This is a genomic window from Burkholderia sp. AU44665 (assembly GCF_030504405.1).
Classification (GTDB): domain Bacteria; phylum Pseudomonadota; class Gammaproteobacteria; order Burkholderiales; family Burkholderiaceae; genus Burkholderia; species Burkholderia semiarida.
In genome coordinates, this window is sequence record NZ_JAUJRI010000001.1 from 568966 (window position 1) to 683834 (window position 114869).

The 114869-nt window shown below is 66.7% G+C and carries 98 protein-coding genes and 2 pseudogenes (2 of these 100 only partly in view); 71 read left to right on the plus strand and 29 right to left on the minus strand.

Annotated elements, in window-relative coordinates:
• Positions 1-244, minus strand: the 5' portion of a protein-coding gene (locus tag QZM15_RS02520) for an Lrp/AsnC family transcriptional regulator (protein WP_059639447.1). The gene continues 230 nt to the left of window position 1, outside the view; only the first 244 of its 474 coding nucleotides appear in the window; its start codon is at positions 242-244; its stop codon lies off the left edge, out of view.
• Between the two features lie 321 nt (positions 245-565).
• Between QZM15_RS02520 and QZM15_RS02525 the strand changes: the two genes are divergently transcribed.
• The 6 genes from QZM15_RS02525 to QZM15_RS02550 all read left to right on the plus strand — a co-directional run bounded on the left by QZM15_RS02525 (position 566) and on the right by QZM15_RS02550 (position 4927).
• Positions 566-1951: an amino acid permease gene (locus tag QZM15_RS02525; RefSeq protein ID WP_302105722.1), complete on the plus strand. Its 1386-nt coding sequence runs from the start codon at positions 566-568 to the stop codon at positions 1949-1951.
• Between the two features lie 46 nt (positions 1952-1997).
• Entirely contained in the window at positions 1998-3200 is a 1203-nt protein-coding gene (locus tag QZM15_RS02530) for an amino acid aminotransferase (RefSeq protein WP_302105723.1), read from the plus strand.
• 167 nt (positions 3201-3367) lie between these two features.
• Positions 3368-3766 carry a DUF488 domain-containing protein gene (locus tag QZM15_RS02535; RefSeq protein WP_059574665.1) on the plus strand — a complete coding sequence of 133 codons (399 nt, stop codon included), beginning with the start codon at positions 3368-3370 and terminating at the stop codon, positions 3764-3766.
• 118 nt (positions 3767-3884) lie between these two features.
• Complete coding sequence (locus tag QZM15_RS02540) at positions 3885-4175, plus strand: DUF1488 domain-containing protein (protein ID WP_059639449.1); 291 nt, start codon at positions 3885-3887, stop codon at positions 4173-4175.
• Between the two features lie 16 nt (positions 4176-4191).
• Positions 4192-4431: a hypothetical protein gene (locus QZM15_RS02545; RefSeq protein ID WP_006479066.1), complete on the plus strand. Its 240-nt coding sequence runs from the start codon at positions 4192-4194 to the stop codon at positions 4429-4431.
• A gap of 154 nt (positions 4432-4585) precedes the next feature.
• Positions 4586-4927, plus strand: coding sequence for a metal ABC transporter ATPase (locus QZM15_RS02550; RefSeq protein WP_302105724.1), 342 nt, complete (start codon positions 4586-4588; stop codon positions 4925-4927).
• A 28-nt stretch (positions 4928-4955) separates the two neighbouring features.
• On the opposite strand, the gene QZM15_RS02555 is transcribed toward QZM15_RS02550, so the two are convergent.
• The 3 genes from QZM15_RS02555 to lhpI all read right to left on the minus strand — a co-directional run bounded on the left by QZM15_RS02555 (position 4956) and on the right by lhpI (position 7261).
• Positions 4956-5735 (minus strand): helix-turn-helix domain-containing protein, encoded by a 780-nt coding sequence (locus QZM15_RS02555; RefSeq protein ID WP_059574432.1) that lies wholly within the window; start codon positions 5733-5735, stop codon positions 4956-4958.
• Between the two features lie 16 nt (positions 5736-5751).
• Positions 5752-6156, minus strand: a complete 405-nt coding sequence (locus QZM15_RS02560) for a response regulator transcription factor (protein ID WP_302105725.1) — start codon at positions 6154-6156, stop codon at positions 5752-5754.
• 169 nt (positions 6157-6325) lie between these two features.
• Positions 6326-7261, minus strand: a complete 936-nt coding sequence (gene lhpI, locus QZM15_RS02565; RefSeq protein ID WP_302105726.1) for a bifunctional Delta(1)-pyrroline-2-carboxylate/Delta(1)-piperideine-2-carboxylate reductase — start codon at positions 7259-7261, stop codon at positions 6326-6328.
• A gap of 261 nt (positions 7262-7522) precedes the next feature.
• Between lhpI and QZM15_RS02570 the strand changes: the two genes are divergently transcribed.
• The 8 genes from QZM15_RS02570 to QZM15_RS02605 all read left to right on the plus strand — a co-directional run bounded on the left by QZM15_RS02570 (position 7523) and on the right by QZM15_RS02605 (position 16931).
• Positions 7523-8260, plus strand: coding sequence for a FadR/GntR family transcriptional regulator (locus tag QZM15_RS02570; protein ID WP_059639451.1), 738 nt, complete (start codon positions 7523-7525; stop codon positions 8258-8260).
• A 127-nt stretch (positions 8261-8387) separates the two neighbouring features.
• Positions 8388-9509 carry a branched-chain amino acid ABC transporter substrate-binding protein gene (locus tag QZM15_RS02575; protein ID WP_302105727.1) on the plus strand — a complete coding sequence of 374 codons (1122 nt, stop codon included), beginning with the start codon at positions 8388-8390 and terminating at the stop codon, positions 9507-9509.
• 58 nt (positions 9510-9567) lie between these two features.
• Entirely contained in the window at positions 9568-10575 is a 1008-nt protein-coding gene (lhpH, locus tag QZM15_RS02580) for a trans-3-hydroxy-L-proline dehydratase (protein WP_059574427.1), read from the plus strand.
• 190 nt (positions 10576-10765) lie between these two features.
• Positions 10766-13348, plus strand: coding sequence for a penicillin-binding protein 1A (locus QZM15_RS02585; protein ID WP_302105729.1), 2583 nt, complete (start codon positions 10766-10768; stop codon positions 13346-13348).
• 80 nt (positions 13349-13428) lie between these two features.
• Positions 13429-14307 (plus strand): PilZ domain-containing protein, encoded by an 879-nt coding sequence (locus QZM15_RS02590; protein ID WP_302105730.1) that lies wholly within the window; start codon positions 13429-13431, stop codon positions 14305-14307.
• A gap of 224 nt (positions 14308-14531) precedes the next feature.
• Entirely contained in the window at positions 14532-14861 is a 330-nt protein-coding gene (locus tag QZM15_RS02595) for a DUF4148 domain-containing protein (RefSeq protein ID WP_027783001.1), read from the plus strand.
• 312 nt (positions 14862-15173) lie between these two features.
• On the plus strand, positions 15174-16382 hold the full coding sequence (locus QZM15_RS02600) for a DUF4919 domain-containing protein (protein WP_302105731.1): 1209 nt from the start codon (positions 15174-15176) through the stop codon (positions 16380-16382).
• Positions 16383-16526: 144 nt separating this feature from the next.
• Positions 16527-16931 (plus strand): lysozyme inhibitor LprI family protein, encoded by a 405-nt coding sequence (locus tag QZM15_RS02605; protein ID WP_302105733.1) that lies wholly within the window; start codon positions 16527-16529, stop codon positions 16929-16931.
• A 79-nt stretch (positions 16932-17010) separates the two neighbouring features.
• Here the strand turns inward: QZM15_RS02605 and QZM15_RS02610 are convergent, their stop codons facing one another.
• Positions 17011-17658 (minus strand): response regulator transcription factor, encoded by a 648-nt coding sequence (locus QZM15_RS02610; RefSeq protein WP_006483707.1) that lies wholly within the window; start codon positions 17656-17658, stop codon positions 17011-17013.
• Positions 17655-19757 carry a PAS domain-containing sensor histidine kinase gene (locus tag QZM15_RS02615; protein WP_302105734.1) on the minus strand — a complete coding sequence of 701 codons (2103 nt, stop codon included), beginning with the start codon at positions 19755-19757 and terminating at the stop codon, positions 17655-17657. The genes QZM15_RS02610 and QZM15_RS02615 overlap by 4 nt, the downstream gene beginning before the upstream one ends.
• Before the next feature lie 318 nt (positions 19758-20075).
• Between QZM15_RS02615 and QZM15_RS02620 the strand changes: the two genes are divergently transcribed.
• The 12 genes and pseudogenes from QZM15_RS02620 (at position 20076) to QZM15_RS02675 (ending at position 41003) form a co-directional block, all read left to right on the plus strand.
• On the plus strand, positions 20076-20546 hold the full coding sequence (locus QZM15_RS02620; protein ID WP_059574423.1) for a universal stress protein: 471 nt from the start codon (positions 20076-20078) through the stop codon (positions 20544-20546).
• Positions 20547-20856: 310 nt separating this feature from the next.
• Positions 20857-21363: a cupin domain-containing protein gene (locus tag QZM15_RS02625; RefSeq protein ID WP_226222108.1), complete on the plus strand. Its 507-nt coding sequence runs from the start codon at positions 20857-20859 to the stop codon at positions 21361-21363.
• A gap of 185 nt (positions 21364-21548) precedes the next feature.
• Entirely contained in the window at positions 21549-22574 is a 1026-nt protein-coding gene (locus tag QZM15_RS02630; RefSeq protein WP_059639459.1) for a DedA family protein/thiosulfate sulfurtransferase GlpE, read from the plus strand.
• Between the two features lie 540 nt (positions 22575-23114).
• Positions 23115-31873: pseudogene (locus tag QZM15_RS02635) on the plus strand (hemagglutinin repeat-containing protein); the annotation flags it as partial.
• A gap of 389 nt (positions 31874-32262) precedes the next feature.
• On the plus strand, positions 32263-32622 hold the full coding sequence (locus QZM15_RS02640) for a hypothetical protein (RefSeq protein ID WP_124859012.1): 360 nt from the start codon (positions 32263-32265) through the stop codon (positions 32620-32622).
• Positions 32623-32665: 43 nt separating this feature from the next.
• A complete protein-coding gene (locus QZM15_RS02645) occupies positions 32666-32815 on the plus strand; it encodes a hypothetical protein (protein WP_302105735.1) in 150 nt (49 codons plus the stop codon).
• Positions 32816-33009: 194 nt separating this feature from the next.
• Positions 33010-34449: a UbiA family prenyltransferase gene (locus QZM15_RS02650; RefSeq protein WP_302105736.1), complete on the plus strand. Its 1440-nt coding sequence runs from the start codon at positions 33010-33012 to the stop codon at positions 34447-34449.
• The gene (locus tag QZM15_RS02655) at positions 34446-35654 is read left to right on the plus strand and encodes a hypothetical protein (RefSeq protein ID WP_302105737.1); all 1209 of its coding nucleotides are present in this window, start codon (positions 34446-34448) and stop codon (positions 35652-35654) included. The genes QZM15_RS02650 and QZM15_RS02655 overlap by 4 nt, the downstream gene beginning before the upstream one ends.
• Positions 35651-35989 carry a small multidrug resistance protein gene (locus QZM15_RS02660; protein ID WP_124859007.1) on the plus strand — a complete coding sequence of 113 codons (339 nt, stop codon included), beginning with the start codon at positions 35651-35653 and terminating at the stop codon, positions 35987-35989. The genes QZM15_RS02655 and QZM15_RS02660 overlap by 4 nt, the downstream gene beginning before the upstream one ends.
• An 83-nt stretch (positions 35990-36072) precedes the next feature.
• Entirely contained in the window at positions 36073-37740 is a 1668-nt protein-coding gene (locus QZM15_RS02665) for a ShlB/FhaC/HecB family hemolysin secretion/activation protein (RefSeq protein WP_185716477.1), read from the plus strand.
• 721 nt (positions 37741-38461) lie between these two features.
• The gene (locus QZM15_RS02670; RefSeq protein WP_302105738.1) at positions 38462-39844 is read left to right on the plus strand and encodes an amino acid permease; all 1383 of its coding nucleotides are present in this window, start codon (positions 38462-38464) and stop codon (positions 39842-39844) included.
• 223 nt (positions 39845-40067) lie between these two features.
• Positions 40068-41003, plus strand: coding sequence for a universal stress protein (locus QZM15_RS02675; protein ID WP_060310965.1), 936 nt, complete (start codon positions 40068-40070; stop codon positions 41001-41003).
• 510 nt (positions 41004-41513) lie between these two features.
• Here the strand turns inward: QZM15_RS02675 and QZM15_RS02680 are convergent.
• On the minus strand, positions 41514-41948 hold the full coding sequence (locus QZM15_RS02680) for a hypothetical protein (protein WP_124658147.1): 435 nt from the start codon (positions 41946-41948) through the stop codon (positions 41514-41516).
• 552 nt (positions 41949-42500) lie between these two features.
• Between QZM15_RS02680 and QZM15_RS02685 the strand changes: the two genes are divergently transcribed.
• Positions 42501-42755, plus strand: coding sequence for a DUF3562 domain-containing protein (locus QZM15_RS02685; protein ID WP_059574414.1), 255 nt, complete (start codon positions 42501-42503; stop codon positions 42753-42755).
• A gap of 183 nt (positions 42756-42938) precedes the next feature.
• Entirely contained in the window at positions 42939-44738 is a 1800-nt protein-coding gene (locus QZM15_RS02690; protein ID WP_302105739.1) for a methyl-accepting chemotaxis protein, read from the plus strand.
• A gap of 51 nt (positions 44739-44789) precedes the next feature.
• Here the strand turns inward: QZM15_RS02690 and QZM15_RS02695 are convergent, their stop codons facing one another.
• Positions 44790-45767, minus strand: a complete 978-nt coding sequence (locus tag QZM15_RS02695; protein ID WP_059639467.1) for a sigma-54-dependent Fis family transcriptional regulator — start codon at positions 45765-45767, stop codon at positions 44790-44792.
• A gap of 6 nt (positions 45768-45773) precedes the next feature.
• A complete protein-coding gene (locus tag QZM15_RS02700; RefSeq protein ID WP_302105740.1) occupies positions 45774-46073 on the minus strand; it encodes a hypothetical protein in 300 nt (99 codons plus the stop codon).
• Positions 46074-46222: 149 nt separating this feature from the next.
• Here QZM15_RS02700 and QZM15_RS02705 point away from each other — a divergent pair, with 149 nt between their 5' ends.
• From QZM15_RS02705 to QZM15_RS02720, 4 genes are all read left to right on the plus strand, one after another.
• Positions 46223-48205 carry an ATP-binding protein gene (locus tag QZM15_RS02705; protein ID WP_302105741.1) on the plus strand — a complete coding sequence of 661 codons (1983 nt, stop codon included), beginning with the start codon at positions 46223-46225 and terminating at the stop codon, positions 48203-48205.
• A 68-nt stretch (positions 48206-48273) separates the two neighbouring features.
• On the plus strand, positions 48274-48684 hold the full coding sequence (locus QZM15_RS02710; protein WP_302105743.1) for a BON domain-containing protein: 411 nt from the start codon (positions 48274-48276) through the stop codon (positions 48682-48684).
• Positions 48685-48764: 80 nt separating this feature from the next.
• The gene (locus QZM15_RS02715) at positions 48765-49310 is read left to right on the plus strand and encodes a hypothetical protein (protein ID WP_059574409.1); all 546 of its coding nucleotides are present in this window, start codon (positions 48765-48767) and stop codon (positions 49308-49310) included.
• Positions 49311-49361: 51 nt separating this feature from the next.
• The gene (locus tag QZM15_RS02720; RefSeq protein ID WP_124658151.1) at positions 49362-49988 is read left to right on the plus strand and encodes a DUF4142 domain-containing protein; all 627 of its coding nucleotides are present in this window, start codon (positions 49362-49364) and stop codon (positions 49986-49988) included.
• Between the two features lie 22 nt (positions 49989-50010).
• Here QZM15_RS02720 and QZM15_RS02725 read toward each other — a convergent pair whose 3' ends face one another.
• The 3 genes from QZM15_RS02725 to QZM15_RS02735 all read right to left on the minus strand — a co-directional run bounded on the left by QZM15_RS02725 (position 50011) and on the right by QZM15_RS02735 (position 51641).
• Positions 50011-50514: a PRC-barrel domain-containing protein gene (locus tag QZM15_RS02725; protein ID WP_099317450.1), complete on the minus strand. Its 504-nt coding sequence runs from the start codon at positions 50512-50514 to the stop codon at positions 50011-50013.
• A gap of 100 nt (positions 50515-50614) precedes the next feature.
• Entirely contained in the window at positions 50615-51046 is a 432-nt protein-coding gene (locus QZM15_RS02730) for a CBS domain-containing protein (protein ID WP_059574406.1), read from the minus strand.
• A gap of 346 nt (positions 51047-51392) precedes the next feature.
• Positions 51393-51641: a hypothetical protein gene (locus QZM15_RS02735; RefSeq protein ID WP_059574405.1), complete on the minus strand. Its 249-nt coding sequence runs from the start codon at positions 51639-51641 to the stop codon at positions 51393-51395.
• Positions 51642-51761: 120 nt separating this feature from the next.
• On the opposite strand from QZM15_RS02735, the gene QZM15_RS02740 reads away from it, so the two are divergent.
• From QZM15_RS02740 to QZM15_RS02765, 6 genes are all read left to right on the plus strand, one after another.
• Positions 51762-52061, plus strand: coding sequence for a hypothetical protein (locus tag QZM15_RS02740; RefSeq protein WP_060968916.1), 300 nt, complete (start codon positions 51762-51764; stop codon positions 52059-52061).
• Positions 52062-52142: 81 nt separating this feature from the next.
• Positions 52143-52340 carry a hypothetical protein gene (locus QZM15_RS02745; protein ID WP_059639473.1) on the plus strand — a complete coding sequence of 66 codons (198 nt, stop codon included), beginning with the start codon at positions 52143-52145 and terminating at the stop codon, positions 52338-52340.
• A gap of 14 nt (positions 52341-52354) precedes the next feature.
• Positions 52355-52666, plus strand: coding sequence for a hypothetical protein (locus QZM15_RS02750; protein ID WP_060011367.1), 312 nt, complete (start codon positions 52355-52357; stop codon positions 52664-52666).
• Between the two features lie 182 nt (positions 52667-52848).
• Positions 52849-53751, plus strand: a complete 903-nt coding sequence (locus QZM15_RS02755; RefSeq protein ID WP_179231776.1) for a MipA/OmpV family protein — start codon at positions 52849-52851, stop codon at positions 53749-53751.
• Between the two features lie 97 nt (positions 53752-53848).
• The gene (locus tag QZM15_RS02760; protein ID WP_302105745.1) at positions 53849-55543 is read left to right on the plus strand and encodes a VRR-NUC domain-containing protein; all 1695 of its coding nucleotides are present in this window, start codon (positions 53849-53851) and stop codon (positions 55541-55543) included.
• Entirely contained in the window at positions 55540-57840 is a 2301-nt protein-coding gene (locus QZM15_RS02765; protein ID WP_302105747.1) for an ATP-dependent DNA helicase, read from the plus strand. Before QZM15_RS02760 ends, QZM15_RS02765 begins: the two co-directional genes overlap by 4 nt.
• Before the next feature lie 15 nt (positions 57841-57855).
• Here the strand turns inward: QZM15_RS02765 and QZM15_RS02770 are convergent, their stop codons facing one another.
• Positions 57856-58629, minus strand: coding sequence for an IclR family transcriptional regulator C-terminal domain-containing protein (locus QZM15_RS02770; RefSeq protein WP_059574399.1), 774 nt, complete (start codon positions 58627-58629; stop codon positions 57856-57858).
• 160 nt (positions 58630-58789) lie between these two features.
• On the opposite strand from QZM15_RS02770, the gene QZM15_RS02775 reads away from it, so the two are divergent.
• Both QZM15_RS02775 and QZM15_RS02780 read left to right on the plus strand, forming a co-directional pair.
• On the plus strand, positions 58790-59023 hold the full coding sequence (locus QZM15_RS02775) for an AbrB/MazE/SpoVT family DNA-binding domain-containing protein (RefSeq protein ID WP_027808267.1): 234 nt from the start codon (positions 58790-58792) through the stop codon (positions 59021-59023).
• On the plus strand, positions 59010-59423 hold the full coding sequence (locus QZM15_RS02780) for a PIN domain-containing protein (protein ID WP_302105748.1): 414 nt from the start codon (positions 59010-59012) through the stop codon (positions 59421-59423). Before QZM15_RS02775 ends, QZM15_RS02780 begins: the two co-directional genes overlap by 14 nt.
• Before the next feature lie 70 nt (positions 59424-59493).
• Here the strand turns inward: QZM15_RS02780 and QZM15_RS02785 are convergent, their stop codons facing one another.
• Complete coding sequence (locus tag QZM15_RS02785; protein ID WP_060310952.1) at positions 59494-60795, minus strand: UDP-N-acetylglucosamine 1-carboxyvinyltransferase; 1302 nt, start codon at positions 60793-60795, stop codon at positions 59494-59496.
• A gap of 216 nt (positions 60796-61011) precedes the next feature.
• On the minus strand, positions 61012-62319 hold the full coding sequence (gene shiA, locus QZM15_RS02790; protein ID WP_060310951.1) for a shikimate transporter: 1308 nt from the start codon (positions 62317-62319) through the stop codon (positions 61012-61014).
• Positions 62320-62676: 357 nt separating this feature from the next.
• Here shiA and QZM15_RS02795 point away from each other — a divergent pair, with 357 nt between their 5' ends.
• Positions 62677-63804, plus strand: coding sequence for a 4-hydroxyphenylpyruvate dioxygenase family protein (locus tag QZM15_RS02795; RefSeq protein ID WP_060310950.1), 1128 nt, complete (start codon positions 62677-62679; stop codon positions 63802-63804).
• Positions 63805-63962: 158 nt separating this feature from the next.
• On the opposite strand, the gene QZM15_RS02800 is transcribed toward QZM15_RS02795, so the two are convergent.
• The 3 genes from QZM15_RS02800 to QZM15_RS02810 form a co-directional block, all read right to left on the minus strand.
• The gene (locus tag QZM15_RS02800) at positions 63963-65303 is read right to left on the minus strand and encodes a type II toxin-antitoxin system HipA family toxin (protein ID WP_302105749.1); all 1341 of its coding nucleotides are present in this window, start codon (positions 65301-65303) and stop codon (positions 63963-63965) included.
• A gap of 2 nt (positions 65304-65305) precedes the next feature.
• Complete coding sequence (locus QZM15_RS02805; protein WP_059574393.1) at positions 65306-65713, minus strand: helix-turn-helix domain-containing protein; 408 nt, start codon at positions 65711-65713, stop codon at positions 65306-65308.
• Positions 65714-65889: 176 nt separating this feature from the next.
• Entirely contained in the window at positions 65890-66555 is a 666-nt protein-coding gene (locus QZM15_RS02810; protein ID WP_302105750.1) for a cation diffusion facilitator family transporter, read from the minus strand.
• A gap of 240 nt (positions 66556-66795) precedes the next feature.
• On the opposite strand from QZM15_RS02810, the gene QZM15_RS02815 reads away from it, so the two are divergent.
• The 8 genes from QZM15_RS02815 to QZM15_RS02850 all read left to right on the plus strand — a co-directional run bounded on the left by QZM15_RS02815 (position 66796) and on the right by QZM15_RS02850 (position 76032).
• Complete coding sequence (locus tag QZM15_RS02815) at positions 66796-67815, plus strand: DNA-binding protein (protein ID WP_302105752.1); 1020 nt, start codon at positions 66796-66798, stop codon at positions 67813-67815.
• A 169-nt stretch (positions 67816-67984) separates the two neighbouring features.
• Complete coding sequence (locus tag QZM15_RS02820; RefSeq protein ID WP_060310946.1) at positions 67985-68605, plus strand: TetR/AcrR family transcriptional regulator; 621 nt, start codon at positions 67985-67987, stop codon at positions 68603-68605.
• Positions 68606-68838: 233 nt separating this feature from the next.
• On the plus strand, positions 68839-69897 hold the full coding sequence (locus tag QZM15_RS02825; protein ID WP_302105753.1) for an NADP-dependent oxidoreductase: 1059 nt from the start codon (positions 68839-68841) through the stop codon (positions 69895-69897).
• Between the two features lie 90 nt (positions 69898-69987).
• Positions 69988-70287, plus strand: coding sequence for a putative quinol monooxygenase (locus QZM15_RS02830; RefSeq protein ID WP_060310945.1), 300 nt, complete (start codon positions 69988-69990; stop codon positions 70285-70287).
• A 150-nt stretch (positions 70288-70437) separates the two neighbouring features.
• Complete coding sequence (locus tag QZM15_RS02835; RefSeq protein ID WP_099317459.1) at positions 70438-70893, plus strand: (2Fe-2S)-binding protein; 456 nt, start codon at positions 70438-70440, stop codon at positions 70891-70893.
• A 1-nt stretch (position 70894) separates the two neighbouring features.
• Positions 70895-73114, plus strand: coding sequence for a xanthine dehydrogenase family protein molybdopterin-binding subunit (locus QZM15_RS02840; protein WP_302105754.1), 2220 nt, complete (start codon positions 70895-70897; stop codon positions 73112-73114).
• A 14-nt stretch (positions 73115-73128) separates the two neighbouring features.
• Complete coding sequence (locus QZM15_RS02845) at positions 73129-74433, plus strand: cytochrome c (protein WP_302105755.1); 1305 nt, start codon at positions 73129-73131, stop codon at positions 74431-74433.
• Positions 74434-74586: 153 nt separating this feature from the next.
• On the plus strand, positions 74587-76032 hold the full coding sequence (locus QZM15_RS02850; RefSeq protein ID WP_059574384.1) for an NAD-dependent succinate-semialdehyde dehydrogenase: 1446 nt from the start codon (positions 74587-74589) through the stop codon (positions 76030-76032).
• 167 nt (positions 76033-76199) lie between these two features.
• On the opposite strand, the gene QZM15_RS02855 is transcribed toward QZM15_RS02850, so the two are convergent.
• The gene (locus tag QZM15_RS02855; RefSeq protein ID WP_059574383.1) at positions 76200-77210 is read right to left on the minus strand and encodes a patatin-like phospholipase family protein; all 1011 of its coding nucleotides are present in this window, start codon (positions 77208-77210) and stop codon (positions 76200-76202) included.
• Positions 77211-77348: 138 nt separating this feature from the next.
• A complete protein-coding gene (locus tag QZM15_RS02860) occupies positions 77349-77789 on the minus strand; it encodes a hypothetical protein (RefSeq protein ID WP_012340013.1) in 441 nt (146 codons plus the stop codon).
• 520 nt (positions 77790-78309) lie between these two features.
• Between QZM15_RS02860 and QZM15_RS02865 the strand changes: the two genes are divergently transcribed.
• The 5 genes and pseudogenes from QZM15_RS02865 to QZM15_RS02885 all read left to right on the plus strand — a co-directional run bounded on the left by QZM15_RS02865 (position 78310) and on the right by QZM15_RS02885 (position 82148).
• Positions 78310-78888 (plus strand): DUF4337 domain-containing protein, encoded by a 579-nt coding sequence (locus QZM15_RS02865; RefSeq protein WP_302105756.1) that lies wholly within the window; start codon positions 78310-78312, stop codon positions 78886-78888.
• A 211-nt stretch (positions 78889-79099) separates the two neighbouring features.
• A pseudogene (locus QZM15_RS02870) lies at positions 79100-79561 on the plus strand (helix-turn-helix domain-containing protein); the annotation flags it as partial.
• Between the two features lie 173 nt (positions 79562-79734).
• Entirely contained in the window at positions 79735-80946 is a 1212-nt protein-coding gene (locus tag QZM15_RS02875; RefSeq protein ID WP_302105757.1) for a porin, read from the plus strand.
• A gap of 418 nt (positions 80947-81364) precedes the next feature.
• Positions 81365-81856, plus strand: coding sequence for a peptidoglycan-associated lipoprotein Pal (pal, locus tag QZM15_RS02880; RefSeq protein WP_302105759.1), 492 nt, complete (start codon positions 81365-81367; stop codon positions 81854-81856).
• A 133-nt stretch (positions 81857-81989) separates the two neighbouring features.
• Complete coding sequence (locus tag QZM15_RS02885; RefSeq protein ID WP_167351655.1) at positions 81990-82148, plus strand: hypothetical protein; 159 nt, start codon at positions 81990-81992, stop codon at positions 82146-82148.
• Positions 82149-82240: 92 nt separating this feature from the next.
• On the opposite strand, the gene QZM15_RS02890 is transcribed toward QZM15_RS02885, so the two are convergent.
• Genes QZM15_RS02890 through QZM15_RS02900 form a run of 3 tightly spaced genes read right to left on the minus strand, consistent with a single transcriptional unit; the run spans position 82241 to position 87071 of the window.
• Positions 82241-83503 carry a cytochrome c gene (locus QZM15_RS02890; protein ID WP_302105760.1) on the minus strand — a complete coding sequence of 421 codons (1263 nt, stop codon included), beginning with the start codon at positions 83501-83503 and terminating at the stop codon, positions 82241-82243.
• Entirely contained in the window at positions 83500-84198 is a 699-nt protein-coding gene (locus tag QZM15_RS02895) for a (2Fe-2S)-binding protein (protein WP_302105761.1), read from the minus strand. The genes QZM15_RS02890 and QZM15_RS02895 overlap by 4 nt, the downstream gene beginning before the upstream one ends.
• A complete protein-coding gene (locus QZM15_RS02900; RefSeq protein WP_275905830.1) occupies positions 84195-87071 on the minus strand; it encodes a xanthine dehydrogenase family protein molybdopterin-binding subunit in 2877 nt (958 codons plus the stop codon). The genes QZM15_RS02895 and QZM15_RS02900 overlap by 4 nt, the downstream gene beginning before the upstream one ends.
• Positions 87072-87538: 467 nt before the next feature.
• On the opposite strand from QZM15_RS02900, the gene QZM15_RS02905 reads away from it, so the two are divergent.
• From QZM15_RS02905 to QZM15_RS02915, 3 genes are all read left to right on the plus strand, one after another.
• A complete protein-coding gene (locus QZM15_RS02905; RefSeq protein ID WP_302105762.1) occupies positions 87539-89089 on the plus strand; it encodes a sensor domain-containing diguanylate cyclase in 1551 nt (516 codons plus the stop codon).
• A 254-nt stretch (positions 89090-89343) separates the two neighbouring features.
• Positions 89344-89619: a hypothetical protein gene (locus QZM15_RS02910; RefSeq protein ID WP_302105763.1), complete on the plus strand. Its 276-nt coding sequence runs from the start codon at positions 89344-89346 to the stop codon at positions 89617-89619.
• Between the two features lie 243 nt (positions 89620-89862).
• The gene (locus tag QZM15_RS02915) at positions 89863-90897 is read left to right on the plus strand and encodes a succinylglutamate desuccinylase/aspartoacylase family protein (protein WP_302105764.1); all 1035 of its coding nucleotides are present in this window, start codon (positions 89863-89865) and stop codon (positions 90895-90897) included.
• A 61-nt stretch (positions 90898-90958) separates the two neighbouring features.
• On the opposite strand, the gene QZM15_RS02920 is transcribed toward QZM15_RS02915, so the two are convergent.
• Positions 90959-92029 carry a zinc ribbon domain-containing protein gene (locus tag QZM15_RS02920; protein ID WP_275905829.1) on the minus strand — a complete coding sequence of 357 codons (1071 nt, stop codon included), beginning with the start codon at positions 92027-92029 and terminating at the stop codon, positions 90959-90961.
• 168 nt (positions 92030-92197) lie between these two features.
• On the opposite strand from QZM15_RS02920, the gene QZM15_RS02925 reads away from it, so the two are divergent.
• Complete coding sequence (locus QZM15_RS02925; protein WP_275906025.1) at positions 92198-93121, plus strand: recombination-associated protein RdgC; 924 nt, start codon at positions 92198-92200, stop codon at positions 93119-93121.
• Here the strand turns inward: QZM15_RS02925 and QZM15_RS02930 are convergent.
• On the minus strand, positions 93100-93309 hold the full coding sequence (locus QZM15_RS02930; protein WP_275905828.1) for a hypothetical protein: 210 nt from the start codon (positions 93307-93309) through the stop codon (positions 93100-93102). The two genes, QZM15_RS02925 and QZM15_RS02930, sit on opposite strands and share 22 nt — an antisense overlap.
• A 295-nt stretch (positions 93310-93604) precedes the next feature.
• Between QZM15_RS02930 and QZM15_RS02935 the strand changes: the two genes are divergently transcribed.
• The 6 genes from QZM15_RS02935 to QZM15_RS02960 all read left to right on the plus strand — a co-directional run bounded on the left by QZM15_RS02935 (position 93605) and on the right by QZM15_RS02960 (position 100487).
• The gene (locus QZM15_RS02935; protein ID WP_059574368.1) at positions 93605-94165 is read left to right on the plus strand and encodes a GNAT family N-acetyltransferase; all 561 of its coding nucleotides are present in this window, start codon (positions 93605-93607) and stop codon (positions 94163-94165) included.
• Positions 94166-94231: 66 nt separating this feature from the next.
• On the plus strand, positions 94232-95185 hold the full coding sequence (locus QZM15_RS02940; RefSeq protein ID WP_302105765.1) for an ABC transporter substrate-binding protein: 954 nt from the start codon (positions 94232-94234) through the stop codon (positions 95183-95185).
• A gap of 53 nt (positions 95186-95238) precedes the next feature.
• Positions 95239-96288 carry an LLM class flavin-dependent oxidoreductase gene (locus QZM15_RS02945; protein ID WP_099317472.1) on the plus strand — a complete coding sequence of 350 codons (1050 nt, stop codon included), beginning with the start codon at positions 95239-95241 and terminating at the stop codon, positions 96286-96288.
• 10 nt (positions 96289-96298) lie between these two features.
• Positions 96299-97654 (plus strand): LLM class flavin-dependent oxidoreductase, encoded by a 1356-nt coding sequence (locus tag QZM15_RS02950; protein WP_060968895.1) that lies wholly within the window; start codon positions 96299-96301, stop codon positions 97652-97654.
• A gap of 66 nt (positions 97655-97720) precedes the next feature.
• Positions 97721-99520, plus strand: a complete 1800-nt coding sequence (locus QZM15_RS02955) for an amino acid ABC transporter permease/ATP-binding protein (RefSeq protein ID WP_302105766.1) — start codon at positions 97721-97723, stop codon at positions 99518-99520.
• A gap of 34 nt (positions 99521-99554) precedes the next feature.
• On the plus strand, positions 99555-100487 hold the full coding sequence (locus tag QZM15_RS02960) for an ABC transporter substrate-binding protein (RefSeq protein ID WP_302105767.1): 933 nt from the start codon (positions 99555-99557) through the stop codon (positions 100485-100487).
• A gap of 75 nt (positions 100488-100562) precedes the next feature.
• Here the strand turns inward: QZM15_RS02960 and QZM15_RS02965 are convergent, their stop codons facing one another.
• Both QZM15_RS02965 and QZM15_RS02970 read right to left on the minus strand, forming a co-directional pair.
• Positions 100563-101657: an LLM class flavin-dependent oxidoreductase gene (locus tag QZM15_RS02965; protein WP_060310927.1), complete on the minus strand. Its 1095-nt coding sequence runs from the start codon at positions 101655-101657 to the stop codon at positions 100563-100565.
• Positions 101658-101727: 70 nt separating this feature from the next.
• Positions 101728-102696, minus strand: coding sequence for an ABC transporter substrate-binding protein (locus QZM15_RS02970; protein ID WP_059574362.1), 969 nt, complete (start codon positions 102694-102696; stop codon positions 101728-101730).
• Between the two features lie 297 nt (positions 102697-102993).
• On the opposite strand from QZM15_RS02970, the gene QZM15_RS02975 reads away from it, so the two are divergent.
• The 3 genes from QZM15_RS02975 (at position 102994) to QZM15_RS02985 (ending at position 106238) form a co-directional block, all read left to right on the plus strand.
• Complete coding sequence (locus QZM15_RS02975) at positions 102994-103911, plus strand: alpha/beta hydrolase (protein ID WP_302105768.1); 918 nt, start codon at positions 102994-102996, stop codon at positions 103909-103911.
• Complete coding sequence (locus QZM15_RS02980; protein ID WP_060310924.1) at positions 103908-104339, plus strand: MarR family winged helix-turn-helix transcriptional regulator; 432 nt, start codon at positions 103908-103910, stop codon at positions 104337-104339. The genes QZM15_RS02975 and QZM15_RS02980 overlap by 4 nt, the downstream gene beginning before the upstream one ends.
• A gap of 453 nt (positions 104340-104792) precedes the next feature.
• On the plus strand, positions 104793-106238 hold the full coding sequence (locus QZM15_RS02985; RefSeq protein ID WP_302105769.1) for a sialidase family protein: 1446 nt from the start codon (positions 104793-104795) through the stop codon (positions 106236-106238).
• Between the two features lie 60 nt (positions 106239-106298).
• On the opposite strand, the gene adhP is transcribed toward QZM15_RS02985, so the two are convergent.
• The gene (adhP, locus tag QZM15_RS02990) at positions 106299-107327 is read right to left on the minus strand and encodes an alcohol dehydrogenase AdhP (RefSeq protein ID WP_060310922.1); all 1029 of its coding nucleotides are present in this window, start codon (positions 107325-107327) and stop codon (positions 106299-106301) included.
• 419 nt (positions 107328-107746) lie between these two features.
• Between adhP and QZM15_RS02995 the strand changes: the two genes are divergently transcribed.
• From QZM15_RS02995 to otsA, 3 genes are all read left to right on the plus strand, one after another.
• Positions 107747-109831: a TonB-dependent receptor gene (locus QZM15_RS02995; protein ID WP_302105770.1), complete on the plus strand. Its 2085-nt coding sequence runs from the start codon at positions 107747-107749 to the stop codon at positions 109829-109831.
• A gap of 72 nt (positions 109832-109903) precedes the next feature.
• Entirely contained in the window at positions 109904-110113 is a 210-nt protein-coding gene (locus QZM15_RS03000; RefSeq protein WP_099317480.1) for a hypothetical protein, read from the plus strand.
• Between the two features lie 168 nt (positions 110114-110281).
• Entirely contained in the window at positions 110282-111688 is a 1407-nt protein-coding gene (gene otsA, locus QZM15_RS03005; protein WP_059574355.1) for an alpha,alpha-trehalose-phosphate synthase (UDP-forming), read from the plus strand.
• 125 nt (positions 111689-111813) lie between these two features.
• Here otsA and ftsH read toward each other — a convergent pair whose 3' ends face one another.
• On the minus strand, positions 111814-113790 hold the full coding sequence (gene ftsH / locus QZM15_RS03010) for an ATP-dependent zinc metalloprotease FtsH (protein WP_124659295.1): 1977 nt from the start codon (positions 113788-113790) through the stop codon (positions 111814-111816).
• Between the two features lie 473 nt (positions 113791-114263).
• Here ftsH and QZM15_RS03015 point away from each other — a divergent pair, with 473 nt between their 5' ends.
• Positions 114264-114869, plus strand: the 5' portion of a protein-coding gene (locus tag QZM15_RS03015; RefSeq protein ID WP_302105771.1) for an acid phosphatase. 1059 nt of this gene lie beyond the right edge of the window; only the first 606 of its 1665 coding nucleotides appear in the window; it begins with the start codon at positions 114264-114266; its stop codon lies beyond the right edge, outside the window.

The window sequence follows — 114869 nt, forward strand, 5'->3', positions numbered from 1 at the left end:
GGATATGCCCGCGCTCCATCGTCACGTGCACGAACGCGGTGACGCCGAACCCGAGCGTATCGGGGCACAGCCGGGTTTCATAACGGCGGATCGCGCCGATTTCCTCCAGCCGCCGATGGCGCCGCAAGGTCTGCGCGGGCGACAGCCCGACGGCCTTCGCCAGTTCGAGGTTCGACGCACGGCCGTTCTCCTGCAACACCGACAGCAAGTGGCGATCGATGCGGTCGAGAAGCGGTTCAGGCATTTTTGTTTCCTCCTCTGTCTCCCGGGCGCAATTTTATCTCATAATGTAGGGTTTGCATGAGCGGGTTACGCAACCCGATTTCGCCGTCGCGACGCTAAACTGACGCCGGATTTTCGTGTTCGGCTGCGGCAATGCGGGATGGACGGCGAGTCGGCGGCCGGTCTGGCCGGCACGCCGACGCGAATCGGGTGTCGCCCGCGCGAAAATTGCAGTCCCCAACCCGGCGTCCCCACGAACGGCCGCCGGCACAGCAAAAACAGCGCCCGGCACACCGAGGCGCGCCGCACCGCTTCCGGCGGGGGCGGGAAGAATGGAGAAGACATGGTTTCTGGAAACGAGAGCGCTGGCCTCAAGCGCGGGCTGAAGAACCGGCACATCCAGCTGATCGCGCTCGGTGGCGCGCTCGGCACGGGGCTGTTCCTCGGCATCGCGCAGACGATCAAGATGGCCGGCCCGTCCGTGCTGCTCGGCTACGCGGTGGCCGGCATCGTCGCGTTTTTCATCATGCGCCAGCTCGGCGAGATGGTCGTCGACGAGCCCGTCGCCGGCTCGTTCAGCTATTTCGCCGACAAATACGTCGGCCACTTCACCGGTTTCCTGTCCGGCTGGAACTACTGGGTGCTGTACATCCTCGTCAGCATGGCCGAGCTGTCGGCCGTCGGAATCTACGTGCAGTACTGGTGGCCCGGCGTGCCGAACTGGGTGTCGGCGCTGGTGTTCTTCGTCGCGATCAACCTGCTGAACCTGGCGAGCGTGAAGTCGTACGGCGAGACGGAATTCTGGTTCTCGATCATCAAGGTCGCCGCGATCGTCGGGATGATCGGCTTCGGCGGCTGGCTGCTCGCGAGCGGGCAAGCGGGGCCCGAAGCGAGCATCGCGAACCTGTGGCGGCACGGCGGTTTCTTCCCGAACGGCGTATCGGGGCTCGTGATGTCGATGGCCGCGATCATGTTCTCGTTCGGCGGGCTGGAGCTGATCGGCATCACCGCGGCCGAGGCGGACGATCCGAAGCACAGCATTCCGCGCGCGACCAACCAGGTGATCTACCGGATCCTGATTTTCTACATCGGCGCGCTCGCCGTGCTGCTGTCGCTGTATCCGTGGGAAAAGGTCGTCACCGGCGGCAGCCCGTTCGTACTGATCTTCCATGCGCTGAGCAGCAACGTGGTCGCGAACGTGCTGAACGTCGTCGTGCTGACGGCCGCGCTGTCGGTCTACAACAGCGGCGTGTACAGCAACAGCCGGATGCTGTTCGGCCTCGCGAAGCAGGGCAACGCGCCGAAGGTGCTGTGCTCGGTGAACAAGCGCGGCATTCCGCTCGCCGCGCTCGGCGCGTCGGCGCTCGCGACCGGCGTGTGCGTGCTGGTCAACTACTTCATGCCGGGCAAGGCGTTCGAGGTGCTGATGGGCCTCGTCGTGTCGGCGCTGATCATCAACTGGGCGATGATCACGCTGATCCACCTGAAGTTCCGCCAGGCCAAGCGTGCTGCCGGGGAAGAGACATCCTTCCGCAGTGTGGGCTATCCTTTCACGAATTACCTGTGCCTGGCATTCATGGCCGGCATTCTCGTCGTGATGTACCTGACGCCGGATCTCCGCCTGTCGGTGTACCTGATCCCGGTATGGCTCGCGGTGCTCGCGGTCGGGTATCGCTTCCGTCAGAAGAATGCGGGCTTGGCGGTGCACGACGGCGTCTCCGCACGCTGACGCAGGCCACGACCGACCATTGTTCCAAACGAGACCGACTCAAGCCATGTTCGAACACATCGACGCGTACCCGGGCGACCCGATCCTGACGCTCAACGAGAATTTCCAGCAAGATCCGCGCGACCGGAAGGTCAACCTGAGCATCGGGATCTATTTCGACGCCGAAGGCCGGATCCCGGTGATGGGCGCCGTGCGCGAAGCCGAAACCGCGCTGCAGCGCGACAGCGGCCCGAAGCCGTACCTGCCGATGGTCGGCCTGGCCGCGTATCGCGACGCCGTGCAATCGCTCGTGTTCGGCGCCGATCACCCGGCCCGCGCGGCCGGCCGCATCGCGACGCTGCAGACGCTCGGCGGCTCGGGCGCGCTGAAGGTCGGCGCCGATTTCCTGAAGCGCTATTTCCCGGATTCGCAGGTGTGGCTGAGCGATCCGAGCTGGGAAAACCACCGCTTCATCTTCGAGCGCGCCGGCTTCACGGTGAACACGTACCCGTACTACGACGAAGCGACGGGCGGCCTGAAGTTCGACGCGATGCTCGCGGCGATCGACGCGCTGCCGGCGCGCAGCATCGTGCTGCTGCACGCGTGCTGCCATAACCCGACCGGCGTCGATCTCGACGAAGGCCAGTGGGAGAAGCTGATCGACGTGATCGAGGCGCGCGGCCTGCTGCCGTTCGTCGACATGGCGTACCAGGGCTTCGGCGCGGGCCTCGATGCGGACGCGTTCGCGGTGAGCGAGCTGGCCCGCCGCGGCGTGCCGACGCTCGTCGCAAACTCGTTCTCGAAGAACTTCTCGCTGTACGGCGAGCGCGTGGGTGGCCTGAGCGTCGTCTGCGAGGACGCGGCCGCCGCCGACCGCGTGCTCGGCCAACTGGCCGGGGCCGTGCGCTCGAACTACAGCAACCCGCAGACCTACGGCGCGAAGGTCGTCGCGGCCGTGCTCGGCACGCCGGCGCTGCGCAAGCAGTGGGAAGAGGAACTGTCGGCGATGTGCCGCCGCATCGCGCGGATGCGCCAGTCGATCCACGACGGCCTGCGCGACCACGTGAGCGGCGAGGCACTCACGCGCTACGTGAAACAGCGCGGGATGTTCACGTACACGGGCCTGACCGAGTCGCAGGTCGACGCGCTGCGCGAGGTGCACGGCGTGTACATCCTGCGCTCGGGCCGGATGTGCGTGGCGGGCCTGAACGACTCGAACGTCGGCATCGTCGCGGACGCGATCGGCAAGGTGCTGAAGAGCGGCGTCTGAACGCGGCGCGCCTCGGCGCGTCGCGATGAAGAACCGGCTGTGTCCCGTCGCGGGAGCAGCCGGTTTTTTGTTGGGCGGCCATCATGTGCGATGCCCGGCTGACGCGCGGGCGGGCGCGGCGGTACGATCACGGGATCGCATGCACGACCGAGGAGCAGAGAAACGACATGGGCATCCGGATCATCCAGCTCGGCACGCCGCGCGCGGCCGGCGAAGGCCTGCGGATCGGCACGGTGCGGCGGCCGCCGCGCGGCGTGCCGAAGGCGGAATTCGCGTCGCGCAACTACTATGATGTATGGTTGCCGACGCTGTCGCCGAGCCCCGAACTCGTCGCGCAGGCGCAGGCCGCCGAAACCGACGCCGAATGGAAGGCGTTCAAGCGCCACTTCCGCGCGGAGATGGCGCACGGCGATCCGGCGAAGGTGCTGGACCTGCTGGCCGCGCTGTCGGCGACCACCGCGTTCTCGATCGGGTGCTACTGCGACGACGAAAACCATTGCCACCGCAGCGTGCTGCGCGAGTTGCTCGCGGAGCGCGGCGCGACGATCGAGCCCGACGCGGGCTGAAGCGGCTGGAGGCGGCGCACGGCCGCACCATGATCGTGCGGCGCGGCGAACCGGTTGACGTGGGTCAAGCGCGCGGCCGCGCGCGCCACTATGCTCTCGTCATGGAGCCATCACGACGATGTCAGACCGACAGATGCACATTGCTTTCCCGTCCGAACCGCCGGAATACTGCGCGCGCGACCTGGTCGTCGCATTTTCGGCGCTGGTGGACGGGCGTTGCGTCCAGTGCGCGGTGACGGCCGAGGCGCTGGAGGACCATTTCGGCGCGCGCTCGCTGCTCGAGCGCGATCTGCTGAGCGCATTCGACGCGCACCGCCCGGCCATCGAGGCGATGGCACGACGCATGCTCGAGGAAATCGGCGGCCGGCCGGTGCTGCTGCACAGCGGGCACTTCCGGCTCGAAGGCTGATACCGCAGGAGGGCGCATGACACTGCAGGGCAACATTCACGAACGCGACTGGTCGGTCGAAGTGGAGACGCGCCCGTGCGAATCGGGCGAGTTCCGCTGCCGCGTGTCGGTCGAGCACGGCGCCGGCGCCGCGCGGTTTCATCATACCTTCGAGCACAGCCACGCGTATCCGACGGAGCGCGAGGCGATGATCGAAGGGCTGCGGGCCGGCATGACGTGGATCGAGATGAAGGCGTCGCAGACCTTCAACGTATGAACGGTCCCGCGCCGGCCACGCGCGGGCAGACTATCGGCCGGCCGCGATCGCGAACGATGCGCGCCGCGCCACGGGAAACACGTGCCCCCGCACGGCGATGCGGACGGCACTTGCAAGGCGGTCGACGAGCGGCGGCCCCGTCAGGAGACACGACATGGGCGTGGGCATGCAGATCGCCTGCCTCGGATTCACGGGTTCGGCGGCGGTCGAGGCCGAAGCCGGCGCGCAACTGGTGAGGCTCGAACGGTTTCGCGCGGTGATCGACGGCTGCCACCTCGCGATCGAATTGCGCACGGCGGCCGATGGCCAGCACCTGTACGACGTACGGCTCGACCTGGTGATGCACGACGCGGCGCTCAGGCCTTTGCCGCTGCCGCCATGCGTCGGCGCCGACGTGGACGATGCGCTGCGTCGCGCGTTCGCGCAGGCCGAGCACGCGCTGATCGCGTGGCAGCGGGGCGCCGCCACGGCGGCGCTGCGCGACACCATGCAATGACGTGGCGCCGGCGATCCGGCGCCCTGCGTCAGACCCGCGCGAGCGCTTGCGCGTCGATGATGCGCACGCGCTTGCCGCGCGTTTCGACGAGCGCTTCGCGATGGAACCGCGAGAACATCCGGCTGACGGTTTCGAGCTTCATCCCGAGATAGCAGCCGATTTCCTCGCGCGTCATCCGCAGGTTGAATTCGGTCGCCGAATAGCCGCGCGCCTCGAACCGCGACGACAGGTTCAGCAGGAAATGCGCGACGCGCTGCTCGGCCGACATCGTGCCGAGCAGCAGCATCTGGCTCGATTCGCGGACGATCTCGCTGCTCAGCATCTGGTAGAGAAAGTGCTGCATCGGCTTCATCTCGCGGCACGCGGCTTCGAGCGCGCCGAACGGGATGATGCACACCACGCTGTCCTCCAGCGCGATCGCGTCGCAGCAATGCTGGCCGCCGCCGATGCCGTCCATCCCGAGCGTTTCGCCGGCGATCTGGAAGCCGGTCACGTGCTCGCGGCCGTCGCGATGCATCATCACCGTCTTGAACGAACCCGCGCGCACCGCGTAGATGCTCTGGAACGGATCGTCGGTGCGAAACAGCGCGTCGCCCTGGCGGACCTGCCGCGTCGTGCAGATGATCGCGTCGAGGCGGCCGTATTCGGCGGGCGTCAGGTGCGGCGGCAGGCACATCGAGCGCATCGCGCAGGCCGAGCAGCGGGCGGCCGGATGTTTGGCGGCGTCGGCGCGCGCGGCCGGGCGCAGCGGGATCGTTGGCCGGGGTACGACGGACACGTCGGCGGCGAAGGCGGTGGCGGTGGACATGAGTCGCTCCGGCTCGTCAGGTGCGGCGCACGCGAGCGTGCACCAGGGATTCGATCACATGGCATGCGGCGTCGAATTCGACGGTCTTGTCGAAGAAGTAGTCGGCTCCCGCCGTCGCGCATGCCTCTCTGAATGCCGGTGCCGAGTGGTTCGTCAGCACGATCGTGACGATGCGCGGCGCGGCTTTCGACAGCATCCCGATCAGGTCGAGACCGCTGCCGTCCGCGAGCCGTACGTCGACGATCACCACGTCCGCGCCACTGCTGCGGATATGCGTCCACGCGTCCTGGCCGTCTTCCGCTTCGCCCACGACCGCGACGCCGCGGATTGCGCCGACGAGCAGCGCGATCCGCTGGCGAACGGCGACCGCATGATCGACGAGAAACACGCTGAGCAAGGCGGGCGACAGGCTGGCATTCATGCCGGCAGTATCGTGTTGCGCCGCCGAAATTGAAATCGGCCGAATTGGAAGTTCGTGTAGGCCGCTTCGACGCGGTGTAGGGCGTTTCCTACACCGCGTACGGGGAATCGCCGGTGTGAATCCGACGAGGCGATGCCGCGCGAGCGGGGCGAACGATTGCGCGGCCGGGTCAGCCGGCGCCACGCGCGGCCAGTGCGTCGCGCGCGGTGCGGCATGCGGCCAGGTCCCACGCGGCGCAGCCGACGCTCTTGAACAGCAGCGGGCCGCCGCGGGCGAAGGTGCCGTTCAGCACGTCGGCGAGCGATGCGACGTGCCGCCAGTCGACTTGCGCGACGATCAGGTCGCCGGCTTCGTGGCGCGCGCCGGCCGGATCGTCGACGACGAGCCGGCTGCCCCGTACCGTGTTCGCGTCGATCTCGGCGGCATCCGCGGTGAACGCGCCGACGCCGACCACGAGCCGGCCTTCGCGCGCGGCTTCGCGGTAGACGGGCGTGCGGCTCGTCGTCAGCGTGACGACCACGTCGATCGCGTCGGGAATCGCGTCGCCGTCGAGCGGCGCGAGGTGCGGCGCATGCGCGCGGTGGGCCGCGCAGAACGCGGCCGCGCTGTCCGTGCTCGTGCCGCGCACGTGAAGGTGCGCGTCCGGAAAGATCGCCGCGAGCGCTTCCGCGTGATTGGCGGCCTGCTTGCCGGTGCCGATCAGCAGGATCCCGCGCGGCGCGGCGCCGTGCAGCGCGTGGATGCCGAGCGCGGTGATCGCCGCCGTGCGGCGGCCAGTGACGGTCGGGCCGTCGAGCGCGAAGCGCATTTCCCCGGTGGCGGCATCGTACGCGGTGACCTGGCCGAGGATCGTCGGCAACCCGCGTGCGCCGTTGCCGGGGCACACGTTCACGAGCTTGTGGCTCGCCAGGTCGTGGGCGCTCGACGGCATCGACAGCATCACGCCGCCGCCTTGTAGCGGCACGACGAGGCGTTCGGGGCTGACGATGTCGCCTGCCGCATACTCGACGACCGCTTGCCTGAGCGTGGCGAGCAGCGCCGGGTAGTCGAGCAGCGCGGCCGTGTCGGCCGCATCGAAAACGGGAATCGGGGAAAGGGCGGTCATCGTGTACGTCGGGGGCGTCGGTGAGTGTGGCCGGCGGACGCATGCCGCGCCCGCCGCGGGTCTGCCGGATACCGTGACAGGGGCAGTGGATCGAATCTATACCACTTGCTGGCGCGCCCGCAACCCAGAAAATAAAGCGCGTCGTGAATTTTGGTTCTAATATCTGGCCAGAAGGCTCGCCGGTGCCGCGCTGCCCGCCCGCTCCGGTATAGTGCGAACCCATTCCAGATCCCACGCCCGCGAACGGGCAGGAGCCATACGATGATGTCCGCGCGCCCCGACTCACTCGAAGGCGGTTTCAGGCCGCTGCAGATCTACGAGCAGGTAGCCGAAAAGATCCGCGACGAGATTCGCGCCGGGCGCTACGCGGCCGAATCGCGGCTGCCGTCCGAGCGCGAGCTCGCGGCGCTGTTCCAGGTCGGCCGGCCGGCGGTGCGCGAAGCGCTCGGCGCGCTGCAGAACGAAGGTCTCGTCTTCACGAAGCGCAATTCGGGCACCTACGTCGTCGCGGCGCCGCTCGACGTGCTCGCGCGGCACGGCGACGCGCACACCGCGCTCGAGGCCGATTTCAGCCCGACGTCGACGCTCGACGTGCGGCTGATCCTGGAGCCCGCGATCGCGCGCCTCGCGGCCGCCCATGGCCGCGCCGACGCCGGCGCCGAGCGCTATCTCGCGCAGATGGAAACCATCACCGACATCGACGATCCGCACCAGCGCGCGCTGTGGAACGAGAGCGACCGGCTGTTCCACCGGCAGCTCGCGCTGATGACGGGCGACGCGCTGATCGTGAAGATCGCGGACGAAGTCGCGAAGACGATGGACCAGCCGCTGTGGAAGCGGCTGAAGGACGACGGCATCTACGACGCGGGCCGGATCCGGCTCTACGTGTCCGAACACCGGCTGATCTACGAGGCGATCGTGTCCGGCGATGCCGATGCGGCTGCGTTCTACGTCGAACAGCACATCCGCCGCGTGCGGCGCGACATCGCGCCGAAATGACCGGCCTGCGCGCGAATCCGCTCTGGTCTTCAATGTGACCAAAACGCCGACGATTATTTTGAAATTGCTTGCGATGTGACCACGCGTGTCCTACATTGGTTTCACACAAAACCAATCAGGAGACATCATGCGACACGTCGTGACCGCGCTTTCGGTGGCCGTCGCCGCCGGCGCGCTGACTTCCGCGCATGCGCAGGAGGTCGTGATGATCGGCCATTCGGCGCCGCTCACGGGCCCGCAGTCCGCCAACGGCAAGGACAATGAAAACGGCGCGCGGCTCGCCGTCGACGAGCTCAACCAGGCCGGCGTGAAGGTCGGCGGCAAGGCCGTCACGTTCAAACTGGTTTCCGAAGACGACCAGGCCGACCCGAAGGCCGGCGTGCAGGTCGCGCAGAACCTCGTCGACAAGGGCGTCGTCGCGGTGCTCGGGCCGTACAACTCGGGCGTCGCGATTCCCGCGTCGCGCGTGTATTCGAACGCCGGCGTGCCGATCCTGCCGGTCGCGTCGAACCCGGCGCTGACGAAGCAGGGCTTCAGGAACATCTTCCGGATCGGCGCGAGCGACGAGCAGCTTGGCGGCACGATGGCCACGTTCGCCGCGAAGACGCTGAACGCGAAAACCGCCGCCGTGATCGACGATCGCACCGCATACGGGCAGGGCGTCGCCGAGCAGTTCATGAACGTCGCGAAGGCGAACGGGATCAAGATCGTCGACCAGGAATACACGAATTCGTCGGCCACCGACTTCCTCGGCATTCTCACCAAGATCAAGGCCGCCAACCCCGACGTGATCTTCCTCGGCGGCTATGCGGCGCAGGGCGCGCCGATGGCCAAGCAGATGAAGCAGCGCGGCTTGCGGGCGAAGCTGCTCGGCGGTGACGGCATTTGTTCGGCCGACATGGGTAAGGTCGCGGGCGAGGCGGCGTCGATCGTCTACTGCGCGCAGGGCGGCGTCGCGCTCGAGAAGACGCCGGCCGGGCGCGCATTCCTGAAGAAGTACCACGACACCTATCACACCGATACGCAGGTCTACGGCGTCAATTACTACGACGGCGTGAAGCTGCTCGCCGACGCGATGGTCAAGGCCGGCACGACCACCGACAAGGCGAAGCTGAGCGCGCAGCTCGCGAAGTCGAACTACGCGGGCGTCGCCGGCACCTATTCGTTCGACGCGAACGGCGACCTGAAAGGCGCGCCGACCACCGTCTACGTGATCCGCAACGGCCTGCCGGAACCGTACGCGAAGTAATCCCGTCACCGGACGGCGGCCCGGCCGCCGTCCTTCGTTTCAACGCATCCAATTCGTCATGAAGATTTCCCGATCCCTTTCCACCGTCGAAGTGCATACCGGCGGCGAAGCGTTTCGCATCGTCACGAGCGGGCTGCCGCGGCTGCCCGGCGCGACGATCGTCCAGCGCCGCGCATGGCTCAAGGCGCATGCCGACGAAATCCGCCGCGCGCTGATGTTCGAACCGCGCGGCCATGCCGACATGTATGGCGGCTATCTGACCGAGCCCGTGTCGCCGAATGCCGATTTCGGCGTGATCTTCGTGCACAACGAAGGCTATAGCGACCATTGCGGACACGGTGTGATCGCGCTGTCGACAGCGGCCGTCGAGCTCGGCTGGGTGCAGCGCACGGTGCCCGAGACGCGGGTCGGCATCGACGCGCCGTGCGGCTTCATCGAGGCGTTCGTCCAGTGGGACGGCGAGCATGCGGGGCCGGTGCGCTTCGTCAACGTGCCGTCGTTCATCTGGCAACGCGACGTGTCGGTTCAGACGCCCTCGTTCGGCACCGTGACCGGCGACATCGCGTATGGCGGCGCGTTCTATTTCTATGTCGACGGCGCGCCATTCGACCTGCCGGTGCGCGAATCGGCGGTCGAAAAACTGATTCGCTTCGGCGCGGAAGTGAAGGCGGCCGCGAACGCGAAGTATCCGGTCGTGCATCCGGAGATCCCGGAAATCAACCATATCTACGGCACGATCATCGCGAACGCGCCGCGCCACGCGGGTTCGACGCAGGCGAACTGCTGCGTGTTCGCGGATCGCGAGGTCGACCGCTCGCCGACCGGCTCCGGCACCGGCGGACGCGTCGCGCAGCTCTACCAGCGCGGACTGCTCGCGGCGGCCGACACGCTCGTCAACGAATCGATCGTCGGCACGGTCTTCAAGGGGCGCGTGCTGCGCGAAACGACGGTCGGCGGCCTCCCGGCCGTGATCCCGGAAGTGGAAGGCAGCGCGCATATCTGCGGGTTCGCGAACTGGATCGTCGACGAGCGCGATCCGCTCACGTACGGATTTCTCGTGCGCTGAGCCGGGGCGCCGGTCGCCCCCCATTGGTCCCCGTTACGCCCCCTTCGCGCGGCGTTCAGGTCGTCGCACCAGGTTTGGCGCGTCGTTCCGGTTGCCGGACACGCGCCTTTTTTGCGTGAGCGCCGCCGCAACACCGCGGCGCGTGTGCCGGCGCAAGGCCGCCGCGGGTCGGCCGCGCGAGTTTGGTACGATGCAGCCTTTTCAGCCGAGCTCCACCCGCGTGAATCGCCGAAACGTGTCGTCAGTGCGTGCCTTGTGCGCCAGATGGGTCGCGCGCGCCCAACCCGTCGCAGCGGCCGCCGTCGCGCGGCTCAAGCCTCTCGCCGCCACCGCGTGGCGCCATGTCCGCCGCCCGACGCGCCGTGGCGTACTGCTCTCGGCCGCCGCCGTGCCGGCGCTGTTCGCGCTGTACGTGGTCGTGCTCATCCCGTTCACGCCGGGCATCGGCGACATCCGCAAGGCGCGCGTCGACCAGCCCGCGCAGGTGCTGTCCGCCGACGGCAAGCTGCTGGCCGAATTCAAGCCGTCGAACCGCGAATGGGTGGCGCTCAAGCAGATCTCGCCGCACATGGTCGACGCGCTGATCGCGACCGAGGATCACCGCTTCTACGAACACCACGGACTCGACTGGAAGCGCACGGCGTCGGCCGCGCTCCATACGTTCTCGGGCAGCCGCCAGGGCGGCTCGACGATCACCCAGCAGCTCGCGCGCAACCTGTATCCGGACGAGATCGGCCGCGCGCCCACGCTCACGCGCAAGGTGAAGGAGGCGATCACCGCGCTGAAGATCGAGGCCGTCTACAGCAAGGACCAGATCCTCGAGACCTACCTGAACACGGTGCCGTTCCTGTACAACGCGTACGGCGTCGAGATGGCCGCGCGCACCTATTTCGACAAGTCGGCCGACGAACTCGACGTGCTCGACAGCGCGACGCTCGTCGGGATGCTGAAAGGCAACAGCTACTACAACCCGGTGCTGAACCCCGAGCGCGCGCTGCAGCGGCGCAACACGGTGCTCGGCCAGATGGTGAAGTACGGCAAGCTGTCGCCCGCGCAGTTCGCGCAGTTGCAACGCCGGCCGCTGCGCATCGACTTCGAGCGCCAGAAGGAGCCGCCGGGGCCGGCGCCGCATTTCGCGCAGCAGTTGCGCAAATGGCTGATCGCGTGGGCCGACCGCAACGACTACAACATCTACTCGGACGGGCTGATCGTGCGCACGACGATCGACTCGCGGCTCCAGCAGATGGCGACGCAGGCGCTCACGCTGCAGGGCAATCAACTGCAGGGTATCGCGAACAACGCATGGAGCGGCCGCGACGGCTGCGGCACCGACAACGAGGTGTTCCGCACCTTCATGCGCGAATCGCCCGAGTACAAGGCCGCGCAGGACGCCGGCAAGGACGACGCGGCGGCGATGAAGCTGCTCGCGTCCGACCGCGGCTTCCTGCACGCGCTGTGCAAGGCGAAGACCGACGTGCAGGCCGGCTTCCTCGCGATCGACCCGCGTGACGGGCAGATTCGCGCGTGGGTCGGCAGCCGCGACTTCACCCGCGAGCCGTTCGACCACGTCGCGCAGGCGCGGCGTCAGCCGGGCTCGACGTTCAAGCCGTTCGTCTATGGCGCCGCGTTCGCGAGCGGGATGAAGCCGGACGATACGTTCATCGACCAGCCGGTCGAGATCCCGTTGAAGGGCGGCGAGATCTGGCGGCCGAACGACGACGTGCCGCCGTCGGGCAAGCCGATGACGCTGCGCGACGCGGTTGCGCTGTCGCGCAACCGGATCACCGCGCAGGTGATGGAGAAGGTCGGGCCGGGCGCCGTCGCGCGACTGGCGCGCGACATGGGCGTGCGCGAAAGCCCGCTCGAACGCGTGCCGTCGCTCGCGCTCGGCACGAGCCCCGTCACGCTGAAGGAAATGGTCGCGTCGTACGCGACGATCGCGAACGGCGGGCTGTACGTCGAGCCGCAGATGGTCACGCGCATCGAGAATCGCCAGGGCGACGTGCTCGCCGAGTACGCACCGGCGCCGCCCGAGCGCGCGCTCGACGCCGAAACGGACAAGATGCTGCTCGACGTGATGCGCGACGTCGTGACGCGCGGCACGGGCGGCAGCATCCGCACGCGCTTCGGGGTGCGCGGCGACGTGGCCGGCAAGACCGGCACGACGCAGGACAATGCGGACGGCTGGTTCATCCTGATGCAGCCGGGCCTCGTCGCCGGCGCGTGGGTCGGGTTCGACGACGGCCGCGTGACGCTGCGCAGCGATTACTGGGGGCAGGGCGCGCACAGCGCGCTGCCGATCGTCGGCGATTTCTTCCAGCGCGCGCAGCGCGCCCGGATCGTCGATACGAAGGCGAAATTCGATACCGAGCCGTCGCCGGGCTGGTTCGGCTCGCTGCGCGAGCGCGTCACCGACCTGTTCGACACGTGGTTCCCGCCCGAGCCGAAGAAGGCTTCCGCGCCGGTCAGGACGCCGCGCATCGAACGCCCGGCCGAGACCGACGAAGGGGCGGCGTCGGCCGCGTCGGCGCCGGATGCCGCGTCCGGCGGCATCGTCGAGGAATGGGTGCCGGCGTCGGAAGTAGCCGCGTCGGCCGCGGCGCTGTCGTCGGGCGCATCGCAGCCGCCGCAGCCTGCGCAGCCGCCCGCGGGCGCGAGTACGACGAGCGGAAGCGGCGCCGGTGTCGGCGCCGCCCCTTCGGCCGTGCCGGCCCCACCGCCGATCCCGGAGCCGGCGCCGGCCGCGCCTGACTCGACCGGCGCTTCGCAGTGACGAAGCCATTCAGATTCCGCGCGATGCTGCCGTAATCAAGTTGTCACGATAGCTCGCGCGGTCGCCCCCGCGCTTCTCCGATGCGACTTTCCACTGACTATGCCGCGCTCGCGCGCGACGACCTTTCCGTGGGCGTCCCGCTCGGCTTCGACCTCTACGACGCCGACGGCGCCGCGCTGCTGCCGGCCGGCACGACGCTGGCCGACCCGGCGCAGCACGCTTTCCTGTTCGACCATTTCCGCCCCGCGCGCCGACGCGACGCCGCCGACACCGATCCATGCGCGTCCGCGGCGACGGGCGCCCCCGCCACGCGCATGGGCCTGTCGGCGGGCGCCGCGATCGGCATCCGCCGGCGGGTCGGCACGGCGCGCGCGCTGCAGCGGTGCCGGCTGATCGGCGTCGGCGCGTCGGGGGCGCTGTTCGTCGAGCCGCAGCCCGCCACCGCGCTCGAGTTCGCGCGCGGCGACGACGTCGAAGCGGTGGCGGTCGGCCGCGCCGCGGTGTCCCGTTTCGGCGCGACGGTCGAATCGGTGCAGGCGTCGGGCGCGGCGCCATTCATGATCCTGTCGCCGCCCGGTTTCGTCGACCGGCTGCGCACGCGCGCCGAGCCGCGCGTGCCGGTGCGCATCGCGGCCGGCTGCCGCGGCGCGGCGGACGAAGCGGAAAGCATCGGGGTGGTGCACGACATCAGCCTGAGCGGTCTGTCGATCGCCGTCGGCCGGGCGATCGCGGCACCCGGCGAGCCGTTGGGCGTGATGCTGCCGTACGAAACCGGCGGCCGTGTCGAGCGGCTGGCGCTCGCCGGCACGGTGCGGGCCGTGCATGCCGACCCGGCGGTGCCGGCGCTGACGCTGCACCATGCGGCGTTCGACGACATCGACGCCGCCGACCTGATTCGCCTCAAGGCACTGCTGTTCGACAGGCAGATGGCGTCGGCAGATATCGAACGCCTGCGCTGACGCCCGGCCTGCGCATGGCCGTCACCGGATCGCGGTATTTGGTGTACGAACGTCGATAATCATCTGATGAATCGGCCTATTCCCGCGCGATTGTACGGTTTCGGTCAACAGTGAATTTGCGATTTAAGTATTTACCCTGATAGTCGAGCCTCCTAGACTTTCACTCATGCGCAACGACTCCGAGTCCGAAGCGCCTGACAAAACAATCCTGGAGGTAACGCATCATGAAATCGCTGATCAAGGCAGTTGCACTGGCCGCCCTGGTGGCCGCACCGGTCGTCTCGTTCGCCCAATCGAACCAGCAGCCGCTGACGCGCGCGCAAGTGCGCGCCGAACTGGTCCAGCTCGAAAAGGCCGGCTACAACCCGAACGACTGGATCAACTATCCGGAAAACATCCAGGCCGCCCAGGCCAAGATCGCGGCCGCGCAGAACGCCGGCGCGCAAGCCGACGCAACCGGCTATGGTTCGAACCCGGTCGCGACCTCGCAGTCGGGCCAGCGCGCGGTCGTGCCGGCCGTGAGCGACCGCTCGTCGGTGTACTTCGGTCACTGAGCCGGCTGTTGTCTCGCGGCCCTTGGGCGCCGCGGCGGAAGGCTTGTCGAGAAAGCCCGCACTCGTTTCGGTTTCGAGTGCGGGCTTTTTACATTGACTCGTCGAGACACGAAATTTAACGATGTCCGTAGCTGCATTGACGTCGACATGGGTTCGCGCGAATCCATATGCCGCACGGCCACGGCGCCGGTTTGCTTGTCCTGCCGAGGCGAATTCCCGACGACCGGCATCTCCGACAGGATCTCAGGCCAGCCGAACGATGGTAGATTCGGCCGTCGCCGATGAGAGCGGGTATGCCATTGGCGATAAAACATGAAAAACGGGGGCCTCATGCGCTTGATAAGATTTTTCGTATCCGTATTGATTTGCCTTTCGGCTACGAGCGCATTTTCTCGGAATGCTTCTTCGCCTATCGATCTCCTGCAAGCGGAAAGACAACGGATCGGAAAGGACGCGCAGATCAACCTTCAGCAGTTCTCGCACGACACGCAGGCGATTGTCGCTCAGGCAAATGTACTGAACCAATCGGGAGAGAATCAAAAGGCGCTCGAAAAATTGCTCGAGCTGAACAAGTACGCATCGCTGGACCGATACCCGGACTACACCGTCCAGGTCGTCTGTTTCAACGTTTACACAGGTTTGGCAAACGAGCGCGATGCAACTGCGTGCCGTAGGCGAGCGGCTGCCATGGCAGTGATCCTGTTGAAGCTTTCAGGAGGTGGAAATACGCCCGACGATCCGGTTCGAATTGTCCGGGTTGGGGAAATCGGGGACTGGCTGCGCTTAAGATCGGCAAAGATGACCGATGTCCAGGCGATCCAGTATCAAGGTTCAAGTCTTCAAAAGGTGACCTTTACCACGCCTGCGGATAGCCACGTCAAGGTGGCCTATTTTCTGATGAATCCCCGGGAAGTCTTCGAGATCGATCAAACGGCCCGCGACATATTCCAGCCGCTGCCGGTTTCGGACACGGATGGGAAATACGCGGCGGCAATGAAGGAGGCACACGAGCGCCGGGCCAAATTCCTGTCCGATCAGAGTTTCAATTATCGTGAGTTGGTCCAGCTCGTTCAGGACTCACAGAAAGAGGCGATGCAGCTAGCGCAGCAAGGCGATGTGGAGGCTGCCTTGTCAAAGATTCGGGAAGTTGAAAGAATCCGCCCAATTCGCGATATTCCGATTTTCAGCCTCGTGTCGAATTACAGTGCCCTACTGGGAAAGGCGGGAGATGAAGGCGCACACGCAGATATGCGACTCTATCTGTTCGGCATTACGCAGGATATCGCGCACAGCGGAGACGGGTTGACGCCGGAGACCGCTATCCGCGTCATTGCGGTCAATGAAGAGTACTCGTGGTTGTCTGCAAAAAAGCTGCATGCGACCAGGCAGGCGCTGATCCGCAACGGGGACTCCCAATACGATGCGATTGAGGCAACGGACGCAAGCGGCCGGTCTCGAACCTACTACTTCGACGTGACGCCGTTCTTCGACCGTTACTTGCCGGTAGCGAACAAGCAGTAACCGCCGTCGTTGGGCGTACCCGCTGACAATCCGCCGCGCGTGCGCTAGCATCGCGGTCGATGTCGGCGCGGTGGCGCGGCCCATGCACACGGGGCGCGACAAGGCACCGGGTTCCACACTTCAACGAACAACAAAGGAGCATCCATGCGTGTCTTGACCGGTCTGCTGAGCTCGCTGGCGCTGGTGGCGGGCGTCGCCCATGCGCAGGCGAATTGCGCGGACGCGACGGATCAGGCGACGATGACGGCGTGTGCCGATCGCGCGTACAAGAAATCCGACGGGGAACTGAACCGGACCTACCAGGCCGTCACCGCGCGCCTGCGCGATGCGCAGCCGCTTGCCGACAAGCTCGTGAGCGCGCAGCGCGCGTGGATCGCGTACCGCGATGCGGAGTGCCGTTTCTCGAGCGCGAATGTCGAGGGCGGCAGTGCATACCCGATGGTCGTATCGACCTGTCTCGACGATCTGACGAACGCGCGCACCGAAACGTTGAAGGGCTATCTCGCCTGCGAGGAGGGCGACCTCGCGTGCCCGGTGCCGGCGAAGTAACCGCCATGCGCGGGCCCGCCGAGGCCCGCGCCGCGCCGGCTACACGTCGCCGTTACACGTCGTCCGTTACACGTCGCCGTTACACGTCGTCCGTTTCGTCGAGCAGCTTGTGCCGCATCGCGTAACGCACGAGCGCCGCTTCATGCGGCATCTGCATCTTCTCGAGGATCCGGGTTTTGTAGGTGCTGACCGTCTTCGCGCTCACGCACAGCGCATTCGCGATCTCGGTCAGCGTCTGGCCCGCGGCGATTCGCCGGAACACGTCGAATTCGCGATCGGACAGCCGCTGGTGCGGCAGCGTCTCGGCCGGCTCGTTCAGGCTCTGCGCGAACTGCTCGGCCATCGCCAGGCTCACGTAGACGCCGCCCGACGCCACTTTCGTGACCGCGCCGACCAGCTCCGCGCTCGCGCTTTCCTTCGTCAGATAGCCGGACGCGCCCGCGCGGAACGCGCGCACCGCGTACTGCTGCTCCGCGTGCATCGTCAGCACGAGCACGCGCAGCGCGGGCTTCTCGTCCTTGATCTGCTTGATCAGCTCGACACCGTTGCGGCCCGGCATCGACAGGTCGAGCACGAGCACCTGCGCGGGCGTCGCACGCACCAGCGCGATCGTCGACGGGCCGTCGCAGGCCTCGCCGGCCACCTCGAATCCGGTGGCGTTCTGGAGGATGTGCCGCAGACCGTCGCGTACGAGCGTATGGTCGTCGGCGATGAGCACCTTGATCATGTGATGAGCGTGTCCTGTTGAACGGTGGCGAGCGGAAACGCGACGGTAATCGAGAAGCCGCGCGCGAGCGCGGTGTCGATCGTCACGGTGCCGCCCAGCATGTGTGCGCGTTCGCGAATGCCGATCAGGCCGAACGACTTGTCTTCGTGGGCCGCACCGCCGGGCGCCGCGCCGCGGCCGTTGTCCGCGACGCGCAGCACGCAAAAGCCTTCCTCGACGTCGAGCCGCAACGCCACGCGCGTCGCATCCGCATGGCGCGCGACGTTCGTCAGCGCTTCCTGGACGATGCGGAACAGCGTGGTCGCGCCCGCGCTGGTGAACGTGAGGCCGCCCGTCTCGATGTGGCGCTCGACATCGATCCCGTAGCGGTTCGTGAAATCGTTCGCGAGCCATTCGATCGCGGGCACGAGGCCGAGATCGTCGAGCATCACCGGCCGCAGGTCGGCCGCGATGCGCCGCACCGACGCGACCGTCGCGTCGATCAGCCGCCGCATGCCTTGCAGGTGGGTCTGCACGCCATCGTCGGGGTGCGCGCGGCCGGGCGTGCGCAGTTGCTGCTCGACGACCGACAGGTCCATCTTCAGCGCGGTGAGCTGCTGCCCGAGGTCGTCGTGCAGCTCGCGCGCGATGCGCGTCTTCTCCTCTTCGCGCACGTTCTGCAGGTTCGCCGACAGTTCGCGCAATTCCTCGCGCGATCGCTTCAGCGCGTTCTCGGCCCGCAGCCGCTCGGTGATGTCGCGCAGCATCACCGTATAAAGCTTGCCCGACGCGTCGCGGATCTGCGAGATCGACGCTTCGATCGGGAATTCCTCGCCGTTGGCCCGCAGCCCGAACAGTACGCGCTGGCGGCCCATCTGCCGCTCGGACACGCCCGTCACGCCGAACTGGTCGACGTGTTTCGCATGCGCGGCGCGGAACCGCTCCGGAATGAAGCGCGACAGCGGCGCACCGATCGCCTCCATCGCGGACACGCCGAACACCTGCTCGGCCATCGGATTGAAGATCACGACCGTCTGCTTCTCGTCGATCGTGATGATCGCTTCCATCGACGAGCGGATGATGCCCATCATCCGTGCCTCGTTGAGGAGGCCGCGGCTGCTCGCGCCGGCATCGGCGCGGCTGCGCAGCAGCGCATGGACGAGCGCCGCGAACCCGAACGACGCGATCAGCCCGGCGGCCAGCACGGTGCCGGCCGCACGCTGCGCGCCGGTCGCGCTCGGCCGGCCGTCCGCGGAATAGGCGAGCGTCAGCGCGGTGCCGCCGAAATTGAGCACGTCGGTGCGCCGCATCAGGTCGGGCGACGCCGACGCTTCGTCGGTCGTCGTCTCGACGCTGGCGATCGCGCGCGGATCGCCGCCGGCGCTCATCCACAGGTCGATCCCGCGTTCAGTATCGAGCGCGCGCTCGATCAGGCGCCGCGGGCTCAACGCCGCGAACAGCACGCCGTCGGCGGCGGTTTCGCGCGCGCCGGACGGTCTGGACGCCGCAAGCGGCGAGGCCGTCGTGGGCAGGAACAGCGTCAACGTGCGGGCGTCGCGGGACGTATCGTCGTCGGCCGAATGAACGCCGAGCGCGATATCGCCGGTCCGCAGCGCATGCGCGAGCGGCGCCGCGTCGGGCGCGCCGAAGCGCTCGACCGGCGCATTCGACGCGGGGGCGCTGAGCGTCGCTGCCGCGAGCGGGCCGGCCGGCGGCGGTTTCGTGCCGGCGAGGGCGCTGCGCGCCGCGGGCGTCAGCGGCGCATAGCCGATCTGCCGGACCGGCGAGCGGGCGCTGTCGAGATCGAGCGTCTCCGCATAGCGACGCCATTGCTCGGGCGTCATGGTCGGGACGAGGCCGAACGCGCCGCGCGCGCCTTCGAGCACCGCGACGCCGGTCTGCAGTTCGTGGCGCAGCATCGCGGTCACGTGCGCCGTGCGGCGTTCGAAACGCGTATGAACGGCGGCTTGCCACTGCTCGCGCACCAGCAGCGCGACGCCAAGCGACAACACCGCGCCCGCGCACAGCGCAACGACGGCGGCCGCGAGCGGCTGGCGTAACATGATCTGCAGGGGCGCGGGCCCTCGGGCGCCACGCGTCGGGGTTCCACTGGCGGTCATTCGATGGCCATTCTGTTGTTCGGGCTACCCAAGGCGCTCGGGCAGGGCGGCAAAACCGGAAAACCTCGCACCGGCTGCGTGCAACGACTATTTTGAAGATGAAATTGTGCGCGTTTTACACGTTTTTTGTAATGGGGTCGGTTGAAATCGCGGCAAACGGCTTGAAGCAGGGGCGCGCCGGCCCCGCTTGATGCGCGTCAACCCGCGTGTCGGCACGTGGGGCAGACTGTTCGGCAGGCAAGCCGGCGCCGGGCCGGCTTGCGGCAACGGGCCTTCGTCGCGCAACGCGCGATGCGCGCCCGGTCGGAGGGACGGACCATGTACAAGCGGATTTTCGTCGGGCTCGACGGCAGCCCGAGCGCGCGTCTCGCGCTGAACGAGGCGATCCGGATCGCGGCGGCGTCCGGCGGCGAAGTGACCTGTGCGTACGTCGTCGAACATCGGCCGCAGCTCGTCGACGTCGACGCAGGCTTCGCCGCCGAGCGCGACGGCGATGTCGCGGCGACCGATGCCGCGACGCCGGTGCTCGACGACGCGAAAGCGGCGCTCGCGCAGCAGCATGTGCGGGGCACCGTGCGCGCGCTCGACGCGTATGGCGAGGACATCGCGGCGGTGCTGATGCGCACGGCGGCCGAAGCCGACGCCGACCTGATCGTGATGGGCACGAGCGGCCGGCACGGACTGCGCAGGCTGTTGCTCGGCAGCGTGGCGGAATCGCTGCTGCGCGCGGCCGACCGGCCCGTGCTGCTGGTGCGGCACGGCGAGGCGCGGGCGTCGGCGACCGCGTAATCGACGGCGGTACGGTTGGCGATGCGGGCCGTGCATCTGCGGGCAGCGGGCTGCCTCGCGTGCCTGGCCGGATATCGGCACGATCCGCGTGCCGGGGCGGGCCGCCGGGAGTCTTGGCGGTGAGCGATCGAGCGTCGACGGTTGCGTCCCGGCACGCAGTTCTGGCAGCATCGGCCGGTGTCCGCTTGTTCGCCGCGCGCATGGCCGCGGCGATCGACGCACGGACATCCGGCGGCACCGGTCGCCTGAATCGGGACGGACCGGAAGGGCCGCCGAATGCCGGTTTCCAACCTTACCGACGTCATCCGCCATGCCGATTTCCGCGACCGACCTGATTCGCCAGTTCGACCTGCAGCCGCATCCCGAAGGCGGCTATTTCCGTGAAACCTACCGCGCGACCGATTCGGTCGTGCGCCCGGCCGATGGCGCGCGACGTGCCGCATCGACCGCGATCTACTATCTGCTGTGCGACGGCGCGTATTCGTCGTGGCATCGCATCCGCTCCGACGAGGTCTGGCATTTCTATGCGGGCGACCCGATCGAAGTGTGGGTACTCGACGCGCGCGACGGGCTGACGATCCACCGGCTCGGCAACCCGCTCACGCATCCCGGCACCGTGTTCCAGGCGGTCGTGCCGGCGGGAAGCTGGTTCGGCGCGCGCTGTGCATCGCCCGAGCATGTCGCGCTCGTCGGCTGCACGGTGGCGCCGGGGTTCGAGTTCGCGGAATTCGAGCTCGCGGATGCGGCCGCGCTGGCGGCCGAGTTTCCCGACTACGCGGAACACGTCGCGCAGCTCGTGCCGCGCTCGGACGCGTGACTGTCACGGCCGCGTCACGCCGGGCGCGAAGCCCGTACCGATGGTCGGTGTTCCGCGCGAGCGCGGCCAAACCCGTTTAGAATGCGCAGGATGCACCGGTCGGTCGCGGACATGCCGCGGCGGCCGTTGCGCCGCCGTACCGACGGCCCTGTCGCGCGGCCCGCATGTCTTCCAGGAGCGCCGCCGTGTGGCACTTTCCGATTGCTATTCCATCGTCGCTCGGCCCGTGGGCCGTCTTCGCGAGCGTGTTGATCACGCAGCTCGGCGTGCCGGTGCCGGCCGTGCCGATGCTGATTCTCGGCGGCACGATGGCGGCGATGGGGCAGGCGTCCTGGGCCAGCATGTTCGCGGCGGCGATCGGGGCGACGATGCTGGCCGATTCGCTGTGGTTCTTCATGGGCCGCACGCGCGGCCGGCGCCTGCTGAATGGCCTCGTGCGCTTCTCGCTGTCGCTCGACACGACGCTGCGCTTCGCCCGTAACGTATTCGAAAGGTACGGCGCGCCGTTGCTCGTGCTGTCGAAATTCCTGCCGGGTCTCGGCCTCGTGTCGGCGCCGCTGCTCGGCACGACCGCGATCGGCATTGGCGTGTTCCTGTTCTGGGATCTGGCCGGCGCGTCGCTGTGGGCGGCGTTCTGGCTGATCGGCGGCGCAGCCATTCACGACCAGATCGTCCAGTTCGTGCTGTGGGTACGCGCGAGCGGCGGCACGATCCTCGACGCGTTCCTCGCGATCTTCATCACGTTCCTGCTGTACCGCTGGGTGCGCCGCGTGCAGTTCCGCCGCTATCTCGCGCAGGTACGCATCTCGCCGCCGCAGCTCGTCGAGATGATGACGTCCGACGAACCGCCGCTGATCTTCGATGCGCGGCCGAAAGCGATTCGCGAACGCGAGCCGTACCGGATTGCCGGCGCGCTGCCGGTCGATCTCGATTCCCCGGACCTGCTCGACCCGGAAGTGCTGAAGCGGCCGATCGTCGTCTATTGCGTATGCCCGAACGAGGCCACGGCCAAGCGTCTGATCGCGAAGATGCAGCGCAAGAAGATGATCCACAACATCCGGGCGCTGAAGGGCGGCCTCGATGCGTGGGAAAAGCACGGTTATCCGGTCGAGCCGCTGCCCGCCGATCTGGATTCGTCGCGGTACTTCGTGCGGCCCGATCACGGTGGGCTGGAAGGCGAATATACGGTGCGGGCGACGTTGTCGAAGTGATGCAACCGGCATTGCTGGTTTCGGCGCTCGAGAGCGCATATTTTTCCCATCTTGGTTTATACATTTTCGACAAGCGAGTTTCGCGACACTATCGCCGCTTATCTCGCGATCGGTCGGCCAACAATATCATGAGCATCCGGCCGCGATCGGACGATTGGCACAGTGTCTAAAGCCACGTCGAGCCTATCCCAATAAAATCTCATCCCACCTCAGAATTAACAATCTGAAAACATTATAAAAATATTAATTCTTCGGAATTTTTTAAAATCTCCGGCTCCGGAGCAGGGAACGCCGATGCTCCTCGTATCGCGTTAATCTTTTCTGACAGTGTGCGGTGATTGCTTCTGCTAGCATCGCGCAGTGGATAAGAGGAGACCCATTGCGAGCGCCGTCTCGCAATCGCGACATGCATGAGAGGCGTTGTCGCTCTGACTATCCGTTGCAAGCGCGTTCAAGACCACACAGCGAATTACGTTCGGTCCTATCGACGCTGAATTCAAATAAGACTGCAAGCAGGGGCGCAGTGCGCGTCAACGAAGAATGAACAAGAAATGCTATCGGGTTGTGTTCAATCGCGCGCGGGGCGCGATGATGGTCGTTCGGGAAAACGGTAGTTCACCGCATGCAGCCGGGAATTCCAAAGGCGTGAGTGCGCCATCGCGCTTGCGTATCGTTTGGCAGCCGATCGCGATGGCTGCTGCATTGCTGTTCGGTGTGCCGTTATTCAGCTTCGCGCAAATCGCGCCGACTCCGGGCACGAGCACTCATGTAATTCAGACGCAGAGCGGCATCCCGCAGGTGAATATTGCCGCACCGTCAGGCGCTGGCGTGTCGGTGAACACGTACAACCAGTTCGACGTACAAAAGCCGGGCGCGATCCTGAACAACTCGCCGACGATCGTCAACACGCAGCAGGCGGGGATGATCAACGGCAACCCGAATTTCGGTGCGGGCCAGTCTGCGCGGATCATCGTCAACCAGGTCAACAGCAATGCGCCGTCGCAACTGCGAGGTTACGTCGAGGTTGCGGGCAATCGCGCCGAAGTGATCTTGTCGAACAGTGCCGGTATTCAGGTTGACGGCGGCGGATTCATCAATACGTCGAGAGCCGTTCTCACCACTGGCACGCCGTATTACGGCGCCGATGGATCGCTGGGTGGATTCAACGTGTCGCGCGGCCTGATTTCCGTCAGCGGTGCTGGCCTGAATGCATCGAATGTCGATCAGGTCGACTTGATTTCGCGTGCAGTGCAGGCCAATGCAGCCATTTACGCAAAGAATCTGAACGTCGTTGCAGGTGCGAACCAAGTCAACCACGACACGCTGGCGGCGACACCGATCGCTGGCGACGGTGCCGCACCCGCTATCGCGATCGACGTGAGTCAACTCGGCGGCATGTACGCGAACAGGGTCTTTCTCGTATCGAACGAGAACGGCGTCGGTGTCGCGAACGCCGGGACGATCGCGGCACAAGCGGGCGACCTGACGCTGCAATCCAACGGGCAGCTCGTACTCACGGGCAAGACGACCGCGAGCGGAAATCTGACGGCAACCGCAAATAGCGTTCAAAACAGCGGCACGACGTATGCGCAACAGAGTGCAAACGTTTCAACAGCCGGTACGTTGTCGAACAGCGGCACGCTCGCCGCACAGCAAAATACGACGGTCAGCGCAGGCAGTATCAATTCGACCGGGACGCTCGGCGCGGGTGTAAATAGCGATGAATCCGTCGGTAAAAGCGGCGATCTGAATCTGTCGAGCACCGGCCAATTGACTGCGACCGGGCAGAACGTTGCAGGTGGGAGCGCATCGATTTCAGGTGCTGCGGTGAGCCTCACGGGTAGCCAGACGGCCGCGAACGGTAACGTGTCGCTGAACGCCAGCGCCGGGGACCTGAACCTCTCGAATGCGACAACGAGTGCGCAGGGCGCTCTCAATGCGAACGCGGCGGGTGCGTTGATCAACGATCACGGCACGCTGTCGAGCCAAGGTAACGCAACGTTGACCGCAGGCGGCATTTCGAATCAAAGCGGCAAGATCTCGGCGCAAGGTCCGCTGAACGTGCAGTCGAACGGCGCGATCGCGAATCAGGGCGGCACACTGGTTTCCGAAAACGCAATGCAGGTGCGCGGCGGTGCAATCGCGAACAACCAGGGCACGATCCAGAGCGCGGCCGGAATGAATATTTCGGGAAGCTCGTTGGACAACAGCGCAGGTCGCGTGACGTCGCTGAATTCGGACGGTCTGTCCATTGCCACGACGGGGCAACTGACGAATGCAGCCGGTACGACCGCACTCGGTGCCCAAGGCGGTGTGGTGCCCAAGGCGGTGTCATCGGCGGCAACGGCGGCGTGGCGATTCAATCGGGCAGCGTCGTCAACCACGGCACGGTCAGTGCGCAAACGAATCTGAATGTCGACACGCAATCGCTCGACAACGGCAGCGGTACGTTGTCGGCTGCGCAAAACGCAGTGATCAATGCGGGTACGCAGTTGACGAACGGTTCGGGCAGCATCACGGCCGGACAATCCGCGACCGTGAATGCCGCGACGCTGAGCAACGATGCGGGTTCGGTACAGGCAGCGCAGTTGTCGCTCGCGGCGACGAATTTATCGAACCACGGCGGCACCATTACACAAACCGGGACCGGCGCAATGAATGTCGCCGTCTCGAACACACTCGATAATTCAAGCAACGGCGTTATTCAGACCAACAGCACCGACCTGAACCTGACGCCCGCGACGCTGATCAACGACCACGGGAAAATCACTCACGCCGGAAGCGGTGCGCTGTCGATTTCGACCGGCGCATTGTCGAACCAAGGCGGCACGATCGCGACCAACGGTGCATTGAGCCTGAAAGCGGCGACCGTATCGAATAGCGCAGGTACGCTGGCCGCGCAGCGACAGGCAGCGCTCGACGTGCAGTCGCTCGATAACCATGCGGGCGGCTACGTCGGCGCGGACAGCATTACGTTGAAGGCTCAAGGCGCTGTCGACAACCGTGCGGGCACGCTCGAAGCGAACAACGGCGTTTCAGTGACGGCCGACAGTCTCGCCAATGATGGCGGTTCGCTCAAAAACGTAGGCACGAGCGCGCTGTCGGTTACGACGACAAATGCGCTGACGAATACGGCGGGCGGCACCATTGGCGGCAACGGGGACGTCTCAGTGTCGGCAGGCAGCGTCGATAATTCCGGTGGCTCCGTGCTGGCTGGACAAGCGCTTTCGGTGCAGTCGAACGGTGCGATCGCGAATGCAGCCGGTCTTGTTCAGGCGAACGGGAATTTGTCGCTGCGAGCACAGGGCGCGATCAACAACAACGCAGGGCAAATCGAAGCGAACGGCACGAATTCGACGCTCGCGCTGTCGGGGAGCAACGTCGACAACAGCGACGGGCGTATCGCGAATATCGGCAACGGTGCAACGACGATCGACGGCGGCGCGTCGATCACGAACACGAACGCGTCCGGCAAAGCGGGGGCGGGCACGATCGGCGGCAATGGCGATGTTACGCTGACCGCCCAAATGCTCACGAATGCACAAGGCGGTCAGACGCTTTCCGGCCACGATCTGACGTTGAACGTTGCGAATAACGTAAGTAATGCGAGTGGTGTACTGTCCGCCGCGAACAACCTCAAGCTGAACGCGGTAAACGCTGCGTTGTCGAATCAGGCCGGATCGATCCGTGCAAACGGCGTGCTGTCATTGAACACGGCATCGATCGACAACACGTCCGGCAAAATCGGCAACGACGCAGGCAGCGGCGGCAGTATTTCAATCCAGACCGGCACGTTTTCCAACCAGAACGGCGTTATCGGCAGCGATCAGGACCTGACGTTGACCGCGAGCGCGTTGAGCGGTGACGGATCGATCGTAGCAGGCCGAAACGGTACGGTGACGCTCGGGAGCGACTACACGCAAACCACGGCGAACAAGTTGCACGCAAACGGCGACCTCACGTTTTCCACGTCGGGCAAGCTGACGAACCAAGGCGTGCTGGACGCCAACGGCGCGCTGACGGTGAATGCCGCGAACGTTGAAAACCAAGCGGGCGCCGATCTGAATTCCAGCACGACGACCGTCAACGCGAACGGCGGCACGATCGATAACGCAGGTCGCATCGAAGGCGATACGGTCGCGACCAACAGCGCGACGCTGAACAACACCGCCACGATCATCGGGCGCGAAGTCACCACCAATGCGAGCACGATCACCAATACCGGTGCGGCGGCGGTGATCGCCGCAGCCGAAAGGGTGAATTTGTACGCGACCAACCAGTTTTCAAACACGGGCGGCGCGAATGTCTTCAGCGTTGGCGACATCAATATCGCCGCGAACGGTCAGCGCGATGCGAACGGGTTTCTCGCGAACCGTACGCAAAATGTCTTGAACGATCAGTCCACGATCGAAGCCCAAGGCAGCATCGAACTCGCGGCTGGCACATTCACGAACACGCGTCCGGCTCCGGTGGTGACCACTGAAACCACGAGCACGACGAGCAAGCACGAAACGAAGCGTCAGAAGTACATCGTGTGCGCGACGATGAATGCGGACCCGAACGGCGGGTGCTCGCAGGCAATGTGGGTGAACGGCTATAAGACGCCGCTCACCTCGACCTATAGCCCTTCGCAGGTTGTTTCGGAAACGTCCGGACCTAGCGCGACTGACAAGGTGTTGGTCGTGAACGTGAACGGCAAGCAGCAGACGATTTACTACAACACGCTGACGACCAACGCGGACGGTACGGTTACGGTCAACTATTGGGATGCGTACGATCCGCACGTCAACTACGTTCCGGATACGGAATACACGACGCGCAGCGATGGCCACAACGGTTATCAGCGTGTCGAAATCTGGCGCGACACGACGACCACGGTTCAGCAGGACAAGATCGCAAGCCAGGCGCAGCAAGCGCAACTCGTAGCTGGTAACAACATCGTGATGAAGAACGTCGGCACGATCAACAACGAATACAGCTCGATTGCGGCGGGCGGCTCGATCAAGATCGGCGATTCGGATGTATCCGGTAGTGCAGGCTCAGGCAGCTACGGCGGTACGGTCGTGAACAACGTCGGGCGGACGCTGTATCAGTATCAGACCGACAACATCGTATCGATGTACGCGTGGAACGAGGATACGACGCAGGATCGCGGCACGATCGTTCAGCCTTCGAAGGTGTATACACCGGTTGCCATCGGCGGCACGGGTGGCACGATCATCGCCAACCAGTCGGTGATCATCGACGCGAAGGATGTCAACAACCAGAACGTTGCCGCGCAGAATTCTTCTACTGGTGCAACCGGTGGCACGCTTGGAAACAATTCGGCCAATGGGGGCGTATCCGGTGGCAAGTTGACGCCGGTTGGGGCCGCAGGCGGCTCGTCGACACCGATTGGCGCACAGCAATCGGTCGCGAATGCGTCGGGCGCACTGCCGATCACGTTGCCGACAAGCGGTCTTTATTCGATTCACGACGCCCCGGGCCAGCCGTATCTGATCGTGACCGATCCGCGCCTGACGAGCTATACGAACTTCATTTCGAGCGACTACATGCTCGGCCAGTTGAACCTGAACCCGGCGAGCATCGAAAAGCGCCTGGGTGACGGGATGTACGAGCAGCAGATGGTGCGCAATCAGATCACGCAACTGACGGGCCGCACGTTCTTGCCGGGCTACGCGAGTGCCGAGGATGAATATCGCGCGCTGATGACGAACGGGGCGAACTACGCAAAAGAGTTCGGCCTGGTGCCGGGGATGGCGCTGACGGCCGCGCAGATGGACGCGCTGACGAGCGATATCGTATGGCTGGTCGATCAGACGGTAACGTTGCCGAACGGCAGCACGACGCACGTGCTGGCGCCTGTCGTCTACATGGCGCAGACGCATGCGAACGATCTGCAACCGACTGGCGCGTTGATCGCGGCGGACGATGTGGAAATTCATGCGACGGGTAGCGCAACGAATTCCGGCGTGATCAAGGGTGGGACGAAAACGGTCATTACCGCCACCGATATCCTGAATCGTGGCGGTACGATTTCGAGCAGCGGCAAGAACGGCACAACGGTCGTGTCGGCAAGCAATGATGTGGTGAATGCGTCGGGGATGATCACCGGCAATCGGGTCGCAGTGTCAGCCGGTCACGATATCGTCAATACAACGTTGGTCGATACGGTTGGCGCAACCGGCACGTCGGGCGCAAGCAAGGTCAGCACGAGTCTGATCGGCCAGCAAGGCACGATCGCGGCAACGGGTGATCTGTCCGTTCAGGCCGCACGCGATTTGACCATTCACGGCGCGAATTTGTCGGCGGGCGGTGACGCACTGGTGACGGCAGGTCGGGATATCAACGTCGATACGGTCCAGTCCACGACGAACCAATCGATGTATCTGAATGATCAGCATCATTGGGAAGAATCCACGACGAAGAACGTGACGAGCGGCATCACCTCAGGCGGAAGCTTGGGGATGCAAAGCGGCAACGACATGACGCTGAAGGGCGCGACTGTATCCGCCGGAAAAGACTTGTCCGCACTTGCAGGCGGGAATTTGACGGCAACGACGGTCACGGATACCGCGAAGCTCGACAATGTGGCGGCGGACAGCAAGACGCGGAAGGAAGTCGATCACAACTACGACGAGCACGCTGTTGGCACGCAATTCACGGCAGGCGGCAATGCGGCGCTCGGCGCGGCGAGCGCCGATGTGTCGAAAGGCAACGTCACGCTGACAGGTTCGTCGCTGACGGCGGGCATGACGAACGGTGTTGAGAACGGCACCGGCGCGGCGAACATCGTTGCAACGGGCAACGTCACGGTGAACGAGGCCCGCGAGGAACACGACAAGTACCAGTCGGTGCAGGTCCAACGCGGCAGCTTCGTCAGCAGCACGAAAACCGATTCGATGCAGAATACGCAGGCGAATGTCGGCGTCGGCAGCACCGTGTCGGGTAATACGGTCAACATTCAGTCAGGCCGTGACCTGACCGTTCAAGGTAGCACGGTCGTCGGGACGAACGATGTCAATCTCTCGGCGGCGCACAACGTCAATATCACCACGTCCAAGGATACGGTCACGCAGGACAGCTACTATCACGAAACGCATTCGGGTATTGGAACCAGCGGCTTGAGCGTGAGTATCGGCACGCAAACGAAGAAAGACACGGATCATGCTTCGTCCGTCACGAACAACGCGAGCACGGTGGGCTCGCTCAATGGCGATCTGACTATCAAGGCTGGCGATACGTTGCACGTGACAGGTAGCGACTTGATCGCCCGGAATAATTTGGCCGGCGTAGCGTCGAATGTTGTGATCGATTCGGCAACCGATACCAGCAACAGGACCCATAGCGAGACAACCAGTAGCAGTGGCGTCACGCTCGGCTTGTCGGGTAGCATTGGCGATGCGATCAACGGCGCTTACCAACAAGCGCAGGCAGCGAAGAGCGGAAGCGGCGACGGTCGGGCTACGGCCCTGCATGCGATTGCAGCGGCAGGTAATGCAGCAATGGGTGTGGCCGGTTTGACAGGCGGTGCGCTTGCGGGCGGCGGTACACCGAGCATCGGCGTTCAAGTCAGCGTCGGATCGAGTCATAGCAGACTCGATACGTCAGAGAACCAGACTACGCAACGCGGATCGAGCGTCAGCGCTGGCGGCACTACATCGCTGATTGCGACCGGCAACGGCGCGCCTGGTAGCGGCAATATCACGGTGGCCGGTTCGAACGTTTCCGGCAACGATGTGCTGTTGGCCGCGAAGAATCAGATTGACGTGCAGAACACGACGAACACCGATTCGACGCGCAGTTCGAATTCGTCATCAAGCGCGAGTGTCGGCGTGTCGATCGGCACGAACGGTATCGGGGTGTCGGCCGCCATGTCGCGCGCGCATGGTGACGGCAACAGCGATGCGGTGATGCAGAACAACTCGCACGTGACCGGTGCGAATAGCGTGACGCTTGTTAGCGGTGGTGATACGAATGTAATCGGCTCGACTGTATCGGGCCGCACCGTCACTGCGGACGTGGGCGGCAATCTGAACATGCGCAGCGTGCAGGACACGACCGTCAGTAGCGCGCATCAAAGTAGCGCGGGCGGCGGCATCAGCGTCAGCACGATGGGGGGGAGTGCCAGCTTCAGTTCGTCGCACGGAAACGCGAACGGCAATTACGCGGCCGTGAACGAACAGGCCGGGATTCAGGCAGGTGAGGGAGGGTTCAATGTAAACGTCAAGGGCAATACGGACCTGACGGGCGCGGCGATCGCCAGCACAGCCGATCCGTCGAAAAACACGCTGACGACTGGTACGCTGACCTATCAGGATATCGAAAACCATTCGACCTACAACGCGGATAGCAGCGGTTTTAGCGCGGGCGCAGGCGTTGGTGTCACCGGGAAGTCGATCGGACCGGGATCGGTCAGCGGCGCGGGTGGCGTGACGCCGATGATTTCGCAGTCGGATAGTGGTAGTGAAAACGCGACCACACGAAGCGGCGTGAGCGTGGGCACGATCGATATCACCAACCCGGCGGGCCAGACGCAAGACGTGGCAAACCTGAACCGCGACACGTCGAACCTGAACGGAACGGTATCGAAAACACCGGACGTGCAGAATCTGCTGGATAAGCAAGCCGATACGATGAACGCTGCGCAAGCTGCAGGACAGGTCGTCGCGCAAGGCATCGGCGCTTACGCGGATATGAAGCAGAAGGAAGCCCAACACGCTGCCGATGCGGCCAAGCTGGCAGGCGATACGACGGCGCAAGCCGCCTATCAAGCCGAAGCGGATTCTTGGGACGAAGGCGGAACTAACCGACTTTATCTGCACATAGCAGGCGGTGCGCTCATCGGCGGCTTGGGTGGCGGCGGAGTCGGGAGCGCGGCGCAGGGCGCAGCGGGAGCAGGACTGGCAGCGTTGCTGGCCGATCAGACGAAGCAGGCCGCAAATGCGGTGGCCGGTGCGACGGATTCGACCCTTGCCGGGAAGGTGTCAGGGAACTTGCTCATTGGCGCATTGGGTGGGCTGGTCGGAGGAACAGCGGGCGCGGCTACTGCTTCGAATGTGAACCTGTACAACCAGTGGAACCACACGGATACGGACACGCTTGAAGAGGCCAGTGGACAAGGCACGCCCCGCAAGAAAACGACAGCGCTCGATCTGATATTTCAGAGTATAGCGAACGGGCTGAACGCGATTAGTGGGTTTGGTGGCGGTAAGCCGCCTACGGCGAGTCCGGGGCTGGTATTGGCAGGAGAGGCAGGGACAGGTGGGCAAGTTGCGAAGCCGGGTGTTGCAGGCTATGCACCAGGTGCCCCTATATTGTCCAGCGGCAACGATCAGCAGTCGAGTGACAGTGCGAATTCCGCACCGGGCCGTGCACAGTCGCGAATCAATATTACGAATGATGGTATGGATCATATCGGCGATCGCCATCTTGATCCGAATGTGAACGCAAGCCAGTTTACAATTAGTGAGAGCGACGTACGAAAGCTCCTTCAAGACCCCAACACGGTATCGACACCGATTACAAGAGAGTTGCAAAGTGCAGATGGGATTCGATACGTCAGAGAGGTTAATGTTGGGAGGCCAATTGGGACCGATAAGTTCAATAACAGTCAGCCGACATCTGTCATGACTGTCTTGACGGACAAGTTTGGAAATCTGGTAAGCGCATTTCCGGGGAAATTGAAATGAATTCGAGCAGACAGGAAGGTGCGAGAGTGATGCGGAATCAGTTGATTGAGCGATCCGCCAATCTAATTTCGGGCAATAATTCGGATGCATTGGGCGTGGCTCTGCGTGAGTTTTTTCCGGGCTTGAAACATGCATTTGTGATTAATTGGATACCGGATCAGTCTGAAGATATTTATTGGGTATTGGTTGACCCGACGAGTATTGCTCAGATTGAGATTGCGAGGGGTGAGGATGCGAAATTTTATCTGCCAAAATTGCAAATGGTCGAACTTGCCTCTTATCAGAATAAGCGGCACTCACGGGATGTTCGGGAGAAGCTAGCTATGGCGCTAGAGTTGATTAAGTCCTTGCCGTGATTTGGATGGTTACGCACTGCGCGTAGCCGAAAGAATAAAAGATATGAAGAAGAAAATTCGAGGGGCTAGCTTTGTCGCGGAATCGTTGCTTTTCGCTTCGATCTGCGCGATGGCACAGTCGGTACAGCCGCTTGAAAACGAACAACAGTCCCGTTTTCAAGGGGTGGCGAATAAATCGGGGGGGTATAATTAAGCCTGACGAAATTGAATTTAAGAGGTAATTTGCGTCATGTCATGCGAGAGATTGGATTTCACGGTGGAAGCTCCCTATGTGAGTTGGGCCCGGCATCAGACATGGCCCTAGTGTTTGAGGGGAGAGTGGAAATTTTAGGCAAAAAATGACGAATATATGTAGTATGGCGCCCCGTTTAAGTTGAATCACAAGAAATGCGAGAGACCAGAAAATTTCCACTCGTGGTTGATCTTGACGGCACGTTGACAACTTCGGATACCTTGATGGAATCCGTGATACGTGTCGTCAAGCGAAAGCCTGCAAACCTACTGCGCCTGCCTTTCTGGCTCGCGGGTGGTCGCGCCGCCTTCAAGGCCAAGGTCGCAGAGCATGCCGATTTTCGAGCGGAAACAATTCCATATCGGAAGTCGCTTGTCGACTACCTCACCCGCGAACGCGAGAGCGGTCGAAAAATCGTGCTTGCAACTGCCGCACATTGTTCGATCGCTGAGCGTGTGAGTACGCATCTCGGCCTGTTCGATCGTGTCATCGCTACCAGTGGCGACACGAATCTCAAGGGGGAGGCGAAACTGGCCTGCATTCGCGAGCAGATCGGCGACGACTTCGTGTATGCGGGTGACAGCAAAGCCGACTTGCCGGTTTGGGCGGGCACGAGAGGTGCCGTACTTGCTGGCGTTTCATCGGATGTCGGCGCGGACGTTCGCAGCCACGTTCCCATCGAACACGAGTTCACGAATGTCCGTGCAACGTTCTCCACATGGTGCAAGGCCCTGCGTGTTCACCAGTGGCTAAAGAACCTGCTGCTGTTCGTCCCACTGCTGACGGCCTTTGCATTTCTTGATGTCGACAAAGTCAGCGTGCTCGCACTGGCGTTCTTGTCAATGTCGCTTGGCGCGTCGGCAACCTACATCGGCAACGATCTTTGGGATCTGGACAGTGATCGCAGACATCCAAGAAAGCGCAATCGTCCGTTTGCGAGCGGGGTGTTGTCGATCGGTCAAGGCATCGCGTGCGCAGCGGTACTGCTGACATTGGCGTTTGCATTGGCGTCGGCGGTGTCGGCCGAATTTACCGGCATGTTCGCGCTCTATCTGCTCCTGACGACCGCGTACAGTTGGCGCTTGAAGTCAGTCGTGCTACTCGATGTGGTCGTTCTGTCATTGCTGTACACGTACCGAATCGTCGCAGGGGCAGTTGCAGCGGAAATTCTGGTGAGTCGATGGCTCCTTGCGTTTTCCGTGTTTGCTTTTCTCAGCCTCGCGCTCGTGAAACGTTGCTCCGAGTTGGTGTTCTTGCGCCAGAATGACAAAAGCGCAACGGCCGGTCGGGATTATCGAGTAAGTGACCTCGAAGTCCTTTGGCCGTTCGGCATCGGTGCTTCCCTGGCTGCGGTGGTCGTGTTTGGTCTGTTCATCAACGCCCCGGAAACGGTAGCTCGTTACACGGTTCCGCACCTTCTCTGGTTCGTGCAGATCGGGTTGATCTATCTGTTCGGTCGTCTATGGATCGCAACAGTACGGGGTGCGATGCACGACGATCCGATCGTCCATATTCTCGAGAATCGCGGTAGCTTCAGCATGCTTTGCATCATGGTGGTGATCGTGCTGGCCGCTCACTTCTTGCCAGCTCCGTGAGCGGCACAGTTCCTATGACAGAAAAAAACCAAAACCGCGTGCTGGCGTTCTGCCGCTTCGCCATCGTCTATGTGCTGCTGTTCGTATGCGCGGGAAACATCACCAACAGCATGTTGCTGAAGTGGGGTTTTCGCGACGACCAGAAAGGGGATTTCGCAACCAGCTACAGCCTCGTCGGCATGATGAACGGCGAGGCACCAAAGCCGTATGTCTATCGCTCGTCGTTCCCGCGAGCCGCAAAATGGGTAGCCGAGCGGCTTGGACAGGAAAAGCAGGAAAAGCTTTTCAAATCGATCAAACGACATGATTCGCTGCACAACGCCTATTTCACCAGTGTGCCGGACGAATATTGGACACCGATCGTGGCACTCGTCTATCACCTGACGTACATCGCGATCGTGTTGTCGACGCTGTTCGCGCTGTTGCTGGTCTACAAGCTGGCCAGACTACACGGCCTGAACTTCGGGCAATCCATTGGCTTTCTGGCGGCGTTCGGCTTCGTCTATCCGCTCACGTTTCAGCAGGGCGGTTACTACTATGACTTTTTCGAACTGCTCGGCGTACTCGGTGCCTGCTATTTCCTGTTGAAGAAGCGGATGCTGGCGTGTACGTTGATGGTTTCCATCTTCTCCCTGAACAAGGAAACGTTCTTCCTTGTTCCGCTCGCGCTATTTTTCCTACACGAGCGTGACGTTCCGGTATTGAAACGAGTCGGTTGGCTGGTGCTGCAGCTTGTGATCTGCGTGGGCACGCGCCATTTCATCATGAGCGGCTACGACGCGAATGCAGGTGGTTTCGTCGAATTTCACGTCTGGGATAACCTGAAATTCTGGCTTAATCCCTTGTCTTACCTGTCGTTCTACAACCTGATCGGCAAGGGCATCTTTACGCCAAGTCTCGAAAATCCGCTGATGCTTGTACCGCTTGCGGTGTTCTTCGGCTCGGCGTGGCGCGCGACGCCACATCGATACCGTATCTATTTTTTTGCGGCATTCCTGCCGGTGCTGGTGTTGTTCTTCTTTTTCGGCTACCGCGATGAGGCACGAAACTTTTCGGTCGTCTTTCCCGCCATCGTGCTGATCGCGCTCCATGGCGCGAATCGATTCAATATGATTTTTGATGGAAAAACGGGCGCATCCGATGGCATCCGCACAAACACCGGGCCGCGGCCGGATGTGGCGGTCGTGACGGAGGCCGCGCGGTGAACTGGCTGATCGTCGTCGCAAGTGGCTTTTTCGGTGGTCTCGCGAGCATATTGCTCCGAGTTGCGGCTATCAAGGGAATCGCACTGGGTGAGTCGAGCGTGTTGCCATGGATCGCCCGCGGGGCAGCCATAGGCGCCTACGGAGTCGGGTTCCTCCTTTACGCAATCGCGCTGCGCAAAACAACGCTAGGCGTTGCGTATCCGGCGATGGTGGCGATTTCCATGCTCGTTGTGTTGTCGTTCACGGCGTTACACGAACACCTGCTGCGGCCGATGCAGGTCGTCGGCGCTGTCGTCATCCTGATTGGGGTCTGGATGGTCACGCGGTACGCGTAATCGAGAGAATCAAATACATGAAGAAGAAAATCCGGGGGGGGAGCCTTGTCGCGGGGTCGTTGCTTATCGCATCGACCTGTGCGATGGCACAGTCGGTACAGCCGCTTGGCAACGAACAACAGGCTCGTCAGCAGGAGGAAGCGCGCGAGCGTGAACGAATCGTTTCCGCGCCGGGAGTTCGTTCGAGTGTCGCGGCGAGTGCTGGCTATCCACATCTTCCGACCGAAACACCGTGCTTCCGCATTGATCGTTTCACGGTCGACGTTCCCGATTCACTGCCGGACGGCGTGAAAGCGCAGGGTGCGTCCGTACTGCCCATGGATCGCTTCGCGTTCGCGCGTGAATGGCTTGAGCATTACACGGGGCAGTGCGTTGGCAAGCAAGGGCTTGATGTGCTCATCAAGGCGCTGTCGCAAGACATTTTGTCGCGCGGGTACATCACGACGCGCGTGCTGCTCCCCGAACAGGATTTGTCGTCCGGTACGTTGAAAGTCTCGCTGATTCCCGGCGTGATCCGACACGTGCGCTTCGCCGATGAAAAACTGCGTGGCACATGGAAAACCGCATTCCCGACGCGCGACGGCGAACTGTTGAACCTGCGCGACCTCGAGCAAGGTCTGGAGCAGATGAAGCGCGTACAGAGTCAAGACGTATCGATGCAGATCGTTCCGGGCGATGTACCGGGCGAAAGCGATGTCGTGCTCGATGTGAAGCGTGGCAAACCGTGGACTGTGGTGGCGTCGATCGACAACTCCGGCACGCGCGCGACCGGGAAGCTACAGGGCAACCTGTCGATCGGCATCGACAACCCACTCGGGCTAAACGACATCTTCAACGTCGGCGTGAGCCAGGACCTTGAACTTGGCGACAAGCGCCTTGGTTCGCACGGCTGGAACGGCTTCTACTCGATTCCGTGGGGTTACTGGACCGCGACGTTATCGGCCTACACGAACACGTACTACCAGCAGATCGCCGGCGTTAATCAGACATTCGTTGCAAGCGGCAATTCGAAGACGATCGATTTCAAGCTTGCTCGAGTGCTTGCCCGTAGCCAGAACGACGTATTCGGCGGCTATGTCCGCTTGTCCCGTCGCTTCGGTCAGAGCTTCATCGAAGATACGGAAATCTCGCAGCAGCGGCGCAACAACACGTTCGTTGAATTCGGCCTGACCGACCGTCACTACTTCGACGGCGCGCAGTTCGACGGCACGCTGGCGTACCGACAGGGCGTCGGGGGGTTGGGCGCGCAGGACGACATTCTTGCTGCCGGCGGCGGTCCGACTTACCGCTTCAAGATGGCGGTACTCGACGCGAACCTGTCGGTGCCTTTTGCGATCGCGAAGCAGCCGTTCCGATACGTGACGAGCATCCACGGCCAATATACCGGGAACTCGCTGTACTACATCGATGACTTGACGATCGGCAGTCGCTACACGGTTCGCGGTTTCGACGGCGAAACGATGCTGGCGGCGGCACGCGGTTTCTACTGGCGCAACGAACTGCAGATGCCGATCGGACAAACCGGACAGGCGATTTATGCAGGATTGGACTACGGTCGCGTTTGGGGGCCGCAGCCGGTTGCGTTGGTCGGTACGCAGTTGGCCGGGGCGGTAATTGGCATCAAAGGCAGCGTAGCGACACGTTTCGGCGGCTACGGTTACGACCTGTTCGCCGGTACGCCGGTCTACAAGCCGTCTGGATTTCCGACCGCACGCGTGACGGTCGGATTTCAGGTGACGGCCCAATTTTGATCGGAATCGTGACGCCCGTCGCGATCTCGTGTTGTATTTCGCATAGTCGGCAATCGCGAAGTCCCGACAGCAATCGAAGCAGGAAAACAGGGAACTGACCGGCTTCCGCGGCTAAGCGAGCCATCCAGCACGGTCGCATACAATGGCCCGTGTCCTTCAGGCACCTGACCGAACGGCCGACGGTCGGCGACCTGCGACGACCTCTGTCGGTGCGCATGTCCGACGCGGCCGAAGCTGGTGGCGTCGCAGTCGCTCCCATATATCGGCGTCTGAAGATCAGAACGCGCGCGCCATCCCGCGCATTTCAATCCACAACCACTTTCACCCGCCGCGATTTTCCCCAAAATCGCCTGGCGTGAAACCGCCGATCCTCCCTATAATCCCGCCTGCATATTGCGTGTGCTTGATTGCACACATTCGACGCGCGTTCGTTCGCGCCGAAGGCGATGGATCCCGTTACGGCTCGTCACGCGCACAGCCGCGTCACGCGGGCCGCCCGGGTGTATTCCGTGAAAGGCCATATCCGTTTTCCAGGTGGCGCAGGGAAATACGGATAATCCACGACAATTCCAACCGAATTGACGCGGTATCCGTGTCGTTTCTCATTCGGAAATCGACAACGGGGATTATTTCGTTTTCGGCTGCCGAAATCGGCATGAACGGTCGCGCATTGTCATCGACACAATGACGGCGGCCCGCTCGCGGCTGCCAGGAGACGAATTTGAAACAACCAGAAGACCAGCTGCACCGCGGGCTGGAAGAACGGCACATCAACCTGATGGCGCTCGGCGCGACGATCGGCGTCGGCCTGTTCCTCGGCTCGGCCACCGCGATCCGCACGGCCGGCCCGGCCATCCTGCTGACCTATCTGCTCGGCGGCCTCGCGATCTTCCTGATCATGCGCGCGCTCGGCGAAATGGCGATCACCAACCCGGTCGCCGGCGCCTTCAGCCGCTATGCGCGCGACTACCTCGGCCCGTTCGCCGGTTACCTGACCGGCTGGACCTACTGGTTCGTGTGGATCGTCACCTGCATGGCCGAAATCACGGCGGTCGGCGTCTACATGCACATGTGGTTCCCCGGCGTGCCGAACTGGATCTGGGCGCTCGCGGCGCTGCTGGCGATGGGGTCGGTGAACTTCATCGCGGTCAAACTGTATGGCGAATTCGAATTCTGGTTCGCGCTGATCAAGATCGTCACGATCGTGCTGATGATCATCGGCGGCGGCTTGATGATCGCGTTCGGCCTCGGCAACGGCGGCATCGCGACCGGCATCTCGAACCTGTGGTCGCACGGCGGCTTCATGCCGAACGGGATCAACGGCGTGATCGCCGCGCTGCCGATCGTGATGTTCGCGTATCTCGGCGTGGAGATGCTCGGCCTCACGGCCGGCGAGGCGCGCAACCCGGAGAAGTCGCTGACGAAAGCCGTGAATTCGGTGTTCTGGCGCGTGCTGATTTTCTACATCGGCGCGCTGTTCGTGATCATGTCGCTCTATCCATGGGACCAGATCGGCACGCAGGGCAGCCCGTTCGTGATGACGTTCTCGCGGCTCGGCATTCCCGCCGCCGCCGGCATCATCAACTTCGTCGTGCTGACCGCGGCGCTGTCGTCGTGCAACAGCGGCCTGTTCAGCACCGCGCGGATGCTCTATAACCTCGCGCAGCAGGGCCAGGCGCCGACCGCCCTCGGTCGCGTGAACCGCAGCGGCGTGCCCGTGTACGGCGTGGCCGTGTCGGTCGCGCTGCTGCTGATCGGCGTGTTGCTCAACTATCTCGCGCCGCAGCACGTGTTCACGTGGCTCACGTCGGTGTCGACGTTCGGCGCGATATGGACGTGGTGCGTGATCCTGATCGCGCAGATGCGTTTTCGTCGCACGCTGTCGGCCGACAGGGTCGCGCGCCTGCCGATCCGCGTGCCGTTCTATCCGCTCGGTTCGTTCGTCGCGCTCGGCTTTCTCGCGCTGGTCGTCGTGCTGATGGCGCTCACGCCCGACACGCGCGTCGCGCTCGTGATCGGGCCGGTGTGGATCGCGCTGCTCGGCATCGCGTACGCGCTGTTGCATGCGAACCGTCCGGCCGAGTCGATGCCGACGAAGTCGTAAGCCGCGCGGGTAGGATGCCGCACGACCGTTCGCGATCATTGATCGCGATCATGCACGCGCGGGCCGGACGGCCTATGCTGAACGAACGCATTGCTTGTCCGCGCTTCGCGTGGCACCGCGCCGGTCCCCGCGACCGCGGCGGCAGTCCGGCCGCCGCGTGCCGCTACCGCGCGAAGCGCCCGTCGTCGTTCAGCGACGACGTGCACGCACGGAGGCCTTCGCCATGCAGCCTGCCCAGCCCATCCCGACGCTCGCTCGGATCGCACTGGCCGTCGATTCGACGCCCGAATCGTTGACCGCCGCGCGTTACGTGCGCACGCTGCTGCGTCCCGGCATGCGATTGCGCATCATTTGCGCGGTCGACAATCCGCGTCTCGTGCTGCCCGACATTCCGCGCATCGACGCGCTACTCACCTCCGCGCGCGAGGACATGATGCGCGAAGCGCAGGCTACCGGCGAGCGGATCGCGGCGCTGTTCGACGACAGCGACATCGAAGTCGAACTGGCGGTCATCGATACGTCGGTCACGGGCGGCTCGGTGGCGGACGCGCTGGTGAACGATACGTCGACGTGGCATGCGGACGTGCTGGTGATCGGCGCGAATCCGCATCACGGGCTGTTGCGGCTCGTCGAAGGCGCGATGTCGGACATGCTGACGAAACGCGCGCGCTGCGCGCTGCTGATCGTGCCGGGCACCTATGGACGGCCGTCGGACGGCACGCTGCAGCGGCTGATGTTCGCGGTCGACGGCAGCGAGCCGTCGCTGCACGCGGTGCGCGTCGGCCTCGGCTTCGCGGCGCCGACGACGTTGCTGTATGCGGCGTACGTGATCGATCGCGCGGTTCGTCTGACGGATGTCGTGCCGGTACGCGCGCTCGAGGATGCATACCGCGCGGAGGGCGAGGATGCGCTCGCGAAGGTCGGCCCGCTGTTCCATGCGACGGGCAATCCGACCAAGCGCGCCATCGTCGAAACGCGTCCGACCAGCGACGACGTGGCCCATGCGCTGATGCGCGATGCCGTGCACTGGCGGGCGGAGCTGCTGGTGGTCGGCACGCATGGCCGTCGCGGCATCGCCGCCTGGCTGATCGGCAGCGTCGCGCGGCGGGTCGCGCATCTCGCGGAAGTGCCCGTGCTGCTGGTGCGCGGCGCGGACTGAGTCGCGCATCGTGACGGTGGAAGCGGTTCTGGATTGACCTGCATCAGAAACGCCGCGCATATCGCGTGAGACAGTGATGGAACATCCTGCGACGCGGCCGGTCTGCCGTGCAGGCGCGTTCCTGGCCGCGCCTGCATGCGAGTGGCGATCACGGTCGCACGCGCCGCCGTCACATGTCACATCGTTTCAGGAATCGCGCCACGTATTTGTCCGGCGCGTCATCCGACCGGGAACTCTCTGGCACGAGGGTAGGCAACCGACGGTTGCCTTGGAGGACGGGCGGGGTGGAAGTCACCCCGTCCGCTTTCCGCGTGGCCCCGTCGAATTCACTTCCCCGAACGAATGGTTTGGAACGCGGCTGCGTCGAGCGGCGCGTCGTCGCGCGCGGTCACCTCGATACGGATCGCGGCGAGCATGGCGGATGCACGGCGCGACGCCGGCGTGGCGGCCGGGTCGTGATGCGCGCAACCATTGCATGGCCCCGTGCCGCGCATCGGTTACGTGCGCGGATCAGAGGGTACGAAGAATCGATCGCAGGTCGTGCCGGCGGCCCGCGCCGCGTCGTACCCGCCCATGCGGACGCACGACATGCAGCGGCGCGCATGCGCTGCACGTGCGGCTGCGCAAACGATTCGCGTGCGGCCAGCCCGGGCGCGCCTTGCGACGCGGCTCCGATGCGGCCGGCACGTCGGCCGCGTTTCGCGCACACAGTGCCGCGGCGAACCGCTGCAATGCGAGGACCGAGCCCGCGACGCTCTGATACTTTTCGCGGCCGATCTGCCCGTCCAGCGTGACGAGCAATCCGGCCTCGCGTGCGAGCGCGAGCAAGGTGTCGAGGTCGTCGGACGGACGGTTGCCGGCCGATGCGGCCCGGTCGGGCAGGGCGCGCGCGTTGCCCGACGTGCGCCGCTGGCCGTCCCGGCCCGGTAAGTTGCGATGTGCCATGGTTGGTCTCCTGCGCGGAACCCCGCGTGCCGGCTCGGTGGCCGGCTGAGCGATGTTCCGGTATGAACGCGTGGTTCATGTGATCAGTATCGTGTGGCGGCGGCGCGCTGCCAAGCGGTGCGTGCTGAAGTCGTTGTCAGGAAATGGCGCGACGCGTATCGGAATCCGCTGACACACGTGGCGGCCGACCGGCCGACCGGCCGATTCGGCGCGTTCGTTCGACGAATGGACGGTACGCGCACGGCGCTGCTTGACGCATGATTTCGGCCGGTCTAAGTTCGCGTCTGCACCGGCGTCGCATGGCGTTCCACCTGCCGTCCGTCGCCAGTGCCGCGCCCCGGGGTGGCGTGGCAGGGTTTCCGGTGTCGTTCGCAGGCCATGTGCCCCGCGAACTTCGCGGGGCCGGTCCGGAAACGGATCGGCGCGGCGGCACGCAACGTGCCGTTGATCGCGCGCAAACACGCGCCGGCGCATCGTACGCCGCGCGTCCATCCAGTCGTAAGCTTCCAGTACCGTCATCCGTTTCGTTCCTCGACCGCCAGGAGTCCGTCGATGTCCAAGGACAATTTGCTCGATTCACTGAAGGAAGCCGCCGAACGGCGCGCGATCGGCGCGGATCAGCTGCGTGCGATGCTCGACGACGAAGTGCGCGCGCTGTCGTCCGGCGCACGCGTGCACGACTACATCCACGTATTCGCGATCCGCCATCTGCGCGAGCGGATGCGCCAGAAGGACGACCTCGACCGTGACACGCGCGCCGATGCGGCGCCCGCGGACACCGATCCGCGGCCGAGCCGTCGGCTGTAGCGGATGGCGGCCGGGTGGGGGCCCGGCGCGCCAGCCATCCTGACGGTCCGCCGACAGTCGCCGGCGCCTTTCGTCATATGTTTCACTGAATCGTCACGACGACCTCAAGAAAGTGGTGCGATTTGCCGTTTACCCGGTGAATTCGTCCACCGGGCGTTCGCCCGCTCTTACCGAGTCGTTGCCATGTTTTCGTCCATTCGCGCCCGCATTCTCGCCGCGTGCGTCTCCATCGTCGTATTCGCGCTCGTCGCCACGACCCTGATCAACTATTTCATCGCACGCTCGTACAACGACGACGCGATCGACCGCAACCTGGTCTCGGTCGCGAGCGGCCACGTGGTGGGGATCGCCGACTGGGTCGCGACCCGCAGCCGGATGATCGCGTCGCTGCAGGATGCCGCGCTGACGCCCGATCCGCTGCCGGTGTTCAAGCAGATGGCCACGGCCGGCGGCTTCACGAACGTCTATGCCGGCTATGCGGACAAGGCGTTCCACTTCTCCGACCCGACCGGCATCCCGCCCGACTACGACCCGACCGGCCGCCCGTGGTACAAGCAGGCCGCGCAGGCCGGCAAGCCGGTCGTCACGCCGCCGTACGTCGATGCCGGCACCGGCAACCTCGTCGTCACGTTCGCGGTGCCGATCCTGCGCGACGGCGCGCTGAAGGGCGTGGTCGCCGCGGACCTGTCGATGGACAGCGTGATCGCCAACGTCAAGTCGATCCGCCCGACGCCGGCGAGCTTCGGGATGCTGATCGACAGCAGCGGCCACGTCGTCGCGCACCCGGACGCGAAGCTCACGCTGAAGCCGGTCGCCGACGTATCGCCCGAACTCGGTTCGCTGGGCGTCGCATCGATCGCGGCGGCGAACGCGCCGGTCGAGGTCGGCGTCGGCGGCGACGCGAAGCTCGTGCGCGCGAAACCCGTGCCGGGCACCGACTGGTACGCGCTGGTGCTGCTCGACAAGGCCGAAGCGACGGCCGGCATGCGTTCGCTGCTGACCGCGTCGCTGATTACGCTGATCGTGATCGTCGGCGTGGCGTCGCTGATCATCGGCGCGATCACCACGACGGCATTCCGCCGCCTGTCGCAGGTGCGCCAGGCGATGGCCGCGATCGGCTCGGGCGCCGGCGACCTGACGCAGCGCCTGCCGGCCGCCGGCCGCGACGAAGTGGCCGACATCGCGCGCTCGTTCAACAGCTTCGTCGACAAGCTGAACGACGTGATGCGCCAGATCCGCGACGCGAGCGAATCGGTGCGCACGGCCGCGAACGAGATCGCGGCCGGCAACCAGGACCTGTCGTCGCGGACCGAATCGGCGGCGGCGAGCCTCGAGCAAACCGCGGCGTCGATGGAAGAGATCACCGCGACCGTCGGTCAGTCGGCCGCCGCCGCCAGCCAGGCCGACGAACGCGCAGCGGCCGCGTCGCGGATCGCGTCGCACGGCGGCGTGGTCGTGTCGGACGTCGTCGCGACGATGGGGAAGATCGAGGAAGCGTCGGGCCGGATCGGCGACATCATCGGCGTGATCGACGGGATCGCGTTCCAGACCAACATCCTCGCGCTGAACGCGGCCGTCGAAGCGGCGCGGGCGGGCGAGCAGGGCCGCGGCTTCGCGGTCGTCGCGCAGGAAGTGCGCAGCCTCGCGCAACGCAGCGCGCAGGCCGCGCGCGAAGTGAAGGTGCTGGTGGAATCGACGGTCGCGAGCGTGTCGGCCGGGTCCGGGCAGGTACGCCAGGCCGGCGACACGATGCGCGAGATCGTGTCCAACGTGGCGAACGTGACGACCATCATCTCCGAGATCACGCACGCGGCGAACGAGCAGACGCGCGGCATCCAGGAAGTGAACCGCGCGGTCAGCCAGCTCGACGAAATGGTGCAGCAGAACGCGGCGCTCGTCGAACAGTCGACGGCGGCGGCCACCGCGCTGCAGTCGCAGGCGAATGCGCTGGCGACGACGGTCGGGCAGTTCAAGGTCGCCTGACGCGCCCCGTGGCCGGGTGGCTCGCGGCCCGCGCCATGCGGGCCGCGCCGCTCACGAGCCGCCCTGGTCGCGCATCAGCGCGAGCCGGTTGTAGAGCGTCTTCAGGCTGATGCCGAGCGCCTTGGCCGCGCGCGGCTTGTTGCCGTCGAAGTGACGCAACGTCTCCGCGATGAAGCGTTGCTGCACATGGTGCAGCGTCGCGCCGAGCGGCAGCGCCATCGCGCCTTCCGACGTGCTGGCGGCCGCCGGCAGCGGCTGCTTCGGCAGCGCGACGTCGATACCTTCGTCCGACAGGATGTATGCACGCTCGATCGTGTTGTGCAGTTCGCGCACGTTGCCGGGCCACGAATACGCGCGCAACGCGGCGATCGCCGCGTCGGTCAGCCGCTTGTGCGCGCGATGCCGCGCGTTCAGCGTGTCGACGAACTCCTGCGCGATCGTCTCGACGTCGCCGTCGCGCTGGCGCAGCGGCGGCACGTAGATCGCGAACGCGGCGAGCCGGTAGAACAGGTCCTCGCGCAACCGGCCGTCGCGCACCGCGTCGGCCGGATTGTGACGGGTGGCCGAAACGAACCGCACGTCGAGCGGAATCGATTCGGTGCCGCCCACGCGCACGATCGTGTTCGACTCGATCGCCCGCAGCAGCTTCACCTGCAGCGCCGCGGGCATTTCCGCGACCTCGTCGAGCAGCAGCGTGCCGCCGCGCGCGGCTTCGAAGAAGCCTTCACGCTGCGTGATCGCACCGGTAAAGCTGCCTTTCTCGTGCCCGAACAGATGCGCCTCGGCCAGGTCGGGCGGAATCGCGCCGCAGTTCATCGGCACGAACGGACCGTCGCGTCGCGCGCTCAGATCGTGCAGCCGCCGCGCGACGATATCCTTGCCGACCCCGCTTTCGCCGGCAATCATCACGCTCGCGCGGGTCGGCGCGATTTTCTCGATACGGGCGAGGAGCGTGCGCATCGCGGCGGACCGGCCGGACAGCCGGCGACCGTCTGCGCGCTGCTTCGCCCGGTTGGCGGATTCACCCATAGGTGTTCACGGGCCGTTTTGAAAAACGGCATCGCACGTTCCGTTGATTGCAATATTTATCATCGACAGCGAAACGACCGCGAAGGTGCCGCCGAATAGAAAATTCCAATGTGCGCGTCGTGAGTGAAAGCAACAGGCCATCGGGTTTGTCGCCGGCCCCGGCGTGATGACGCGCTCGGTCAGGACCAGCGCTTTTTTACAGAAACCCGATGAAAAAAGCGGCCGGCGACATATCGCGGCGGCGCGCCCGGCGAACCCGCCCGCCACCGGCCCGGTCGCACCGGGCGCCGGCGCGGGGCCGGCCATCGGCTGCCGCGGGCCGCGAATGCGCCGCCACCCGGGTACGTTCTTTGCTGACGCCCTCAAGCTCGCCCCGGCGCGTTCGACGGCATGCCGGATGGCCGAAAGGCGGCATTCCCCCCGCACGACGGGAGCCGGCGCGATGCAAGGATGCAATGAGGACTCTGACCCGTGAGCTGTTCCGGCAGGGTGCATGGGTCGTACTGGCCGTCGGGCTCGCGTCCGCGCTGCAGGCGTGGGCGATCCGGGCTGTCGGCGAGCACGCGCCATTTGCGCCGCTGCCTTTTTATGCCGGCGTGGCGGCTGCCGCATGGCTGACGTCGTTCGGCGGCGGTCTGGTCGCGACCGTCGCCAGCATCGGCGTGATCGCCGCATGGTGGTGGCGCGCCGCGCCGCTGGCGACACTGCTCGCGCAAGCCGGCACGTTCGTCGCGATCGGTTTCGTCGAATGCGTGCTGGTGGCGGCCGTGAAGCCGCTGCTCGCGAACGATCGTCCGCGCGCGTTCGACGACGCCCGCGGCGAGCCGCACCCGCCGCACCGCGAGCCTTCCGCCGGCGCGGGCGTGCGCGACGACGGGCTGCTGCGTCAGGTGGTCGATGCGTCGCCCGATGCGATCGTCGGGATCGACGCCGCGCGCCGCATCACCAGCTGGAATCCGGCCGCGGCACGAATCTTCGGCATCGATGCGGCGCAGGCGAGCGGACGCGACGTCGTCACGATGATCGCGCCGCGCTGGTTGCGCCGGCATGCGGTGCCGGCGTCGTTCGCGGACCTGCGCGCGCCGGTCGGGCCGCTCGACGTACTCTGCGTGCGCCGCGACGGCGGCCGGTTTCGCGCCACCTTCGCCGCTTCGCCGATCGTCGATGCAGAGGGCCATTGCGCGGGCCTGTCGCTGATGCTGCGCGAAGCGGGCGAACGCCGCCGCAGCGAGCGCCGCGACCTGCGTTCGCTGCGTGGCGCTCGCGACGCACGCGTGCAGGCCGATGCGTCGAACCGGCTGAAGGACGAGCTGCTGGCCACGGTCTCGCACGAACTGCGCACGCCGCTGAACGTGATCTACGGCTGGGTCGAGGTACTGCGCAACGCCGACGGGCAGGGCTTCGCGCAACAGGCGGTCGATGCGATCGACCGCAGCGCGCGGTCGCTGTCGCACATGGTCGCCGATCTGCTCGACGCGTCGTCCCTCGCGACCGGCCGGCTGCGCCTCGAACGCGTGCCGGTCGATCTCGTGCGGATCGTGCGCGATGCGGCGCGCGAACTCGACGCGACGGCGCAGGCGAACGGGCTCGTGCTGTCGACCGAGTACGCGATGCCGGCCTGCGTGATTCCGGCGGACGGCGAACGCCTGCGCCAGGTCCTGTCGAACCTGCTGTCGAACGCGATCAAGTTTACGCCGCCGGGCGGCCGCATCAACGTGTCGCTGACGCGCGCGGGCGAACGCGTACGGTTGTCGGTCGCCGACACCGGGCAAGGTATCGCGCCGGAACGCCTGCCCCATCTGTTCGAGACGTTCAGCCGGCCGGAAGGCGCGTTCACGTCGCCGAAGCGCGGCCTCGGGCTCGGCCTGTCGATCGTGCGCAACATCGTGCAGCTGCACGGCGGCGACGTCGTCGCGACGAGCGCGGGCGCCGGGCGCGGAACGACCGTCACGGTGACGCTGCCGGCCGGCTGGGATGCCGACGATCCGGTGGAGCGGCCGGTGCGCGCGAAGGGCATGGCCAATACGGTCGCACTCGACGGTCAGCGCGTGCTGGTGGTCGACGACGACGCGACGTCGCGCACCAGCCTCGCGGCCGCGCTCGAAACGATGGGCGCGCAGGTATCGACCGCGCGTTCGGGGCACGACGCGCTCGACGCGGTGGCGCGGCAGCCGCCGAGCGTCGTGCTGTCGGATCTCGCGATGCCGGACGGCGATGGCTACTGGCTGCTGGACCGGATCCGGCGCCTGCCGAACGGCGGCGGGCATCTGCCGGTCGTCGCGGTGACCGCGCACGCCGGCAAGACCGACCGGCGCCGCGTGATGGCCGCCGGGTTCGATGCGTATCTGTGCAAGCCGGTCGACATGCCCACGCTCGCGAGCGTGATCGTCGATGTCGCCCCGGACGACGCGGGCGACGCGAAGCCGCGCGAGCGGTGACGGCCAATACACGGGCGCGGCTATCCGGCCGCCTGACCGCCCCGGCCGCATACGAAAAAGGAGGCACGATGGACGCAACGGAAAGCACGCGGCGCGACGGCACGGGCGGCAAGCCGGCACGCACGCGACGCAGGACGCCGATCGGGCGGATCGCGAGCATACTGATGTTGTCGTGTGCATGGATCGCGACGCCCCGCTACGCATCGGCCGAGGAGGGCACGCGTGCGAAGCTGGCGAGCCAGGCGTCGGCCGTCGGGGGCCAGATCCGCGACGCGACGCTCGCGTCCCGCGTCAGGGCCGCGCTCGTCGCCGAACGCGGCCTGGCTTCCGGCGACATCGACGTGCAGGTCCATGACCGCGTGGTCGAATTGACGGGCAACGTGCCCGACGATCGGCAGCGCGCGGCCGCGGTCCGCGTCGCGCACGACGTCAGCGGCGTGAGCGGCGTGCGCGACAAGCTGCAGCTCCGCCGGAAGTAATGTGATGCGCGGGCCAGCGCCGGGCCGATCGGGCGTCGCGCGCCCGCGACCCTGCGCGTCACCGGGCAGGAGGGTTCGACATGGACACCATCATCGCGGGCCGTTTCTCGCGGCTCGAGCAGGCGGAACGCTGCGCGGAGCAACTGCGCGGCCACGCCATCCATCGGGACGACGTGAAGGTCTTCTTTCTCAATCCGCCCGGGCAGCACGCGCTGTTCTGGCTCGGCGGCGACGTCTATGCGGACTCCGCCGCGCGGCCGGGCGGCCTCGGCGCGCTGGAAGGCGTGGCCATCGGCGCGGTCGTCGGGCTCGCCGGCGCCGCGGTGCTCCATCTGGGCGGGCTTCATTCCCCGCTCGCGTGGATCGGGGTGCCGCTCGTCGGCGCCTATGTCGGCGCGTTGTGCGGCGCGCTCGGCCGGATGCGCGGCGATGCACCGGAGGGACATGGCGCACTGAAGCAATGCGAAAACGGCGTCGTGCTGGCCGCGCACGTGACGCGGCGCACGATCGCGTTCGCGGAGCGGACGATGCTCGCCGCCGGCGCGCTGTCGGTGGAGCGCACCGAGGGCGCATGGCACAACGGCGCGTGGACCGATTTCTTCACGTCGGCCCATCGTCCCGCGTGACGGGAAGCCGCGCGGCCGGCCCCGCTTCGTCGCCCGACATCGGAGGCCCGGATGAATAAAACGAACCGGATGAAACAACGCGGGCGTGGGCCGGCAGCCATCATGCTGATGGCCGCCGCCGGTGTCGGGACGTTCGCGCTATCGCACGCGCAGGCGCCGCCCGCTTCGTCCGCGCAGGTCGCGCCGGGCGTCATCCGGCCGGGCTCGACCGCCGACGAGGCCGGTATGACGCAGCGGCCGGCCGGCCTCGACGCCGAGTTCGTCGACAAGGCCGGCATGATCGGCAAGGTACAACGACAGGCCGGCCAGCTCGCGCTCGATCGATCGTCGAACGCGGACGTGAAAGCCTTCGCCCGCCGGATGGTCGACGATCACGCGCGTATCGCAGACGAATTGCGGCATCTCGGCGCGCAGAAGGGCGTGCCGGTCCAGACGCGGATGCTCGTGGATCCGGAGGTGACGGCATTGCGAGCGAAGGACGGGCACGCATTCGATACGGCGTACGTGGCGCTGGCCGGGCCCCGCGCGCAGGAAGCGGCAGTCCGGCTCTACGAAACCGAGGCGAAAGACGGTCGCGACCCGCAGCTTCGCGCGTTCGCGGCCCGCACGCTGCCGACGCTGAACGCGCACCTGGGCGCCGCGCGGCAACTCGCGAAGACGGTGGCCACCGCGCAGTGACCCGCATTGCGGCGGGTGCGCTTCAGTGCTGCCGTGTGCCGTCTTCAGGGCCGCCGGGGGATGCCTCGTACGGCGGCGAATCGAGCGCCGTTTCGCCTTCCTCGATCAGCCAGTAAGGCGAGCTGCCGTAGTACGCATGCAGCGCTTCGGCCCATTCGGGGTCGGCCATCGCGGGCCATCGGCTCTTGTCGAAGCCGGGCGCCTCGCGCACGCGCGCGGTGTCGACCGGCAGCACGAAGCATTGGCGCTCGGCGTCGAGAACGAGCGCGTTCCACGGCACCGCGAGCAGCTTGTCGCCAATCCCGAGCAAGCCGCCCGACGACACGACCGCGTACGCGATCCGTCCCGCGCGTACGTCGAGCATGATGTGGCTCACCTTGCCGATGTCGTCGCCGTCCATCGTCAGCACGCGATCGTCTTCGAGCGTGCGCGCGGCCATCACGTCGGGCCCCGGCCCGCCGGCGGCCGTGCGCGGGTTCGAGCCGACGATGCGCGCGGCGTCGCGCGACGGTTTGTCCGTTGTCATCGAAACCTCCTGGTCGAAGCGGCGCCGCGGTCCGCGCGCAAATTCATCGCGCGGTACGGCGCCGGGGGAGCGGGGCGCGCAGAATGATGAAGGATGCCGGTCAGCGGCGGCGCGGCAGCGATACGTCCTCGAGCGTATTGGCCAGCTCGTCGCGCGCCGGGCCGCCCGCGCGCGTCGCGATGTCGCCGAGCGACACCATGCCGACCAGCTTCCGGCTGCGATCGAGCACCGGCAGCCGGTGCAACTGCACGTCGGCCATCCGCTGCTGAATGTCGCCGACGCCGTCGTCTTCCACGCACCACTGCACGGGTCTGGACGCCACCGCGTGCACCGGCGTATCGGGCGAATGACCGTGCGACAGCGCCCGCACCGCCAGATCGCGGTCGGTCACGATCGCGACGAGCTCGGTGCCCTCGCACACGGGCAGCACGCCGATGTCGAAGCGCTGCATCAATTCGGCCGCACGGCGAATCGTGTCGGTCGGTGCGACGCATACTACGTCGCGCGACATGATCTCGTTGACGCGATACATGAACGCCTCCTTCGTGATCGGATCCAGACGGGAGCAGGCCGCGTGCCGCGCGCGATGCGCGCACGCGGCGCCCGGACGGCCGGAGGACGGAGAAATTTGCCAGCCCGCTTGTACATCTTCCACGGCGGTCGCCGCCTCGCGGCAGGGGCATCAACGCGGGACGTCAGTGGCCAATTCCCGTCATCGTGACGATCGCCAGCACCACGGCGCTTTCGATCGCGGCCAGTGCCGCGACGCCGGCCGCGCCACTGATTTCATGCCATCTGCGTTCAAGGACTTTCATCGAATCGCTCCTGATTTCGCCGGCCCGCGCATGCGCTGCCGCACCGCGGGCCGGGTGCCGCCGTCAGCCGTGATCGGGGGGCGGTGAAGGGACGTGCGGCGCGCGACGTTCGTGCTCGCCGGACGGCTTGGCGGGGTCGATACGGGTTGCACCGCCGACGGCGGGCGGATCGCTGGCCGGGAACGTCTCCTCGAGCCCTTCGTCGATGCGCTCCTCCGTCTTGTCTTCGGACGGCGGGCGCGACGTGGCGAGCCGGAGCACTCCGGCAACCGGTGACACGGCGTCGCGGCGGCCGGTGGCGTGAACGATCATGGTCGGACCTCCTTGTCGATGAGAAGCGCAAGCGGCGTACCCGCGGCGCGCGCGGCACGGCGCTTGCAAGCCGGCCAGAACGGCCGGGCACGCGTCCGGTCTGGACGAGAGGACATCGTGATGAATGCAGCCAGGGAAAGGATACGTTACGACGCGAACGTATGCGGCGGCGATTTCGGCCACGTGCGCGAGCGATTCGATACGTGGAAGCGCGAGTCGCGGGTCTACCGCCCGGAGCGGCGCATGTTCGACGGCAAGGACGAGGTGCGCGAGCTGAACGACGTCGTCTACGACAGCCCGGAGCGGGCCCAGCAGGCGCTCGTCGCGCAATGCGAGCCGTCCGACCCGTTCGCGCTCGCCGTGCAACTGACCGCCGAGGGGCGCACGATGTGGCTCGTCATGGCGGCTTACGACGATTGAACGGAACGGCGCGAGAGCGGGCACGGCGCTTGCGGGGCTCGCCTCGCCATCGAGATGCGCGCGCCGTCGCGCAGGAGTGACATGAAGACGCCATCCATGCTGCACCGCCCCGAACCGACGACACCCGACGTCGAACCGGATCCGCCGCCGCCCGGGCACGACGACCCGGTCGACCCGCCCGTGCCCGACGGGCTGCCGCAGGGCGACCCGCCGTCGAATCCGCCGCCGATGCGGATGCCGGCCGGGGCAGTGCGCCACCACCGGCCGCGCGAACACTGAAAAGGAGGACCGTCATGGACATTCACGTGCAATCGCCAGACAAGCGCGCGATCGCTCAGGTACTGGGCCGCTATTTCGAATCGCGTTCGCTGCACTATCACATCGAGGAATTGCCGGGCGGCGTGCTGCAGATCGGCTTTCGCGCGAGCGGCCGCCCGGTCGCCGTGACCGTTTCGTTCGACGATGCCGCGTACGACACCTTTACGCACTGGGACGCCAGCCAGAAGCAGTTGGCGCTCGGCCGGCTCGCCGACGGTTTCTCCCGGATGATGTCGACGCGCAGTCCGGCCGCGCTCGCCGGCGACTATCACGTCGAGCGTTTCTGATTCCGCAATCATCCGCCGGCGCATGCCGGCTTCCGGCAAAGTGCCCGCATACAGCGGGCGCTTTGCGTCTGTGCGCGCGTCGCGTAGGATGTCCATTAATTCAGCGCATGCTACGTTCGCGCCGCAGGCTGCGTGCCGTTGCAGCCGACGAAGCGCGACGCGCTTTCCCTCAGGTTCCTTTCATGCAACCGACGGAGACCGCCTTGACCCCTGTTGCTCGCCTGTTGCTGTCCCCCGGCGCACGCCGGTTCGTATCCAGCCTGTCGGCATTCGCGGCGCTCGCCGCCGCCGGCGCCCGCGACGCGTCGGCCCAGACGCCTTCGCCGCTCGGCGAATGGCAATACACGGCGGGCGTGCCGCTGCGCAAACTCTTCGATCCGAATATCCCGACCTGGCAGGTCAGCGTCGGCGCCGCGATGACGCTGCAGCCGCGCTATGCGGGCTCCGACCGCTATCGCGTGATGGGCGGCCCGAATTTCGATATCCGCTATCGCGACCTGTTCTTCCTGTCGACCGGCGAGGGGCTCGGCGCGAACGTGCTGCGCGGGCCGAACTGGCGCGTGAGTTTGTCGGTCGGCTATGACCTCGGGCGCCGTTCGGCCGATGATCTCGGCCATCTGAACGGTCTCGACAACATCAATGCGGCGCCCGTGATGAAGCTCGCGGCCGACTACGTGGTCTCGAAGGATTTCCCGCTCGTGCTGCGCGCGGACGTGCGGCGCAGCATCGGCGGGTCGAACGGCTGGACCGGCGATTTTTCCGCGTACATGCCGATGCCCGGCAGCAACGAACACTTCTTCTGGTTCGCGGGGCCCACCGTGTCGTTCGCCGATTCCCGCTACATGAACAGCTGGTTCGGCGTGAACCAGGGGGCGGCGGCGCGCTCGGGGCTGCCGGCCTATTCGTCCGGGGCCGGGATCAAGTCGGCCGGCGTGGGCGTGACGATGGTGTGGTTCGTGAACAAGCACTGGTTCGTCACGATGGACGGCGCGCTCGAGCAGCTCGTCGGCCGCGCGGCGCGCAGCCCGATCACGCAGCAGTCGACCAACGGCGTGTTCGACATGTCGGTGAATTACCAGTTCTGACCGAAGCCGGGGCAGCGGAACGGCAATGCCGCGTGCGGCATTGGCCGCCACATTTGATATGATTGCGACCTGTACAAACGTACAGTGATCGATCCCCGTGACGCCTGCTTCGCCGACGCCTCCGGCGTTTTACTACCTGACCAATTTCGAACGCGCGCTGGCCTGGCTCGGCGAGCGTTACGACGACCTGTTCGACGCGCACGAGCATGCGTTCGTCCGGCAGTTCGCGACGCTGCCGCAGGCGTCGCGCGCGCTGCTCGTGCGGATGCTGATGCGCAATGGCTCGGATTTCCGCGCGAGCAAGCTCGTGTACGACGAGATCGGCTGCACGCTCGACGCCGCCGCGCCGCTCGTCGCGCTCGGCTGGGTCGATCCGGTGCCCGCGCTCACGCTCGACGAGCTGTTCGCGCTGTCGACCAAGGCCGATCTGCTGCGCATCTTTCCGTCGCTCGCCGCGCATGCTGGCGAGCGCAAGGCCGACTGGCTCGAACGGCTGAGGCCCGCGCACGACGTCGCGCAAACGCTCGACGCGTGGTGCGCGCAGGCGGACGACCGCGTGCTGCGCGTGACGGTCGGCCCGCTGTGCGACCGGCTGCGGCTGATGTTCTTCGGCAATCTGCATCAAGACTGGAGCGAGTTCGTGCTCGCCGATCTCGGCGTGTTCCAGTACGAAAGCGTGCCGATCGCGCCGTCGTCGCGCGCGTTCCAGCAGCGTGGCGACGTCGATGCGTATCTCGCGCTGCAGATGTGCCGCGACGCGCTCGACGCATGGCCCGACGATCTGCCGTTCGACGATCTGATCCGCGCGCTGGACGCGGTCGACTGTGCGCAGCCGTGGCTCGCGACGCGCCGCGCGAAGCTGCTGTTCGCGCTGGGCCAGGCATGCGAACGTCGTGCCGACTGGTGCGCCGCGCTCGACGCGTACACGCGCAGCGCGTGGCCCGGCAGCCGCCATCGGCGCATCCGCGTACTCGAACGCTGCGGGCGCGACGGCGACGCGCTCGCGCTGGCGCTCGACGCGCGCGGCGGCTTCGAGAGCGACGAGGAGCGCCAGCGCGTCGAGCGCATGCTGCCGCGCCTGCAGCGCCGCGCCGGCCAGCGGGTCGAACGCGCGGCCGCCGCCGCGGCGGTCCCGCGCGAGACGCTCGTGCTCGCGCGTCCCGACGCCTCCGTCAGCGTCGAATTCGCGGTGCGCGACCATCTCGCGCAGCCGGCGTCGCCGGTCCACTACGTCGAAAACACGCTGATCAATTCGCTGTTCGGGCTGCTGTGCTGGGAACCCGTGTTCGCGGCCGTGCCCGGCGCGTTCTTTCACCCGTTCCAGCGCGGCCCGGCCGACCTGCACGCGCCCGATTTCGCCGCGCGTCGCGCGGCGGCCTTCGACGCGTGCTTCGCGCAGCTCGATTCGGGCGCGTACCGCGACACGATCCGTCGGCATTTCGCGACGAAGGCCGGCGTGCAGTCGCCGTTCGTGTTCTGGGGCGTGCTGACCGACGCGTTGCTCGACGAAGCGCTCGCGTGCCTGCCGCCCGAGCACCTTCGGCTGTGGTTCACGCGCCTGCTCGCGGATATCCGCGGCAACCGGTCCGGCTTGCCCGATCTCGTGCGCTTCTGGCCCGACGAACGCCGCTACGAGCTGATCGAGGTGAAGGGCCCCGGCGACCGGCTGCAGGACAACCAGACGCGCTGGCTCGCCTACTGCCTCGCGCACCGCATGCCGGTGCGCGTCGTCGACGTCGAGTGGGCCGGCGAGGGCGTCGCGCACGCCGAGGCGTCGGGGTTGTCCGCATGAGCTACGTCGTCGCGGTGCGGGCGATGTGCGAGTTCACCGCGCGGCGCGGCGATCTCGACCTGCGCTTCACGCCCGCGCCGACCGCGCTCGAAGGCATCGCCGGCCACGGCGCGGTCACGTCGAAGCGCGGCGCGCGCTACGAAACCGAGATCGCGCTGACGGGCACGTGGGGCATGCTCACCGTGCGCGGCCGCGCGGACGGCTACGATCCCGTGGCGAACCGGCTCGAGGAAATCAAGACCTACCGCGGCAGCCTCGATGCGATGCCGGCCAACCACCGCGCGCTGCACTGGGCGCAGGCGAAGGTCTATGCGCACCTGATGTGCGCTGCGCGCGATCTGAAGGAAATCGACGTCGCGCTCGTGTATTTCGACATCGTCTCCGAGCGCGAGACCGTGTTGACGGAAACGCTCGATGCCGGCGCGCTCGCGACGTTCTTCGCCGAGCAGTGCGCGTGCTTCGTCGGCTGGGCCGAACGCGAGACGGCCCATCGCGCCGCGCGCGACGCGGCGCTGCGCGCGCTCGCGTTTCCGCATGGGCAGTTCCGCAGCGGCCAGCGCGAGCTGGCGGTGGCCGTCTATCGCGCGGCACGCGACGAACGCTGCCTGATGGCGCAGGCGCCGACCGGCATCGGCAAGACGCTCGGCACCGTATTTCCGTTGCTGAAGGCCTGCGGCGAGGGCGAACTCGATCATGTATTTTTCCTGACTGCGAAAACACCCGGCCGCGCGCTCGCGCTCGAAGCGGCGACGACGCTCGGCGCCGGCACGCCCGCGCTGCCGCTGCGTGTGCTGGAACTCGTCGCGCGCGACAAGGCGTGCGAGCATCCGGACAACGCGTGCCACGGCGAATCGTGCCCGCTCGCGAAGGGCTTCTACGACCGGCTGCCGGCCGCGCGCGATGCGGCGATCGAGGCCGGGCTGCTCGATCGGGAGACCGTGCGCGCCGCCGCGCTCGCGCACGACGTCTGTCCGTACTACCTGGCGCAGGAGCTCGCGCGCTGGTCGGACATGATGATCGGCGACTACAACTACTACTACGACGGCAGCGCAATGCTGCATACGCTCGCGCAGCAGAACCAGTGGCGCGTCGGCGTGCTCGTGGACGAAGCGCACAACCTGCTCGACCGCGCCCGCAAGATGTACAGCGCATCGCTCGATCCATTCGCGTTCGCGGCCGCGCGCGAAGCCGCGCCCGCCGCGCTGCGCAAGGCATTCGACCGGCTCGCCCGCGCGTGGGGGACGCTCAATCGCGCGCAGGCCGAGCGCTATGCCGCCTATCCCGAGGTGCCGGGCCCGATCGTGTCGGCCGTGCAGAACCTCGTCGCGGCGATCGGCGAACACCTGACCGACGCGCCTCGCGCGAACGGCGACGCGCTGCTGCGTTTTCATTTCGAGGCGATCCAGTTCGGCGTGCTGGCCGAGGCGTTCGACAGCGCGTCGATCTTCGACGCGACGCTGCATGGCGAACCGATGCCGCGCCAACCGGCGCTCGACGGCGTCGCGACGGCCGGCCGCCGGCGCCGCGTCCAGTCGACGCTGTGCGTGCGCAACGTGATCCCGGCCGGCTTCCTCGCGCCGCGCTACGAAGCCGCGCGCGCGACCGTGCTGTTCTCGGGCACGCTGAGCCCGTTCCATTTCTATCGCGACACGCTCGGGCTGCCGGGCGATACCGGCTGGCTCGACGTCGACGGGCCGTTCCGCGCCGAACAACTGACGGTGCGCGTCGCGAGCCACGTGTCGACGCGCTGGCGCGACCGCGATCGTTCGCTCGAACCGATCGCCGACCTGATCGCCGCGCAATACGCGGCACGGCCCGGCAACTATCTCGGCTTCCTGAGCAGCTTCGACTACCTCGGGCGCGTGGTCGCGCTGATGCAGGCGCGCCATCCGGACGTCCCCGTGTGGGCGCAGGCGCCCGGCATGGCCGAAAGCGAGCGCGACGCGTTTCTCGCGCGCTTCGACGCGGGCGGGCGCGGCGTCGGCTTCGCGGTGCTGGGCGGCGCCTTCTCGGAAGGCGTCGACCTGGTCGGCGAGCGGTTGATCGGCGCGTTCATCGCGACGCTCGGACTGCCGCAGGTCAACGACATCAACGAGCAGATGCGGCGCGCGATGGACGCGCGCTTCGGCAACGGTTACGACTACATGTACCTGTATCCGGGGCTGCAGAAGGTCGTGCAGGCGGCCGGGCGCGTGATCCGCACCGAGCACGACGAGGGCGTCGTGCATCTGATCGACGACCGTTACCGGCGGCGCGAAGTGCGCAATTTGCTGCCGCGGTGGTGGCGGATCGGGTAACGGCGGCGCCGGCTGCTACAGCACGTTGAGCATCGCGAGCGCGGCTTCCTGCAGATGCGGCAGCACGCGCCGCACGGCCGCGTCGGTCGTCTCCGCGCCGATCGGCATGTTCGTGCTCAGCGCGGCGACGACTTCGCCGTGACGGTTCTTCAGCGGCACCGCGATCCCGCGTACGCCGACCTGCAATTGCTGCTCGATCGCCGCGTAGCCGGCTTCGCGCGCCCGGTCGACCTGTTCGAGCAGCCGCGCCTTGTTGGTGATCGTGTGCGGCGTGAACGGCGCCAGCTCGGTCTCGTCGAGCCACGCGCGCACGGCTTCGCGATCGGGATGATGGGCGAGCAGGACGACACCGGGCGACGTCAGCGGCGCCGGCACACGCGCGCCGAGCACGAAGCCCGTCGTCATCACGCGCGACACGCCGTTGCGCGCGATGAACACGAGCTCCCAGCCGTCGAGCACGCTGACGTACGCCGATTCGTTCAGCGACGCGCTCAACTGCTGCAGATAAGGCTGGACCGTGCGCGGCAGGCGCGCGGAATCGAAATACGACCAGCCGACCCGCAGCACGCGCGGCGTGAGGCCATACAGCTTGCCGTCGGTGTACACGTAGCCGAGCGATTCCAGCGTCAGCAGGTAGCGCCGCGCGGCCGTGCGCGTGAGGCCGGTGCGCGCGGCGGCTTGCGTGGGCGTCATGCGCGCGTGCTGGCTGTCGAAGGCCTCCAGGATCATCAGGCCTTTTTCGAGGCCGGCAATCCAGTCGCGTCGGTCGAGGTCGGGCTTTTTCGTCATCACGGGTGGGCGGTGGCGCGCGGTGTTCGCGCGGGAGTGGGCGATTATCGCGCGAGTTGTGGGGGAGCGGGACGCGCGAGGCGCCGAATTGTCCGTTCAGCCGACTTGCGGATTTGCAGTGAAGATATACAATCCATTCCGTATATCCATGGAGACTCATATGCAGGTTGCAAAGTGGGGCAATAGCCTGGCGGTTCGCCTTCCGGCCAGTGTGGTCGACGCACTGGAACTCCGCGAAGGCGACGATATCGAGATCGTGGTCGACAGTCCCCGGGTGTTCGCGGTAAGCCGCAAGCCGAGGCCCGACGAGCTTCTGGAACGGCTGCGGCGTTTCAGGGGCAAGTTGCCCGCCGATTTCAAGTTCAGTCGGGACGATGCGAATGAGCAGGATTGAGGCGGAGAAATCATTCGTCGACAGCAATGTCGTGCTTTATCTGCTGTCCGAGGACGCAACCAAGGCAAATCGAGCGGAGGCGCTGTTCCTTCGGCGGCCAACCATCAGCGTCCAGGTATTGAATGAGGTCGCTAGTGTCTGCAACCGCAAACTGCGGATGCCGTGGCGCGAGGTAGGGAAGTTTCTGGAGCCGATCAGGAGCTTGTGCCATGTCGTGCCGCTCACCGTCGATGCGCATGACCTCGCGCGGCGGCTGGCGGAGTGGCATCGCTTGTCTTTCTACGACGCCTGCATCGTGGCAACGGCTTCGATCGAGGGGTGTGAATACCTGTACACCGAGGACATGCACGACGGCTTGCAAGTGGATGGCGGTCCGGTCTTGCGAAATCCGTTTGCCTGAAGACCGGCGAACGGGAAAAGCAGCAACCGGATGCGACGCGACCGTTGCGCGCGCCGCATCCGTCACGACCTTACTCGCTGCTCGTCCACTCGACGTTCGCACCGACCGAACGCAGGTTTTCGACGAAATGCGGATGTGCGCGGCGAATCGGCAGCGCGTTCATGATTTCCGAGCGGCCTTCGATGCTCGCGGCCACCATCAGCAGCGCGATCGCGACGCGAATGATGTACGGGCTCTCGACGCGCGCCGGCGTCAGTTGCAGCCCGCCGAACGTGATCAGCCGGTGCGGATCGGACAGCAGCACGTGCGCGCCGAACTTCGACAGTTCGCCGGACCAGCCGAGCGCGCCGTCGTAGACCTTGTTCCAGAACATCGCGCTGCCTTCCGCGCGCACGCCGAGCGCGATGAAGATCGGCAGCAGGTCGACCGGCAGGTACGGCCACGGCGCGGCCTCGACCTTGGTCAGGATGTTCTGCGTGAACGGCCGGCGCACGCGCAGCGGGCCGTCGCGCTCCGCGCGCGACCAGCCGTCGCGGTGCGTGACGGTAACGCCGAATTTCGCGAACGTGCGGTCGATCAGCGGGAAATGCTCGGGCGACGAGTTGCGCACCGTGATGTCGCCGCCCGTGATCGCGCCGAGCGCGAGGAACGTCGCGATCTCGTGGAAATCCTCGGCGAAGCGGAACTCGCCGCCGCCGAGCTTGCCGCCGCCCGTCACGCACAGCCGCGACGTGCCGATCCCCTCGATCGCGACGCCGATCATCGCGAGGAACTGGCAGAACTCCTGCACGTGCGGCTCGGATGCCGCGTTCATCAGCGTCGACGTGCCGTTCGCGGCCGTCGCGCACAGCGCGAAGTTCTCGGTGGTCGTCACCGACGCGTAGTCGAGCCAGTGATCGTTGGCCGTCAGCGGGCCGTCGGTACGGACAATCAGCGAATCGGGCGTGCGTTCGATGTGCGCGCCGAATCGCTCGAACACCTCGACGTGCGGATCGATCTCGCGCACGCCGAGCGTGCAGCCTTTCACGTCGTTCTCGAGGCGCGCGACGCCGAAGCGCGCGAGCAGCGGCGGAATCAGCATGATCGACGAACGCATCGCCTCGGGCAGCCGGTGGACTGCCGGATCGAACGTCGTGTTGCGATGGTGAAGCTCGAGCAGACCCGTCGTGAAATCGACCGACACGTCGCTGCCGAGCGTGCGGAAGATGTCGAGGATCTTGCGCACGTCGGTGATGTCGGGCACGCCGACGAGGCGCAGCGGCTGATCGGTCAACAGGGTGGCGCACAGAATCGGCAGGACGGCGTTCTTGTTCGCGGACGGCTTGATGTCCCCGCGCAGCGGAGTGCCGCCGTGGACGATGAGATTCGACATGATATGGGGGCGTATCGGTGACTGACGTAGGCCCATATGATGCCATTGGTCGGCACGCGGCGTGGAATGTTCGCAGGGGAAAAGGGGAATCGGCGCGCGTAACTGACAGTGTTTGACGTCGCGCCCGTGAAGCAGCAGGTCGAATGCCGGCCGGCATGGCCGAATGACCAGCCGCGTGGCCGACCGCGGACGGCGACCGGCCACGCGCTCATCGCGTCATTGCGCCGCCCGCATCCGTGCGGCGACCACCAGCGAGATCAGGCATCCGGCCGCCAGATAGCCGGCGACGAGGTGCCACGAACCGCCGGCCACGCTGACGAGGCCGACCGCGATGAACGGCGTGAACCCGCCGCCGACGACGCTCGCGAACTGGTAGCCGACGCCCGCGCCGCTGTAGCGGTACTCGGCGCCGAACAGCTCGGTGAACAGCGGTTGCTGGACGCTCACGACCATGTCGTGCGCGGCGTTCGCCAGCAGGATCGAGAAGATCACGATCCACGCGATCGACCGCGCTTCCAGTGCGAGGAAGAACGGCACCGCGGACGCAAGGCCGATCAACGCGCCGATCAGATAGATGCGGCGCAGGCCGTAGCGATCGGCCAGCCACGCGAAGCAGGGGATCGTCACGCAGCTCACCGCGCCCACCAGCAGGCCGATGTTCAGGAACAGGTCGCGCGACATGCCGAGGTTCGTCGTCGAATAACTGAGCGCGAACGCGGTGACGATATACATCGTGAACAGTTCGGCGAGCCGCAGCGCGACGATCAGCAGGAACGCCTTCGGATGGCGCGTCAGCGCTTCCAGCACCGGCAGGCGCAGCTTGCGGTTGCCGTGCTCGACCTTCTCGACGAATTCCTGCGATTCGTCCATGTTCTTGCGCACCCACAGCCCGATCAGCACCAGCACGATGCTGAACACGAACGGCAGGCGCCAGCCCCACGACTTGAACGCGGCCTCGCCGAGCGTATGGCTCAGGATCGATACGATGCCGGTGGCCAGCACGAGCCCGACGCCGTAGCCGACCTGCACGCCGCTGCTGTAGAACGCCTTCTTCTGCTTCGGCGCGCTTTCGACGGCCATCAGCGCCGCGCCGCCCCATTCGCCGCCGACCGCGAAACCCTGGATCGCGCGCATCAGCACCAGCAGCACGGGCGCCCACCAGCCGATCGTCGAGAACGTCGGCAGCAGGCCGATCGCGACGGTCGACAGCCCCATCAGCATCACGGTCAGCACGAGCATCCGCTTGCGGCCGAGCCGGTCGCCGTAGTGGCCGAACACGATGCCGCCGAGCGGCCGGAACAGGAAGCCGACGCCGAAGGTGGCGAAGGCCGCGAGCGTGCCCATCGTCGGGCTGACTTTCGGGAAGAACTCCGAATTGAACACCAGCGCGGCGACGATCCCGTACAGCAGGAAGTCGTACCAGTCGACGACGGCGCCGACGAAGCTGCCGATCGCGGCCTTGCGGGCCTGGTTGCGCGCACGGGCGCCGGCGGCGGCGTCGAGCGTGTCGAAGGTGGGGGTCATGGCGATGTCTCCTGGCACGGCGCATCGTGGAATCGTGGCGGCGCCGCGTCCGATGCTGCATTGAAGTCGATGAGTGAACGGAGAATAGGGCGCGCGCCGCACGGCGGCAATCGGCCAATCGGATAAATTGCGCGATTATCGTTCAAGTCCGTGCGATTATCGAACGATTTTCGGGTTTGCACTAGGCGGCGCGACGATATCCCATTCGGCCGGGGTGTGCCGCCGTGAACGATCTGGTTAAAATCTGCAGCATCGACAACTCGCCCGTCCGGGGCGCATGTCCGGCCGCCACCTCGGCCGCGCATGCCGCGCGCGACAGGCACGCTACCCCATCGACGCATGTCCCCGGAGACTGGAATGCCCGGCAATTCCCACCCCCTGTCCAGCGATACGCCGCCCGTCGCCGATCCGGCCGCCAATCCGCTCGGGATGGCCGGCCTCGAATTCGTCGAATTCGCGGCGCCCGTGCCGGACGCGCTCGCGCGGCGCTTCGAGCAGCTCGGGTTCAAGGCGATCGCGCGGCACGTCAGCAAGAACGTCACGCTGTACCGGCAGGGGCAGATGCATTTCCTCATCAACGCCGAGCCCGATTCGTTCGCCGCGCGCTATGCGGAGGAATACGGGATGGGCGTCTGCGCGATCGGGTTGCGCGTGGCGAACGCCCGGCGCGCGTTCGAGCGTGCGATCCAGCTCGGTGCGTGGGCGTTCGAGGGCGAAAAGGTCGGCGTCGGCGAACTCAAGATTCCGGCGATCCAGGGCATCGGCGATTCGCACCTGTATTTCGTCGACCGCTGGCGCGGGCGGGACGGCCAGCGCGGCGGCGTCGGCGACATCTCGATCTTCGACATCGATTTCCGGCCGATCGACATCGCGACCGCCCATACCGACCTCGATTGCGCCGGCGTTGGCCTGCAGCAGGTCGACCACTTCACGCAAACCGTCGGCGCGGGCCGCATGCAGGAGTGGCTCGATTTCTACCACGACCTGCTGCATTTTCGCGAGATCCACCAGATCGACGCGCATTGGCATGTGTCGGAGGAATCGCGCGTGATGGTGTCGCCGTGCGGCGCGGTGCGGATTCCCGTGTACGAGGAAGGCACGCGGCGCACCGAGCTGATGCATGCGTACCTGCCCGACCATCCGGGCGAGGGCGTCCAGCACGTCGCACTGGCGACCGACGACATCCTGTCGTGCGTCGATGCGCTGCGTGCGAACGGCGTCGAGTTCATCGAGCCGCCCGCACGCTATTACGACGACGTCGATGCGCGGCTGCCCGGGCACGGCGTCGATCTCGATGCGCTGCGCCGCCGCGCGGTGCTGGTCGATGGCGAGATCGGCCGCGACGGCGTGCCGAGGCTGTTCTTCCAGACCTTCGTCAAGCGCCGGCCCGGCGAGATCTTCTTCGAGATCGTGCAGCGCAAGGGGCATCACGGGTTCGGCGAGGGCAACCTCGCGGCACTCGCCCGCGCGCGCGACGCGGGCTGAACGATCAAGCGCCGGCGGCCGGCGCGCGGTCCGGCGCGGAGGCGCTCGATGCCGTATCGGCGACGGCGTCACGGCTTCCGTTCCGTCGGGGCTGCCCGTCGATCCAGGGCTGACGTGTTGCCGCGAAGGCCGACAGCCCGTCGCGGCCCGTCGGTGTGTCACGCCGAATCGGCCGCCGCGAGCTTGCGGCTGTGCCGACGCATGCCGGCGAAAATCGCATCCGCGACGTCCGCCGGAAAATCCGCCGGGATCTGCGCGGCGGCTTCGGCAATCGCGGGTTCCGTGCGGGCGGCGACGGCCGCCATCGCGGCGCGCACGTCGTCTTCGGTCAGGCCCACGCGCCGGCCCTGCGCGATCCAGTGGCGCGGCTGGACTTCACCGATCACGTAATGCCGGTTCTTCCCGCAGACGGCCATCGCGAGGCGTGCGCGGCGCGGCGGAATCTGGTTGCGGCGCGTACCGATGATCGGATGCGCGGACAGCACGTCGTACAGCGGCGTGCTGCGATACGCATTGCCGGGCAGGTGCGCGATACTGAAGTTCTTCGCGTGGCCGTCGATCGCGGCCAGCACCCAGAACACGAGCTGCGCGACGAAGAAATTCATCCGGTCGCGCGACGCATCGGCCGAATTCGCGAGGATGCCCATGATCGTCTCGATGCCGGGGCCGCCGTCCGATTCGTATTTCGCCCCCGACGGCGTGCCGGTCGCCTGGCACATGTCCTCCTGCGGCAGTCGCAGGATCCACGAGCCGTCGCGCGACGGACGCCGGTCGAAGCGCTCCACGATCAGCGCCTTCTGGTCGTCGAACCGGCCGATCTCGCACGGCGCGACCGACAGGCCGTACGCGGCGACGAGCTTCGAACACAGCCATTCGTTTTCGACGGACGTGCGCATGTCGGCCTGCATGTTGCCGACACGCCCGAGCGGCAGCTTGAAGATGTGGGTCGTCGGCGTGCTGCCCGACGGACGCAGCCAGCGGTTTCCCTGACGCAGCAGCGCGGTTTTTTCCTGCGCGCCGGCAATCGACAGGCGCAGGTCGCTTTCCGGCTCCGCGTGGCCGGGCAGCGGTGCGGCGGTCGCGTGGCGCAGCACGTCGGCAACGCCTGCATCGTCGAGCGTCGCGCCTTCGATCGCCTCGAGATCGGCGGGCGTCTCGTCGGGCGGCAGCATCTGGATCGCGCCGACGCAATCGCGGCCGACCGACGCGAGCAATTCGAACGGCGCCGTCGATCCGAGCCGATAACGCTGCGCGATGCGGCGGCGGATCGGCTCGCTGTCGGGCAGCAGGTTGTCGAAGTAGTCGGCCACGATCGCGCCCTGGTGCGGCTGGTTGCCGGGCGTGAAGGGCAGCGACAGCGACAGTGGCCGGCCCTGGGGATCGTCGAGCCAGTCCGGCAGGTACACGAGACGCTCGACCCCGCGCCGGATTTCCCAATAGCCGACGGGAATGCCGTTCATCCACAGGTCGAGCCGATCATGGCGGGCGCGTGCGGCCATCGTCACCAGTCCTCCCGCTTCGACACGCGTGGCCTGGCCCGAGTCGTCGCTGCCGGGCGCTTCCGCGCCGCGTCGGCCGCGGCCCCGGCCGGGGATTGCGCGGCCGTGGTGCCGCGCTTGCTCGCGGCCGGCTTGCGACGCGCCGGCGGCTCGGCATCGGAAGCCGGATCGGCCGCTTCCGCCCGCGCATCCCGTTCGTCCAGGCTGAGCATCATGCGAACGCCGAGCGCGTTCAACACCTTCAAAAGCCGTTCGATACTGGCCGCCGACGGGTTGGCTTCGAGCTGCGCATAGGATTGCTGGGTGATGCCGAGGCGCGCGGCCAGTTGCGCCTGCGTGAGCCCCGCGGATTTGCGGAAGCCGACGAGTATCGGACGCAACTGGGTCAAGGTCTGGACAGGAAAGGCCATCGGGCGCTCCGCGAGATGACAGGCGATCGTTTGTAATCGGAAAATACAGTCTATGGCATGTATTGCAAAAATACAAATGATAGACTGTATTAACAAAAACAAACGATAACCTGTTACAGGGAGCCCGATCGGGCAGGCAACGGCACGCATCGGCCGTCAGGCGATACCTGCGGCGTTCACGATCCGCGCGTCGAGCGATTCGCCCAATCGGCCCATGCCGGCCACTGCGTCCAGCCGCGCCGGATGAATCCGGCGCCCGTGCGGATCACGAGCGCGCCGATCGCGAGCGCGGCCAGATCGTCGAGCCGACCGAAGCCGACCAGCGCCGCACTCATCGCGAGCGCCGCGAGCAACGACGATAGCGCATCGGTTCGCACGTGCCAGCCGCTCGCCTCGAGCAGCGCGGAGCCGGTCTCGCGCGCCTTGCGCAGCATCCAGTACGACAGCACGGCCTTGCCGGCGAGCATGACGGCAACCAGCGCGAATGCGGTCGCGCCCGGCTGCACGAGGGGCGGCGTATCGAACCCGGTCAGTGCATGCCAGATCATCCGCCCGCCGGTCGCGGCCAGCAACGCGCCGAGGCCCGCGAGCGCGAGCGGCTCGTAGGTCGGGCGGCGCGCCGGCGGCAGGCGCGCGTCGAGCCGGCAGGCGACGAGGATCAGCACATCGGCCGCGAGATCGATCGCCGCATGCACGACGTCCGCGAGCAAACCCGACGAATGCGCGGACCATGCCGCCGCCGTCTCGACGGCGAGCAGCAGGAGGTTGATCGCGAGGCTGACGGCGAGGGCGCGGGACGTGGCCGCGTAGACGTGGGGCGTGGCGCGCGACGGGCGCTGCATGGCGGATCGCTTGTCGGGATCGGGGACGGCCTCGAACGTTACCGGCCTACGGTGGCACGCCGATGACACGCCGAACGAACGCGCCGAGCGAGGAATCCGGCCTTCCTGACGCACCAGATGAATCACATGGATTCATGTGATCTCGACATTATAGAAATAATGTCAAATTACATCGTTTGACTGATTGGATATTTAACGGTTTACGTTATATTATTGACGAAATTCTCGACCAAACCCGCCATGTCCGATCTCGCTGCCGACGAACCCCGCCTGACCGCTGAAATCGAGCGGCTCAAGGCCGCCTTCCCGAAAACGCGCGAGTTGTACCGCGAAGTGTGTGCGCTGCTGTTCTTCCGCTTCGGTATCACGCCGACGGCGAACCGCCTGTATCAACTCGTTCGCAAGGGCAGCATGAGCACGCCGACGGCCGTCCTCGGCGAGTTCTGGGCCGAGTTGCGGGAAAAGAGCCGCGTGCGCATCGAGCATCCCGACCTGCCGGCCGACTTGCAGGCGGCGGCAGGCGAATTGGTCGCGGCGTTGTGGAATCGATCGAGTACCGACGCGGCCGCCGCGCTCGATGCGCTGCGCGCGGAAGTCGAAGCCCAGCGGGCCGCGGCGCAAACGGAAGTCGCGACGGTGCGGGCCGACCTGGCCCGCACCGAAACCGCGCTGGAGCAACGCACGGCCGCCTTGCTGGCCGCGCAGGTTCGCATTCGGGAGCTCGAGCAGGCGAGGGCGGCGGACGATGCATCGCGGCAAGCGCTGCAAGCGGATATCGAGCGCCTGAAAGCCGACAACGCGGCGGGCGACCGCGCGCTCGCGCAGGCCCGCGCGGATTTCACCGCCCAGCTCGACAGGTTGCGCGACGATGCCGGCCGCGCCGAAGAGCGGCTGCGCGCGTCGGAGAAGCGGGCGCTTCAGGAAATCGATCGCGAGCGGCTCGCGGCCGCGCGATTGCAAAAGGAACTCGACGCAGCGACATCGCGCGCGGAACAACGCGACTCGCAGCAGCGAAAGGAAATGGCGGCGCTACAGGCCCAACTCGGCGATGCGCTGCATCGCTGCGGCGTGCTTCAGGGGCAACTCGACGGCGCACTGGCGACCGGCGCGGCGCGCGGCCACGAACTCGACGCGCTGAGGCGCGAGATGGCAGCGCTCGTGCGCCGGCCGCCGTTGCGCGGCGTCAAGACCGTCCCGGCCGCCGAGCGCAGCGAGCGGCGGGCGCGCACCAGAAAGCGCGCCGACGAAGCGCCGCGCTGACATCGAAACCGGGTCGCCGATATGACGCGCCACCCGCAGACGGACGAACGAGCGAGGAGAACGCCGGCCGGGGCATTGGGCGCGCGACGGGGATCGGGTAAAGTGCCGCTCAACATGCCGGCTCGACGTTACTAGACGACCGGTCTAATCGTTGCTACCATACGCCATCATGAATGCATCTTCAGGCGCCGAAGTCCGCCAGCACATCCTGAACATCGCGAAGCCGATCATGCTCCACAAGGGCTTTTCGGCGGTCGGTCTGAACGAGATTCTCGCCGCGGCGGGCATCCCGAAGGGCTCGTTCTACCATTACTTCGGCTCGAAAGAGGCATTCGGCGAAGCGTTGCTCGAATCGTATTTCGAAGGCTATCTCGCGCATCTCGACAAGCTGTTCAAGCAGCAGTCCGGCACGGGCGCCGAGCGCCTGATGACGTACTGGGGCAACTGGCTGCACACGCAGTGCGCGGACGATCCGGAAGGCAAGTGCCTCGCGGTCAAGCTCGGCGCCGAAGTGTCGGACCTGTCGGAAGCGATGCGCGCGGTACTGCGGCGCGGCACCAGTCAGATCATCGAGCGGCTCGCGGGCGGCATCGAGGCCGGGCTGGCCGACGGTTCGCTGAGCGGCGTCGACGATCCGTCGCACGCAGCAGCGATCCTGTACGAGCTCTGGCTGGGCGCGACACTGCTGGAAAAGATTCACCGCAACCGCAAACCGCTCGAGAGGGCGATGATCGAAACGCGGCGCATGCTGAATCTGCCGCCGGCCGCGTCCGACGGCGCGCAGTCGTAATTCCGGCGCGCATGGCGCGTCTTGTTTTTGCCCTGGTTATAGACGACTGGTCTACTCAATCATTCATGACGAACGCTACACGCCGCGTTACGCTGTCCCGGTCTTTCCCACCGCTTGCCTGCGACCGCCGCGGCCACACCTCCGATGCCGTCGGGGGCGCGCACTTCGTGCTGGTCCATCCTTGATCCGAGCGTGCCCACGACGCACGTTCATTCCTGTTGACGGAGGCTCACATGCCGCAAAGCAAGACCGCAAACCGCCAGATCGTCCTGAATTCGCGCCCGGTCGGCGCACCGACACCGGACAACTTCCGCGCCGAAACCGGCGACGTGCCGGTGCCCGGCGCCGGCCAGGTGCTGCTGCGCACCGTCTGGCTGTCGCTCGACCCGTACATGCGCGGCCGGATGAGCGACGCGCCGTCCTATGCACCGCCGGCCGAACTCGGCCAGCCGATGGTCGGCGGCACGGTCAGCCGCGTGGTGTCGTCGAATCTGCCGGCGTTTCGCGAAGGCGATCTCGTCGTCGCCAGCGCAGGCTGGCAGGACTATGCGCTGTCCGACGGGCTCGACCTGATCCCGCTCGGCCGCGACTTCGCACACCCGTCGTACGCGCTCGGCGTGCTCGGCATGCCGGGCTTCACCGCCTACACGGGCCTGCTGAAGATCGGCGAGCCGAAGGCCGGCGAAACCGTGGTCGTCGCGGCCGCGAGCGGCGCGGTCGGCGCGGTGGTCGGCCAGATCGCGAAGCTGAAGGGCTGCCGCGTGGTCGGCGTCGCGGGCGGCGCCGACAAGTGCGCGTACGTGACCGGTACGCTTGGCTTCGACGCATGCGTCGACCACCACGATCCGGCGTTTGCCGCGAAGCTGAAGGACGCGTGCCCGAACGGCATCGACATCTATTTCGAGAACGTCGGCGGCGCCGTGTTCGACGCGGTGTGGCCGCTGCTGAACGACCATGCGCGCGTGCCCGTCTGCGGAATCATCGCGCATTACAACGACGCGGCCTACGACGACAAGGCCGTGTCGACCGGCCGTGACCGCGTGCCGGCGCTGATGGGCGCGATCCTGCGCAAGCGCATCCGCGTGCAGGGCTTCATCATCCTCGATCACTATGCGACCGGCTATGCGCCGTTCCTGAAGGACATGACCGAATGGGTCGCGCAGGGCAAGGTGAAGACGCGCGAGGACGTCGTTCCCGATCTCGCCGACGCGCCGCAAGCACTGATCGGCCTGCTCGCCGGCAAGAATTTCGGCAAGGTCGTCGTGCGCGTCGGCCCGGACGAGCTGGCCTGATCCCGCCGCACGGCGACATACCCGCTGCACGCTGGCGCCGCGAGACGCCGGCTTGTGGCATGCTCGTTTCCGTTTTCAAAGGAGTGAAAAATGGCGCTTCACGTGATCGCTTCGCTGTTCCTGAAACCCGAACACGCGCAGGCCGCCGAGGCCGAACTGCGCAGCATGGTCGCGAAGACGCGCACCGAGCCGGGCAACCGCCGCTACGACCTGTTCCGCGAGCAGGACGGATCGCCGAACCTGCATCTGTACGAGATCTACGACGACCAGGCGGCATTCGACGCGCACCTCGCGAGCCCGTATTTCGGCGAATTCCGCACGAAGTCGGCCGAGTGGTTCACCGCACCGCCGGTGATCAAGGTGCTGTCGGCCATCGACGTGGCCGACTAACGACGCAAGCAAGCAACACCGCCGCGGCTCGCCCGCACCCGGGCCGCGGGGGCACCCGTTGCGCACGACGCAACGGCGATGACGACGACCCTGCGGCGCAGCGCGCCTCGTTCGCGCCGCTTCCCCAAATACAACGGCCCCGGAGGCTGAATGATCACCCTCAACATCAACGGCGAAACCCGCTCGGTCGACGCCCCCGACGACATGCCCTTGCTCTGGGTACTGCGCGACGTCGTCGGCCTCACCGGCACCAAGTTCGGCTGCGGCATCGCGCAATGCGGCGCGTGCACCGTGCATCTCGACGGTGTGGCCGCACGTTCGTGCGTGCTGCCGGTCGCGGCCGTCGCCGGCCGCAAGATCACGACGATCGAGGCCGTCGGCGCGACGCCGGCCGGCCACAAGGTCCAGCAGGCGTGGCGCGAGCTCGACGTCGTCCAGTGCGGCTACTGCCAGTCGGGGCAGGTGATGGCCGCCACCGCGCTGATCGCATCGAACCCGAACCCGACCGATGCGGATATCGACGCGGCGATGGCCGGCAACATCTGCCGCTGCGGCACGTACCACCGGATTCGCGCGGCCGTCAAACAAGCCGCAAAAGGAGCCTGACATGTCACGCGGACTGATCGAAGCAGGTCGGGCCGGCGCGAGCGTGTCGCGCCGGTCGTTTCTGAAACTCGGCATGTCGCTCGGCGCCGCCGCCGGCGGCGGCTTGCTGCTCGGCTTCAGCCTGCCGGCGGCCGGTGACGATACACGTCGCTCGGTGATCGGCGGCGACGCCGCCGAACCCGCGCCGCCCGGCGTGTTCGCGCCGAACGCGTTCGTGCAGATCGACCGCGCCGGCAAGGTCACGCTGGTGATGCCGAAGGTCGAGATGGGGCAGGGTGTCTATACGGCGCTGCCGATGCTGATCGCGGAAGAGCTCGAAGTGCCGCTGTCGAGCGTGACGCTCGATCATGCGCCGCCCAACGAGAAACTGTTCCTCGACCCGCTGCTCGGCGGCCAGCTCACCGGCGGCTCGACGTCGGTGCGCTACGCGTGGGAGCCGCTGCGCCGCGCGGGCGCCACCGCGCGCACGCTGCTGGTCTCGGCGGCCGCGAAGCAATGGAGCGTCGATCCGGCGAGCTGCCGCGCGGCGAACGGCGAAGTGCAGCATCCGCCGAGCGGGCGGCGCGCATCGTACGGCCAGTTGGCCGACGCGGCGGCGAAGCTCCCGGTGCCGAAGGACGTCGTGCTGAAGCAGCCGGCGGATTTCAAGCTGATCGGCACGCCCGCGAAGCGCCTCGATTCGCCGGAGAAGGTCGACGGCACCGCGCAGTTCGGGCTCGACGTGCGCCTGCCCGGGATGCTGTACGCGGTGATCGTGAACAGCCCGGTGTTCGGCGGCACGGTTGCGAGCGTTGACGACACGGCCGCGAAGAAGATCCCCGGCGTGCGCCAGGTCGTGCGCGTCGACAACGCGGTCGCGGTGGTCGGCGATCACACGTGGGCCGCGAAGCGCGGCGCATCGGCGCTCGTCGTGAAGTGGAACGAAGGGGCGGGCGCGAAGGTGTCGACGAAGGATCTGTTCGCGGATCTCGCGCAGGCGGCGGCGAACGGCAAGGGCGCGGTCGCGCGCAAGGAAGGCGACGTCGGCAAGGCGTTCGCGAACGCGAAGACGCGCGTCGATGCCGTCTACGAACAGCCGCTGCTCGCCCACGCGACGATGGAGCCGGTGAACTGCACGGTGCACGTGCGCGGCGACGGCTGCGACATCTGGGTCGGCACGCAGGTGCCGACCCGCGCACGCGACACGGCGCAACAGTTGACCGGGCTGTCGCCCGACAAGATCGTCGTGCACAACCATCTGCTCGGCGGCGGATTCGGCCGACGGCTCGAAACCGACATGATCGGCCAGGCCGTGAAGGTCGGCAAACAGGTCAATGCCCCGGTGAAGGTGATCTGGACGCGCGAGGAAGACGTCCAGCACGACATGTACCGGCCGTGCTACTACGACAAGATCTCCGCCGGCCTCGACGCGAACGGCAAGCCGGTTGCGTGGCAGCACCGGATCGTCGGCTCGTCGATCCTCGCGCGCTTCGCGCCGCCCGCGGTCAAGGACGGCGTCGATCCCGACGCGGTCGAGGTTGCGGCCGAACTGCCGTACGACCTGCCGAACCAGCTCGTCGACTACGTGCGCCAGGAGCCGCGCCACGTGCCGACCGCGTTCTGGCGCGGCGTCGGGCCGACGCGCAGCACGTTCGTCGTCGAAAGCTTCATCGACGAACTCGCCGCGCAGACCAAGACCGACCCGGTGCAGTACCGCCGCGCGCTGCTCGACAAGTCGCCGCGCGCCCGCAACGTGCTCGACGTCGCGACGAAGGCGGCCGGCTGGGGCGCGTCGCTGCCGAAGGGGCAGGGGCGCGGCGTATCGGTGATGCATGCGTTCGGCAGCTTCTTCTCGATCGTCATCGACGTCGCGGTGGACGGCGGCGAGGTGCAGGTCAAGCGCGCCGTGTGCGCGGTCGATTGCGGGATGGTCGTGAATCCGAACACGATCGAGGCGCAGGTGCAGGGCGGCATCATCTTCGGAATCACCGGCGCGCTGTACGGCGAGATCACGATCGAGGACGGCCGCGTCGTGCAGAGCAACTTCACCGACTACCGGATGATGCGAATCAACGAGGTGCCGCCGATCGAAGTCCATCTGGTGAAGAGCGGCGATGCGCCGGGCGGGATCGGCGAGCCGGGCACGGCCGCGACCGCGGCGGCGCTGTCGAACGCGATCTTCGCGGCCACCGGCACGCGGCTGCGCAAGCTGCCGGTCGGCAACCAGCTGAAAACGGCCTGAGGGGAGGGACGACCATGCGACATCTCACCTTGAACCTGAAGGCGCTGCGCGCGTCGCTGCTCGCGCTGTCCGCACTGCTGGCCGGCACGGCCACGCATGCCGCGCAAACGGCGCCCGCCGACAGCGCGCTCGTCGCTCGCGGCGCGTATCTCGCGAAAGCCGGCGACTGCGTCGCGTGCCATACCGCGCCGCGCGGCACGCCGTTCGCGGGCGGCCTGAAGATGGTCACGCCGATGGGCGCGATCTACACGACCAACATCACGCCCGATCCGGATACGGGCATCGGCGGCTATACCGAGGCCGATTTCGCCAGCGCGTTGCGCAAGGGCGTCGCGAAGGACGGCCACAACCTGTATCCGGCGATGCCGTATCCGTCGTATGCGAAGCTGAAGGACGACGACGTGAAGGCGCTGTATGCGTACTTCATGCACGGCGTCGAACCGGTGAAGCAGGCGAACCGGCCGTCCGACATCCCGTGGCCGCTCAACATGCGCTGGCCGCTCGCGTTGTGGAACATGGTATTCCTCGATTCCACACCGTACGCGGACAAGCCGGCGAAGGATGCGGTGTGGAACCGCGGCGCGTATCTCGTGCAGGGGCTCGGGCACTGCGGGTCGTGCCACACGCCGCGCGGCGTCGGCTTCCAGGAGAAGGCGCTCGACGAAAGCGGCGCGGCGTTCCTGTCGGGCGCGTCGATCGACAACTGGTTCGCGTCGAACCTGACCGGCGAGCACAACACCGGGCTTGGCCGCTGGAACGAGGCGGACGTCGCGCAGTTCCTGAAGACCGGCGCGAATCAGCACGCGACCGCGTTCGGCTCGATGGTGAGCGTGATCAACCACAGCACGCAGGAACTGACCGACGACGATCTGGCCGCGATCTCGCGCTATCTCAAATCGCTGCCGGCGGCAGGCGGCACGGGCGCGCCGCCGTACCGCTATGATCCGAAGGCGACGCAGGTCGCGCTGGGCCGGCCGGCAGCCGATCCGGGCGCGAAGGTGTATAACGCTTACTGCCTGCATTGCCACGGGGTGGACGGGCGCGGCTATGCACCGTTGCTCGCGCCGCTCGCCGGCAATCCGAACGTGCTGGAAGCGGATGCATCGTCGCTGATCAACGTGACGTTGAACGGCAGCGACACGCTCGTGATCGGTGGCGTGCCGTCCGCGTATCCGATGCCGGCGTTCTCGAACCAGTTGAACGACCAGCAGATCGCCGACGTGCTGACGTTCATGCGCGCCGGCTGGAACAACGGCGCGCCGGCCGTGCAGGCGGCGGACGTCGAGAAACTCCGCAAGGCGACGGCGGCCGCGCACTGAGCGCGGGGCGCTGCGAAACGAGGGCGGGCCGGCGTGCCTGCCGCCCATGCCGCCGGGTGCGTGCCTGCCCTGGCGGCATGGCTTTTTCTGTCAACCGGCGCGCGGCCGTTCGCGGCGGCGCGCGTTTTATCGACGCAATGTAGGGGTGTCTGGATGGCTAACGTGACTTATACGGATACGCAACTGCTGATCGACGGCGAGTGGGTCGACGCCGCGAGCGGCAGGACGATCGACGTCGTGAACCCGGCGACCGGCAAGCCGATCGGCAAGGTGGCCCACGCGGGCATCGCCGATCTCGACCGTGCGCTCGCCGCCGCCCAGCGCGGCTTCGAAGCATGGCGCAAGGTGCCCGCGCACGAGCGTGCGGCGACGATGCGCAAGGCGGCCGCGCTGGTACGCGAACGCGCCGACACGATCGCGCAGTTGATGACGCAGGAGCAGGGCAAGCCGCTCACCGAAGCGCGCGTCGAAGTGCTGTCGGCGGCCGACATCATCGAATGGTTCGCCGACGAAGGGCGCCGCGTGTACGGCCGGATCGTGCCGCCGCGCAACCTCGGCGCGCAGCAGACGGTCGTGAAGGAGCCGGTCGGCCCGGTCGCGGCGTTCACGCCGTGGAATTTCCCGGTCAACCAGGTCGTGCGCAAGCTGAGCGCCGCGCTCGCGACCGGCTGCTCGTTCCTCGTGAAGGCGCCGGAGGAAACCCCGGCGTCGCCGGCCGCGCTGCTGCGCGCGTTCGTCGATGCGGGCGTGCCCGCGGGCGTGATCGGCCTCGTGTACGGCGATCCGGCTGAAATTTCGTCGTACCTGATTCCGCACCCGGTGATCCGCAAGGTCACGTTCACGGGTTCGACGCCGGTCGGCAAGCAACTGGCCGCGCTCGCGGGCCAGCACATGAAGCGCGCGACGATGGAACTGGGCGGCCACGCACCGGTGATCGTCGCCGAGGATGCGGACGTCGCGCTCGCGGTGAAGGCCGCCGGCGGTGCGAAATTCCGCAACGCGGGGCAGGTCTGCATTTCGCCGACGCGCTTTCTCGTGCACAACAGCATCCGCGACGAATTCACGCGCGCGCTGGTCAAGCATGCGGAAGGACTGAAGGTCGGCAACGGCCTCGACGAAGGCACGACGCTCGGCGCGCTCGCGAACCCGCGGCGCCTGAGCGCGATGGCGTCGGTCGTCGACAACGCGCGCAAGGTCGGCGCGAGCATCGAAACCGGCGGCGAGCGGATCGGTGCGGAAGGCAACTTCTTCGCACCGACCGTGATCGCGAACGTGCCGCTCGAAGCGGACGTGTTCAACAACGAGCCGTTCGGCCCGGTCGCGGCGATTCGCGGCTTCGACAAGCTCGAGGATGCGATCGCCGAGGCGAACCGTCTGCCGTTCGGGCTGGCCGGCTACGCGTTCACGCGTTCGTTCGCGAACGTGCATCTGCTGACGCAACGCCTCGAAGTCGGGATGCTGTGGATCAACCAGCCGGCGACGCCGTGGCCGGAAATGCCGTTCGGCGGCGTGAAGGATTCGGGCTACGGGTCGGAAGGCGGGCCGGAAGCGCTCGAGCCGTATCTCGTCACGAAGTCGGTGACGGTGATGGCCGTCTGAGGGTGGTCTGATGGCAGGTTGGCCGCGTGCGTGCCGCCATTTGCGGTCCGCACGCGGCTGGCGTTGCCGAGCGCCGGGCGTTCTGCCCGGCCTCGTTGTTTCTGATTCGTTCGCCGTCGGCACCTGCAGCGCCTGCTGCTCACGAAAGCCCGGCTATCGACGAGCGATCAGCGCCAGAATTGCTCCACCCACTGGCACACACGTTGCCACTCGGCGGTTCTCATGTACGCCTGGGTTTCCTTCTCCAGTTCCGGCGCCTTTTGCCAGTCATCGAGGGCGACGGCTTGACCGAGCACGAAATTTCCGCGCTGGTAATGGGCGTTCAGTATCTGCCCGGCCTGTTGTGCGGCGATCGCCGCCGTCGTATCCATCGTCAGCCCGAGCAGGGCTGCTGCCGGTACGCGCCCGCTTTCGAGCGGCCACAGCCATTTCGAAACGCCCCAGGTCAACGGGTTGACGACAGCGTCCGGGGGAATGCCCACGGGGCTGGTTCCGGTGCCGAGCGACAACAGGCGCACATCGTCGAGACTGCCTGCGCGAGTGCTGGCCAGCGCCTCGGCAATGGCGGACACGGAAGGATTGTTCGCAAACACGCCGCCATCGGCGAAATAGCCAAGCCCGGCGATTTCGTACGGCGGGAAATACGTCGGCGCAGCCGACGTGGCAAGTGCGGCATCGAACAGGCTGACGTTACGATAGGCGTTGCCGTTTCCGTTGGAGAAGGTGCACGGAGCCCAGCTCTTGGTGGGCGGATCCCACAGGCGCGCCGAGTTGATTGCGACGAAGCGGGACAGATCCGCCAGCTTGCCGCTGCCGACCAGCGACTTGGCGATCTCCTGTAGCCCGGTGTTGACATACTGGCATTGGAACACGCCCGGACCAGCCAGGACCGTGCCTTGTTCGAGTGCTTGCGTGTGCTGTTCGAGTGCTTGCTTTTGCGCCAGCCACGCACCGTTTTCCCGAAAGATCACCGAGCCCTTCGTCCTGTAGATATCGACGATCTCGGAAATGGATACACCGCGGGCGAGCCCCAGGGCGATCAGGCCGCCCGTGGATGTGCCGGCAAAGCCGTCGGCGCTCGCGATGATCCGGCTGCGCCGGTCGAGGTCCTGGATGAGCAGGGCGGTGATCAATCCCCGGATACCGCCGCCATCGCAACTGAGAATCTTGAAGGTCATTGCGTTTCCCTTTTTGATCGTGGGATGAATGCGAATGGCGCAACCCGGCGGGCATCCCGCCGGTGTCGCCGGGGGATGCGCCGCTTCCTGCGCCGTGTCGCCGCCGGAAATTCAAGCCAGCGGGCGAAGCGTCGTGCGTTATTGCTCGTCGAACCTCACATCGAGCACGGTGTAGGCATCCCACGCATACAAATACGCGTTGTCCTTGGAATAGAGCGACAGTTTCTGGTGGTTGAAATCGGAAATCAAAATCGAGCCCTGGCGCGTCCATCCGCGCGCGCCTATCCAGTTATAGAAACCAACGTAGGCGTTATTGCTGACGGACATATATCGGCTGGTGCCGAGGATCCGATAATACGTCACGCCGTTATAAGGGTACTGTTCGAGCGTCAACGCTTTCGCGGCGGAATCGACGAGAACGGCCCATTCGCCGCTGTTTTGGCCAAGCCAGCCCAACTGCACGCCGTCGTGATAGAGCGCCATTTTGAATGTATCGACCTCAATGGCAGAAACAGGGGCAGTATTGGCGAATTCTGCAAAGGTCCCGTGCGGCTGATTTTCAATCGGATTGAGACTCATTTTTTTCACCTTGAAGAGGTTGGATGCTTCCCCGCGCCTTCGAGAACAGCACCATGCGCTTCGGACGCATGGCGCGCCGGCATCGTCAAAGGCCGCGATTCCGGCGAATTTTGTGGTGATCCAATCCGGCTGGGCGATGGCAGATCGACCATGATGGCGCCGGACAACGCCAGCGGTCACGGCCGAGATGGCGGGACACGCCGCAGCATTGGTTTATTGAATGCCGGGCATTCAATTTCCTTCTATTGGGGTGATTGTCTCGAGTGTCGCCGCTACATTTTCGATTGACTTGGCACCAGTGATTTATAGGAAATGAAATGACGGATGACAAGGTTGGTGAAAGAGGCGAATTTAATCGAAACTAAAACAATTCCGATCGAATTGCATATATTTGAAACATTCGAACCTGTCCGGCCATCATGGATGGTTTCGCGTGCGTCGGATGGCAGGAGTGGCGTTTAACGTTAGCCAAACGGCCAGCCGGCGACAAATTCATTCAACTTTTGCGGGTTTGCTACGAATGTCTGAAGAATACGAAGTTCATGGCCCTCACGACCATGCGGTGGAACATCACGAGCCTCATGGTGGCGATCGAGGTACGTCGCGCATTGCAGTGCTGACAGCCGTGCTTGCGTGCTTCGGCGCGATATCGGCCTACCAGAGCGGTGCCGACGAGAGCCTCGCGCTGCTCTACAAGAATGACGCCGCGATCAGGAAAACCGAGGCTGCAAATCAGTGGGCCTACTACCAGGCGAAGGGTGACAAGCAGAATCTCGCCGAACTCGGTGCGGCGTTGAGCCCGGAGACATCGCCGCAGCGAAAGCGGTTCGAGACGGATGCCGCGAGATACCGTGCCGACAAGGAACCGATCCGGGCACGCGCCGAGGCGCTCGAAAAGGAAGTCGAGAAGAATAACGCGGCGAGCGAGGAGCGGATGCACCGGCACCATCGATGGTCGCAGGCGACGACCGTCATCCAGATCTCGATTGCACTGGCAGCTATCACGATCCTCACGCGGCGATCATGGATGCAGGGGCTGTCGATCGGCGTAGCCGCGATCGGCATCGTGGTGGCGGGGTTGGCGTTCTTTGGGGTTTGATTGACTGAGAGGCCGTCGGGCTGCAGTCGTATCGATACAGACCAGTGGTTGTGATTTTACATAACGTGAATTATCACCCAAGCAAGTTGTAGTAGCTTTTTAGAAATGTCGTGTTCTAGCCATTTAGAAATGTCGCGTTTGGACCTCGGTAAGCTTGCCGGCTCCCCGTCAGATCATGGAGCCGGCGATGCACCGAACCGCATTGGTGACATTGAACATGCGAGAACTCGACCGTCTGAAGGCAATCCAGGCCGTAGTGGATTTGGGCCTGAAGCCTGGCCGCGCGGCCGAACGCCTGGGCCTGACGGTCCGGCAGATCGAGCGGCTGGTGATTCGATACCGGGAGTCTGGCGCGGTGGGCCTGACCTCGCGCAAGCGTGGCGGTCCTGGCAACCGGCGGCTGGATGCGGAGTTGGCCCAGCGGGTCCTGACGATCATCCGGGATCGCTACGCCGATTTCGGGCCGACACTGGCGTGCGAGAAGCTCCGGGAATGCCACGGCATCCAGCTCGCCAAGGAAACGGTACGGCGGCTGATGACGGAAGCTGGTTTGTGGGTGCCACGCCGGCAACGGCCGCCCAAGGTCTATCAGCCGCGAGCGCGCCGGGCCTGCGTGGGCGAACTGATCCAGATCGACGGTAGCGATCATCGATGGTTCGAGGAACGGGCGCCGCCCCACACGCCCCCTCCCCGACTGCCTCCGTGCAGCCGACGCATCGCAATTCCAAGCGATTCCGCAGAGGACCTTTCCTGTGCAACGCCTTAATCGACCGCCGCACGATCTCCAATAATGGCCGCTCGATCCATCGGCCGTCAGGCCGCTCCCACACAACAACAAAAACACCTATGCATTCCTGCACAATGAACCCGCATGCCGGCGCGCGCATCGCGGGGACCGTCATTGCCGCCTGCCTGACCGGCTTCGTGCCGGATGTCGCGCTTGCCCAGAGCAGCGTGACGCTGTACGGCCTGATCGACACGTCGATCACCTACTCGAGCAACCAGCGCACGCGCGGCGCCGGCTCGCCCGGCGGCGGCAGCGTCGCGATGACGAGCGGCGCGCTGAACGCGTCGCGCTGGGGGCTGCACGGCCGCGAGGATCTCGGCGGCGGGATGGCCGCGGTCTTCACGCTCGAGAACGGCTTCTCCGGCACCACCGGCAAGCTGTCGCAGAAAGGCGTCGACCTGTTCGGCCGCCAGGCGTGGATCGGCGTGGGTTCGGAGACGGCCGGCACGCTGTCCTTCGGCCGCCAGTACGACCTGATCCTCGATTTCGTGACGCCGCTCGGCGCGGCCGGCCCCGGCTGGGGCGGCAACCTCGCGGTCCACCCGTACGACAACGACGATTCGAACCGCAACCTGCGCATCAACAACGCGGTGAAGTACACGAGCCCGACGGTTCGCGGGTTGAGGTTCGGCGCGATGATCGGTTTCTCGAACACGGCCGGCCAGTTCTCCAACAACGCGGTGTGGAGCACGGGCGTGTCGTATGCGAACGGGCCGCTGAAGCTCGGCGCCGGCTACCTGAAGATCAGCCGCGACCGCAACGCACCGAACCCTGACGGCGCACTGAGCACCGTCGACGGCTCGGCGACGGTCACGGGCGGCAACCAGCAGATCTGGGCGATGGCGGGCCGTTATGCGTTCGGGCCGCACTCGGTCGGCGTCGCATGGTCGCATTCGACCACCGACGGCGTGACGGGCGTGCTCCAGGGCGGCAACATCGCCCCGCTGAAAGGCGAATCGCTGGTGTTCGACAATTTTTCGATCGACGGACGCTACTTCGTCACGCGGGCGTTGACCGTCGCCGCCGCGTACACGTACACGATGGGTCGCTTCGATACGCGCACGGGCCAGACGCGCCCGAAATGGAACCAGGTCGTCGCGCAGGCCGACTATGCGCTGTCCAAGCGCACGGATGCGTATCTCGAAGGCACCTATCAGCGCGTGAGCGGCGGCAATGGCAACCCCGCGTTCAACGCGACGGTCTGGACCTTGACGCCTTCCGCGAACAGCAACCAGGCCGTCGTCGCGCTGGGGCTGCGGCACAAGTTTTGACGACGCGGCGCGCGCCGCCGCGTCACGCTGCCGACCGGCTGCATCGGGCGAGCGCTTCCCGCATCACCCGAGCGCCATGACCGGCACCGACGAGGCCGCGCCCCGTGCGCGGCCCTTTTTCGCTGTGGCAGGCGTTGCTTACCGCGCACCGCCCACGGAAGCAAGAATGCCTCCCGGCTGTCGCGTTTGCGCAAAAAATGCGAAGAAACTGGTCGCGTTGTGACATTTTTCCTAATCTGTTTGCAGCGACGCCGCGATCCGGCGTTCCGGTCGCAACATTCTTTCATCTGGCGCACCATCGGCTTACGAACCCGCATCACGGCAACGAAGCCGGACATTTCGCGCCATGGCGGCCGGACGGCTGCGTGCGAATGGCACGCGCCCCGCTTTCATCGCAGTCAACCGCTGGAGAAGAACGATGAGCAAAATGAACCGAATTGCGGTCCTGGCAACTTTCGTCCTGCTGGCCGGTTGCCACCACGCGGCGAAAACGCCCGAGAATGCCGGCGTGGCGCCGGCGCCCTCGAGCGAAGCCGTCGCGACGGTGACGGCCGACGATCTGAACAATCCGAACAGCCCGCTCGCCAAGCGCAGCATCTACTTCGATTTCGACCAGTACTCGGTGAAGCCCGAATTCCAGTCGCTGCTGCAGGCGCATGCAGACTATCTGCGCAGCCACCCGGCGCGGCGTGTGCTGATCCAGGGCAACACCGACGAGCGCGGCACGTCGGAATACAACCTCGCGCTCGGCCAGCGCCGCTCGCAGGCCGTGGCGAGCGCGCTCGAAACGCTCGGCGTGCAGGCGACGCAACTCGAGGCGGTTAGCCTCGGCAAGGAAAAGCCGGTCGCGCTCGGCCACGACGAGGAAGCGTGGGCGCAGAACCGCCGCGCCGATCTCGTCTATCGTTGATCCAGGCGCCGCCGCCGCGGCGATACGCGAAAAGCATGGAATAAACGCTTCGCCGAAACGTCTTGTCATCGCGCAGGCGCGCGGTTCCCGTGAACCGCCTTTCCCGTGGCCTGAGCGCTGCAAGGAGATTGCAATGAAATCGGCAACGCTGGCTGCGACGCTGATCGCGGCGCTGGTGCTCGTGCTGTCGGCGGGCTGTACGTCGTCGGGCAGCGGCGTGTCGCAAGGACCGGGCATGAGCCGGTACGGCGGCTCGGGAGGCAGCGGAGGTAGTGGCGGCGGCGGCTACTGACGCGTCGCCGGACTGGCTTGAACGGGGCGTCACGCGCAAACGCGGCCGGCACTCGGCCGCGTCGCGCGCGACGCCCTGTTTCGTCGTCCGATTTATCGCCGCATCGCCTTCACGTCGGCCGGCGTGACGCTCGCGGGCTGGCCGCCCCACGTCGCGCGCAGATAGTTCGCGAGCTGCGCGAGTTCGTCGTCGCTCAGCGTGCGCGCGAAAGCCGGCATCGGCTGCAGGTTCTCGAAGCCGGCGAACTTCTGCTCGTCGATGCCGTCGAGCATCGCGACCAGCAGGTTGCGCGGGTCGCCGTGGCGCACCGTCGAGTTGCCGTTCATCGGCACCGCCACGTGCGGCTTGCCTTCGCCGTTGAAGCCGTGACAGCCCGCACAGACCGCGAGATACACCGAGCGGCCGGCGGCAAGCTGCGCGGTATCGGCCGACACCGGCTTCACCGGTTGCGACGCGGGCGGCGTATCGCCGAGCAGGTACACCGACAGCGCGCGCAGGTCGTCCTTCGTCAGGTACTGCGTGCTCAGGTGCACGACCGGATACATCTCGCCGAATGCCGAGCCTTGCGGCGCGATGCCGACGCCGAAGAACGTCTGCAGGTCGGCGCCCGTCCAGCCGCGCGCGGCGAGGCCGCCCGGCGTGATGTCGGGCGCGGCCACGCGGCCGAGCGCGGCCCCCGCGAACGGCTTCGCCCCGTCGAGCTGGCCCGTGAACGCACGCGGCGTGTGGCATTCCGCGCAATGGCCGAGCGCGCCCGCGAGATAGCGGCCGCGCCGCCAGTCGGCGGATTGCCCGGCCGACGCATCCGGCAGGCTGTCCTTCAGGAACAGCATGTCCCAGAAGACCATGCCGAAGCGCAGGTTGTACGGGAACTTCAGGTCGTGCACGCGGTTTTCCTGCGCGACCGGCTTCACCGTCTTCAGGTACGCGTACATCGCATCGGCGTCGGCGCGCGTGAGCTGCCGGTACGACGTGTACGGCATCGACGGATACAGGCGCTTGCCCGGCGCCTTGCCGTCGTGCAGCGCGGCGTAGAAGTCGTCCGCGCTCCAGTCGCCGATTCCGTGTTCCTTGTCGGGCGTGATGTTCGAGCCGTAGAACGTGCCGAACGGCGATTCGAGCGCCGCGCCGCCGGCGAATGGCGCGCCGTCCTTCGCGGTGTGGCACGCCGCGCAGTCGGCAGCCTTGACGAGATAGCGGCCGCGCGCGACCGCATCGGCGCCGGGCGCGCCGGACGCCGCATTCGACGCCGGCGCGTCGTGGCCGCCGCAGGCGGCGAGCAGCAGCGCGCACGCCGCGGCGAGCGCGGGCACGCCCGCGGCCCGCGCGACACGATGAGCGAGAGTGCGTTTCATGCGGTGTCCTTCACGAGTCCCGGTGTCGTCAGCACCACGTCCTTGACGGCTTGGTAGTAGCGGACGTAGCCCGTGCAGCGGCAGAGGTGCGCATCGAGCGCGTCGGTGATCGTGCGTTCCACGTCGGCCTTCGCGACCGGCTCGCGCTTCAGGCGTTCGATCAGCACGGTCGCCGCGTTGACGAAGCCCGGCGTGCAGTAGCCGCACTGGAAGCTGAAGTGCTCGAGGAACTTCTGCTGGATCGGCGACAGCTCGACGACCTCGCCCGCCTCGTTGCGCTTCGCGTGGCCTTCGATCGTGCGGATCGAACGGCCATGGAAGAAGTGCGCGCCGGTGATGCAGGTACGCATTTCCTCGCTCGTGCCGTCCGGCTGGTCGACGATCACGACGCACGCGTGGCAGATGCCCTGCCCGCAGCCGAGCCGCGAACCGGTGAGGCCCACGTACTCGTGCAGGAACTCGATCATCATCAGCCCTTCCGGCACCTGCATCGGGCCGACGGCGTTGCCGTTGATCCTGACCGACAGCGGCTTCTGCTGGAACCGAACGAGCGGACGTTCGACGGCGGCAGGTGCCGGTGCAGCCGGCGTGGCGGGAACGGATGCCGGGGCGGCCGAAGCCGCCGCCGGTATTGACGCGCCGGTCGCAGCCGCGCTGGCGCTCGCGGCCGAAGCCGCGGTTTGGGCGGTCGTCATGCGAGCACCTCCTGAATCTTTTGCGGGGTCACCGGCAAGTCGGTGAAACGATGGCCGATCGCGTGCGCGATGCCGTTCACGATCGCGCCGACGACGGGGATCATCACCACTTCGGCGACACCCTTCGGCGGATCGGTCTCGGACAGCGGCGGCAGCACCTCGCCCGTTTGCGTCCAGACGGCGACGTCGGACGCGCGCGGCAACCGGTAACGGTTGAAGTTCCACGTGCCGTTGCCGGGGCCGTCCTCGTAGAGCGGCAGGTACTCGTGCAGCGCATGGCCGATGCCCATCGCGAGACCGCCCTGCAACTGGCCCGACACGAGTTGCGGCGAAATCTGGTTGCCGCATTCCATGATCGAGTGATGCGTGAGCAGTTCGACCTTGCCGGTCGCTTCGTGCACGGCCAGCTCGACGAGCGTGCCGACCGCCGTGTAGTACGTGACGGCCGCGTTGTTGCGGCTCGTCGGCGGGATGAACACGCGCTTGCGGTCCAGCACGCGGTAGCCGTTCGCGGTCGGCGGCAGCGTGCCGCGCAACGCGGTCGCGCCGGCCGGGGCGGCGGTGCCCGGGATCGGGCCGTCGTCGCCCGTCTTCGGCGCGCCGACACGCAGCGACAGCCCGTCGATCGGCAGACGCTCGACCGTGCCGCCCACCTCGAACTCGGCGTCGGTCCACTGCCAGCGGTTGAACACGTGCACGACGGCGCCGGTCGGCAGGCCGAGCGCATGCGCCTGCTTCGCGAGCTGCTCGAACGTCAGCGGCTCGAGGCCGTCGGCGGTCAGCTTGCCGTCGACCCAGCGCGCATCCTCGATGCGGATCGTATACGGTGCGGCCTGGCCGCCGCCGAGGCCGCGCGTCCAGATCGACATCGCGGCCGGCCACAGCCCGTAGCGGAACACGGCGCGCGCGGCTTCGCGCGTGCTGTGCGTGAAGTAGTACGCCGAGTTCGTCGCGCTCGACGGCGATGCATAGCCCGGCGACCAGCGCGGGTTCGCGCTCAGCCGATCCTGGTCGGCCTGCGACATCAGATACGGATCGCCGCTCGTCTCGATCGGCAGGTCCGGCCATTCGGTCAGCGCCACGCGGACGTCGGTCGCCGGGCGGCCGAGCCATTTCGCGACCGCGACGGCCTGTGACGTCGACATCCCCGTGCCGATCTCGGCCGCCGTATGCTGCAGCGACACCTTGCCGTGCTCGTCGAATTCGACTTTCGCGAACGACGCTTCCGCGCCCGTGCCGAAATCCTTCTGCACGCACGCGAAGCCGACGCCGTAGCGCTTGCCCGGATGCGCGGCCTCGAATTCGACCTTGCGCGCGGCACGGCGCGTCCACAGCGGATGCTGCTTCGCCCGTTCGAGCACTTCGTCGACGCGCAGCGCACCGGCGGGAATCGCGCCCTGCGTGTTCTTCATCCCCGAACGCAGCGCGTTGCGCAGCCGGAAGTCGATCGGGTCGATGTTCAGTTGCGCGGCGATCTCGTCGATCGCCATCTCGGTCGCGGCCATGCTCTGCAGCGTGCCGTAGCCGCGTGCGGAGCCGGCGTCGATGGCACGCGACGCGATCGCGACGGCCGCGAGATCGCTCTTCGGGAAGTAGTAGATCGATTGCGCGGCCGTCGCGCCGACCATCGCGACCGACGGCGAGAAGTTCGAGCGCCCGCCGCCGTTCGCCTCGAAATCGCCCTTGAACGACTGCAGCAGGCCCGTGTTGCGATCGACCGCGATCCGGTAATGCATCTTGAACGCGTGACGCTTCAACGACGTCTGGAACTGCTCGTAGCGATCGTTCGCGAAACGCACCGGGCGGCCGTCCGCGTACAGCGCGCAGACGAGGCCGTAGAACGGCACGTTGAAGTGATCCTTCGAGCCGTAGCCGACCGTATAGCACGGATGCACGAACAGCTTCTTCACCGGGAAGCGGCATTTCGCGACCATCGCGGCCGCGTTCTCCGACACCTCGAGCGGCGACTGGGTCGGCACGACGAGGTGCAGCGCTTGCGTTGCAGCGTCGTACCAGCAGTTCGCGTTGTCGGGTTCGAGCGCGGCTGTATCGACCGACTGCGTGTTGTATTCGCGGTCGAACACGAGCCACTCGGCGGGCGGATGATCGAGTTCGGCACCGATCTGCCCGGCGAGGAACATGCCCTGCTCGTCGAGCTTGCCGTGCGCCTTGCCGTCCGGCCAGACCGGCAGGTGCTTGCGCATCATGCTCGGGAAGATCGGCGCGTCCTTCAGGCTCGAATAGACGTCGTCGTCATAGGCCGTCTTGCCGCCCACGCGCACATAGCGGAAGGTGCCCCACGGATCGCGTTCGAGCGGGCCCGTGACCGCGCCGTAGCGAATCACGTCGTCGCGAAACTTCAGCGCGTTCTTCGCGAAACGGAAGCGCGCGAAGTCGTGATAGATCAGGATCGCGACCGCATGGCCGAGATACGCAGGCGTCTTGCCGGCCGGCAACAGCATGTCGTCGCCGTAGAACGCCGGGAACGCGACGCCGTCGCGCGCGAGATCGTCGGCCGTGACCACGCGGTCCGGTTTCAGCTCATCGCCGAGCAGCGACAGGTCGAAGCCCTCGTACGTGCGGTCGGCCTGCGTGACGCGCAGGATCAGCGCGTGCGACTGCTGCTGCGGCCAGTGCGGCATGTCGGCGGCGCGCACGTCGCGGGCAAACACTTTCGAGCCCGTGACCTTCGCGATACCGTCGATGCGGAATTGGGGGATGCCGGTGACGCTATCCCATTTGACGGGGGTGAGGAGTTTTTCTTCGAAGAGCGCCGCGAACGCGCGGCTGCCGATGGGCGCGACATACACCGCGACACCCGCCAGCACGCTGGCTTTCAGAAAACCCCGCCGTGACAGGCCGTGGTTTTTCATTTGGGGGGAACCTCCTGAGGCGGCTCGGACGGCGATCGGGTGTCGCGGCGTTCGGAGCGGCGCGCATTCTGGCATTGTTTTTGATATATCGCCTATAGTATTTCCCGCATGAAATACTTATTGAATTTCTTATAACGGGTTTCAGCCGGCCGCGGCGGGCAGTCGCGAGGGCGATTCGCATGCCGTTTGCGTGCGGCTCGATACCGTTGTGCCGGCCTCGCCAGATTCCGCGTGACAGCCGCACATCGTTCCGTTCGCAACGATGCCGCCTCCGCGCCGCCGAATCCGCCGGCCGCTCGCAACCGGGGTTGACGACTCGTGCTCGCAGCGATGCGCCGGGGCTGCCGGCTGCCCCGCACCGCCGGTTTTTCATGGTAATGTCGTGCGCATCCGGCTAGGCCGGGCGTCCCGCCACGTGCCGTGCGGGCGCCGCCAGCCATCGAGACATCGTGTCGAGGTCGACAACCATGGCAGTCAGGGCATCTCTCCTGAACTCCGTTCTCGCCACTCCCCCCTCCGGTAATCACCGCGTGACGGCCGCGCTGCGTCCGTCGATGCTCGTGACGCTGTTCGAGGACGTGCGCCCGATGGCGCTGTCCGGGCTCGCGAGCGGCTTCGTCGCGGCCGTTGCGCTGATCCGGGTGCAGCAGCTGTGGTGCCTCGCGTGGCTCGTCGTCGACGTCGGCCTGCTCATTGCGCGCCTGTCGATCGTACGGGCCTACACGGTGCGGCGCGACGCCGGCGACGATCGCACCGAATACTGGGCGAGTCGTTATGCGCCGGTGTCGCTCGTCGCGTGCTTCGTGCTCGGCCTCGGCGTGATGGGCTGCGTACAGGCCGCCGACGTCGAGCTCGGCACGCTGTCCGTGATGGTCGCGGGCGGCGTGTTCGGCGGCATCGCGTCGCGCAATTCGGCGCTGCCGCGGCTCGCGATGACGCAGGTCGTGCTCGGCGTGCTGCCGATCGGCGTCGGCGCGCTGCTGGCCCCGCGGCCGGGCGCGTGGCTGCTGGTGCCGCCGATCGCGATCTATCTCGCGGCGATGCGCACGGTCGTGCAGCGCCACTACCGCGTGCTCGTCGCGCTGATCGCCGCGCGCCAGCGCAACGCCGAACTCGTCGCGCGCTTCGACGCCGCCCTCACCTACATGCCGCACGGCCTGTGCATGATCGACGGCGACAGCCGCGTGATCGTGGTGAACCGGCGCACCGCGCAACTGTTCGGCTCGGCGCGCGAGGTCATGCTCGATACGCCGCTGCCGGCCGTCGTCGCCGCGCTCGGCGCGAACGCGGCGACCGATCCCGCCGGCGCCGGCCTCGCCGCGCAATGTGCCGCGTGGCTGAGCCGCGCCGAGCCCGTGCCGCTCGACATCGCGCTCGCCGACGGGCGCCAGCTTGAACTGACGCGCCACCGGGTACCTGACGGCAACGCGGTGATCATCGTCGAGGACGTCACCGCGCGCCGCCAGACCGAACAGCACATCCGCCACCTCGCGCGGCACGACGCGCTGACGGGGTTGCCGAATCGCCACGAACTGCATGCGGAGCTCAAGCGGATGCTCGCGCGCCGGCCGCGGCTGCCGAGCCCCGCGTTCGCCGTCATGTATCTCGACCTCGACGGCTTCAAGTCGATCAACGACCGCTTCGGCCACCAGGCCGGCGACGAAGTGCTCACGCAGGTCGCCGAGCGGCTCGGCAAGACGTTGCCGCGCGGCGAGCTCGCGGCGCGCATCGGCGGCGACGAGTTCGTCGTCGCGATCGACGACACGACGATGGACGCGTGCTCGATCCTCGCCGCGCGGATCATCCGGCAGATTTCGGCGCCGTACGTGCTGTCGATCGGCGAGACCGTCTGCATCGGCATCAGCATCGGCATCGCGCTCGACGACGGGCACGGCTCGCCCGACGAGCTGATCCGGCAGGCCGACAGCGCGCTGTACGACGCGAAGTCGGCCGGCAAGGGCATCTACTGCTTCTATTCGAGCGGCAGCCGCCGCGTGGCGCCGGTTGCCGCAAGCTGAGCCGATCGCGCGCCGCGCCGCGCATTCCTTTTTCCTACCCGCCTCATCTTCCCGACGATTCAATTCCGAAACGCTTTGCCGGGTCGCGCGTGGCGCCGCGCGCTCGCATGTCACGTGACGTGTTCCGTAACATCGCCGTCCGGCACGCAGCACGATGACGGCAGAAGCCCGCACGATCGAGGCCGGGAGCGGTGTTTCGCGACTGGCACTCTTATTGCTCCTTGATACGGAAAGAACGTTTCAGGGAGCCCAACATGAATACCGTCGACGTCCTCGCACAAACCGAAATCATCGACGAACAGGCGGTGATCGACGGCGCATCGCTGATCCGCCGGCTCGTGTCCGACCGCCGGATGCCGGCCGCATACGAAGCCGCATGCGTCGACAATCCGCCGCTTACGCTGTACGGCGCGTTTCGCCAGGGCGTGGCCGATTACGCCGCGCGGCGCGCGAATCCGTATCGCGCCGGCAGCCGTTTCTGGGCGCTGTGGGAAGAAGGACGTCTCGAAGCTGAAACATCCGGCCGGTAAGCCGGTTGCACGCGCCGGCCCTGTCGCGACAAGGGCTCGGCGCGACATCCGGCGCATGAACCGGCCGGCTGGCGCGCCGGCATGCGTTCATCGCTGCAACATCGCGCGCGGTCGCGCGTATCGGCACCGCAACGCACGACAACGCGCCCGTCCGCCGTCACGCGCACCCGGTTGAGCCCGCCCGCCGCGCGTTGCCGCTTTCCCCTATAAGATGGCAGATTCCGTTCATCGAACGATACCGCCATGACCGCCTCTTCCTCTTCCCGAAATCCCATTCACTGCGAAATCGATCTCGACGCACAAGGCAAGCATGCGGGCTACCTGCGGCTGCCGCACTCCGTGCACCGCTCCGCATATGGCTGGCTGCCGATTCCGATCGCGTCGGTCCGCAACGGCGACGGCCCGGTCGCACTCGTGATGGCCGGCAATCACGGCGACGAGTACGAAGGCCAGATCATCGTGTCGCAACTGATGCGCGAGATCGAGCCGGAGATGGTCAGCGGCCAGTTGATCCTGCTGCCGATGGCCAATTTCCCGGCGGCGGATGCGGGCCTGCGCGTGTCGCCGCTCGACGAGGGCAACCTGAACCGCAGCTTCCCCGGCGATCCGACCGGCACGCCGACGCAGATGATCGCCCATTACATCGAGCACGCACTGCTGTCGCGCGCGGAGTATCTGGTCGATCTGCATTCGGGCGGCAGCTCGCTGCTGTACCAGGGCGGCAACATGCTCGCGATCGATCCGCTCGACGCGGACGAAGCCGAGAAGCTCAACGGGCTGCTGGTCGCGTTCGGGTTGCAGAATGCGCTGCTGCACGCGCCGAATCCCGTGCATTCGGCGTCGGCCGCGCGTCGGCAAGGCGCGATCTCGATCGTGACCGAACTCGGCGGCGCCGGCATGGCCGACCCGTCGCTGATCCGGCTCGGCCGCCACGGGCTGCTGCATTACCTCGGCTATATCGGGCTGCTGCACGGCGCGCTCGTGCCCGACGCACCGCCCGCCGTCACGCGCTTCATGCGCGTCGACGGCGATCGCCATTTCGTTTATGCGTACGAGCGCGGGCTGTATGAACCGCTCGTCGAACTCGGCGACCAGGTGAAGGCCGGGCAGCCGGCCGCGTGGGTGCACTTCCCCGATACGCCGTTGCGGGAACCGGTGCTGCATCGGTTCAACGGCGACGGCGAAGTGGTGTGCAAGCGTGTGCCCGCGCAGGTGCGGCGCGGGGATTGCCTGTTTCAGTTGGCGGAGCCGTCGACGCCGCCGCGTGTCATCCGGTGATGAACTCGACCGACGCGTTCACGACCGTCGTACGCCGATGCCGGTACGTACACTCGGGCCGTCAGTCGGATGACACCGGCGACGCGCTCCCCTGCGCAACGCCGCATTGATGGCAATGCGGGAAGAAGAAGAAATTCCGACCGCCGCATTCGCAGACATTGAAAAGCCTCAATCCGCAATGCACGCAAAACGTGGAGTCGTCGCCGCCGAGATTCCATTGTTTGTCGCATGACGGGCAACGCTTTTTCTCGAGCGACCGAACGGCTTTTTCGTATCCGATCGTGCGCGCGCGTTCGCCCTGATCCTGCTGCAATTCGAGCCGCTTGCGTTCGGCATAGCGCTGAAATGCCTTCATCATGTAAAGCCCGGCGAATACCGTGAGCACGATGCCGACCAGGACCCGGACATAGCCGCCGAAATTCGGCAAGTACGGAACCAGCTCAATGAAAAACGCACTCAACGCAAACAGGCCGAAACCGTACACGAACGGCCAATAACGCGCCTTGCGGTAGCGGATGAACAGCCAGGTCGCGACCAGCAGGATCGGTAACGTCAGCGCAAGCCGCAGCCCGAACACTTGCATCTCGTAGCGCCGGGTCGCCTCGTCGAAGCGCCGTTCGGCTGCTGCGTCCGCTTCGGCGATTTGCGTGTCGACTTGCGTCAGTTGCGATGCCAATGCCCGTTGCTGATCACCGACCGCATCGATCTGATGCTGCCAGTTGACCACCCCTGCCTGGAGCGTATCCAGCTTGCGCGTCCTCGCCACAATGTCCGGGTCCGTCGCACCGTCTCCCGTCACCGCGCGGGTGGCCAGCCAGTTGCGGAAACTTTCCTTCTCGGCCTCGTACTCCTTCGCGGCGCGGCCGCGCGCCACTTCCATCGTGTCGACCTTCTCGGCAAGCGCGTCGCGCTGTGCCTGCAGTTGACGTCGCGCCGCGTCCAGCCGCGCTTTTACCGGCGCATCGGCGAATTGCTCGACGACCGGCGGCCCGCCGCTCGGCGCGAACGCCATGTCGCGGATCACGAGGCTGCCGAGCATGTTCAGAAAGACCGCGAAAACGATCGCAATCGCCCAGGAGGCGAGCCGCAGGAGCCGCGCCGGGCTGGTCAGGCCGTCGCCGGAAGTCATCATTGTTTTTACCCGCTTGTTGGAATGGCTTCCATTGTCGTCAATCTTGATGCAACCGTCGATCGTCTCTATTTCGATGGCGGACAGTCACCTCGACACGGGCATCGACGGTCCGCAACTGACCTGCAACTCTCCGCGTCAGCTAGAATGACGCGCTTTGCCCGTCCTCCCATGTGGTTCAAGAACCTTCAGCTTCATCGTCTTCCGGCCCCTTGGGCCGTCACGCCCGACCAGATGGAAAAATGGCTGGCGCCTCACGCGTTCCAGCCCGGCAGCAGCGTCGAAATGCAGCGCGTCGGATGGGCATCGCCGCGTGACGACGGCGCGCTCGTCTATTCGATCAACCGGCAGATGCTGCTGGTGTTTCGTGCCGAAAAGAAGCTGCTCCCGGCGTCGGTCGTCAATCAGGTCACCAAGGCGCGTGCGCTCGAGGTCGAGGAGCAGCAGGGCTTCAAGGTAGGCCGCAAACAACTGCGCGAACTCAAGGAGCAGGTGACCGACGAACTGCTGCCGCGCGCGTTCAGCATTCGCCGCGATACCCGCGTGTGGATCGACACGGCGAACGGCTGGCTCGTCATCGATGCGGCGGCACAAGCGCTTGCCGACGACGTTCGCAGCCTGCTCGTCAAGTCGATCGATCAACTGCCACTCGCCAGCGTTCAGGTGGCGCGCTCCCCGGTCGCCGCGATGACGGACTGGCTGCTGTCCGGCGAGGCGCCGGGCGGATTCACCGTCGACCAGGACGCCGAGTTGCGTTCGACCGGCGAAGGCGGCGCCACGGTGCGATACGTCGGCCACGCGCTGGAAGCGAGCGACATGCGCCGGCACATCGAAGCCGGCAAACAGTGCATGCGCCTCGCGATGACCTGGGATGACCGAATCTCGTTCGTGCTGACACCGTCGCTGACGATCAAGCGTGTCACGCCGCTCGACGTGATCAAGGAGGCGGCGGATCCCACCGCGCAGAATGACGACGAGCGCTTCGACTCGGACTTCACGCTGATGACGGGTGAACTGGCGCGGATGCTGACCGGTCTCGTCGATATTCTGGGTGGCGAACAGTACGACGTGACTCAGCAGGCGGCAGCGGCCTGAACGCCGTCGTTGTCGAGAATCGTCGCCCACGACGGCGGGGATTCGCGATGACGCGACCATTCGAGGGGGGCCGTCGCCACGCTGGCGGCGGGCCGCGACCGGCCGCTCGCGACCCTGACGAACCAGCCGCGAATCGGCATGGCCCGTCGGCCATCGAAATGACAACGCTCCCAATCCTCGGCGATCATCTACGTCGTACACACCTCGAACGGGCACCGCCCCCATCACGCCCGTTCGCCCACCCCACTCTCCCTGCAAGCCTTCTTCCACCGCTCGCGAAATCCTTATCGAAATTGCTTCGTTCGCCTTTCCCGGCCGCGCCGCTAACGTGTTCAAAACGGCGGCGGCGCGCCGGATGCCTCGCACGCAGCACGACAGCCGCCGCCATCACGACAACCGCGTCGCGATAACGGAACAGACCGGACGGGCCGCGTGCCCGCACCCCGCCAGGAACGTCCGCATCGCGCGCCACTCGCGATGCCCATGGCCACGAACGACCGCATCATCGACACGACGCCGCTCGACGTCCGCGCGCAGCCGCTGATCGACGCGCTGATCGACGAATATTCGACCCGTTACGACGCGTACCGCCCCGATAGCCGCGCGTCGGCCCGCGACGAGCTCGCACGCTACCCGGCCGAACTGTTCGCGCCGCCCGAAGGCGCGTTCGTGCTCTTGCTGCGCGACGGCGAGACGATCGGCGGCGGCGCGTTCAAGCGCTACGACGCGCAAACCGCCGAACTGAAACGCATCTGGACGCGCACCGACCTGCGCCGCCAGGGCCTCGCGCGGCGCATCGTCGAAGCGCTCGAACTGCGCGCCGTGCAACAGGGCTATCGCCGCCTCTACCTGACCACCGGCTTTCGCCAGCCCGAAGCGTGGGCGCTGTACGACCGCACCGGCTATACGCGGCTGTTCGATTCGTCGATCGATCCCGAAGCGTATTTCCACCTGCGCTTCGGCAAGGATCTCGTCGATCCGTCGCGCACGTCGACGCTCACCGACTTGTGGGCGCCCGTGCCCGAAGCGGCGCTACCGCGCTGAGCGCACGGCGTCCCGCATTTCACCTCGCCCATTCCGCCTTCCACGCTTCCACGACAGGACGCTTTCATGCATCGAGCCGTATCGCTTTCCTCCCGTGCCGCGCGCACGCTGGCCGCCGCGCTGATCGGCCTGACCGCCTTCGCCGCCGCCACGGCCGCCGCCGCCGCGACGTTCGACCTGAGCCCCGAGCAGCGCGGCCGGCCGCGTGGCACAGCCGATGCGGCAGTCGAGCGCGCGGTGCCCGCGTCGTTCAAGTTCGCCGAGCCCGGCATGCTGACGATCGGCATCGCGCCGAGCCTGCCGCCGATCAGCTCGTATGCGACCGACGCGCGCACGGTGGTCGGCTTCGACGCCGATATTGGCCAGCTCGTGTCCGACAGCCTCGGCCGCAAGCTGAAAATCGTCGCGCTCGCATGGGCCGACTGGCCGCTGGCGCTCGAATCGGGGAAAGTCGACGCGGTGATCTCGAACGTGACCGTCACCGAGGAGCGCAAGCAGAAGTTCGATTTCTCGACCTATCGCAAGGATCAGGTCGGCTTCTACGTGCGCAACGACAGCAAGATCCAGGCGATCCGCGAGCCGAAGGACGTCGCCGGGCTGCGCATCGTGACCGATGCCGGCACCAACCAGGAAAAGATCCTGCTCGCGTGGGACCGCGAAAACGTCGCGCACGGGCTGAAACCGGTGCAGATCCAGTACTACGACGACCAGGCGATGCGCATCGTCGCCGTGCAGTCGGGCCGCGCCGACGCGGTCTTCAGCGTGAATTCGGTGCTCGCGTATCAAAGCGCGCAGCAAGGCAAGACGCGGCTCGTCGGTGCGATCAGCGGCGGCTGGCCGCGCACGGCCGACATCGCGATCGCGACGCGCCGCGGCAGCGGCCTCGCCGATCCGCTGACCGTCGCGCTGAACGGGCTGATCAAAAGCGGCCGCTACCGGCAAGTGCTCGATCGCTGGAACCTCGCATCCGAAGCGATCGACCAGTCGCGCACGAATCCGCCCGGGCTGCCGAAGAGCTGAGCGCCGCGCGCCCGCAACCGTCCATCCACGCTCACGCAGGAACGTCGCTCACCATGTCTTATTCGCTTTCGCTGCTGGACAAGAGTCCGATTGCCGACGGCGCGACCGCCGCCGATGCGCTGCGCTTCACCACGACGCTCGCGCAACGCGCGGAACAGCTCGGCTACGCGCGCTTCTGGGTCGCCGAACATCACGGCACGCCGGGGTTCGCCAGCTCGGCGCCGGAGATCGTCGTCGCGCACCTGCTCGCGCACACGTCGCGCATCCGCATCGGCTCCGGCGGCGTGATGCTGCAGCATTACAGCCCGTTCAAGGTCGCCGAGACATTCAAGCTGCTGGCCGCGCTCGCGCCGGGCCGCGTCGATCTCGGCATCGGCAAGGCGCCCGGCGGGCTGCCGCTGACCACGCGCGCGCTGCAGTGGTTCCACGACAAGGCGCGCAAGCCCGATTTCGCCGGTCAGCTCGCGGCGCTCGACGCGTTTCTCGGCTGGGGCGTGGCCGAAGATCATCCGCTCGCCGGCGCGGTGGCGATGCCGGCGCCGCCGCAGTTGCCCGAACGCATCCTGCTCGGCGGCTCGCCGGACAGCGGCGCGCTCGCCGCGCGCAACGGCTGGCGCTTCTGCTACGCAGGCCATTTCAACGGCGACGACGCGAATCTCGAACGCTCGCTCGACGCGTACCGCGGCGCGGGCGGCGAGAAGCCGCTCGTCGCGCTGTACGCGGTCGCCGCGCCGACGCGCGACGAGGCCGAGCAACTGATCGGGCCGCTGAAGATTTTCAAGCTGCAGTTCGCGGGCGGCCAGAGCTTCAACCTCGCCAGTGCACAGGCGGCCGCGGAATTCGCGCGGCAAAGCGGCGCGTCCGACTACCGGATCGACGAGTTGCGCCCGACGGTACTCGCCGATACGCCCGAGCGCATCCACCGCGCGCTCGACGCATTGAGCCGGCGGCTCGACGTCGATGCGTTCGTGATCGATTCGCCGGTCACCGACTACGCGGCGCGGCTCGCGTCGGTCGAATGGCTGGGCGGCGCGCTGTCCACCACCCCGTTGCAGGCGGCCCTCACGGCCGACCGCTCCCTCTCCCCCGACCAGAACGCATGACGCTCCCATCATGACGACCCGACGATCGATCCCCTTCGGCCTGATGCTGCAAGGCGCAGGCAGCCACATGAACGCATGGCGGCATCCGAGCAACCCGCCGGATGCCAGCATCAACCTCGACTTCGCGATCGGCGTCGCGCGCAAGGCGGAAGCCGCCGGCATCGCGTTCGCGTTCGTCGCGGACGGCCTCTACATCAACGAGAAGTCGATCCCGCACTTCCTGAACCGCTTCGAGCCGCTGACGGTGCTGTCGGCGCTCGCGGTCGCGACGAAGAAAATCGGGCTCGCGGGCACGATCTCGACGTCGTACAGCGAGCCGTTCACGGTCGCGCGCCAGCTCGCGTCGCTCGACGCGATCAGCGGCGGGCGCGCGGGCTGGAACGTCGTGACGACGCCGCTCGAAGGCACCGCGAAGAATTACGGCAAGGCGCATCCCGATCACGAACTGCGCTACGAGATCGCCGACGAATATCTCGAGGTCGTGCAGGGGCTGTGGGACAGCTGGGACGACGATGCCTTCGTGCGCGACCGCGCGACCGGCCGCTTCTTCGATCGCGACAAGCTGCATACGCTCGATCACCACGGGCGCTTCTTCCAGGTCGCGGGCCCGCTGAACATCCAGCGCTCGCCGCAGGGGCAGCCGGTGATCTTCCAGGCCGGCTCGTCCGACACCGGCATCGGCCTCGCGGGCAAATACGCGGATGCCGTGTTCACGCATTCGCCGTCGATCGAGGAAACGGCCGCGTTCACGCGGCGCGTGAAACAGAGCGCGATCGAGCACGGGCGGCAGGCCGACGACGTGAAGATCTTCCCCGGCGTCGGGCCGATCGTCGGCCGCACGGCCGCCGAAGCGGAGGACAAATACCAGGCGATCCGCGACCTGCTGACGATCGACGAGGCGCTCGCGTACCTCGGCCGCTATTTCGATCACCACGATTTCACGCAGTACGCGCTCGACGCCCCGTTCCCGGAACTCGGCGAGCTCGGCCGCAACAGCTTCCGCTCGACCACCGACCGGATCAAGGCCGATGCGAAGCGCAAGGGCCTGTCGCTGCGCGAGACGGCGCTCGCGGTCGCTACGCCGCGCCCGAACTTCATCGGCACGGCCGAGCACGTCGCCGACGAGCTGATCCGCTGGCACGACGCAGGCGCGGGCGACGGCTTCATCCTCGGCTTTCCGGTGCAGGCGCAGGGCGTCGACGATTTCATCGAGCTCGTGATCCCGGTGCTCGAGGCGCGCGGCCGCTACAGCCGCGACCTGCCCGGCGCCACGCTGCGCGACCACCTCGGCCTGCCGCGCAAGGCGAGCCGCTACGCGACGCCCGGCACCGCCGCCCAGGAAACGGCCGCCGTAGCGCACGCCTGACGCGCCGCGCCGCGCCGCCCGTGCGCGGCGCGCCTGCCGATCGACCGATTCGAGGATGCCAACGACATGAGCGACACGACCCACCTCGGCGGCGCGTTGCCGCCGCTCTCTTCCCCCGGCGCACGCGAGCCCGGCACGCGTTTGCGGATCGTGCCCGCGCGCCACCGGTCGCGCACGGCCGGCACCGTGCTCGCGCTCGCGCTCATCGCGATCACGCTGCATTCGATCCTCGGCAACCCGCAATGGGGCTGGCCGGTGTTCGCCGAATGGTTCCTGTCGCCGCCGGTGCTGTCGGGGCTCGCGCGCACGCTGGTGCTGACGTTGCTCGGCGCGGTGTTCGGCTTCGTGCTCGGCGCGTTCGTCGCGCTGGCGCGGCTGTCGCGTTCCCGCCTGCTGTCCGCCAGCGCGTGGACCTTCGTGTGGCTGTTCCGCTCGATTCCGCTGATCGTGCTGCTGCTGATCCTGAACAACCTCGGCTACCTGTACGAGCACGTGCGGCTCGGTGTGCCGTTCACCGACATCGTGTGGTTCGACACGCCGACGACCGACCTGATCAGCCCGTTCCTCGCGGCCGTGCTCGGCCTCACGCTGAACCACGCGGCATTTTCCGCGGAAGTGATCCGCGGCGGCATTCTCGCGGTCGACCAGGGGCAGCTCGAAGCCGCCGCCGCGCTCGGTCTGCCGCGCGGCCGCCAGACCTCGCGGATCGTGCTGCCGCAGGCGATGCGCGCGATCCTGCCGACCGCGTTCAACGACCTGATCACGCTCGCGAAAGGCACGTCGATGGTGTACGTGCTCGCGATGCCCGAGCTGTTCTACACGGTGCAGGTGATCTATCGCCGCAACCTCGAAGTGATTCCGCTGCTGATGGTCGCGACCGTCTGGTACCTGATCATCCTGACCGTGCTGTCCGCGATCCAGGTACAGGTCGAGCGGCACTATGCACGCGGCGCGCTGCGCAATCCGCCGCCGTCGGTGGTCACGTTCGCGCTCGCGCGCCTCGGCGGGCTGTGGCGGCGTGTCGCGTCGCGCCGCGCGGCGGCGATCGCCCGTGCACAACCCAATGCCCGCACGCCTGCCGATACCGCTGCGGCCGTCTCGCGCACCGGCGGCGAAGTGGCCGTGCATGGCGTGTCGAAGCAGTTCGGCATGCAGCGCGTGCTCGACAACGTGTCGTTCGTCGCGCCGCGCGGCAGCGTGACCGTGATCGTCGGGCCGTCGGGCTCCGGCAAATCGACGCTGCTGCGCACGATCAACCATCTCGAACGCGTCGACGACGGTTTCATCGACATCGACGGCGAACTGATCGGCTATCGCCGCGACGGCGACGTGCTGCACGAGCTGAAGGAGCGCGACGTGCTGAAGCGGCGCACGGCCGTCGGCATGGTGTTCCAGAACTTCAACCTGTTCCCGCACCTGACGGTGCTCGAGAACCTGATCGAAGCGCCGGTCGCCGTCGCCGGCGTGACGCGCAATGCGGCCGAGCACACCGCGCGTACGCTGCTCGCACGGGTCGGCCTCGCGGACAAGGCCGACGCGTACCCGCGCCAGTTGTCCGGCGGCCAGCAGCAACGCGTCGCGATCGCGCGGGCGCTGGCGTTGCGTCCGAAGGTGCTGCTGTTCGACGAGCCGACGTCGGCGCTCGATCCCGAACTCGTCAACGAAGTGCTCGACGTGATCAAGGAACTCGCGCGCTCGGGCACGACGCTCGTGATCGTCACGCACGAGATCGGCTTCGCGCGCGAAGTCGCGGACAACGTGCTGTTCATGGAGCGCGGGCGCATCGTCGAGGCCGGACCACCCGCCGTCGTGCTCGACGCGCCGGCGCATGCGCGCACCCGCGCGTTCCTGTCGCGGGTGCTGTGATGCGCGCCGCTCCCGACTCGCGAGGTGCCGCACAATGACCGATCGACGCCAGTTCATCGTGGCCGCGCTGGCCGCGGCATCGGGCCTGTCGTGGCATGCGGCGCGCGCGGCGGCCGCCACGGCCGACCTCGACCCGCGCCAGGCCGGCCGGCTGCGCGCCGGCCCCGACGACGCGGCCATCCGCGCGGCCAGCGGCTACCGCTGGGTGCGCGACGGCGCGTTCACGGTCGCGATTTCACCGCACGCGCCGCCCGTGTCGACCTATGCGACCGACGCCCGCACCGTGGTCGGCGCCGATCCCGACTATGCGCAATTGGTCGCGGACACACTCGGCCGCACGCTCGTGCTGGTGCCGATCGCGTGGGCCGACTGGCCGCTCGGGCTGACGTCCGGCAAATACGATGCGGTGATCTCGAACGTCGGCGTGACCGAGAAGCGCAAGGAGAAATACGATTTCACGACCTACCGGCTCGGGCTGCACGGCTTCTACGTGCGCACCGGCAGCCCCATCGCGAAAATCGCGGAGCCGAAGGACGTCGCGGGTTTGCGGATCATCACCGGCGCCGGCACGAGCCAGGAGCGCATCCTGCTCGAATGGAGCAAGCGCAACGTCGCGCAGGGGTTGAAGCCGGCCGAGCTGCTCTATTTCGACGACGATGCGACCGCGCGCGTCGCGCTGCTGTCGGGCCGGGCCGATGCGGAGCTGAACCCGAACGCATCGCTCGCGTACGAGGCCGCGCGCACGGGCAAGATCCGCCGCGTCGGCGTCGTCAATGCGGGCTGGCCGGCGAATGCGGACGTCGCGATCGCGACGCGTCGCGGCAGCGGGCTCGCGCCCGCGCTGACGCTCGCGACCAACGCGCTGATCGGCAACGGCCGCTACGGGCAGGCGCTCGCGCGCTGGGGTTTGCAGAGCGAGGCGATCGCGCGAGCGGAGACCAATCCGCCGGGGTTGCCGTCGTTCTGAGCGTTTCGTTCAAAACCATCGCCCCGGCATGTCGTCACGGACATACCGGGGCGATTCGATTGACTTGTCGTTCCCCTACGCGGGCACCGCGGACCGGGAGCGATCGAGTTCCGCAATGTGTGCGTGAATCGCCGGGATCAGGTCGCGCCCGTAGGCCAGCGCATCGTCGAGCGGATCGAAACCGCGAATCAGGAACGTCGAGACGCCGAGCCGGTAATACGCGCCCAGCGCTCGCGCAACCTGTTCCGGCGTGCCGACCAGCGCGGTCGAATTCCAGCGTGCGCCGGTCAGGTTCGCGACACCCATCCACAGCCGCTCGTCGAGCACGTCGCCCTGCGCGGCGGCCGCCATCAGCCGCTGCGAGCCCGCATTCTGCGGCGCGTGGCCGTCGATCGGCTGGCCGTTCGCGAGCCGCGCCGCACGCACGCGCTCGCGGATCGCCTCCGCTTTCTCCCACGCGGCCGCCTCGGTATCGGCGACGATCGGCCGGAACGACACGCTGATGCGCGGCACACGCCCGAACGGCGCGGCGGCGGCCCGCACGCGCGCGATCTGCTCGCGCACCGCGTCGAGCGGCTCGCCCCACGTCATGTAGACATCCGCATGCTCGCCCGCGACCGCGAGCGCAGCCGGCGACGAGCCGCCGAAATAGATCGGCACATGCGGTCGTTGCGCGCCCTTCACGACCGGCGACGCACCGCGCAGCCGATAGAACGGGCCGTCGTGATCGACCGGCGCATCGGCCAGCCAGATCCGTTTCAGCACGTCGAGATATTCGCCGGTGCGGCGGTAGCGCGCATCGTGCGGCACGAAATCGCCGTCGCGCTGCAGGTCCGCATCATCGCCGCCCGACACCACGTTCAGCGCGAGCCTGCCGCCGCTGAACACGTCGAGCGTCGCTATCTGCCGCGCGGCCGCCGACGGCACGATCACGCCCGGCCGGTGCGCGAGCAGCAGGCGGATGCGTTCGGTCGCGGCGGCCGCGAACGACGCGACGATGAAGCCGTCCGCCGCGTTGCTGAAATGGCCGATCAGGATCTGGTCGAAACCGGCGGCCTCGTGCGCCCGCGCGAAGCGGCGCACGTAGTCGGGCTGGACGGCCGCGCCGCCCGGTACGTCGACCTCCGCGCCGGGTGTCGCGGTGATCATGCCGATGATGTCGACTGGCATGTCGGGATGTCCTTGGGTATGTCGATCAGGAATCGCGGGAATCGCTGCAATCGTGACGCGGGCCGCCCGGTCACTGCGCGGCTGCCGTCTTTTGCGCGGGCGCGGCGAACGCGCCCGCATACGAGCGGTCGAGCAGCTTCGACGTGTCGTACGCGGCCGGAATCACGCCGGCCTTGTACAGGAAATCGGCCGTGTTCTGCGCATCCTTCGCGGCCGTTTCGTCGACCGGGCCGACGCGCTGTTTCGCGTTGTCGAGCCAGCGATACGCAACGTCGGGTTCGAGCTTCGCGCGTTTCGCCCACAGGTCCGCGTACTCGCGCGGATGAGTGTCGACCCACTGGCGCGCCACCACCACGCGCCGCAGGAAATCGGTGATCTCGGCGCGCTTGCCCGACGCGGCCTGCTCGTTCGCGGCGACGAAGCTCAGCGCCGGCATCAGCCCTTGCGCGGTCGCTACGGGGCGCGCGCCTTGCCGCAATGCGAGCGTGCTGACGAACGGCTCCCACAGCGACACGGCGTCGACCGAACCGTTCGCGAGCGCGTTGGTCGCGTCGATCGGCATCAGGTACGCGTACTTCACCGAATCGGCGCGCAGGCCCGCGTGTTCGAGCGCGCGCAGCACGAGCTGCTGGCTCCACGCGCCGCGCCATACCGCGATGGTCTTGCCCTGCAGGTCAGCCACGGTCCGCACCGGCGAGTGCTTCGGCACGAGGATCGCGACGCCGTCGAGGCTCTGCCGCGACACGGCGACGACCTTGACCGGCGCGCCGCGCGCGGCCAGCGTGAGCAGCGCGGAATCGCCGAGGAAGCCGAGGTCGATCGCGTTGCCGTTCAGGCTTTCGGCCACCGGCGCGGCGGCCTGGAAGTGCTTCCACTCGATCGTGTAAGGCAGGTCCTTCAGCACGCCGGATGCTTCCATCGACGCCTGGATGTTGAAGTAGTTCTGTTCACCCACGCGCAGCGTGACGGTGTCTTTGGCGATGCCCGGCTGCGCGGCGAGCGCCAGCAAGAGCGCCGTGACGATTCGGCTCGGCAACATGATCTCCCGGAAGGTTGGCGGGCGGCCTTGCGACGGCGACGCCCTATGGTCCGCCGTGCGAAACCGCCGGCGCAACGGATGGAACCGGTGAAGATACGTCGATCCACTTCATGACACAAACGCAATATTCTTCTATGTAAAGATGCAAATATTTTATGAATTACGCGTGCATGCCCGGGGCTCGCCGCACCACCGCCGCCACGTGAAATTCGAATGATTCCTCGATGGATATTTCGTGCGCGAAATAAATCCCGCACTATATTTCGCATACGAAACAACTGCCCGAACGAGGACGCCATGACCGCCCGACCCATCGAGTTTTCCGCCGCCGACGGCTATGTGCTGCACGGCACGCTGTGGTCGCCGCATGCGCCGCCGCGCGCGCTGGTGCTGATCCATCCGGCGACGGCCGTGCCCGAGCGGCTGTATGCGGGCTTCGCGCGCTTCCTGACCGAGCGCGGTTTCGCGGCGCTGACCTACGACTATCGCGGCATCGGCGCATCGCGGCCCGCGCGTCTGGGCGCGCTGCACGCCCGCATGCGCGACTGGATGGAGCTCGACGTCGGCGCCGCGACCGCCTGGGCCCGGCACACGCATGAAGGGCTGCCGCTGCTGGCGGTCGGCCATAGCGTCGGCGGACATGCGATCGGCCTGTCCGGCGCGACGCCGCATCTGCGCGCGGCCGTGCTGGTCGCCGCGCACGCGGGCAGCACGCGGCTGATCGCGCAGCCGGCCGAACGCCTGAAGGTGCGGCTGATCCTGCGCGTGCTCGGCCCGCTGACGTCCGCACTGCTCGGCTACGTGCCCGGCAAGCGGCTCGGGCTCGGCGAGGATCTGCCGGCCGGCGTGTTCCGCGAATGGAGCCGCTGGACGACGCTGCCGCACTACTTCTTCGACGATCCGACGCTCGGCGCGGCCGAGCGCTTCTCGAAGCAGCGCTTGCCGATCCTCGCGCTCGGCTTCGACGACGATCCGTGGGCGAATCCGGCCGCGATCGGCCTGCTGGTAAGCTATCTGACCCGCGCGAAGGTCGAACGCCGCCAGATCGATCCGCGCGCGGCGGGCAGCGGCCCGGTCGGGCACATGGGCTTCTTTCGGAGCCGGCCCGGCGCCGTGCTGTGGCCCGACGTCGCCGACTGGCTCGCGCAGGCGCTCGACACGCCGCGCACCGCGGGCCGCCCCTCCCTTTCCATTGCAGCCGGGAACCCAGCTTGAGCGAAGACCGACGACTGTTTTTCCTGTTGAACATCGGCCAGCGGCGCGTGCAGCGCTGGATCGACCGCAAGGCCGAAACCGACACGCGCGCGAGCGCCGCGCAGGCCGGCGCGCTGTTCTGCCTCGCGAAGCAGGACGGCGCGCTGATCGGCGAAGTCGGCGCCGCGCTACAGCTCGCGCCGTCCGCGATGACGGGGCTCGCCGACCGGATGGCGAAGGCCGGCCTCATCACGCGCCATGCCGATTCGGACGACGGCCGCGCGACGCGGCTGTACCTGACCGACGCAGGCCACACGGCCCTCAAGCGTGCGCGCGTGCTGCTGCGCGAACTCAACGGCAAGCTCTGCGACGGGTTTTCCGATGACGAACTCGACGTCGTCGCCCGCTGGCTGCACGCATTGCAGGAGCGGTTTCCGGCGGAGCGCTGAACGGCGCTTCACGCGCGCGCGACCGGCTCGTGCCGGCATCGATCGCAAGCGATTGCGATTCGCGTTTTCGATTCGATTTTCATGCCGCCGCAACGGCAAATCTTGCGTGCCGGACGCCCGCTTCCGGCAACGCTTTCCGGCTACGTCCTGTTACAAAAAACCGCCTGTCGCGCGACATTCGAATCGCCTACATTGCAATCCACTTCGACACATTCGTCGCATGCCCGGACTGGCTTTCCCGACGGGTCGACATCGCAGACACAGCCGACAAGCAAGGAAAACGAAGAGGAGTCTTGACCGAAGCGCTGGCGGCATCCAGCGCACGCGGTTCGCGATGGCTGAAACGGCATGCTGAACGGCACGTAACGACGCGTGCGGCACGACCGGTCGCACCGGTTCGCGTCGTCTCGTCGTGCCCCGCCATCGCCTCCGCACCTCACCGAGGAGTCGTCCATGCGACGCATGATCGTGTCCCATCCGCTTGTTACCCGCCTGTCCGCCGCGATGGCGCTGGCCGCCGCCGCCGCGGCGCACGCCGAGCCCGTCGTCGTGTCCGGGCCGAGCCCGTTCGCCGCGTGCACCATCGGCGGCCCGGGCACCAACTACGTGAATGCAGAAGTCGAACCGTGGCTCGCGGTCAATCCGGCGAACCCGAACAACATGATCGGCGTGTGGCAGCAGGACCGCTGGTCGAACGGCGGCGCCCACGGGCTCGTCGCCGGCTATACGTTCGACGCCGGCGCGACCTGGGCGCGCACGCCGCAGCCGTTCAGCGCCTGCGCGCCGGGCGGGCTCAAGTACGAACGCGCGTCCGATCCATGGGTCTCGTTCGGGCCGGACGGCACCGCGTACTCGGTGTCGATCTCGTTCAACCAGTCGAACAACGGCAACGCGGTGGGCGCGTCGGTGTCGACCGACGGCGGACAGACGTGGAGCAGCCCGGCCGTGCTGATCGCGAACGACGAGCCGACGACGCAGTTCTTCAACGACAAGGAATCGGTGACGGCCAACCCGGTGAAGGCCGGCACCGCATACGCGGTATGGGACCGTCTCGAACTGCCGAACGGCAACCCGTACGCGAACCTGCACACGCAGGCGTACCGCGGGCCCACGCTGTTCTCGAAGACGACCGACGGCGGCAAGACGTGGAGCGCCGCGAAGGTCATCGTCAACGTGCCGTCGCGCCAGCAGACGATCGGCAACCAGATCGTCGTCGATCCGAAGAGCGGCACGCTCTACGATTTCTTCGACCTGATCCAGCCGCCGTTCGGCAAGGCGGCCGGCAAGGTCGCGTTCGTCAAGTCGACCGACGACGGCGCGACGTGGACCAAGCCGCGGATCATCGCGGGGCTGCAGACGGTCGGCGTCACGGATGCGAACACCGGCGAACCCGTGCGCACCGGCGACATCATTCCGGAACCCGCGATCGACCCGGCATCGGGCCAGCTCTACGTCGTGTGGCAGGACAGCCGCTTCAATGGCGGCACGTACGACGAGATCGCGATATCGACGTCGAAGGATGGCGGCGCGACGTGGAGCGCCCCGCGACAGGTGAACACGCCGACCGGGCGCCCCGCGTTCAATCCGTCGGTGCGCGTCGACAACACGGGTGCGGTGATGGTCACGCACTACGACTTCCGCGACCTGCAGGCCGGCAACACGACGACGCTGCCGACCGGCTTCTGGCGCAAGATCTCGCACGACGGCGGCGCCACGTTCGCCGACGAGCGGCGCGTCGGCGGCCCGTTCGACATGAAGCTCGCGCCCAACGCCGAAGGGTTCTTCATCGGAGACTACCAGGGGCTCGACGTCATGCCGTCGTCGTCGTTCCATCCGTTCTTCGTGCAGACGAGCGCGGGCAATCTGACGAACCGCACCGACGTGTTCTTCGCGCCGTGATGCGCGGATGACCGTCACGCCGCCGCGACGCGATGCGTCGCACGGCGGCGTGCGTGGGCATCAATGCATGTCGGTGAGCACGATGCGCCCGTCGACCTTCCCTTCCCGCAGCTTCGCGAACACGTCGTTGATGTTGCCGAGCCGGTCGCGATGGATATGCGCGCGCACCAGGCCGTCCGCCGCGAAATCGAGCGACTCCTGCAGATCGCGGCGCGTACCGACGATCGACCCGCGCACGGTGATGCCGTTCAGCACGGTCGAAAAGATCGGCAGCGGGAAATCGCCGGGCGGCAGCCCGTTGAGCGCCACCGTACCGCCGCGCCGGACCATCCCGAGCGCCTGCGCGAACGCGCTGCGCGACACGGCCGTGACCAGCACGCCGTGCGCGCCGCCGATTTCCTTCTGGATCACTTTCGCGGGATCGTCGACCGACGCATCGATCGTCAGATGCGCACCCAGTTGCCGCGCCAGCGCGAGCTTGTCGGGTGAAATGTCGATCGCGGCGACGTGCAGGCCCATCGCACGCGCATACTGCACGGCCACGTGCCCGAGGCCGCCGATGCCGGAGATCGCGAGCCACTGGCCCGGGCGCGTATCGGTGACGCGAATGCCCTTGTAGACCGTGACGCCCGCGCACAGGATCGGCGCGATCTCGTCGAACGCCACCTGCGCGGGCAACTGGCCGACGTAGTCGGGATCGGCCAGCACGTATTCGGCGTAGCTGCCGTTCACCGAATAGCCGGTGTTCTGCTGGCCATGGCACAGCGTTTCCCAGCCCGTGCAGCAGTACTCGCAATGGCCGCAGGCCGTGTAGAGCCACGGCACGCCGACGCGATCGCCCTCGCGCACGTGCGTGACGCCCGCGCCGACCGCCGCGACGATCCCCACGCCTTCGTGGCCGGGGATGAACGGCAGCGACGGCTTGACGGGCCAGTCGCCGTCGGCCGCGTGCAGATCGGTATGGCAGACGCCCGACGCCTTGATGTTGACGAGAATCTGGCCGGGGCCCGGCGTCGGGACCGGCACCTCCTCGATACGCAACGGCTCGCCGAACGCGTGTACCACGGCCGCTTTCATGGTCTGGGTCATGCGTTGCTCCTGTCTGGTCGATGAGCGACCCAGTATCCGGTTTCGGAATCGGAGCGCGTTGATACGCGTCAACGCATTGGAACGGATGCAGCGGTCGACGCGGCTTCGGCACGATCGGCGTCGTTTGACGCGAAAGCGCGAGCCGGCGGTTGCACGCCGCCCGCCGCTCCCGCCGCGCTTTCACCGTTCCAACGGAAAGCCGACGAGATCCCGTCATCCGGCTTGGAATTTGACATGATATAACATATCATTTCGCGTGCTCGTCTCCCTGACACCGTTCCAGTCAGGGGGCCGCGCGTCGCCGAGCCATGTTCCAACGGGTCACTGCGCGTCACTGACGCAACAATATATCGTATCTATCCGTGACCTGCATCGCTCGTTATCCGATCCCGATCCCGATTCCAACCGATTCACCGACCATGCGCGACCTCCCTCGCTTACCGCTTCGCCCGCTCTCGTCCCTGTCGCTGATGCTGTTCGCCGCCGTCGCCCACGCGCAGACCGATGCGCCCGCCGCATCCGGCGCGCCAGCCGCCTCATCGTCGCCGCTCGCACGGATCTTCGTGACGGCGAACCCGCTCGGCGACGCCGAACCGATCGCACCGACCGTCCAGCTTTCCGGCGATGCGCTGACGCGCCGCCAGGCCGATTCGCTCGGCGAAACGCTCGACGGGCTGCCCGGCGTGTCGACCACCACCTACGGGCCGATGGTCGGCCGTCCGATCATCCGCGGGATGGACGGCGACCGGATCCGGCTGCTGCAGAACGGCGTCGCGGCGTATGACGCGTCGTCGCTGTCGTACGACCACGCGGTGCCGCAGGATCCGCTGTCGATCGAGCGCGTCGAGATCGTGCGCGGCCCGGCCGCGCTGCTGTACGGCGGCAATGCGGTGGGCGGCGTGGTCAACACGATCGACAACCGGATTCCGCGCGAAGCGATCCAGGGCGTGACCGGCGCGCTCGACGCGCGCTATGGCGGCGCGAATTCCGTGCGCGCCGGCGCCGCGCAGGTCGAAGGCGGCAACGGCCGCTTCGCGTTCCACGTCGACGCATTCGATCGCGAAACGAGCAAGCTGCGGATTCCCGGCTACGCACGCAGCAGCCAGCAACGCGCGATCGACGGCCCCGATACGCCGCAGCCGGAAGGCAACGTGCCGAACAGCGACGGCCGCGTGCACGGCGGTGCGGTCGGCGCGTCGTACACGTGGGCGGACGGTTTCGCGGGCCTGTCGTACAGCGGCTACGAATCGAACTACGGCTCCGTCGCGGAGAGCGACGTGCGGCTGCGGATGCGCCAGGAACGCCTCGCGCTCGCATCCGAGGTGCGCAACCTGAGCGGGCCGTTCACGAAACTGAAATTCGATTTCGCCTACACCGATTATCGCCACAAGGAAGTCGACAACGGCGAGACCGCGACCACCTTCCGCAATCGCGGCTACGAGGCGCGCATCGAGGCGCGCCATCGCAAGATCGGGCCGTTCGAAGGCGCGATCGGCGTGCAGTTCGGCCAGAACACGTTCTCGGCGCTGGGCGACGAAATGCTCGTGCCGTCCACGCGCACCAACAGCGTCGCGCTGTTCGGCCTCGAGGAATGGCAGGTCGTTCCGGCGCTGAAGCTGAGCCTCGGCGGCCGCTTCGAGCACGTGAAGGTCGATCCCGATCCGGCCGGCGTGGAGAAATTCGCGCTCGCGCAGCCACGCGACTTCAACGCGGGCAGCCTGTCGGCCGGCGCGCTGTTCTCGCTGACGCCCGTATGGTCGGTCGCGGCGAACGTCGCGTACACCGAACGCGCGCCGACGTTCTACGAGCTGTATTCGAACGGCCCGCACGATGCGACCGGCCAGTTCCTGATCGGCAACCCGAACGCGTCGAAGGAAAAGGCCGTGTCGACCGACCTGTCGCTGCGCTATGCGAGCGGGCCGAACCGCGGCAGCGTCGGCGTGTTCTACAACCGCTTCTGGAACTATCTGACCGAATACAACACCGGCCGCGTGGTGGGCGACGACGGCGAACCGGTCGCGCCCGGCACCGACGGCTCGCTCAACGAGGCGATCTATCGCGGCGTGCGCGCCGAGTTCTACGGCATCGAGCTGGACGGCAAGTGGCGTGCATTCGCGCGGCGCGGCCATACCGTCGATCTCGAACTGACGGCCGACTACACGCACGCGCGCAACGTCGATACGGGTCAGCCGTTGCCGCGCATCGCGCCGCTGCGCGCGACGCTGGCAGCCGACTACGGCTACGGCCCGTTCGGCGCGCGTGCGCAAGTCACGCACGCGTGGTCGCAGCATCGCGTGCCCGACAACGACTTCTCCACCGACGGCTACACGTCGCTCGGCGTGATGCTGACGTACAAGTTCCGCGTCGGGCCTACGCACTGGCTCGCGTACCTGCGCGGCGACAACCTGACGAACCAGGAGATTCGCTACGCGACGTCGGTCGTGCGCGGCTTCGCCCCGCAAGGCGGCCGCAGCGTGATGGCCGGACTGCGCACCACGTTCTGACCTTCGTACGGCCCGCGGCGCCCGCCGCGGGCGAACACGACGCGCTTCGAGGGGAATCTCACGATCGCGCAGATGGACGAGACGACGCAGCGGAACGCGGCGCGGCAGCGCGGCGTCGTCGGCCGGTACGCGCCGCGGAGGCTTGCGCACACTGCGTTCGCCGTGCGGCGCAAGTTTCGGTCCCGCTCGGGCATCGCCCGTTACCGTATCGCTGCCATGGATACCGCGCGGCAGGCGCGCCCGCCCCGTCCGTCGACACGGACTTTTAAAACGCACGAATGACGAGTATCCTAAAAAAAGCACTTTTCGACCGGGCGGCGAATCGCGTGCCCTGACTCCCGTCCGATCGCCATGCGGCCCCGTCGTATCGCGCACCGCGCGCCGACGGCGGCGTCTGCCTCTCGCGCCTAGGCCGCACGAACCTTCCCCCAACAATCGTCAGGAGAGCTGGTGAGCCGACTCGTCGTCGTATCCAATCGCATCGCGGACCCTCGTAAAGCCGCGGCCGGCGGCCTCGCCGTCGCCGTGAAGGACAGCCTGCAGGAAACCGGCGGCGTCTGGTTCGGCTGGAGCGGCAGGCTACGCGGCGGCGACGATCAGCCCACGCATGGCGACGACGTGCAGGTCCAGAACGTCGGCGGCATTCAGCTCGCGACGGTCGATCTCGATCCGCAGGACTACGACGCTTACTACCTCGGCTACTCGAACAACGTGCTGTGGCCGGTGTTTCACTACCGGCTCGATCTCGCGCAGTTCGACCGGCGCTTCGCCGACGGCTACCGGCGCGTGAACCAGTTGTTCGCGCGCAAGCTGCGCACACTGCTGCGGCCCGACGACGTGATCTGGGTGCACGACTATCAGCTGATTCCGCTCGCCGCCGAGCTGCGCGCGATGGGCTGCACGAATCCGATCGGCTTCTTCCTGCACATTCCGATGCCGCCGCCGCCGATCATGGCCGCGATCCCGGAACACGAATGGCTGATGCGCTCGCTGTTCGCGTACGACCTCGTCGGCTTCCAGACCGAATCGGATCTGCTCCACTTCGAGCATTACGTCGAGGCGGAAGCCGGCGCGGCGCGGCTGCCGGACGGACGGCTGCGGGCATTCGGCCGCACGCTGTCGGCCGGCGCGTTCCCGATCGGCATCAACGTCGACGAGTTCGAGTCGCTCGCGCGCGATCGCGACGGCCTCGACATGTTCGAGCGCATGCGCGACGAATATTCGCGGCGCCAGTTGCTGGTCGGCGTCGACCGGCTCGATTACACGAAAGGGCTGCCGCAGCGCGTGCATGCATTCCGCGAGCTGCTCGAACAGTATCCGGAGAACCGCGACCGCGCGACGCTGATCCAGATCGCCGCGCCGAGCCGCGAGGATCTCGGCGCGTACGACGACCTGCGGCGCGAGATGGACAGCCTGTGCGGCGCGATCAACGGCGACTACGGCGAGCTCGAATGGATGCCGATGCGCTACATTCACCGCACCGTCGCGCGCAAGCGCCTGCCGGGCCTTTACCGCGCGAGCCGGGTCGCGCTCGTCACGCCGCTGCGCGACGGGATGAATCTCGTCGCGAAAGAGTTCCTCGCGGCTCAAGACGCGGCCGACCCGGGCGTGCTCGTGCTGTCGCGTTTCGCGGGTGCGGCCGAACAACTGAAGTCGGCGCTGCTCGTCAATCCGTACGACACGCAAGGCACCGCGCAGGCGATCCAGCGCGCGCTCACGATGCCGCTCGAAGAGCGCCGCCAGCGTCACGCGGCGCTGATGGCGATCATGCGCAAGACCGACGTGCACTGGTGGCGCACGCGCTTTCTCGAAGCGCTCACCGAAGCGGCCGAAGTGGCGGCCGCGACCGAATCCTGACGCGCCGACGCGCGCTCACGCCCCTGCCGCCGCGCATGCGAGCACGACGCCGCTCGACCGATACGTGCGCGTCGCTCATGGCGACTCCGTGGCGGGAAAGAACGGAAAGAAAACGCGCGACGGCTTCATCGATCGGTTTCGTGCGGCCGGCCGTACGCGACGAAATCGCGCTCGACCGCCGACGCCTGCTCCGTTTCGATCGCACCGCCGCGCGCGCTCGTTTCGTCGCCGGGTAATACCGGCGTGGCCGACGACGGTTCGATGCGCCCGTCGATCAGCGCCTGCAGCACATCGCGTTCGAGCACCTCGCATTGCAGCAGCCGTCGCGCGATGCGTTCGAGCGCGTCGCGACGTTCGCCGAGCGTCGCCGCGACCCGCGCATGCGCATCGGCCAGCAGCGTGCGCACCTCGTCGTCGATCATCCGCGCGGTGTGCTCGCTGCAGCGGCCGTCGCCCGCATGCCATGCGCCGGGCAGCCCCTGGCGCGCGTCGCCGTCGTCGAACGTCGCGAGCCCGATCTTCTCGCTCATTCCATACTGCATGACCATGTGGCGCGCCATCGCGGTCGCGCGTTCGAGATCGTTCTGCGCGCCGGTCGACACATCGCCGAACACGAGTTCTTCCGCCACGCGCCCGCCGAGCAGCGCGTCGATCCGGTCGAGCAGCTCGCTGCGGCGCAGGACGTAGCGATCCTCGGTGGGCACTTGCTGCGTGTAGCCGAGTGCCGCGACGCCGCGCGGAATGATCGACACCTTCTTCACCGGGTCGCAATGCGCGCGGCTTTCCGCGACGAGCGCATGGCCGGCTTCGTGATACGCGATGGTCAGCTTCTCCTGCTCGTTCATCACGCGGCTCTTGCGCTCGAGGCCCGTCAGCGCGCGGTCGATCGCCTCGTCGAAGTCGGCCATGCCGACTGCCGGCTTGCCGAGTTCGGCCGCATGCAGCGCGGCCTCGTTGACGACGTTCGCGAGATCGGCGCCGACGAAGCCCGGCGTGCGCGACGCGAGCTCGCCGAGATCGACGTCGGCCGCGAGCTTCACGCGCTTCACGTGCACGTCGAGGATCTGGCGGCGGCCGTTCACGTCGGGCCGGTCGATCGCGATGTGGCGATCGAAACGCCCCGGCCTCAGCAGTGCAGGATCGAGGATCTCGGGCCGGTTCGTCGCGGCCATGATGATCACGCCGGAGCCGGCCTGGAAACCGTCCATCTCGACCAGCAACTGGTTGAGCGTCTGTTCGCGCTCGTCGTTGCCCGACATCGGGCCGACGCCGCGCACCTTGCCGAGCGCATCGAGCTCGTCGACGAACACGATGCACGGCGCCTTCTGCTGCGCCTGCTCGAAGAGGTCGCGCACGCGCGCGGCGCCCACGCCGACGAACATCTCGACGAACGCCGAGCCGCTGATCGAGAAGAACGGCACGGCCGCCTCGCCCGCCACCGCGCGCGCGAGTAGCGTCTTGCCCGTACCCGGCGCGCCGACGACGAGCACGCCTTTCGGAATCTTGCCGCCGAGCCGCTGGTAGCGGTCGGGGTTGCGCAGGAACGCGACGAGCTGCTGCAGTTCGGCCTTCGCTTCGTCGATGCCGGCGATGTCGTCGAACGTGATGCCGGTTTCCTGCTGCACGTACACGCGCGCGCGGCTCTTGCCCATGCCGGTGAAGTCCTGCAGCCCGCCGCGCTTGCGCAGCATCATGTTCCATACGAACACGAGCAGCATCAGCGGCAGCAGCCACGACGCGAGCGATGTGAGCCAGCCGGTGTCGGGCGTGCCGTGATAGCGGATGCCGGCGGCGGTCAGCGTGTCGATCAGGTGCTCGTCGGTCACGCGGCTGGTCGTGAAGCGCCACGGCGCGCCGGCCTGCCGCACGACCGCGGCATCGGACGCAGGCAGGATCGTGCCGGCCTGCGGCATCTTCAGCGTGCCCGAGATCGACGCCGGGCCGACCTCGAGATCGTCGACGAGCCGCGCCGCGACGAGCCGGTGGAAATCGCTGTATGCGATCGGCGCCGACGTCGGGCGCAGCATCAGCAACTGCGCGGCGAACAGCACGAAGAAGCCCGCCGCGATCAGCAATCCCGGGTAGTCGAATTTCCTGTCCATGGCATCGGGCCGGCCCTGCCTGTTGCGCGGCGTGCGCTCACGCCGGCACGCGCGCGCATCCGGTATGCGGCCGCGGCAGCCATGCGAAAACGGCATGCATCCGCGCCATCGTCGCCTCGCTGTGTCGCGTCGTTCGTCGCATCGATCCCGCCTCGGCAACCCCATCGGCCGGCGTCGCCGGGCGGCCCTCGCCCGGGCGGCACGCCGCGACGCACCGCCCCTGGTTCAAGTCTAGTTCGCGCACGGACGTCGCGCATCGCTCGCCGTGCGAGCGTCGAATCGTCAGACGAACGGCTTTCATCCGCCCCCTTGCCGCGTTATAGTCGCGTGCATGACATTTTCGTGACAGCCGCAGTGCGCCGCCTCGCACGATGCCGGCCGTTGCATTTTTTCGCCCTGCGTCGCGTCAGTCCGCGCGATGCCGGCGCGCATCGAACGACCACACCCACCCGCCCACCCGAGGAGCCCACGACGTGAACGACACCCCCGATCGCCCCGACGACCTTCCCGCCGATCCCGACCGCCGCCGTGTGCTCGGCGGCCTCGCCGCGATCGGCGCCGGTGTCGCGCTCGCCGGCTGCGAAACCACCGCGGGCAACGCGCCGCGTTCGGCCGCCGACCTGCGCATCGACGAAGCGTTGCGCCAGCGCGTGCGCCACATCGTCGTGATCTATGCGGAAAACCGCAGCTTCGCGAACCTGTACGGCGATTTCCCCGGCGTGCGCTACCCGCTGAGCGAAGTGCGGCCCGAGCACGCACAGCAGCTCGATCGCGACGGCAAGACGCCGCTGCCGGTGCTGCCGAAGATCTGGGGCGGGCTCGTGCAGCAGGCGCAGGAGGTGGACGGCAAGCGCTACGCGATCGCCGAGCGCGACATCGACAAGCTGCCGAACGCGCCGTTCCGGATTACCGACGCGCAGGGCAAGCCGCTGCCGAACGGCGTGATCACGCGCGACCTGTGGCATCGCTTCTACCAGAACCAGATGCAGATCGCGGGCGGCCGCAACAACCAGTTCGCCGCGTGGGCCGATTCGGGCGGCCTCGTGATGGGCCATTACCGCAATTCCGCCGACACGCTG

What these genes read in the sequence shown, in the direction of transcription:
- QZM15_RS02860 (WP_012340013.1), bottom strand. Translation starts at nt 77,789, where the DNA reads ATGAGTCTCAATCCGATTGAAAATCAGCCGCACGGGACCTTTGCAGAA.
- QZM15_RS02845 (WP_302105755.1), top strand. Translation starts at nt 73,129, where the DNA reads ATGCGACATCTCACCTTGAACCTGAAGGCGCTGCGCGCGTCGCTGCTC.
- lhpH (WP_059574427.1), top strand. Translation starts at nt 9,568, where the DNA reads ATGAAGATTTCCCGATCCCTTTCCACCGTCGAAGTGCATACCGGCGGC.
- QZM15_RS02695 (WP_059639467.1), bottom strand. Translation starts at nt 45,767, where the DNA reads ATGGGTGAATCCGCCAACCGGGCGAAGCAGCGCGCAGACGGTCGCCGG.
- QZM15_RS02710 (WP_302105743.1), top strand. Translation starts at nt 48,274, where the DNA reads ATGGACGCAACGGAAAGCACGCGGCGCGACGGCACGGGCGGCAAGCCG.
- QZM15_RS02720 (WP_124658151.1), top strand. Translation starts at nt 49,362, where the DNA reads ATGAATAAAACGAACCGGATGAAACAACGCGGGCGTGGGCCGGCAGCC.
- QZM15_RS02575 (WP_302105727.1), top strand. Translation starts at nt 8,388, where the DNA reads ATGCGACACGTCGTGACCGCGCTTTCGGTGGCCGTCGCCGCCGGCGCG.
- QZM15_RS02740 (WP_060968916.1), top strand. Translation starts at nt 51,762, where the DNA reads ATGAATGCAGCCAGGGAAAGGATACGTTACGACGCGAACGTATGCGGC.
- QZM15_RS02855 (WP_059574383.1), bottom strand. Translation starts at nt 77,210, where the DNA reads ATGACCTTCAAGATTCTCAGTTGCGATGGCGGCGGTATCCGGGGATTG.
- QZM15_RS02625 (WP_226222108.1), top strand. Translation starts at nt 20,857, where the DNA reads ATGCCGATTTCCGCGACCGACCTGATTCGCCAGTTCGACCTGCAGCCG.
- QZM15_RS02995 (WP_302105770.1), top strand. Translation starts at nt 107,747, where the DNA reads ATGCGCGACCTCCCTCGCTTACCGCTTCGCCCGCTCTCGTCCCTGTCG.
- QZM15_RS02810 (WP_302105750.1), bottom strand. Translation starts at nt 66,555, where the DNA reads ATGCAGCGCCCGTCGCGCGCCACGCCCCACGTCTACGCGGCCACGTCC.
- QZM15_RS02680 (WP_124658147.1), bottom strand. Translation starts at nt 41,948, where the DNA reads ATGGCACATCGCAACTTACCGGGCCGGGACGGCCAGCGGCGCACGTCG.
- QZM15_RS02735 (WP_059574405.1), bottom strand. Translation starts at nt 51,641, where the DNA reads ATGATCGTTCACGCCACCGGCCGCCGCGACGCCGTGTCACCGGTTGCC.
- QZM15_RS02775 (WP_027808267.1), top strand. Translation starts at nt 58,790, where the DNA reads ATGCAGGTTGCAAAGTGGGGCAATAGCCTGGCGGTTCGCCTTCCGGCC.
- QZM15_RS02875 (WP_302105757.1), top strand. Translation starts at nt 79,735, where the DNA reads ATGCATTCCTGCACAATGAACCCGCATGCCGGCGCGCGCATCGCGGGG.
- QZM15_RS02765 (WP_302105747.1), top strand. Translation starts at nt 55,540, where the DNA reads ATGAGCTACGTCGTCGCGGTGCGGGCGATGTGCGAGTTCACCGCGCGG.
- QZM15_RS02645 (WP_302105735.1), top strand. Translation starts at nt 32,666, where the DNA reads ATGAAGAAGAAAATTCGAGGGGCTAGCTTTGTCGCGGAATCGTTGCTT.
- shiA (WP_060310951.1), bottom strand. Translation starts at nt 62,319, where the DNA reads ATGACCCCCACCTTCGACACGCTCGACGCCGCCGCCGGCGCCCGTGCG.
- QZM15_RS02865 (WP_302105756.1), top strand. Translation starts at nt 78,310, where the DNA reads ATGTCTGAAGAATACGAAGTTCATGGCCCTCACGACCATGCGGTGGAA.
- QZM15_RS02965 (WP_060310927.1), bottom strand. Translation starts at nt 101,657, where the DNA reads ATGCCAGTCGACATCATCGGCATGATCACCGCGACACCCGGCGCGGAG.
- QZM15_RS02690 (WP_302105739.1), top strand. Translation starts at nt 42,939, where the DNA reads ATGTTTTCGTCCATTCGCGCCCGCATTCTCGCCGCGTGCGTCTCCATC.
- QZM15_RS02730 (WP_059574406.1), bottom strand. Translation starts at nt 51,046, where the DNA reads ATGTATCGCGTCAACGAGATCATGTCGCGCGACGTAGTATGCGTCGCA.
- QZM15_RS02620 (WP_059574423.1), top strand. Translation starts at nt 20,076, where the DNA reads ATGTACAAGCGGATTTTCGTCGGGCTCGACGGCAGCCCGAGCGCGCGT.
- QZM15_RS02930 (WP_275905828.1), bottom strand. Translation starts at nt 93,309, where the DNA reads ATGATCGCCGAGGATTGGGAGCGTTGTCATTTCGATGGCCGACGGGCC.
- QZM15_RS02955 (WP_302105766.1), top strand. Translation starts at nt 97,721, where the DNA reads ATGAGCGACACGACCCACCTCGGCGGCGCGTTGCCGCCGCTCTCTTCC.
- QZM15_RS02960 (WP_302105767.1), top strand. Translation starts at nt 99,555, where the DNA reads ATGACCGATCGACGCCAGTTCATCGTGGCCGCGCTGGCCGCGGCATCG.
- QZM15_RS02940 (WP_302105765.1), top strand. Translation starts at nt 94,232, where the DNA reads ATGCATCGAGCCGTATCGCTTTCCTCCCGTGCCGCGCGCACGCTGGCC.
- lhpI (WP_302105726.1), bottom strand. Translation starts at nt 7,261, where the DNA reads ATGACCGCCCTTTCCCCGATTCCCGTTTTCGATGCGGCCGACACGGCC.
- QZM15_RS02705 (WP_302105741.1), top strand. Translation starts at nt 46,223, where the DNA reads ATGAGGACTCTGACCCGTGAGCTGTTCCGGCAGGGTGCATGGGTCGTA.
- QZM15_RS02780 (WP_302105748.1), top strand. Translation starts at nt 59,010, where the DNA reads ATGAGCAGGATTGAGGCGGAGAAATCATTCGTCGACAGCAATGTCGTG.
- QZM15_RS02675 (WP_060310965.1), top strand. Translation starts at nt 40,068, where the DNA reads ATGCAGCCTGCCCAGCCCATCCCGACGCTCGCTCGGATCGCACTGGCC.
- QZM15_RS02975 (WP_302105768.1), top strand. Translation starts at nt 102,994, where the DNA reads ATGACCGCCCGACCCATCGAGTTTTCCGCCGCCGACGGCTATGTGCTG.
- QZM15_RS02545 (WP_006479066.1), top strand. Translation starts at nt 4,192, where the DNA reads ATGACACTGCAGGGCAACATTCACGAACGCGACTGGTCGGTCGAAGTG.
- QZM15_RS02820 (WP_060310946.1), top strand. Translation starts at nt 67,985, where the DNA reads ATGAATGCATCTTCAGGCGCCGAAGTCCGCCAGCACATCCTGAACATC.
- QZM15_RS02615 (WP_302105734.1), bottom strand. Translation starts at nt 19,757, where the DNA reads ATGACCGCCAGTGGAACCCCGACGCGTGGCGCCCGAGGGCCCGCGCCC.
- QZM15_RS02750 (WP_060011367.1), top strand. Translation starts at nt 52,355, where the DNA reads ATGGACATTCACGTGCAATCGCCAGACAAGCGCGCGATCGCTCAGGTA.
- QZM15_RS02825 (WP_302105753.1), top strand. Translation starts at nt 68,839, where the DNA reads ATGCCGCAAAGCAAGACCGCAAACCGCCAGATCGTCCTGAATTCGCGC.
- QZM15_RS02905 (WP_302105762.1), top strand. Translation starts at nt 87,539, where the DNA reads ATGGCAGTCAGGGCATCTCTCCTGAACTCCGTTCTCGCCACTCCCCCC.
- QZM15_RS02585 (WP_302105729.1), top strand. Translation starts at nt 10,766, where the DNA reads ATGCAGCCTTTTCAGCCGAGCTCCACCCGCGTGAATCGCCGAAACGTG.
- QZM15_RS02900 (WP_275905830.1), bottom strand. Translation starts at nt 87,071, where the DNA reads ATGAAAAACCACGGCCTGTCACGGCGGGGTTTTCTGAAAGCCAGCGTG.
- QZM15_RS02840 (WP_302105754.1), top strand. Translation starts at nt 70,895, where the DNA reads ATGTCACGCGGACTGATCGAAGCAGGTCGGGCCGGCGCGAGCGTGTCG.
- pal (WP_302105759.1), top strand. Translation starts at nt 81,365, where the DNA reads ATGAGCAAAATGAACCGAATTGCGGTCCTGGCAACTTTCGTCCTGCTG.
- QZM15_RS02525 (WP_302105722.1), top strand. Translation starts at nt 566, where the DNA reads ATGGTTTCTGGAAACGAGAGCGCTGGCCTCAAGCGCGGGCTGAAGAAC.
- QZM15_RS02605 (WP_302105733.1), top strand. Translation starts at nt 16,527, where the DNA reads ATGCGTGTCTTGACCGGTCTGCTGAGCTCGCTGGCGCTGGTGGCGGGC.
- QZM15_RS02970 (WP_059574362.1), bottom strand. Translation starts at nt 102,696, where the DNA reads ATGTTGCCGAGCCGAATCGTCACGGCGCTCTTGCTGGCGCTCGCCGCG.
- QZM15_RS02550 (WP_302105724.1), top strand. Translation starts at nt 4,586, where the DNA reads ATGGGCGTGGGCATGCAGATCGCCTGCCTCGGATTCACGGGTTCGGCG.
- QZM15_RS02910 (WP_302105763.1), top strand. Translation starts at nt 89,344, where the DNA reads ATGAATACCGTCGACGTCCTCGCACAAACCGAAATCATCGACGAACAG.
- QZM15_RS02830 (WP_060310945.1), top strand. Translation starts at nt 69,988, where the DNA reads ATGGCGCTTCACGTGATCGCTTCGCTGTTCCTGAAACCCGAACACGCG.
- QZM15_RS02650 (WP_302105736.1), top strand. Translation starts at nt 33,010, where the DNA reads ATGCGAGAGACCAGAAAATTTCCACTCGTGGTTGATCTTGACGGCACG.
- QZM15_RS02700 (WP_302105740.1), bottom strand. Translation starts at nt 46,073, where the DNA reads ATGGCCGGCCCCGCGCCGGCGCCCGGTGCGACCGGGCCGGTGGCGGGC.
- QZM15_RS02885 (WP_167351655.1), top strand. Translation starts at nt 81,990, where the DNA reads ATGAAATCGGCAACGCTGGCTGCGACGCTGATCGCGGCGCTGGTGCTC.
- QZM15_RS02915 (WP_302105764.1), top strand. Translation starts at nt 89,863, where the DNA reads ATGACCGCCTCTTCCTCTTCCCGAAATCCCATTCACTGCGAAATCGAT.
- QZM15_RS02715 (WP_059574409.1), top strand. Translation starts at nt 48,765, where the DNA reads ATGGACACCATCATCGCGGGCCGTTTCTCGCGGCTCGAGCAGGCGGAA.
- QZM15_RS02600 (WP_302105731.1), top strand. Translation starts at nt 15,174, where the DNA reads ATGAAAAACGGGGGCCTCATGCGCTTGATAAGATTTTTCGTATCCGTA.
- QZM15_RS02850 (WP_059574384.1), top strand. Translation starts at nt 74,587, where the DNA reads ATGGCTAACGTGACTTATACGGATACGCAACTGCTGATCGACGGCGAG.
- QZM15_RS02985 (WP_302105769.1), top strand. Translation starts at nt 104,793, where the DNA reads ATGCGACGCATGATCGTGTCCCATCCGCTTGTTACCCGCCTGTCCGCC.
- QZM15_RS02795 (WP_060310950.1), top strand. Translation starts at nt 62,677, where the DNA reads ATGCCCGGCAATTCCCACCCCCTGTCCAGCGATACGCCGCCCGTCGCC.
- QZM15_RS02945 (WP_099317472.1), top strand. Translation starts at nt 95,239, where the DNA reads ATGTCTTATTCGCTTTCGCTGCTGGACAAGAGTCCGATTGCCGACGGC.
- QZM15_RS02540 (WP_059639449.1), top strand. Translation starts at nt 3,885, where the DNA reads ATGTCAGACCGACAGATGCACATTGCTTTCCCGTCCGAACCGCCGGAA.
- QZM15_RS02805 (WP_059574393.1), bottom strand. Translation starts at nt 65,713, where the DNA reads ATGGCCTTTCCTGTCCAGACCTTGACCCAGTTGCGTCCGATACTCGTC.
- QZM15_RS02560 (WP_302105725.1), bottom strand. Translation starts at nt 6,156, where the DNA reads ATGAATGCCAGCCTGTCGCCCGCCTTGCTCAGCGTGTTTCTCGTCGAT.
- QZM15_RS02665 (WP_185716477.1), top strand. Translation starts at nt 36,073, where the DNA reads ATGGCACAGTCGGTACAGCCGCTTGGCAACGAACAACAGGCTCGTCAG.
- QZM15_RS02835 (WP_099317459.1), top strand. Translation starts at nt 70,438, where the DNA reads ATGATCACCCTCAACATCAACGGCGAAACCCGCTCGGTCGACGCCCCC.
- QZM15_RS02895 (WP_302105761.1), bottom strand. Translation starts at nt 84,198, where the DNA reads ATGACGACCGCCCAAACCGCGGCTTCGGCCGCGAGCGCCAGCGCGGCT.
- QZM15_RS03000 (WP_099317480.1), top strand. Translation starts at nt 109,904, where the DNA reads ATGGACGAGACGACGCAGCGGAACGCGGCGCGGCAGCGCGGCGTCGTC.
- QZM15_RS02590 (WP_302105730.1), top strand. Translation starts at nt 13,429, where the DNA reads ATGCGACTTTCCACTGACTATGCCGCGCTCGCGCGCGACGACCTTTCC.
- QZM15_RS02925 (WP_275906025.1), top strand. Translation starts at nt 92,198, where the DNA reads ATGTGGTTCAAGAACCTTCAGCTTCATCGTCTTCCGGCCCCTTGGGCC.
- adhP (WP_060310922.1), bottom strand. Translation starts at nt 107,327, where the DNA reads ATGACCCAGACCATGAAAGCGGCCGTGGTACACGCGTTCGGCGAGCCG.
- QZM15_RS02745 (WP_059639473.1), top strand. Translation starts at nt 52,143, where the DNA reads ATGAAGACGCCATCCATGCTGCACCGCCCCGAACCGACGACACCCGAC.
- QZM15_RS02570 (WP_059639451.1), top strand. Translation starts at nt 7,523, where the DNA reads ATGATGTCCGCGCGCCCCGACTCACTCGAAGGCGGTTTCAGGCCGCTG.
- QZM15_RS02890 (WP_302105760.1), bottom strand. Translation starts at nt 83,503, where the DNA reads ATGAAACGCACTCTCGCTCATCGTGTCGCGCGGGCCGCGGGCGTGCCC.
- QZM15_RS02920 (WP_275905829.1), bottom strand. Translation starts at nt 92,029, where the DNA reads ATGATGACTTCCGGCGACGGCCTGACCAGCCCGGCGCGGCTCCTGCGG.
- QZM15_RS02725 (WP_099317450.1), bottom strand. Translation starts at nt 50,514, where the DNA reads ATGACAACGGACAAACCGTCGCGCGACGCCGCGCGCATCGTCGGCTCG.
- QZM15_RS02785 (WP_060310952.1), bottom strand. Translation starts at nt 60,795, where the DNA reads ATGTCGAATCTCATCGTCCACGGCGGCACTCCGCTGCGCGGGGACATC.
- QZM15_RS02935 (WP_059574368.1), top strand. Translation starts at nt 93,605, where the DNA reads ATGGCCACGAACGACCGCATCATCGACACGACGCCGCTCGACGTCCGC.
- QZM15_RS02535 (WP_059574665.1), top strand. Translation starts at nt 3,368, where the DNA reads ATGGGCATCCGGATCATCCAGCTCGGCACGCCGCGCGCGGCCGGCGAA.
- QZM15_RS02640 (WP_124859012.1), top strand. Translation starts at nt 32,263, where the DNA reads ATGAATTCGAGCAGACAGGAAGGTGCGAGAGTGATGCGGAATCAGTTG.
- QZM15_RS02610 (WP_006483707.1), bottom strand. Translation starts at nt 17,658, where the DNA reads ATGATCAAGGTGCTCATCGCCGACGACCATACGCTCGTACGCGACGGT.
- QZM15_RS02530 (WP_302105723.1), top strand. Translation starts at nt 1,998, where the DNA reads ATGTTCGAACACATCGACGCGTACCCGGGCGACCCGATCCTGACGCTC.
- QZM15_RS02755 (WP_179231776.1), top strand. Translation starts at nt 52,849, where the DNA reads ATGCAACCGACGGAGACCGCCTTGACCCCTGTTGCTCGCCTGTTGCTG.
- QZM15_RS02815 (WP_302105752.1), top strand. Translation starts at nt 66,796, where the DNA reads ATGTCCGATCTCGCTGCCGACGAACCCCGCCTGACCGCTGAAATCGAG.
- QZM15_RS02595 (WP_027783001.1), top strand. Translation starts at nt 14,532, where the DNA reads ATGAAATCGCTGATCAAGGCAGTTGCACTGGCCGCCCTGGTGGCCGCA.
- QZM15_RS02685 (WP_059574414.1), top strand. Translation starts at nt 42,501, where the DNA reads ATGTCCAAGGACAATTTGCTCGATTCACTGAAGGAAGCCGCCGAACGG.
- QZM15_RS02770 (WP_059574399.1), bottom strand. Translation starts at nt 58,629, where the DNA reads ATGACGAAAAAGCCCGACCTCGACCGACGCGACTGGATTGCCGGCCTC.
- QZM15_RS02950 (WP_060968895.1), top strand. Translation starts at nt 96,299, where the DNA reads ATGACGACCCGACGATCGATCCCCTTCGGCCTGATGCTGCAAGGCGCA.
- QZM15_RS02555 (WP_059574432.1), bottom strand. Translation starts at nt 5,735, where the DNA reads ATGTCCACCGCCACCGCCTTCGCCGCCGACGTGTCCGTCGTACCCCGG.
- QZM15_RS02800 (WP_302105749.1), bottom strand. Translation starts at nt 65,303, where the DNA reads ATGGCCGCACGCGCCCGCCATGATCGGCTCGACCTGTGGATGAACGGC.
- ftsH (WP_124659295.1), bottom strand. Translation starts at nt 113,790, where the DNA reads ATGGACAGGAAATTCGACTACCCGGGATTGCTGATCGCGGCGGGCTTC.